At 57.7% G+C, this 115,343-nt stretch carries 85 protein-coding genes and 12 pseudogenes (1 of these 97 running past the window's edge); 48 read left to right on the top strand and 49 right to left on the bottom strand.

Annotated features, from left to right (window positions below; genetic code table 11):
- Positions 1 to 59: 59 nt before the first annotated feature.
- The 11 genes from ACMXYH_RS18060 to ACMXYH_RS18010 form a co-directional block, all read right to left on the bottom strand.
- Complete coding sequence (locus ACMXYH_RS18060) at positions 60 to 1,091, bottom strand: IS110 family transposase (protein WP_129443722.1); 1,032 nt, start codon at positions 1,089 to 1,091, stop codon at positions 60 to 62.
- 278 nt (positions 1,092 to 1,369) lie between these two features.
- On the bottom strand, positions 1,370 to 2,221 hold the full coding sequence (locus ACMXYH_RS18055; RefSeq protein WP_415764364.1) for a hypothetical protein: 852 nt from the start codon (positions 2,219 to 2,221) through the stop codon (positions 1,370 to 1,372).
- Between the two features lie 84 nt (positions 2,222 to 2,305).
- A complete protein-coding gene (locus ACMXYH_RS18050; RefSeq protein ID WP_415764363.1) occupies positions 2,306 to 3,472 on the bottom strand; it encodes an XdhC family protein in 1,167 nt (388 codons plus the stop codon).
- 135 nt (positions 3,473 to 3,607) lie between these two features.
- Positions 3,608 to 4,996, bottom strand: a complete 1,389-nt coding sequence (locus ACMXYH_RS18045) for an amidohydrolase family protein (protein ID WP_415764362.1) — start codon at positions 4,994 to 4,996, stop codon at positions 3,608 to 3,610.
- 12 nt (positions 4,997 to 5,008) lie between these two features.
- Positions 5,009 to 6,364 carry a nucleobase:cation symporter-2 family protein gene (locus ACMXYH_RS18040; protein ID WP_129443725.1) on the bottom strand — a complete coding sequence of 452 codons (1,356 nt, stop codon included), beginning with the start codon at positions 6,362 to 6,364 and terminating at the stop codon, positions 5,009 to 5,011.
- A 248-nt stretch (positions 6,365 to 6,612) separates the two neighbouring features.
- Positions 6,613 to 7,650 (bottom strand): CobW family GTP-binding protein, encoded by a 1,038-nt coding sequence (locus ACMXYH_RS18035; protein ID WP_129443726.1) that lies wholly within the window; start codon positions 7,648 to 7,650, stop codon positions 6,613 to 6,615.
- The gene (locus ACMXYH_RS18030) at positions 7,647 to 8,258 is read right to left on the bottom strand and encodes a UbiX family flavin prenyltransferase (RefSeq protein ID WP_134418493.1); all 612 of its coding nucleotides are present in this window, start codon (positions 8,256 to 8,258) and stop codon (positions 7,647 to 7,649) included. The genes ACMXYH_RS18035 and ACMXYH_RS18030 overlap by 4 nt, the downstream gene beginning before the upstream one ends.
- Positions 8,255 to 9,640 (bottom strand): UbiD family decarboxylase, encoded by a 1,386-nt coding sequence (locus ACMXYH_RS18025; RefSeq protein WP_415764361.1) that lies wholly within the window; start codon positions 9,638 to 9,640, stop codon positions 8,255 to 8,257. The genes ACMXYH_RS18030 and ACMXYH_RS18025 overlap by 4 nt, the downstream gene beginning before the upstream one ends.
- 117 nt (positions 9,641 to 9,757) lie before the next feature.
- Positions 9,758 to 10,663, bottom strand: a complete 906-nt coding sequence (locus ACMXYH_RS18020; RefSeq protein WP_149631419.1) for an amidohydrolase family protein — start codon at positions 10,661 to 10,663, stop codon at positions 9,758 to 9,760.
- A gap of 4 nt (positions 10,664 to 10,667) precedes the next feature.
- The gene (locus tag ACMXYH_RS18015; protein ID WP_090183042.1) at positions 10,668 to 11,597 is read right to left on the bottom strand and encodes an amidohydrolase family protein; all 930 of its coding nucleotides are present in this window, start codon (positions 11,595 to 11,597) and stop codon (positions 10,668 to 10,670) included.
- 311 nt (positions 11,598 to 11,908) lie between these two features.
- A complete protein-coding gene (locus ACMXYH_RS18010) occupies positions 11,909 to 12,799 on the bottom strand; it encodes a LysR substrate-binding domain-containing protein (RefSeq protein WP_415764360.1) in 891 nt (296 codons plus the stop codon).
- Between the two features lie 118 nt (positions 12,800 to 12,917).
- Here ACMXYH_RS18010 and ACMXYH_RS18005 point away from each other — a divergent pair, with 118 nt between their 5' ends.
- Genes ACMXYH_RS18005 through ACMXYH_RS17995 form a run of 3 tightly spaced genes read left to right on the top strand, consistent with a single transcriptional unit; the run spans position 12,918 to position 16,521 of the window.
- Complete coding sequence (locus ACMXYH_RS18005; RefSeq protein WP_129443731.1) at positions 12,918 to 13,382, top strand: (2Fe-2S)-binding protein; 465 nt, start codon at positions 12,918 to 12,920, stop codon at positions 13,380 to 13,382.
- Complete coding sequence (locus ACMXYH_RS18000) at positions 13,382 to 15,595, top strand: xanthine dehydrogenase family protein molybdopterin-binding subunit (RefSeq protein ID WP_129443732.1); 2,214 nt, start codon at positions 13,382 to 13,384, stop codon at positions 15,593 to 15,595. Before ACMXYH_RS18005 ends, ACMXYH_RS18000 begins: the two co-directional genes overlap by 1 nt.
- A 5-nt stretch (positions 15,596 to 15,600) precedes the next feature.
- Positions 15,601 to 16,521, top strand: coding sequence for a LysR substrate-binding domain-containing protein (locus ACMXYH_RS17995; RefSeq protein ID WP_129443733.1), 921 nt, complete (start codon positions 15,601 to 15,603; stop codon positions 16,519 to 16,521).
- A gap of 32 nt (positions 16,522 to 16,553) precedes the next feature.
- Here the strand turns inward: ACMXYH_RS17995 and ACMXYH_RS17990 are convergent.
- Positions 16,554 to 16,837: pseudogene (locus tag ACMXYH_RS17990) on the bottom strand (IS5/IS1182 family transposase); the annotation flags it as partial.
- Between the two features lie 159 nt (positions 16,838 to 16,996).
- On the opposite strand from ACMXYH_RS17990, the pseudogene ACMXYH_RS17985 reads away from it, so the two are divergent.
- From ACMXYH_RS17985 to ACMXYH_RS17960, 6 genes and pseudogenes are all read left to right on the top strand, one after another.
- Positions 16,997 to 17,071 (top strand): annotated as a pseudogene (locus ACMXYH_RS17985) (VOC family protein); the annotation flags it as partial.
- Positions 17,072 to 17,388: 317 nt separating this feature from the next.
- Complete coding sequence (locus ACMXYH_RS17980) at positions 17,389 to 17,523, top strand: hypothetical protein (RefSeq protein ID WP_415764359.1); 135 nt, start codon at positions 17,389 to 17,391, stop codon at positions 17,521 to 17,523.
- Entirely contained in the window at positions 17,514 to 18,638 is a 1,125-nt protein-coding gene (locus ACMXYH_RS17975) for an HDOD domain-containing protein (protein WP_134418498.1), read from the top strand. Before ACMXYH_RS17980 ends, ACMXYH_RS17975 begins: the two co-directional genes overlap by 10 nt.
- Positions 18,639 to 18,905: 267 nt before the next feature.
- Positions 18,906 to 23,456: a PAS domain-containing hybrid sensor histidine kinase/response regulator gene (locus ACMXYH_RS17970; protein ID WP_415767721.1), complete on the top strand. Its 4,551-nt coding sequence runs from the start codon at positions 18,906 to 18,908 to the stop codon at positions 23,454 to 23,456.
- Positions 23,456 to 24,403, top strand: a complete 948-nt coding sequence (locus ACMXYH_RS17965; protein ID WP_129443736.1) for a diguanylate cyclase — start codon at positions 23,456 to 23,458, stop codon at positions 24,401 to 24,403. Before ACMXYH_RS17970 ends, ACMXYH_RS17965 begins: the two co-directional genes overlap by 1 nt.
- A gap of 340 nt (positions 24,404 to 24,743) precedes the next feature.
- A complete protein-coding gene (locus tag ACMXYH_RS17960; protein WP_415764358.1) occupies positions 24,744 to 24,890 on the top strand; it encodes a transposase in 147 nt (48 codons plus the stop codon).
- Here ACMXYH_RS17960 and ACMXYH_RS17955 read toward each other — a convergent pair.
- The 4 genes and pseudogenes from ACMXYH_RS17955 to ACMXYH_RS17940 form a co-directional block, all read right to left on the bottom strand.
- Positions 24,827 to 25,911: pseudogene (locus tag ACMXYH_RS17955) on the bottom strand (citrate:proton symporter); the annotation flags it as partial. The gene ACMXYH_RS17960 and the pseudogene ACMXYH_RS17955 overlap by 64 nt on opposite strands.
- Before the next feature lie 230 nt (positions 25,912 to 26,141).
- A complete protein-coding gene (locus ACMXYH_RS17950) occupies positions 26,142 to 26,603 on the bottom strand; it encodes a PRC-barrel domain-containing protein (RefSeq protein WP_415764357.1) in 462 nt (153 codons plus the stop codon).
- Positions 26,604 to 27,425: 822 nt separating this feature from the next.
- Positions 27,426 to 28,367, bottom strand: a complete 942-nt coding sequence (locus ACMXYH_RS17945) for an alpha/beta hydrolase family protein (protein ID WP_415764356.1) — start codon at positions 28,365 to 28,367, stop codon at positions 27,426 to 27,428.
- A 31-nt stretch (positions 28,368 to 28,398) separates the two neighbouring features.
- Entirely contained in the window at positions 28,399 to 29,289 is an 891-nt protein-coding gene (locus tag ACMXYH_RS17940; protein WP_129436860.1) for an MBL fold metallo-hydrolase, read from the bottom strand.
- 106 nt (positions 29,290 to 29,395) lie between these two features.
- On the opposite strand from ACMXYH_RS17940, the pseudogene mnmH reads away from it, so the two are divergent.
- A pseudogene (gene mnmH / locus ACMXYH_RS17935) lies at positions 29,396 to 30,229 on the top strand (tRNA 2-selenouridine(34) synthase MnmH); the annotation flags it as partial.
- A 51-nt stretch (positions 30,230 to 30,280) separates the two neighbouring features.
- On the opposite strand, the gene ACMXYH_RS17930 reads toward mnmH, so the two are convergent.
- Positions 30,281 to 30,937, bottom strand: coding sequence for a class I SAM-dependent methyltransferase (locus ACMXYH_RS17930; RefSeq protein WP_134418502.1), 657 nt, complete (start codon positions 30,935 to 30,937; stop codon positions 30,281 to 30,283).
- A gap of 566 nt (positions 30,938 to 31,503) precedes the next feature.
- Here ACMXYH_RS17930 and ACMXYH_RS17925 point away from each other — a divergent pair.
- Complete coding sequence (locus ACMXYH_RS17925) at positions 31,504 to 31,791, top strand: metal-sensing transcriptional repressor (RefSeq protein ID WP_129443739.1); 288 nt, start codon at positions 31,504 to 31,506, stop codon at positions 31,789 to 31,791.
- A 132-nt stretch (positions 31,792 to 31,923) separates the two neighbouring features.
- On the opposite strand, the gene ACMXYH_RS17920 is transcribed toward ACMXYH_RS17925, so the two are convergent.
- The gene (locus ACMXYH_RS17920; RefSeq protein ID WP_129445159.1) at positions 31,924 to 33,231 is read right to left on the bottom strand and encodes an MFS transporter; all 1,308 of its coding nucleotides are present in this window, start codon (positions 33,229 to 33,231) and stop codon (positions 31,924 to 31,926) included.
- Positions 33,232 to 33,591: 360 nt separating this feature from the next.
- On the opposite strand from ACMXYH_RS17920, the gene ACMXYH_RS17915 reads away from it, so the two are divergent.
- Genes ACMXYH_RS17915 through ACMXYH_RS17905 form a run of 3 tightly spaced genes read left to right on the top strand, consistent with a single transcriptional unit; the run spans position 33,592 to position 35,070 of the window.
- The gene (locus ACMXYH_RS17915; protein ID WP_034139899.1) at positions 33,592 to 33,867 is read left to right on the top strand and encodes a metal/formaldehyde-sensitive transcriptional repressor; all 276 of its coding nucleotides are present in this window, start codon (positions 33,592 to 33,594) and stop codon (positions 33,865 to 33,867) included.
- 11 nt (positions 33,868 to 33,878) lie between these two features.
- Positions 33,879 to 34,844 (top strand): CDF family Co(II)/Ni(II) efflux transporter DmeF, encoded by a 966-nt coding sequence (gene dmeF / locus ACMXYH_RS17910; RefSeq protein WP_415764355.1) that lies wholly within the window; start codon positions 33,879 to 33,881, stop codon positions 34,842 to 34,844.
- A gap of 43 nt (positions 34,845 to 34,887) precedes the next feature.
- Entirely contained in the window at positions 34,888 to 35,070 is a 183-nt protein-coding gene (locus ACMXYH_RS17905) for a DUF1289 domain-containing protein (RefSeq protein ID WP_017341650.1), read from the top strand.
- 211 nt (positions 35,071 to 35,281) lie between these two features.
- On the opposite strand, the gene ACMXYH_RS17900 is transcribed toward ACMXYH_RS17905, so the two are convergent.
- The 8 genes from ACMXYH_RS17900 to ACMXYH_RS17865 form a co-directional block, all read right to left on the bottom strand.
- Positions 35,282 to 35,749 carry a DUF411 domain-containing protein gene (locus tag ACMXYH_RS17900; protein ID WP_415764354.1) on the bottom strand — a complete coding sequence of 156 codons (468 nt, stop codon included), beginning with the start codon at positions 35,747 to 35,749 and terminating at the stop codon, positions 35,282 to 35,284.
- 165 nt (positions 35,750 to 35,914) lie between these two features.
- Positions 35,915 to 36,979: a copper resistance protein B gene (locus tag ACMXYH_RS17895; protein WP_415764353.1), complete on the bottom strand. Its 1,065-nt coding sequence runs from the start codon at positions 36,977 to 36,979 to the stop codon at positions 35,915 to 35,917.
- Positions 36,951 to 37,199: a hypothetical protein gene (locus ACMXYH_RS17890; protein WP_178082676.1), complete on the bottom strand. Its 249-nt coding sequence runs from the start codon at positions 37,197 to 37,199 to the stop codon at positions 36,951 to 36,953. Before ACMXYH_RS17890 ends, ACMXYH_RS17895 begins: the two co-directional genes overlap by 29 nt.
- 12 nt (positions 37,200 to 37,211) lie before the next feature.
- A complete protein-coding gene (locus ACMXYH_RS17885; protein WP_415764352.1) occupies positions 37,212 to 39,164 on the bottom strand; it encodes a copper resistance system multicopper oxidase in 1,953 nt (650 codons plus the stop codon).
- 220 nt (positions 39,165 to 39,384) lie between these two features.
- Positions 39,385 to 39,591 carry a co-regulatory protein PtrA N-terminal domain-containing protein gene (locus ACMXYH_RS17880; RefSeq protein ID WP_129443744.1) on the bottom strand — a complete coding sequence of 69 codons (207 nt, stop codon included), beginning with the start codon at positions 39,589 to 39,591 and terminating at the stop codon, positions 39,385 to 39,387.
- Positions 39,592 to 39,927: 336 nt separating this feature from the next.
- Complete coding sequence (locus ACMXYH_RS17875) at positions 39,928 to 40,128, bottom strand: heavy-metal-associated domain-containing protein (RefSeq protein WP_129443745.1); 201 nt, start codon at positions 40,126 to 40,128, stop codon at positions 39,928 to 39,930.
- A gap of 112 nt (positions 40,129 to 40,240) precedes the next feature.
- Complete coding sequence (locus tag ACMXYH_RS17870; protein WP_415764351.1) at positions 40,241 to 42,595, bottom strand: heavy metal translocating P-type ATPase; 2,355 nt, start codon at positions 42,593 to 42,595, stop codon at positions 40,241 to 40,243.
- Positions 42,596 to 42,597: 2 nt separating this feature from the next.
- Complete coding sequence (locus ACMXYH_RS17865) at positions 42,598 to 42,852, bottom strand: DUF2933 domain-containing protein (RefSeq protein WP_134418504.1); 255 nt, start codon at positions 42,850 to 42,852, stop codon at positions 42,598 to 42,600.
- A 358-nt stretch (positions 42,853 to 43,210) separates the two neighbouring features.
- On the opposite strand from ACMXYH_RS17865, the gene ACMXYH_RS17860 reads away from it, so the two are divergent.
- The 6 genes from ACMXYH_RS17860 (at position 43,211) to copD (ending at position 49,391) form a co-directional block, all read left to right on the top strand.
- A complete protein-coding gene (locus ACMXYH_RS17860) occupies positions 43,211 to 43,900 on the top strand; it encodes a heavy metal response regulator transcription factor (protein ID WP_129445161.1) in 690 nt (229 codons plus the stop codon).
- Positions 43,897 to 45,285 carry a heavy metal sensor histidine kinase gene (locus tag ACMXYH_RS17855; protein ID WP_415764350.1) on the top strand — a complete coding sequence of 463 codons (1,389 nt, stop codon included), beginning with the start codon at positions 43,897 to 43,899 and terminating at the stop codon, positions 45,283 to 45,285. The genes ACMXYH_RS17860 and ACMXYH_RS17855 overlap by 4 nt, the downstream gene beginning before the upstream one ends.
- Positions 45,286 to 45,559: 274 nt before the next feature.
- Complete coding sequence (locus ACMXYH_RS17850; RefSeq protein WP_129445162.1) at positions 45,560 to 45,973, top strand: hypothetical protein; 414 nt, start codon at positions 45,560 to 45,562, stop codon at positions 45,971 to 45,973.
- 11 nt (positions 45,974 to 45,984) lie between these two features.
- Positions 45,985 to 47,463, top strand: coding sequence for a multicopper oxidase family protein (locus ACMXYH_RS17845; RefSeq protein ID WP_415764349.1), 1,479 nt, complete (start codon positions 45,985 to 45,987; stop codon positions 47,461 to 47,463).
- 602 nt (positions 47,464 to 48,065) lie between these two features.
- On the top strand, positions 48,066 to 48,449 hold the full coding sequence (gene copC / locus ACMXYH_RS17840) for a copper homeostasis periplasmic binding protein CopC (protein WP_129443753.1): 384 nt from the start codon (positions 48,066 to 48,068) through the stop codon (positions 48,447 to 48,449).
- A gap of 3 nt (positions 48,450 to 48,452) precedes the next feature.
- Positions 48,453 to 49,391 (top strand): copper homeostasis membrane protein CopD, encoded by a 939-nt coding sequence (copD, locus tag ACMXYH_RS17835; protein ID WP_415764348.1) that lies wholly within the window; start codon positions 48,453 to 48,455, stop codon positions 49,389 to 49,391.
- Positions 49,392 to 50,624: 1,233 nt separating this feature from the next.
- Here copD and ACMXYH_RS17830 read toward each other — a convergent pair.
- Positions 50,625 to 50,789, bottom strand: a pseudogene (locus tag ACMXYH_RS17830) (DUF5329 family protein); the annotation flags it as partial.
- Between the two features lie 49 nt (positions 50,790 to 50,838).
- Here ACMXYH_RS17830 and ACMXYH_RS17825 point away from each other — a divergent pair.
- The 15 genes and pseudogenes from ACMXYH_RS17825 to ACMXYH_RS17755 form a co-directional block, all read left to right on the top strand.
- Positions 50,839 to 51,027: pseudogene (locus ACMXYH_RS17825) on the top strand (DUF5329 family protein); the annotation flags it as partial.
- Positions 51,028 to 51,179: 152 nt separating this feature from the next.
- On the top strand, positions 51,180 to 53,324 hold the full coding sequence (locus ACMXYH_RS17820; RefSeq protein WP_415764347.1) for a bifunctional DedA family/phosphatase PAP2 family protein: 2,145 nt from the start codon (positions 51,180 to 51,182) through the stop codon (positions 53,322 to 53,324).
- A gap of 291 nt (positions 53,325 to 53,615) precedes the next feature.
- Positions 53,616 to 53,957, top strand: a complete 342-nt coding sequence (locus tag ACMXYH_RS17815) for a hypothetical protein (protein ID WP_415764346.1) — start codon at positions 53,616 to 53,618, stop codon at positions 53,955 to 53,957.
- A gap of 99 nt (positions 53,958 to 54,056) precedes the next feature.
- Positions 54,057 to 55,313: a TolC family protein gene (locus tag ACMXYH_RS17810; protein WP_415764345.1), complete on the top strand. Its 1,257-nt coding sequence runs from the start codon at positions 54,057 to 54,059 to the stop codon at positions 55,311 to 55,313.
- Positions 55,310 to 56,794, top strand: a complete 1,485-nt coding sequence (locus ACMXYH_RS17805; protein WP_415764344.1) for an efflux RND transporter periplasmic adaptor subunit — start codon at positions 55,310 to 55,312, stop codon at positions 56,792 to 56,794. Before ACMXYH_RS17810 ends, ACMXYH_RS17805 begins: the two co-directional genes overlap by 4 nt.
- Positions 56,791 to 59,949, top strand: coding sequence for an efflux RND transporter permease subunit (locus ACMXYH_RS17800; protein ID WP_415764343.1), 3,159 nt, complete (start codon positions 56,791 to 56,793; stop codon positions 59,947 to 59,949). The genes ACMXYH_RS17805 and ACMXYH_RS17800 overlap by 4 nt, the downstream gene beginning before the upstream one ends.
- Entirely contained in the window at positions 59,946 to 60,296 is a 351-nt protein-coding gene (locus ACMXYH_RS17795) for a copper-binding protein (protein ID WP_415764342.1), read from the top strand. The genes ACMXYH_RS17800 and ACMXYH_RS17795 overlap by 4 nt, the downstream gene beginning before the upstream one ends.
- A gap of 491 nt (positions 60,297 to 60,787) precedes the next feature.
- Positions 60,788 to 61,681 carry an amidohydrolase family protein gene (locus ACMXYH_RS17790; protein ID WP_415764341.1) on the top strand — a complete coding sequence of 298 codons (894 nt, stop codon included), beginning with the start codon at positions 60,788 to 60,790 and terminating at the stop codon, positions 61,679 to 61,681.
- A 35-nt stretch (positions 61,682 to 61,716) separates the two neighbouring features.
- Positions 61,717 to 62,691: an alpha/beta hydrolase family protein gene (locus tag ACMXYH_RS17785; RefSeq protein ID WP_415764340.1), complete on the top strand. Its 975-nt coding sequence runs from the start codon at positions 61,717 to 61,719 to the stop codon at positions 62,689 to 62,691.
- 257 nt (positions 62,692 to 62,948) lie between these two features.
- Complete coding sequence (locus tag ACMXYH_RS17780; protein WP_415764339.1) at positions 62,949 to 63,944, top strand: GlxA family transcriptional regulator; 996 nt, start codon at positions 62,949 to 62,951, stop codon at positions 63,942 to 63,944.
- Positions 63,945 to 64,289: 345 nt separating this feature from the next.
- Positions 64,290 to 64,979: an ABC transporter permease gene (locus ACMXYH_RS17775; protein ID WP_415764338.1), complete on the top strand. Its 690-nt coding sequence runs from the start codon at positions 64,290 to 64,292 to the stop codon at positions 64,977 to 64,979.
- Complete coding sequence (locus ACMXYH_RS17770) at positions 64,976 to 65,974, top strand: ABC transporter ATP-binding protein (protein WP_415764337.1); 999 nt, start codon at positions 64,976 to 64,978, stop codon at positions 65,972 to 65,974. The genes ACMXYH_RS17775 and ACMXYH_RS17770 overlap by 4 nt, the downstream gene beginning before the upstream one ends.
- Before the next feature lie 2 nt (positions 65,975 to 65,976).
- Complete coding sequence (locus ACMXYH_RS17765; RefSeq protein WP_415764336.1) at positions 65,977 to 66,645, top strand: ABC transporter permease; 669 nt, start codon at positions 65,977 to 65,979, stop codon at positions 66,643 to 66,645.
- A 54-nt stretch (positions 66,646 to 66,699) separates the two neighbouring features.
- Positions 66,700 to 67,581 (top strand): glycine betaine ABC transporter substrate-binding protein, encoded by an 882-nt coding sequence (locus ACMXYH_RS17760; RefSeq protein WP_415764335.1) that lies wholly within the window; start codon positions 66,700 to 66,702, stop codon positions 67,579 to 67,581.
- 158 nt (positions 67,582 to 67,739) lie between these two features.
- Positions 67,740 to 69,284, top strand: a complete 1,545-nt coding sequence (locus ACMXYH_RS17755) for an amidase family protein (RefSeq protein ID WP_415764334.1) — start codon at positions 67,740 to 67,742, stop codon at positions 69,282 to 69,284.
- Positions 69,285 to 69,288: 4 nt separating this feature from the next.
- On the opposite strand, the gene ACMXYH_RS17750 is transcribed toward ACMXYH_RS17755, so the two are convergent.
- Positions 69,289 to 70,173 (bottom strand): LysR substrate-binding domain-containing protein, encoded by an 885-nt coding sequence (locus ACMXYH_RS17750; RefSeq protein WP_415764333.1) that lies wholly within the window; start codon positions 70,171 to 70,173, stop codon positions 69,289 to 69,291.
- A gap of 159 nt (positions 70,174 to 70,332) precedes the next feature.
- Here ACMXYH_RS17750 and ydiJ point away from each other — a divergent pair, with 159 nt between their 5' ends.
- From ydiJ to cydB, 4 genes and pseudogenes are all read left to right on the top strand, one after another.
- Positions 70,333 to 73,356, top strand: a complete 3,024-nt coding sequence (gene ydiJ / locus ACMXYH_RS17745; RefSeq protein ID WP_415764332.1) for a D-2-hydroxyglutarate dehydrogenase YdiJ — start codon at positions 70,333 to 70,335, stop codon at positions 73,354 to 73,356.
- Between the two features lie 131 nt (positions 73,357 to 73,487).
- Positions 73,488 to 73,841, top strand: a pseudogene (locus ACMXYH_RS17740) (transposase); the annotation flags it as partial.
- Positions 73,842 to 74,219: 378 nt separating this feature from the next.
- On the top strand, positions 74,220 to 75,596 hold the full coding sequence (locus tag ACMXYH_RS17735) for a cytochrome ubiquinol oxidase subunit I (RefSeq protein ID WP_415767720.1): 1,377 nt from the start codon (positions 74,220 to 74,222) through the stop codon (positions 75,594 to 75,596).
- Between the two features lie 12 nt (positions 75,597 to 75,608).
- The gene (gene cydB / locus ACMXYH_RS17730; protein ID WP_415764331.1) at positions 75,609 to 76,610 is read left to right on the top strand and encodes a cytochrome d ubiquinol oxidase subunit II; all 1,002 of its coding nucleotides are present in this window, start codon (positions 75,609 to 75,611) and stop codon (positions 76,608 to 76,610) included.
- A 103-nt stretch (positions 76,611 to 76,713) separates the two neighbouring features.
- On the opposite strand, the gene ACMXYH_RS17725 is transcribed toward cydB, so the two are convergent.
- On the bottom strand, positions 76,714 to 85,383 hold the full coding sequence (locus ACMXYH_RS17725; RefSeq protein ID WP_415767719.1) for a GH36-type glycosyl hydrolase domain-containing protein: 8,670 nt from the start codon (positions 85,381 to 85,383) through the stop codon (positions 76,714 to 76,716).
- 979 nt (positions 85,384 to 86,362) lie between these two features.
- On the opposite strand from ACMXYH_RS17725, the gene ACMXYH_RS17720 reads away from it, so the two are divergent.
- Positions 86,363 to 86,593: a hypothetical protein gene (locus tag ACMXYH_RS17720; RefSeq protein ID WP_129443771.1), complete on the top strand. Its 231-nt coding sequence runs from the start codon at positions 86,363 to 86,365 to the stop codon at positions 86,591 to 86,593.
- 895 nt (positions 86,594 to 87,488) lie between these two features.
- On the opposite strand, the pseudogene ACMXYH_RS17715 reads toward ACMXYH_RS17720, so the two are convergent.
- The 16 genes and pseudogenes from ACMXYH_RS17715 to ACMXYH_RS17640 form a co-directional block, all read right to left on the bottom strand.
- Positions 87,489 to 87,662 (bottom strand): annotated as a pseudogene (locus ACMXYH_RS17715) (OprD family outer membrane porin); the annotation flags it as partial.
- Positions 87,663 to 87,930: 268 nt separating this feature from the next.
- Positions 87,931 to 88,329, bottom strand: a pseudogene (locus tag ACMXYH_RS17710) (bifunctional methylenetetrahydrofolate dehydrogenase/methenyltetrahydrofolate cyclohydrolase); the annotation flags it as partial.
- Positions 88,330 to 88,556: 227 nt separating this feature from the next.
- The gene (locus ACMXYH_RS17705; RefSeq protein WP_178082677.1) at positions 88,557 to 88,706 is read right to left on the bottom strand and encodes a hypothetical protein; all 150 of its coding nucleotides are present in this window, start codon (positions 88,704 to 88,706) and stop codon (positions 88,557 to 88,559) included.
- A 32-nt stretch (positions 88,707 to 88,738) separates the two neighbouring features.
- The gene (locus ACMXYH_RS17700; RefSeq protein ID WP_129443775.1) at positions 88,739 to 90,094 is read right to left on the bottom strand and encodes an ATP-binding protein; all 1,356 of its coding nucleotides are present in this window, start codon (positions 90,092 to 90,094) and stop codon (positions 88,739 to 88,741) included.
- Positions 90,070 to 90,735, bottom strand: a complete 666-nt coding sequence (locus ACMXYH_RS17695; protein ID WP_129443777.1) for a response regulator — start codon at positions 90,733 to 90,735, stop codon at positions 90,070 to 90,072. Before ACMXYH_RS17695 ends, ACMXYH_RS17700 begins: the two co-directional genes overlap by 25 nt.
- Before the next feature lie 70 nt (positions 90,736 to 90,805).
- Positions 90,806 to 91,240 carry a hypothetical protein gene (locus ACMXYH_RS17690; RefSeq protein WP_129443779.1) on the bottom strand — a complete coding sequence of 145 codons (435 nt, stop codon included), beginning with the start codon at positions 91,238 to 91,240 and terminating at the stop codon, positions 90,806 to 90,808.
- Positions 91,241 to 91,269: 29 nt separating this feature from the next.
- A complete protein-coding gene (locus tag ACMXYH_RS17685) occupies positions 91,270 to 92,034 on the bottom strand; it encodes a COG4705 family protein (protein WP_129443781.1) in 765 nt (254 codons plus the stop codon).
- A gap of 250 nt (positions 92,035 to 92,284) precedes the next feature.
- Positions 92,285 to 92,755, bottom strand: coding sequence for a hypothetical protein (locus ACMXYH_RS17680; RefSeq protein WP_415764329.1), 471 nt, complete (start codon positions 92,753 to 92,755; stop codon positions 92,285 to 92,287).
- Positions 92,756 to 93,628: 873 nt separating this feature from the next.
- Positions 93,629 to 94,933, bottom strand: coding sequence for an IS4 family transposase (locus ACMXYH_RS17675; protein WP_415764263.1), 1,305 nt, complete (start codon positions 94,931 to 94,933; stop codon positions 93,629 to 93,631).
- Positions 94,934 to 95,466: 533 nt separating this feature from the next.
- Positions 95,467 to 96,063: a sarcosine oxidase subunit gamma gene (locus ACMXYH_RS17670; RefSeq protein ID WP_415764328.1), complete on the bottom strand. Its 597-nt coding sequence runs from the start codon at positions 96,061 to 96,063 to the stop codon at positions 95,467 to 95,469.
- 3 nt (positions 96,064 to 96,066) lie between these two features.
- On the bottom strand, positions 96,067 to 98,964 hold the full coding sequence (locus ACMXYH_RS17665) for a 2Fe-2S iron-sulfur cluster-binding protein (protein ID WP_415764327.1): 2,898 nt from the start codon (positions 98,962 to 98,964) through the stop codon (positions 96,067 to 96,069).
- A complete protein-coding gene (locus ACMXYH_RS17660) occupies positions 98,961 to 99,263 on the bottom strand; it encodes a sarcosine oxidase subunit delta (RefSeq protein ID WP_415764326.1) in 303 nt (100 codons plus the stop codon). Before ACMXYH_RS17660 ends, ACMXYH_RS17665 begins: the two co-directional genes overlap by 4 nt.
- 13 nt (positions 99,264 to 99,276) lie before the next feature.
- Positions 99,277 to 100,518 carry an FAD-dependent oxidoreductase gene (locus ACMXYH_RS17655; protein ID WP_415764325.1) on the bottom strand — a complete coding sequence of 414 codons (1,242 nt, stop codon included), beginning with the start codon at positions 100,516 to 100,518 and terminating at the stop codon, positions 99,277 to 99,279.
- Entirely contained in the window at positions 100,500 to 101,405 is a 906-nt protein-coding gene (gene folD, locus ACMXYH_RS17650; RefSeq protein WP_415764324.1) for a bifunctional methylenetetrahydrofolate dehydrogenase/methenyltetrahydrofolate cyclohydrolase FolD, read from the bottom strand. Before folD ends, ACMXYH_RS17655 begins: the two co-directional genes overlap by 19 nt.
- Positions 101,402 to 102,268, bottom strand: coding sequence for a formyltetrahydrofolate deformylase (gene purU, locus ACMXYH_RS17645; protein ID WP_415764323.1), 867 nt, complete (start codon positions 102,266 to 102,268; stop codon positions 101,402 to 101,404). Before purU ends, folD begins: the two co-directional genes overlap by 4 nt.
- Positions 102,269 to 102,510: 242 nt before the next feature.
- Positions 102,511 to 103,110 carry a helix-turn-helix domain-containing protein gene (locus ACMXYH_RS17640; protein WP_415764322.1) on the bottom strand — a complete coding sequence of 200 codons (600 nt, stop codon included), beginning with the start codon at positions 103,108 to 103,110 and terminating at the stop codon, positions 102,511 to 102,513.
- 282 nt (positions 103,111 to 103,392) lie between these two features.
- Here ACMXYH_RS17640 and glnT point away from each other — a divergent pair, with 282 nt between their 5' ends.
- The 5 genes from glnT (at position 103,393) to ACMXYH_RS17615 (ending at position 109,223) form a co-directional block, all read left to right on the top strand.
- A complete protein-coding gene (gene glnT / locus ACMXYH_RS17635) occupies positions 103,393 to 104,727 on the top strand; it encodes a type III glutamate--ammonia ligase (RefSeq protein ID WP_415764321.1) in 1,335 nt (444 codons plus the stop codon).
- A 72-nt stretch (positions 104,728 to 104,799) separates the two neighbouring features.
- Positions 104,800 to 105,705, top strand: coding sequence for a class II glutamine amidotransferase (locus ACMXYH_RS17630; protein WP_415764319.1), 906 nt, complete (start codon positions 104,800 to 104,802; stop codon positions 105,703 to 105,705).
- A gap of 11 nt (positions 105,706 to 105,716) precedes the next feature.
- A complete protein-coding gene (locus ACMXYH_RS17625; RefSeq protein ID WP_415764317.1) occupies positions 105,717 to 106,400 on the top strand; it encodes a protein glxC in 684 nt (227 codons plus the stop codon).
- 20 nt (positions 106,401 to 106,420) lie between these two features.
- Positions 106,421 to 107,761 (top strand): FMN-binding glutamate synthase family protein, encoded by a 1,341-nt coding sequence (locus tag ACMXYH_RS17620; RefSeq protein WP_415764316.1) that lies wholly within the window; start codon positions 106,421 to 106,423, stop codon positions 107,759 to 107,761.
- 136 nt (positions 107,762 to 107,897) lie between these two features.
- Positions 107,898 to 109,223: an ammonium transporter gene (locus tag ACMXYH_RS17615; RefSeq protein ID WP_415764314.1), complete on the top strand. Its 1,326-nt coding sequence runs from the start codon at positions 107,898 to 107,900 to the stop codon at positions 109,221 to 109,223.
- Between the two features lie 53 nt (positions 109,224 to 109,276).
- On the opposite strand, the gene ACMXYH_RS17610 is transcribed toward ACMXYH_RS17615, so the two are convergent.
- Positions 109,277 to 110,200, bottom strand: coding sequence for a bifunctional 5,10-methylenetetrahydrofolate dehydrogenase/5,10-methenyltetrahydrofolate cyclohydrolase (locus ACMXYH_RS17610; protein ID WP_415764312.1), 924 nt, complete (start codon positions 110,198 to 110,200; stop codon positions 109,277 to 109,279).
- A 96-nt stretch (positions 110,201 to 110,296) separates the two neighbouring features.
- A pseudogene (locus tag ACMXYH_RS17605) lies at positions 110,297 to 111,043 on the bottom strand (amino acid permease); the annotation flags it as partial.
- Between ACMXYH_RS17605 and ACMXYH_RS17600 the strand changes: the two are divergent.
- The 3 genes and pseudogenes from ACMXYH_RS17600 to ACMXYH_RS17590 form a co-directional block, all read left to right on the top strand.
- Positions 111,043 to 111,290 (top strand): annotated as a pseudogene (locus tag ACMXYH_RS17600) (TolC family protein); the annotation flags it as partial. The pseudogenes ACMXYH_RS17605 and ACMXYH_RS17600 sit on opposite strands and share 1 nt — an antisense overlap.
- Positions 111,291 to 111,342: 52 nt before the next feature.
- Positions 111,343 to 111,633 (top strand): annotated as a pseudogene (locus tag ACMXYH_RS17595) (helix-turn-helix domain-containing protein); the annotation flags it as partial.
- A 238-nt stretch (positions 111,634 to 111,871) separates the two neighbouring features.
- On the top strand, positions 111,872 to 112,744 hold the full coding sequence (locus ACMXYH_RS17590) for a DNA/RNA non-specific endonuclease (protein ID WP_415764310.1): 873 nt from the start codon (positions 111,872 to 111,874) through the stop codon (positions 112,742 to 112,744).
- Between the two features lie 217 nt (positions 112,745 to 112,961).
- Here the strand turns inward: ACMXYH_RS17590 and ACMXYH_RS17585 are convergent, their stop codons facing one another.
- Positions 112,962 to 113,750 (bottom strand): SDR family oxidoreductase, encoded by a 789-nt coding sequence (locus ACMXYH_RS17585; RefSeq protein WP_415764308.1) that lies wholly within the window; start codon positions 113,748 to 113,750, stop codon positions 112,962 to 112,964.
- Between the two features lie 60 nt (positions 113,751 to 113,810).
- Positions 113,811 to 115,343 carry the 3' portion of an amino acid ABC transporter permease/ATP-binding protein gene (locus ACMXYH_RS17580; RefSeq protein WP_415764307.1) on the bottom strand. 15 nt of this gene lie beyond the right edge of the window, so the window shows 1,533 of its 1,548 coding nt (coding positions 16-1,548); its start codon lies beyond the right edge, outside the window; its stop codon occupies positions 113,811 to 113,813.

The raw sequence follows: 115,343 nt of genomic DNA, 5'->3' as shown, positions 1-115,343 counted from the left end.
TCGGGTAGCGAGTATTCAGTGGGCATCGTTTCGAGGGGGGGGGGCCTGGGATGAATGGGTCAGGCCGCTGTCCGATCCGGTTGGTAATCAGTGCCGTTGCGCAGCATCGCCCAAGCCATGCGTGCGGTTTTATTGGCCAGTGCGATAGCGGCCACGTTGGGATGTGAGCGCTCGGCTAAACGGACAACCCACCGGCTGAGTCGATCGTCTTTGGACTTGGCCGTGCGCAGTACCGACCGCGCACCGTGGATCATCAGCGTTCGCAGATAAGCATCCCCACGTTTACTGATGCCAAGCAGTCGATCCTTGCCGCCAGAGCTGTGTTGCTTTGGCGTCAGCCTTAGCGAGGCGGCCAGTTGTCGGCCGTTAGCAAACTGACTGGTATCACCGATGGCAGCAACAAGCGCAGTGGCAATCATCGGGCCGACGCCACGCAGCTGTTGCAAACGGACGGCCGATGGCTCACTTGCAGCGATCGCAGATATCTCGCCATCGAGTTCGCTCACGCGCTCATCAAGTGCGCGCAGGTCATCCCACAAGCCATTCAGCAGACGACGAAAGCGTGCCGTCAAACTGTTATCTGCATCTTCTAGCCAGCACGGTATTGCGCGACGTAGCATCAGTAATTCCTTCGGCGCAACAAGATCGTACTCGGCGATCAGCCCACGAATCTGATTGGCTTTGGCCGTCCGCTGTTCGATTAAGCCGGCCCGAATGCGATGCGTCGCCTGAATATCCTGTTGTTCGATGGTTTTGATGGTGACGAAGCGCATGCTGCGACGGCTCATCGCCTCACAGATTGCCTCGGCATCGTTGGTGTCATTCCTGTTGCTCTGGACGTATGGCTTGACGAACTGCGGCGCGATCAGCCTCACCCGAAATCCACGTGCCTGTAGCTGCGGCGCCCAATAGTGCGCACCGCCACATCTTTCCATTCCGATCTCACAGCCGGGCTCGATCTTCTCCAGCACTGTTTGAAGCCAGCGATCACGAGGTAAACGCTGCTGCCAGACCGGCTGCTCATGACGATCCACGCCGTGAATCTGAAACACGTTCTTGGCCAAGCCGACCCCAAAGCGCATAAGCTTCATGTGTAGACTCCTACTCACGGTTGACTGCGGTTCGCACCTTCAGTCTGGCACTCAAGATGCCGAGGTGAGGAGGAGTTCCCACCGCTTATGGCCAGTAGCTGCCTGTCGCAGACCTCATTGAGGTTTAGCCGTATGAGTCCGGTCAGCACACCGCCCGGCTTCCGGCCCGAGGCTAAGTTGTAGGATCAACTCCCACGCATTAGTGCGGACATTATCCATGGAGTCGGTAAGCTCAATGCAACTGTCCGTGTAAGACGGTGTGCCTTCTGATTGGAGCATTACAGATGCCATTCCAGATTCAGAAACGGCGTATTGGCCTCGGTGCCAGGTGTGTTGGCTGAGTTGTTACCGAACTTGTTCTTCCAGTATTCGTAACCCACCCCGGCAAAGAAGGTATCTTTCTTGCCGAAAGTGAGCTCGCCCACGTCCACAAGTAATGTGGCGTGCACGAGCGTTTCGCTCACGGTGTCGTTCCCGAAGCCGTCCTTGCCCTTGGGCGGGATGAAGTTGGCAAAGCCCTTGAACTTGAGCGGTACTGAGCCGAGCTGGAATGGAATCTCCCAGGCGGTTTCCAGGTAGTACGTGTCGTTGAAGCGAATATCGTGCTCCTGGGCGAACGGCAAGCCATTGTGGTTGCGCTCGGAGCGGTACATCAAACTGAAGTCCCGAAAACCTGTCACGTTGAAATTGATCGTCGGGCCGATGACGAGCATGCGTTTTGCCGGCGCGAAGGCAGTGTTTTTGGTGTTCCAGTCGACGCCACCCGAAAGTGACCAGTCCCGAATGGGTCCCCACTTGAAATCCTGGCCGGATATTTTATTCAGTGAAAGTTGATGGTGATATATCGCATACACCTCGGTAGCGCCGTCGCCGTCGGCTGGATCGTCTTTATCGGAAAACAACACCTGCACGTCGAGGAAGTTGCTGCTGTATTTGTATCCGTCAACGTGAGTGAACTCAACGATGTGCTTGGCGATCGGGCCATCGATGCCCGGCTCAGCGAAGTGGGTGCCATACCAGTAACTGATTGAGTTATCGCTCCAGTCGGCAGCTTGCAATGAAGTGGCCGTCGTCAATAACAGAGTACTGATGGCAAAGGTCTGCCGAACGAGAAACGTGCGGTTCTGCATCCTTCATTTTCTTGAGTAGTCGTCCACTTCAGCTTGAGGGACTTTTTTATAAGTGCCGAGAAACTGTCGCCGTTTGAAACCAGCTCAATCGACCGCTGCCGCTGCCTCCAACTTTTCACACACCAGCAAATCCACGTAATGAATCGGTTTGCTCCGATGCATGAGCATCCCGCCGTTACGCAGATTCAACGCCGCCGTCATTTCCGCCAGAATCGAGAGCGCGACGCTTTCGGGCGCATCGCCGCCAAGGTCCAGGCCCATTGGGTAGTGCAGCTGTAGCAATGCATTCGGGGCAGGATTATGTTGGCGAATGTCGGTCAACAAGCGCTCGGTCCGCTCGCGGGGGCCGAGTTGGCCGATGTAGGCCGGTGCGCCTTGCAGCAATTGGCCGAGCCAGTGTCGGTCCTGGCGGTAGCTGTGAGTCATGACGGCCACCGCGGCCCCCTCGATCAACGGTCCGAGGACGATGGAGGCGTCGAGGTTCGCGACGATGACCGCATCGGCCTGCGGAAAGCGTTCAGGGCGGGCAAAGTGGCTGCGGCTGTCGATCACGCTGACGTGCCAGCCCAGCAGTTTGCTCATGCGCACCAGTGGCTGGGCGTCGTGGCCGGCGCCGAAGATCACCAGGCGCGGGGGCGGAGCCACGTATTCGAAGAACACTTCGACTTCTCCACGGGCGTCGGTGTAGAGCCGCAGAGAGGATTTTTTCTCGGTGAGTGTTTTGCGCAGGTCTTTGCGGATACTGCTGTCGAGAGCGGGATCGCGCAGCGCGGGGCTTGCGTGCGACAACACCCGATCGCCAACCCGCACTGACGTGTGGCGTGACGTGGCAATGATGGTCGCCATGGCCGCCGGTTGCAGGCTGTCACGCACCTGCCGCAACAGATCGATGGCCAATGACGGGGTTTTCGCGCGCAGGCGTTCGAGCATGACGAAAACCGTGCCGTTGCAGCCGAGGCCGAAGGTCAGGGCGCTTTGCTCGTCGTCTTCATCCTCGGTGGCTCCGGTGCTGTAGCGGCGCACCACCGGCTCGCCGGAATCGGTCAGCCACCAGGCTTTTTTTGCCAGGTCCTGTTCCAGGCATCCGCCGCTGACGGTGCCGATGGTTCGGCCGTGGAGGGGGATGAGCATGCGTGCGCCCGGACGGCGGTAGGCGGAACCTTCGACCTTGACCACGGTGGCGAGGATGGTTTCTTCGCCTTGCCGGGCGCTGGTTTCAATGGCTTGGAGGAGGTCGTTGAGGCCGGACATGGTGTGTTTCCCGAAGGTTGGTGTGTAACGTGTTGGAGCCGGCTTGCTGATGAGGGGCATTTGCACCTGGCACTGACCTTCAGACCGTCATCGCCGGCAAGCCAGCTCCTACAGGGGTTTGTGTTGGCGGTTAGATCAGTCGTCGACCTGCATCAACTGCTGCACCCCCTCCCACGCTTCAGCGCGCATGCGCTCCAGGTCCAGTCCCGGAATCACTCCGTCGTCAACCACCAGCCGCCCCCCGACCATGCTGTACCGCACGGAAATCGGCTCACCCGCGACCACCGGCGCCACCGCGATATCGTGGAAGCCAAAGAACCGTGGATGATCGAGGCCATAGATCACCAGATCCGCCGCCTGGCCTATTTCCAGCGTGCCGACCGAGCCCAGCCCCAACACCTGCGCGCCTCCGGCGGTGCCCCAATGAATCACGTCTTCGGCGGTGGTCGCTGAAGCCCCTTGTTCGGCCCGATGAATCAACCACGCCGTGTGCGCCTCACCGACCATACTCCCGGACTCGTTCGACGCCACGCCATCCACCCCAAGCGATATCGGCACCCCGGCCTCATACATTTGTGGTACTGGTGCGACGCCGCTGCCCAGCCGTGCGTTGCTCACCGGGCAATGAGAAATGCCGGTGCCGGTTTGCGCGAGCATGCGGATTTCCCCCGGCTGCAAATGCACCGCGTGGGCGAACCAGACGTCGGGGCCGAGCCATTCGTGTTCGGCGACGAATTCCACCGGGAGGCAGTTGTATTTCTCGCGACAAAAGTTGACGTAGTTCTGCGTCTCCGAAAGGTGTGTGTGCAAGCGCAATCCGAGGCCGCGAGCGGTGTGCGCAAGCTCGCGCAGCAAGGTGGGCGGCAGCGAGAACGTTGGCGTCGTCGGCGCCACCACCACTCGACGCATCGCATCCGGAGTGTCCTGGTGGTACAGCGATTTGAGCCGTTCGATGTCACCGACCATCTGCTCCAGCGTCTCCGGTTGCAGCGCCGTTTTCGAGAATCCCGGATGAGCGCTGGCGGACTCCAGTGCGCCGCCCCGGCACAGCACAAAACGCATCCCGAACGCGTCAGCCGTGTCGAACAGCAGGTCGCCGGTCTCGGTTGTGCCGTTGGCGTGATAGAGGTAATGGTGATCGGCGCAGGTTGTCACCCCCGACAACAGCAGTTCGGCCATGCCTAATCGCGCGGCGATCTGCGCCAGTTGTGGAGTAAAGCGGTTGAGACGCGGGTAGGGCACGCTGGCCAGCCAGCCTTGCAGATCCTGATTCAACCCTTCGGGCACGGCTTTGAGCAGGTTCTGGAACAGGTGATGGTGGGTGTTGATCCAGCCGGGATAGACCACCGAGTTTCGGGCGTCGATCACTCGCTCACCGGGTTGCGCAACCAAGCCCTCGGCCATTTCGGCAATGCGACCGTTGACGATGCGGATATCGACGCTACCGGCCCGTGCACGCGTGCCGCGCAGGCCGGTCATCACCGCCAGCGGATTCTTGATCAGGGTGTTTTGAAGTTGAGTCATGGGCTTCTCCAGTCAGAGGCTGTGGGACGCGGGCTTGGTGGCTGCGCTGTCGGGAACGCTGACGCCGTTGAGCGCCGCGTTGAGCAGCACCGACACCAGGCAGGCAATCACCACGCTGCTGTGCAGGAACGGCTGGGACCACTCAGGCATTTGCTTGAACAGGGCCGGCGCCAGCACCGGCACCAGGGCGGCGGCGATGGTGAACCCGACGATCAACACGTTGAAGCGGTTGCGCTCGTAATCGACTTTGGCCAGGGTCTGAATGCCCGCTGCGGCGACCACACCGAACATGGCAATCCCGGCACCCCCGAGGGCAGCGCTCGGCATCGACGCGATGATCGCCCCGGCCTTTGGCACCAGCGCCACGGAACACATCAACAAACCGCTGATCGCCACTACCCAGCGGCTGCGCACGCCAGTCAGAATCACCAGCCCGACGTTTTCCATGAAGGCAATGAACGGAAACGCTGCGAACATCCCGGCGATGGTGCTTGCCAGTCCGTTAGCCCGCAGGCCGTTGATCACCTGTTTTTCTTCCACCGGTTTGTCGACGATGTCGCCGATGGCCACGAACAGCCCCATGGACTCGACCATCTGCACGATCATCACCACCACCATGGTCGCGATCGGGATCAGGCTGAAGGTCGGCAGCCCGAAGTAGAACGGGTAGGGCACGGTAAGCCAGGGCGATTCCTGCACGCTGTGAAAACTGCCCATGCCCAGACCGTAAGCCAGTCCCGCACCCACCAGCATCCCGACCAGCACCGCCATGTTGCGCATCAGCGGGCTGCCATAGCGGTTGACCAACAGAATGGTCGCGAGCACCACGGCGGCGACGGCCAAGTACGACGGCGCCCCGAAATCGCTGGCATTGCGGCCACCACCGACCCACTCATAGGCAATCGGGAACAGCTGTAAACCGATTACTGTGACAATGCAGCCGGTGACCACCGGCGGAAAAAACCGGCGCAATCGGCCCACGAACGGCGCGACGAGCATCGTAAAGATCCCCGCGCCGATCACCGCCCCGCAGACCCCGGCGAACCCCACCTCCGGGTTGGTGCCGATGGCGATGACCGGGCCGACGCTGCTGAACGCCACGCCTTGCAGAATTGGCAGGCGCACGCCGAATTTCCAGAAGCCGACAGTTTGCAACAGAGTGGCGATACCGGAGCAGAACAGCGTGGTGCTGATCAGCACCACGGTGTCGGCCTGGGACATTTTCAGGGCGCTGGCGACAATCAACGGCACGGCGATGGCGCCGATGTATGAGACGGCCATGTGTTGCAGGCCAAGGGTGAGCATTTGGCGGACCGGCAGAATCTGGTCGACCGGGTGGACCGTGGAAGGGGTAGTGGCTGACGACATGGAGAATCACCTCTTGCTGTTTTTATGCTGTAGAGAGGGGCATTCGTTCTGATGCCAGGCCGCGACGGATTGAACTCTGCGGTCCACTGTGGGAGCGGGCTTGCTCGCGAAAGCGGTGGATCAGGCAACGATGATGTCGACTGACCCACCGCATTCGCGAGCAAGCCCGCTCCCACAGGTTTTGCACCTGGCCTCAGGCATTTCGTACTGTGTGCCCGGAGCCGCCATCCACCGACTCCGGGCCTTGTTCAGCCTGCCAGGCAGGCGGCAAAGCCTTGGTTCAACGCCGCGCGGTCCAGGTCGCGGCCGATGAACACAATCTTGCTGGAGCGTGGTTCCGTGCCCCATGAGGTGGAGGCACGGAACTCGACGAGACTGTGCACCCCTTGCAGCACGTAGCGCTGATCCTGATCCACGACCGCCAGCACGCCTTTCATGCGGTAAAGGTTGTCGGCCTGCTCGGTGCGCAGCGTGCTTATCCAGCGGTGGAACGCGCCCAGGTTCACCGCGCCGTCCACGGCGATGCCGACTGAAGACACGCTGGGGTCGTGGTCATGATCCAAATCGTGATGATGTTCATCGGCGTGGTGATCGTGCTCCGAGCCGATTTCCATCAGTTTTTGCGTGGACTCGAAAGCACCGATACCAAGGATCTTCGACAGATCGATCTCGGCGTAGCTGGAGGTCACCAGATCTGCGGTGGCATTGAGACCCCGGATCTTGCCGCGCAGCACCTCCACCTCGTCCTCGCTGACCAGGTCGATCTTGTTGATGACGATCCGGTCGGCACAGACGATCTGGTCCACCGCCTGGTTATCGACGCCATCCAGTTGCAGGTCTTCCAGATGCTGGGCGATGTGCTTGGCGTCGACCATGGTCACGATGGCGTCCAGTTCCACTTCATCGGCAATCGGGTCGTTGATGAAAAAGCTCTGGGCCACCGGGTACGGATCGGCCAAACCACTGGTTTCGATCAAGATATGATCCAGCCGCACCGGGCGTGCCACCAGTTCGCGGACGATGCGCACCAGGTCCTCGCGCACCTCGGCGGTGCAGCACACGCAACCGTTGACCATCTCGTAGATTTCTTCGGTCTCGGAGCTGAGCACCAGGTCGCCGTCGATGCCGACTTCGCCGAATTCGTTTTCGATCACGGCAATCTTGCGGCCGTGGTTCTCCTTGAGGATGTAGTTGAGCAGGGTGGTTTTGCCGGCGCCGAGGAAACCGGTAAGGATGGTCACGGGAATTTTGCGGTTCGGGGCAGGGGCGTTGAATGGGCTGTTCATGCGAGCTCCTTTGTTGTTGCGAAATGGCCGGTGGCCGATGGGCCGGGTTCACCCCAGCGCAGCGCGGTCCCGGCGTCGAGGCCGAACAGGTCGAGGACACGGCCGAGGCTGTGATCGACCATGTGCGAAAGGGTTTGCGGGCGGGCGTAGAAGGCCGGCACCGGTGGGGCGATGATCCCGCCCATTTCGGTGACGGCGGTCATATTGCGCAGGTGGGCGAGTGTCAGCGGGGTTTCCCGGGCCATCAACACCAAGGTCCGGCGTTCTTTCAAGGTGACGTCGGCAGCGCGGCCGATCAGCCCCGAGGAGGTGCCGGTGGCAATCTCCGCCAATGTGCGCATGGAGCACGGCGCGACCACCATGCCCAGGCAGCGAAACGAACCGCTGGCGATCCCGGCGGCCACGTCGTCGGCGCGGTGGTAGTGGCTGGCCAGCGCGGTGACGTCCGCCAGTTTGTAGTCGGTTTCATGGGCCATGGTCAGCAGCGCGGCACGGCTGATGATCAGGTGGCTTTCGATGTTCAACTCGGCGAGCAATTCCAGCAGGCGCACGCCGTAGATGAACCCCGACGCGCCGCTGATGCCGACCACCAGGCGCTGGCGGTTCATGACGGATAACTCTTCAGCAGATTGAGTGCACGCGCGACCACGTCCTGATCCAGTTGCGCCTTGATCCCGTCGAATCCCGAACCGCGCGTGGCATCCAGCCCCATGCGCGAGGTGGTGCCGTTGACCGAGGACGAAGGGTCCAGCGGACTGCCGGGCAAACCGTCGATGACGAACATATCCTGATGCGGCTGAAAGTGCGTGGCCAACGCCCACAGCACTTGGCTGTCGTCGGTGATGTCGATGTCGCTGTCCACCGCGATCACGGTTTTCAAGTATGGGTCCCAGCCGAGCAGGGCGAGCATGATCTGCCGCGCCTCGCCGTCGCGGCTTTGATCCAGCGCCACGTAGCAATGAAAGTGCGTGCCGGAGTTGGGGTAGTGCACGGCGGTGACGGCGGGGAAGCGTGCCTTGAGTTTCTCGCTCATCTCCGTTTCCCGGGGCAGCCGCGCCAGGGTCAGGTGTTCGGCGTAACGCCCGCCGACCACGTCCACCAGCCAGGCGTCCTTGCGACGCATCAGGGTGTCGACGCGCAGCACATTATTGGTTGAACGGTCTGAGGAATAGCCGCTGAACTCGCCGAACGGACCTTCCTCGGCGTAGGCCGCCGGGTCGATGGCGCCTTCCAGGACGAACTCGGCATAGGCCGGTACGCCGATGCCATAGCGCGGTGTTTTGACCAGCTCCAACGGTGCGCCGAACAGGCCGCCGGCCACTTCGCGTTCATCGCTGCCGAACGGTAAACGTGCTGCTGCGGCAAGCATAAACAGCGGGTGTGCGCCGACCACCATCGCCACGTGCAATTCTTCGCCGCGTTCGCGGGCGGTTTGCAGCATGCGCCACAGGTGACCGCGCGAATGCAGGCTGGTGGCGAGAGTCTGCCGGGCATGGCGCATCGAGCGGTGATAGCTCATGTTGGCGATGCCGGTGACCGGGTCTTCGGCAATGATGATGGCGTTGGTGATGTACGGTCCGCGATCACTGTCGAAGTGCTTGAGCATCGGCAGCAGCGCCAGGTCCACGGCTTCGCCTTCGAAAATCTCATCCAGCACCGGACCGGTTTCCACGTAGCGGGGCGCAATCGGATGATTGGCGCGGGTCTGGAAAGTCTCGTGCAACTGCGCCGGGGGGACGCCGAAGATCCGCGCGATGCGGGTCCGGGAAGCGAACAGATTGGTGGCCACCGGCACGCCGAGCGTGCCGACTTTTTCACAGATCAGCAGCGGATCGCGACCTTGGGTGGCCAAGGCATCGACCAGGGCGGTGACGTCCTGGTCTGCCGAAAGCGATTGGTGAACGGTCAGCACATCGTCCGGGTATTGCCGGCGATAGGCGTCGATGAAATCGTGGAAGTCCTGGGTGTCGCCGAGCGTAGAGAGGGTCATGGTTTCACCTCGTAAAAAGCAGGCGCGCAGGGCTGAGGGCGACGCTCGATCGACAAGCCGTTGGCCTGCCGGTCGATCGAACGCCGGTTCTTCTGTACGCCTGAAAAGCTTCGGTTGTTACAGGTAAGTCGTGGTCAGACGAATGTCCGCCTCGATCAGGTCCTTGGGTGGCGGTGTCGGTTCGATGCCGCACAACCGGGCGATGTTGTTGCCCAGGTAGTCCTCAAGGTGATCCTCATCGATCCCCAAGCCCTGCGGTGCCGGCGAACACAGCACTTCCAGTTCCCGCAGCCACATGCCCGGTTCGTTCGGTGGCGAGTCGGTGCCGAAGACGATCTTGTTGCGCGGCAGCTCCTTGGCGAACTCGACGATCCGCGACTGGAAGCACCAGCCGGATTCGCAGTACACGTTCGGCGTGTCCATGGCCATCCAGAACGCTTCGAACGAGTAGTTGCCGCCGGTCTGGATGCCGAAGTGACCGATGATGAAGTTGACCATCGGGAACTCCCGGATGATCGGGTAGAACATCGTCGGGATGGTGTACGGGCCGTCGCCGGTATGGATCAGCACCACGATGTTGTACTTGGCGCAGACCTTCATTGCCGGACGCAGCCAATCGAGCGCGCGGTCCGGGCGATAGCCGTGCATGTTGGCGTGCAGCTTGAGCATCTTGAAGCCGTATTCCTTGATGTGGAACTCCAGCTCCGCCGCACCGTTTTCCGGTCCCCAGCGCGGGTTGAAGTTGAAGTTGCCGATAAAACGGTCTGGGTATTTCACGCAGAGTTCGGCGACGTAGGACATGTAGTCGCGCACGCCTTCGCGGCCCCGGCGGTTGCCGTCGCGGTAACCGGTGTTGCCCGGTGGCGGTTGGATGAAACCCATGTCGATGCGGCGCGGTTTGCCGTTGATCATGTACGGGCCGTCCATCAGCTTGAGCATGCGCTCGCCGGTAAACGGTTCACCGGTGTGGCGCCAGGCCTCATCGACCAGGTTGGTGGGGTGCAGATGGGTATCGATAATCATCGGTTCAGCTCCTGGCCAATTGGGTGGTGACTGGGCGCTTGAGTTGCGCCTCGGCTTCGGACACGGAACGCGGCGGCGGGGTTGGCTCGAGGCCGATCATCCGTGCGGTGTTGTTGCCCAGGTATTCTTCGAGGGTGTCCTCGTCGAGGTTCAGTCCTTGGGGCGGCTCATGGCAGAGCACTTCAAGCAACCGCAGCCACATGCCCGGCTCGTTCGGCGGGGTGTCGGTGCCGAAGAGGATCTTGTGGGTTGGCAGGACCTTGGCGAACTCGACGATCCGCGATTGCAGGCACCAGCCTGATTCGCAATAGACGTTGGGCAATTCCATCGCCCACTGCATCGGTTCGAACACATAGACGCCGCCGGTCTGCACGCCGAAGTGCGCCATGATGAAATCGACGTTGGGGAATTCCTTGATCATCGGCACCCATTCCGACGGGATGCTGTAAGGCCCGTCGCCGGTGTGCAGCTTGACCGGGATGCCCAGCTCGGCGCATTTCTCGAAGGCCGGACGGACCCAGTCCAGCGCGCGATCCGGGCGATAGGCGTGCATGTTGGCCTGCATCTGGACCATCTTGAAGCCGTGTTCCTTGACGTAGCGCTCGATTGCCTCGACGCCGTTTTCCACACCGCAGCGCGGGTTGTAGACGAAGCAGCCAATGAAGCGATCCGGGTAGGTCTGGACCATCTTCAGCGTATAAGCCATGTAGGCATCGATGGACTCGCGTCCGGTGAGGTCGCCGTCGGTCCAGGTGTAAATGGTGTTGCCTTGTGGTGGCTGGATGAAGGCTTTGTCGATGCGGCGAGGTTTGCCGTTGACCATGTAGGGGCCATCCATCATCTCCAGCAGACGCTCGCCGGTGAACGGGTCACCGTCATGCCTCCAGGCGAGGTCCACCAGGTCGGTGGGATAGCAACTGATATCGATGATCATTGAAGTCGATCTCCTGATAGCGGGGAAGGGAACCTTGCGGTTCGCAGCAGCCATGTCCCGGGCAATCGGCCATTTCTATGCGCATTGCTGCGCATTCCCTCGCCTGGTCGCACCCGGCTCGGGACGCTGGCTGCTTGGGAAGGAGTATTGGAAGGGGGGATCGGGTTCGTACAATATTAATTGGGCGAGGGGTTGATACGTGTTCGATATCGGGCAGGTTTTTGTGGTGGATGTGCGAACCTTTTTCGCGAGCAGGCTCGCCCACAGGGAAACGCATTCCAGATGTGGGAGCGGGCTTGCTCGCGAAGGCGTCAGATCAGTGTTTGCTGAGCCAGCGTCTTGATCACCTCAACCACCGGCGCCACCCGCTCGGCCTGTCCCGGCGGCCACACCGCGTAGAGGTTGTAATGCGCCGCAATCTTCGCGTCGTTCAGTTCCACCAACCGCCCCGAACGCAACGCATCCGCCGCCAGCAACCCGCGCACCAGTCCCGCGCCAACCCCAGCCTCGGCGGCAGCAATCAGGTTCGCCGCATTATCAAAAACCACTCGCGCCCCCGGCTCTGTCGGGGTCATTCCCGCGGCATCCAGCCAGGGAATCCACGACCGGCGCGTGTACCCCAACAAAGGTAATTCCAGCACCTGCGCGGGAGTAATCGGCACCTGCAAACCATGCCTTTCCAGCAACGCAGGCGATGCCACGGCCCGGACGCTATCGCCACAAATCTGCGACATCTCGCAGTCTTCCCAATCGCCATATCCATAGCGCAATGCCAGGTCCACCCGCTCGAACGAACTCCGATCCGAACGCGGCATCGACAGCAATACCACTTCATGGTCTGGCAATAAATCGAGCAATTCCGGTAGCCGTGGATTGAGCCAGCTCTGGGCCAGCTCGCTGTCCACATCGATCGTCAACCGTTGCGCGACGCTGCGGTTTTTCACCGAGGACAGGGCCCGATCAATCTGCGCCAACCCATCGGACAGCACGCTGGCAAACAATTGCCCGGCATCGGTGAGGTTGCTGCCGCCGCCTTCGCGGACGAACAGCGGCTGACCGATGAAGTCTTCCAGGCTGCGGATCTGCTGGCTGATCGCGCTGTGGGTCAGGTCGAGCTTGCGCGCGGCGCTGGAAAAGCTTCCGCTGCGAGCGGCCTGGATAAAGGCACTCATGGACTGCACCGACGGGTATCGCTTGTACATGCTGTTAGTCCTACTTACACAGGATGGCAGAAATCGTCGCTGGCCCGATTTCTCAAGGCTCCCAATAATCCGATCACCAGGCCCGCACAAAGACGGGCCGCTCTCTTGGAGCCTGACAATGATCGAATTCACGGTAAACGGCGAACGACACGAGTTGGTAGAGCCATCGCCCTCCATGCCCTTGTTATGGGTGTTGCGAGACCACTTGAAACTCACCGGCACCAAGTTTGGTTGCGGCATGGGCCTGTGCGGTGCCTGTACCGTGCACCTGGACGGTGTCGCGGTACGTTCCTGTCAACTGCCGGTCGCCGCCGTGGCGGGGCACAGCATCACCACCATCGAAGGCTTGTCACCCACCGAACAGCATCCGCTGCAATTGGCCTGGGTTGCCGAAGATGTGCCGCAATGCGGTTACTGTCAATCCGGTCAGATCATGTCCGCCGCCGCGCTGCTCAACACCGGGGCGGCGGTCACCGATGACTCAATCCGTAACGCCATGTCCGGCAACCTGTGCCGCTGCGGCACTTACGGGCGAATCAACAAAGCCATCAAGCGCGCGGCTGCTGCGCCGAAGGAGGCGTGATGTCTTTTATCGACGACACTCAGGTCGAACTGCCGCGCCGCATTTTTCTCAAGCAAGCCGCCACCGTCGCGTCCGGTCTGGCGATTGCGTTTTATCTGCCCACGGGCTTAGCGGCGACGGATCCAAAAGTGCCTGCACCTGCGGCTGAATTCGAGCCTAACGCCTGGGTTCGCGTGCTGCCCGACGGCACGGTGAAACTGGTGGTGCACAAGCACGATTCCGGCACCGGCACCCAGACTGCATTGGCTGCTTGTGTGGCTGAGGAGCTGGATGTCAACCCGATGACGGTGCAGGTGATCACCCCGGAAAATCCGTTCTTCGAGGCCTACATTCATCCGATCTGGAAAGTCTATTCCACCGGTGGCAGCACCAGCGTGTCGCTGGAATACGATCGCTTGCGGATGGCCGGCGCGACGGCCCGCGCACTGTTGATTGCGGCGGCGGCCAAACAGTGGAAAGTCAGCCCGGACAGTTGCAACACAAAAGAGGGTCGCGTGGTGCATACCGCCAGTCGGCGCAGCCTTGGTTACGGTGAATTGGTGGGTGTCGCCGCGCATTTGCCGGCACCCGCCAAGGTCACTCTGAAGGACCCGGCGCAGTTCAAGTACATCGGCAAACTGCGGCACAAGCGCGATGCGTCGGCCAAGGTCTGCGGGCGCTTCAAGTACAGCATCGACGTGGAATTGCCGGAGATGCTGGTGGCGGTGATTCAGCGCACGCCAGTGGTTGGTGCGAAAGTGCTGGCGTTGGACTCCAGCGCTACCCTGCAAGTGCCGGGCGTGCGGAAAGTGATTGCGATTCCTGGCAGACCTGACGTGCTGGGCGGTAATCAGGAGGGGGTTGCCGTGCTGGCCGACAACTACTGGGCCGCCCATCAGGGCCGCGAATTGCTCAAGGTGCAATGGAGCGACTCGCCCCTGGCCGGATTCGACAGCGATAAACTGGCGACGGCCCAAGCGGCGGCCATTGACGACAAGACCACACAACGGGTGTCAGCCATGGCGGCGGGAGATGTAAGCGCTCAATGGCCGAAAGCCGCGAAGCTGCTCGAAGCCGACTATCGCATGCCGTACAAGGTGCAGAACCCGCTGGAGCCGATCTGCATTACAGCCGAGGTGAAGAATGACGCCATTACCTACTGGGGCGGCGTTCAGGTGCCATCCTCGGCGCTGGAAGCTGCGCAAACGGTGTGCAAGATCGCCAAGGATAAGGTCACCATCAACGAGTTGGTGTCCGGTGGCAGCTTCGGGGCGCGGGAGGCCAAGTACTGGTTGTTCGAAGTGGCATACCTGGCGCAGCAGGCCAAGGTGCCAGTCAAGTTGATGAACAGCCGTGAAGACGAAATGCGTGCGCTGTTCATGCACCCGGCGACTCTGCATCGAGTCAAAGGTGCGCTGGATGCTCAGGGTCGGTTGACCGCGTTGCAGCTCAATGCGGTGTCGCCCGCCTCGCCGGAGCAGTGGGAGCCGGGCTATTTCGAACGCCCCGACCACATGGACTACAGCACTACCGAGGCTATCACCGCGTGGGACTTTGCTTATCGTCCTGCGAATCTGGACCTGGTCTGGGTCAGGCACGAAAGCAACGTGCCCAGCGGCTGGTATCGCTCCGTGAGTTTCATTCCCAATGTGTTTGCCGTGGAAAGTTTCATGGACGAACTGGCCCACAGCTCGGGACAGGATTCGTTGGCCTTTCGCCTGGCCAACATGCAAGGCCGGCCCCGGCACGTCGCGGTGCTGAAGAACGCCGCCGAACGTGCCGGTTGGGGCCAGCCATTGCCGGAAGGGACAGCCTTGGGGATCGCCACCAATCAGGGTTACACCAGCTTCATCGCGGTGGTCGCCAGACTTTCGAAAAAAGACGGTGTGATCAAGGTCGATAAGCTCACCTGCGTGGTCGATTGCGGCCTGGCGGTGTCGCCGGGCGGTGTCGAAGAGCAGATCTACGGCGGCTTGATGTGGGGCCTCGGCCACGCGCTGTTCGACCGCATGGACATTAAACAGGGCAGGGTGGTGCAGAGTAACTTCCATGATTACCGGGTGCCCCGGATGTCGGACATGCCGGCGATAGATATTCTGGTACTGGACGGCGAGCCGAGCAAACCTGGAGGTGTCGGTGAACTGGGCAGCCCGTCGGTGGTCCCGGCCATCGCCAATGCGCTGTTCAGCTTGACTGGTGTGCGCCAGCGCTCGACGCCACTGACCCTGGGATAGCCGTCATGGACTTGCGATTGCTGCGGTATTTCATGGCCCTTGCCGAGGAGTTGCACTTTGGCCGGGCCGCCACGCGCTTGCACATCTGTCAGCCGCCGCTGAGCCAGCAGATTCGTCTGCTGGAAGAGGAACTGGGTACGCCGCTGTTCGAGCGTAGTCATCACCGGGTCGAGCTGACGGCAGCCGGACAGATGCTCAAGGAACAGGCGCCGCTGGTGTTCGAACAACTGAACCGCGCGCTGGACCTGACGCGTCAGACCGGTCGTGGTCAGTTGGGCGAGCTGGAAATCGGCATGATCAGTTCGGTGATGGTTGGCGTGCTGCCGCGGGCCTTACACCTCTTCCGCGAGCGCTATCCTCAGGTGTCCTGGCGGCTGCATGAAATGACGCCGGCGGCACAGGTCATAGCGTTGAAGGAGAAACGCATCGATGCCTGTGTGTTCCGGGTCGGCTATGACGATCCGCAGTTGCGCAATGAACTGCTGATCTACGAGCCGATTCGCGTGGTCATGCCTGTCGATCATCCTTTGGCTCGATGCGAAAGCCTGGCGCCGGCGGACTTGGCACAGGAGCCTTTTGTGGCGCTGGAACTCAAGCAGTCGCGATTTGCTGATTTTCTCTATCAGTGCTGCATCAAGGCCGGTTTTACCCCACAAATCCGCCAACAGGTGATCGAGGTTCAAACCTTGCTCAGCCTCGTGCAAGCCGGTTTCGGTGTGGCGTTATTGCCAGCGTCCATCGAGCAGCTGGCGCCAGCCGGCCTGGTGTTCCGCCGCCTGACCCCAGCGTTGCCGGAAGTGCCGTTGTACGTCACTTACCGCGCAGACGATGACTCGCCGGTGCTCAAACTGTTTCTCGATACGTTGCGCGAACGAGTTCTCGAAGAACGCCAGCAACCCCTTCTCAATTCCATAACGCGGATTTGATTTATTGTGAATATCGACATTGCCGTCAAAAAGACGCTGGAGAAACGCCAAATCAATGCCTGGCCAGCCGGACAAATGTATTCATTTTTTTGAAGCGTCGTAGATGAAGGCATCATTGTTAAAACGCCCGTCGGCTTGGCTGCTGAGGTCATTGGCTTGGGCACATAGGCGGTGATATTAGCGTCGTGACAAGCCAGGATTTCCCCGCTTTTGAAGTAACCGCGGTCAGCCACTACCGACAGCATTTCTGACGCCATCGCCTCGCGGGCCTGCTTGGCCATTGGGTGAGCTGATCGCGGTCGGAACGCGCTGAAGTCCTCAGAAATCATAGCAATGGTTCGCGAAGGTGCTTATACACACCTGACGAAGGAATTATCACGTCCAACCACCTCACCCGGATTGAGTACTTCCGCTACCTGCAAGGCCCCAAAGAAGCAAACGTGCTGCGCGTCGTGCTGCCTGACGGGGGTTCCAAATTGAATACGAAAGGCCTGAAGACAAATTCACTTTCCTGTCCTTTCAAGGGAGTCAATTGATGCTGGAGCAGGATGATTTGTGTCCATTCGACACGGCCCCCTCAGTAGGGGGCAGAACAATCCCTCGGGCGTTGAAATATAACCATTCGGAAAAAAATGGGTCGAGTGTCGCTCGGGCCGGTAGGCAATACCATTTGAATCCAGCATATTTTAGGGGCCGGGAGCAGGGAGCAGCAGGACGGAACCACTCGAGCAATTCCGCTATCGCCGCATTCATGAATCCCCGCCTGCCTATTTACCTGCGAGCTGTTTGCTTGCTTGTTTAGTTCGCCGGTGAGGAATAGATTCGGTTTTGAGCGTTTTCACACCCAAAATTGAAATGGATATCGCCGTGACTCAATTCCGATTGCTCGTTCAGAACTGCACTCCTGACGCCAGCGACCTCTACTTCGTCGTCGAACAAACCCGGGCCGCTAAGCCTTGCGAAATGGTGCATCAATCCAGTGCGGTGACCGAATGCGCGTGATGATTCTGGATGATGACCCCTGGATAGCAAACCTTCTGGAACAGCTGGTTTTGAGCATCCGTCCGCTGGCACAAGTCGATTGCTTTGGCGATGTTGCCAGTGCCTTGTATGCCTGGCAGCAGAGTGCCTACCAGATGGTCATGGCCGACTGGAATCTACCGGATGCCAGCGGTGTAAGCCTGTTGCAAACGATTCGTGCACAGGATCTGAAAATACCGCTGATTATGATCACCGGACGTTCCGATCGAGAAAGTGTCTTGGCAGTCAAGTCTCTCGGGATCAGCGCGTTTTTTACCAAGCCGTTTCAAGTGTCGCGTGTCGTTGATTGCCTCAAAGCGCTCCTTCCTGCCGATACGGCTGTGCAAGTGCCCGCTGTTATTGATGAAAACCTGATCGACTATCTCAGTGGATTATCCACCCATGGGCTGGATCTGCCGTTACTCGCTCAGGTGAAGGAAAAACTCCAGCGTGGATATGGGGGAGAGCAGCTGGATATTCGCGATTTGGTCCAGGATTGGCAGCATGATCCGGCGCTGTGCGCTCATCTGATTGCGGCAGCCAACAGCGCGGCGTATCACGGGGTGGGCCAACCCTGCACCAGTTTGATCGATGCCATTAAACGATTGGGCGGGCTTACCAGTGTGAATCTGGCGTTAAGCCAGGCCCTGCGACAGACCAATACCCAAACCAATGGGGTGCTGATGACCTGCATGCAGTCTTATCTGGATGATGCCGAGGGTCTGGCTGAACAGGTTGTTTTCCTGGCTCGACGATGCAAGCTGGATCCGACGCCACTACAGAGTGCTGCGTTGCTGCACCGGATGGGCGAGCTTTGTGTGCTTTACCAAATCCAGAAGTGGGAGGGCCAGGGGCATAGGGTGGATGAAGAACTGCTCACCCATGCCCTGCGTGATTTCGCCGCCCCCTTTGCCATCAAGTTGAAAGCCGCCTGGGGACTCCCTCAAGCACTGCGTGAGTTGATAGGTGCGATCTATGCGTTGCCTCCCATGCAGATACGCCGCGAACAAGTGGTCATGCGCCTTGGGGCTGCTATGAATAATGGAGAGCCTGAAGCGGACCTCAAAAGACTGCAACGATTGGCGGGCCTGGCCTGAGCGCATTCGGGGACACCAACAGGACATCTCACCGCCGAAAAGCCGGGCGAGGATTTTTTGTTATTAAATACAAGGGATTTGCGAGGGCCAAAGGAATGTGCGACAAGACGTTTATCTATATTTCCGTCCTATTCCCTTGGCTCAAATATGCACATTTTTATCCACGGGGTTCAGGGTTAATGTGATGCATACGAACTAAGTTGCAGACGCTCTCAACAGGGTTCTAATTTTAATATTGAAGGCTTGATGGTCTTCTGTAATGGGACAATGCGGGTGAGAAAACATAAGTTTTTTGCATTGAGCTGGGGCGTAACCATCACTCTGGTGGTGGGGTTAGGGGTAAGCATTCTGGGTGGCTGGATCCTCGAACGCATCAACGAGCAGCAGGCTCAAGAAGCGATCGCCGCCGCCACCGAGGAAGCCGCGGAGTTGGTTTTAACTCGCCTCGGTCTTTACCAATACGGATTGCGTGGCGCTCGTGGCGCGGTGCTGACAGCGGGTGAGCATGGCATCAGCCGCGAAGTTTTTGACCAATATCACCAAACGCGCGACCTCGCTGCCGAGTTCCCCGGCGCAAGTGCTTTGGGCTTTATCAGGCGAGTACCGGAGCGCGATGAACGCGAGTTTCTCAAATACGCTCGGGCCGATGGCAAAGCCGATTTCTCCATTCGTCAACTCTCACCCCATTCAGGCGAGCGTTACGTTATCCAGTATGTCGCACCGGCTGAGGGAAACCAGGCTGCAATTGGTTTGGACATTGCGTCGGAAACCGCACGGCGAGAGGCTGCCCAATCCTCGATACAAAGCGGTAGGGTACGGATTACCGGGCCCATCACTCTAGTGCAGGACATAGGGAAACCGCAGCAGTCTTTCCTGGTGTTGATGCCCATCTTTCGCGGCGCAGAGACACCGGCGACCGCTGTTGAGCGAGAGGCCGCAGCGTTTGGCTGGAGCTATGTCGTGTTGCGGACAGAGCAGGTACTGAGGGGCCTGCGCATAGAAAATGAGGCGGTGCATCTGCGGCTGAGGGATATCACCGTCCCAGGGCGAGAGAAGCTGTTTTATGAAAGCACGGACGACTCGACTAGCCATGAAACGCTGATGACCCACCAGGTGGAGCGCGAGGTATACGGGAGGCGATGGCAAGTTGAACTCAGCGCGCACCCGTTGTTCATCCAGCGCCTGCATCAGGTTTCACCAAAGGTCGTCCTGTTGATGGGTGGTTTGCTTACTCTACTTCTGGCTACGCTGGCTAGTGTCGTGAGTGTCAGCCGTCAACGCCGGCGGCAGATATTCGCCGAGCAGGCAAGACTGGCTGCCATCGTCGAAAGTTCGGCCGACGGCATTATCGGAAAAACACTCGATGGCATCGTCACCAACTGGAACAAAGGGGCCGAGCACCTTTTTGGCTATACCGCCGAGGAGGCTGTGGGCCAGACACTGGTCAGTCTGGTTGTTCCTGAGGAGCGTGTCGCTGAGGAAGATCATATCCTTGCGCGCATAAGGGCCGGGGAGCGTATCGCCAGCTTTGATACTCAACGCCGTCGCAAAGATAGCCGGCTGATCGATGTCTCCGCCAGCATTTCACCGATTTATGGCGAGGGTGGTCGCGTCATTGGCGCCTCCAAGACGATAAGGGATATCTCGGCGAAAAAAGCAGCAGAGGCCCGAATTCTCGAACTCAATTCCAACCTGGAGGAACAGGTTGCGCAACGAACTTCCGAGTTGCGGCATCTCAATCTGTTGTTGGGCACTGTGCTGCGCTCGGCCACCGAGGTTTCGATCATTGCGACGGATCTCGATGGCGTTATCCGTGTGTTCAACAAAGGTGCCGAGCATTTGTTGGGTTATGACGCCGATGAGTTGCTGGGTCAGCACACACCTGAATCGATCCATGTACCAGAGGAAGTCGCTGCTCGCGGCGTTGAACTGAGCGAGGAGTACGCTCAGGCCATCGACGGTTTCCGTGTGTTGACCCATAAACCTGAGCTTGAAGGTGCAGAAACCCGGGAGTGGACTTACATACGTAAGGACGGCTCGCGGTTTCCTGTCACGCTGGTGGTCACCTCCATGCGTGATGGCGACGGGAAATTGAGCGGCTACCTGGGCATCGCGGTGGACATCACAGAACGTAAAGCGGCGGAAAGGGAGCTGGCGGCGAGCCTGGAGACGACACAGAAACAACGTAGTGAACTGATGGCGATTCATGATCAGTTGCTGATGGCTGCTGAAGTAGCCGAACTGGGCGTCTGGTCCTGGACGTTGGCGGACAATGCCTTGCAGTGGAATGACCGCATGTTCGAGTTCTACGGTCAGCCACTGACGTTGCGCAATAATGGACTGAGTTATCAGCACTGGTATTCGCGAGTTCACCCCGACGATGCGGTGTCAGCGGCTGAAAAGCTGAGTGCCGCCGTCGAGGGGAGTGGTGTGTACGACACCATTTTCCGTGTCGTCCGCCCGGACGGCCAGATCCGCTTCATACAGGCAGGTGCGCAGGTCGAACGCAGTCCGAGCGGTGCGGCGCTGCGTGTGACGGGTATCAATCGGGACATCACCTCCCAACGCGAGCTGGAGTCACACCTGCTCTACGCCAAGGAACAGGCCGATACCGCGAGTGCGGCCAAGTCTGCCTTCTTGGCCAACATGAGCCATGAAATACGCACGCCGATGAACGCCGTGCTGGGCATGTTGCAGTTAGTGCAGAACACTGACCTGAATGGTCGTCAACTCGACTATGTGACCAAAGCACAGTCTGCTGCGAAATCCCTGCTGGGCTTGCTCAATGACATCCTTGATTACTCCAAGATTGAGGCCGGCAAGCTGCAACTCGACGTGCACCCGTTCGAACTCGAACCGCTCATGCGTGACCTCTCCGTAGTGCTGGCCGGCAACCAAGGTGAGAAAGAAGTCGAGGTCATGTTCGACTTGGACTCCAATCTACCCAACGACCTGATCGGCGATAGCCTGCGGCTGCAACAGGTGCTGATCAACCTGGCGGGTAACGCCCTCAAGTTCACCCTGGAAGGCCAGATCGTGGTCAGCGTCGAGCAACTGATGCGCACGGAAAACTCTGTGAGCTTGCGCATCGCCGTTTCTGATACCGGTATCGGTATCAGCCCGGAGCAACTTCAGCGCATTTTTGAAGGATTCACTCAGGCCGAGGCTTCAACCACCCGCCGCTTTGGCGGCACCGGTCTGGGCTTGGTGATCTGTAAGCGGTTGGTCAGCTTGATGGGCGGTGAACTTCAGGTGGAGAGCCAGCGGGGTATGGGAAGCCGCTTCTGGTTCGATATCACCCTGGATGTAGCGCCCAGTTCGCTGCTGAGATCTGACAGCCCTGGAGTCGATGTGTCCATACGGATACTGGTCGTCGACGACAACGCCATGGCGGGTGAATTGCTGTTGCGAACCGTTCATGCATTAGGGTGGCAGGCCGACCACGTGAGTGGTGGCACGCAAGCTGTGGAATGGGTGAAAAACGCCCAGGCGAGAGGCGAAGCTTACGACGTGGTACTGATGGACTGGCGGATGTCCGATATGGATGGGCTGAGCGCTGCGCAATTGATCCATCAGCAGGGCAACGGCGTACCTCCTCCAATGATCATTATGATTACCGCTTACGGCCGTGAAGTGTTGGCCGACGCAAGCGAGATGGGAGACGCTCCCTTCGTGGGGTTTCTCACCAAGCCTGTCACGCCTAAGCAGTTAGCCGACGCTGTTCAGCGAGCACTGAACGGCAAAGGCCTTGCGCAGCCCCTCCCGTCCAAGTCAACTGTTGGCAGGCCGCAGCGTCTGGCTGGGCTGCGGCTATTGGTGGTGGAAGACAACATGCTTAATCGGCAGGTTGCCGATGAGTTACTGACAGGGGAAGGCGCTCAGGTGATGCTGGCTGAAGGTGGGCTGGAAGGTGTGAGCAGGGTGATGGCTGAGAAGGTGCCCTTCGACGCCGTGTTGATGGATATTCAGATGCCGGATATTGATGGCTTGGAGGCGACCCGTCGCATTCGATCGAATCCACGCTTTGCAGCGCTGCCGATTGTGGCGATGACCGCCAATGCCTCCAATACCGACCGTGAGGCCTGTCTTGCTGGGGGGATGAACGAGCATGTCGGCAAGCCTATAGATCTGGAACAACTTGTCGCAACGCTGCTGTTTCAGGTGGGCCGCGAGGATAGCCAGGCATCTCTAGCCTTGAGGGAAGCCAAGATAGGAGAAGGCGTCATCGAGTCTCGCGCATCGATCATTGATCGTTTTGGCGGTGACCTCGAGTTGATCCGCAACGTACTGCGTAACTTTGGCCCGGAGCTAGAAAAACAGCTTGTCCGGTTGCACGATCAGATCCAGCGGCAAGACGCATCGGGGGCCGCTTTCGTGCTCCATTCCATTAAAGGCAGCAGCGGGACCATGGGTGCCAAGGCGGTGTCGCTACTGGCCGGCGACCTGGAGCACACACTAAAACACGGCGATGCAGAGTCTGTAGCGAGCCTCATTGCTGACGCAACATGGTTTGACGAATTGAGCAGATTACTGCAACAAAGCCTTGAGCAGATGAATGTCGACTTTGGTCAGAGCCCGAGCGCAAAGGTCTGTATTGACTCCGAATTGATGTCGCTCACGCAATGGCGAGAATCCCTTGAAGAGATTTTGCTATTGCTGGACGCGGGTAACCTTCAAGCCATAGAGCTGGCAGACGCATTGGCGTCAAAAACGCCGCCATCCCTGCGCCCACAGTTCGACGAACTGGTTGTCATGGTGCAGTCACTAGACTTTTCCGCTGCGATGCCGATTGGTCGTGACCTTTTGAGATCTGCCTGATGGAACAATCGATGGAAACCTGGTTACCACATCCCCATAACCGCCCAAAACTCCTCATTGTTGACGACCAAACGATTAACATCCGGGTACTCCATGAGTTGTTTCGTGAGGACTGTGATGTGTTCATGGCCACCAGCGGTGAGCAGGCGATCACGGTATGCCAGACCCAATCACCCGATCTGATTCTGTTGGACGTGGTTATGGAGGGCGTGGACGGGCATGAAGTATGCCGTCGACTCAAGGCTGACCCTGCGACCCAGGACATCCCTATCATTTTCATTACCGCACAGCAGCAGGAGTCGGATGAGGTACTAGGTCTGGAACTTGGCGCGGTGGACTTCATCAGCAAACCCATCAACCCAATCATTGTCAGAGCCCGTGTGCGAACACACCTGACTCTGAAACTACAGAACGATCTGCTGCGTTCCATGGCATTAATGGATGGCCTTACTGGAGTGGCTAATCGACGCAAATTCAATGAGGACATATTGGCGGATTGGCGCCAGTGCTTTCGAGAGCAAAAGCCGCTGTCGCTCATCATGGTGGATGTTGACTTTTTCAAACGCTACAACGACCAATATGGGCACCAGGCTGGGGATGGCTGCTTGAAATCTGTTGCCCAAGCATTGTCTGAAACGGTTAGACGCCCCTACGACCTGGTCGCTCGGTATGGTGGCGAAGAGTTTGCCTGCATCCTACCCAATACAGATCTTTGCGGAGCGGTCCAACTTGCAGAAAAAATGCAAGAGCATATTCGGGCGCTGGGTATCGAGCATTCTGCATCTGATGTAGCTCGTGTGGTAACTCTTTCTCTAGGCGTCGCCACATTGACGCCCACTGACGACCATGAATTCCACACGTTGATAGAGGCTGCGGACAAGCAACTCTATGAAGCGAAGAAAGCTGGTAGGGCCCGGGTATGTTCATCTGCAATGTCGTCCAGTTAAGGATTTTTCCCTTTGCTGAGCGCATTTTCAGCTCGGTGTACTGATCGTTGAGAGTGTTGGTGCGGTAGTGCCTACATGGGGGCTGTCGACTAACCTTCACCAGTCTTGACAGCGCGAAAAAGGTTTGAGCTGACTTGTCTCTGACGGTGCCGCAGAGGTCACCTTGAGAATCCTGGTCAAGCGCACGCGCTACCTCACGGAAGCTTTTCCCAAAACCTCACCACTCTCGCGTAAAGCGTATCCGTCCGGCCAAGTCACCTTCCAAGCCCCGCAAAGCCAAGACATGGTGTGCACTTAAATTTAAGTGGGCATCAGTTCTAGCCTTTTAAGCGGGTATTTCATGCAGCCAACACGCCGCTCCTATTCCAAGTCCTTCAAGGCTCAGGTCATTCAAGAGTGTGCCCAGCCCGGCGCTTCGATTGCCAGCATTGCCCTTAGCCATAGCCTCAAGCTCAACGCGAACGCCCATTTCATAGTGTATTTCTGATGGCCGCTGAACTCCACGCCGGCCAGGCCACAAAGCAAGTAGGCAGAGGCCACAAGAGGGCTGAGCGAGTGGACAGGTTGGCCCACCAATGACGCTCGTCCGATTTCTGCAGCGGAGATGCCATAGGCCGCTGCAGCTTTGGCAAGAATTGGCAGGACATCATAGTAGAAGGCGTCATTGGACATGAAGAAGGTGCCCGGAATACTCGCCAACGCAGTGATCGGAGCCATGTATGGGCCCCAGGTCTCTGGCAGCATTGGCAGCATTGGCAGGAAGCTTGCTGGCATCGCATTGACCATGCCCGTTCCGGACAGGATGCCTGCCAGGATGCTGGCCGCGAGGAAGATCGCGATCTGATTCAAGGCCGTCGGCGCGTGGGCAGAAATTCGGCGACGTTGATCCTGCATGTGCAGTTAGTTGATCGGAGAATGCGACCATGAACAAAATGGAGAGTGGCAACACCTCTGTTACCAGACCAGCCATCAAGCCCACCGTCAGACAGGGGTTTAACCAGAACAGCTTTGGACGACGCAGTTCGGCACTTTCATCTGACATGGATGGCAGACCTTCGTCGTCAGCCTCATCGTCAAACACGGTGGCGGCAGCGCCCACCGATAAGCGCAGCGTGCCCAAGCGTTGACGCTCAAGAATACCGATGAAGTAAGCCAGCGCCATAACCCCCAGGAAGCCCACCACCATGACCGGAATCAGCGGGACAAACAGCTCGGAGGTATCAACCTGCAAGGACGCTGCGGTACGGGCCAATGGACCGCCTCACGGCAACAGATTGGTCACGCTCGCCGCAAGTATCACCACACAGGTGAGTGATAACGGCGAGTCGCAGGCGCTTGAACAGCGGCAGCATCGCGGTGACGGTAATCATGTAGGTCATTGAACCGTCACCATCCAGGAATACTAGGCCTGCCAGCAGCGCGGCAAAAACCACGGCCTTCATCGGGTCGCCGTTGATCAGCTTGATGAATTTGCGAATGATCGGATCGAACAGACCGGTATCGAACATCTACGGTGCAAGGCGCGAGCACGCCAGTGGTGCGTTTTATGAACTGGCGCTGGCTGGGACCGAGCCTTGGATTCGGCGGCGGTCAGCAGAATCCACCCTAACCCTTGTTGCTGCCGACAGAGCCATTTGTCACCGCAATGCGCGCTTTAGGGTTTGGCACCCCCAACGCCAGCCTTAGCATGTCGTTGTTTTGCTCGGCGCGCATCACTCTTCGTTTTGGATAAGGACGGTTAGCTCCTGTCGATACTTTGTCTCTGGACAGTATCGTAATCGAAGGGTTTAGTTCCATAGAAAGAATGGATTTCTGTTGCCCAAGACTTGTCGGCCATATTAGGCCAACTGTCCTTGTCAAAGCCTGGTGCATTTTCCAAGCGCTCTTTCTCTATATTGAGTACGAAGCGCTTATTGAGTGTATCGAGTGACAATGCGTTCCAAGGTACCGCAAACAGTTTTTCTCCCATGCCAAGAAAGCCACCAAAGGATAGAACGGCATAACTCACTCTACCGCTGCGAACATCCAGCATGATTTCCTTAATATCTCCCAAGTCCTCTTCATTATGGTTATAAACATCATTTCCAATGAGCGTGTCTGCACCCATCAGGTCGGGCCCGGGCCCCTGTTCCTCGGAGCCGGCATCTCGTAGGAGGTTGGTTTTGTACATGCCATAGGTATCGCGATCTTCATAGTTCATTGCTATCTCCTATCAACAATCAACAATCAATCAGAAAATGTATATGCAGCCTTTATGGCTGTATTATTGAGAGTCACCCGCTTTTGAAAAGTTTGAATTTTTTTTCGAGTGACGACGAATGGTAAGTTGGGAATAAAAATAATATTTAATCAGCTTTTAATTAGGATGCTTTGTGTTGTTTTATATATTGGCATTCACCTGCATTGCTTATCGTATAGACCTGAATAAAGCGATTTCCTGTTGTGGCAACTATGTCTCCAGCTTGCATATAACCTCATAAATATGACGATTAAGTTTTGCCCGCAACTGTAACCAAGCTCGGTCAGCGAAGCGAACTAATTGAGTGATAGTCCATATAGGGAACTCCAGTAAAGTCCGGAGCAGGACATCAAAGCGGCAGGCGAATGTCCGCTTCTGGCCGATTGTGTTGAAAAAGTCGGTCCATCCAGACTGCCTGCATACTGACCGCAGAAAACGCCTTTTTTGCGCGTTGCTACGCGAAATCTGAGCGCGGAATCCTCTGCTCAAATTAAAGATTTTCAATCTCAAACGCGTACTTTTCTGCCGTAGAAACCATGGCCGACTTTTTCAACAGAATCGGCCGATTGCTGCCTGTCGTGACGGGCAGTAACCCAAAGCAGTCAGTCATGAAGGGCGGAAAACGGCCGTTTTTGTTGATTCGACTGAGACATGGAACGGTTCTTTTCTGGTCAACGTCTGAGTCCAGGTGCCGTTGCGTGGTCTTCGTGTTGACGCTCACGCATTCGCCGAACACGGTCACGTCATGCGGCTTTAGCGACTAAGCCCCTTGCCAGTCATTAGTCAACGGCAACGGACTCGTTTCAAGCAACTTGAAATAGTCGGGGATACCGGGATCAGTGAATGTGTTTTCTTGACGAAGGTAGCTGTCGTCGAAATCAGCTCGTCGATCTGCTTCTCGTCTTTTGTTATGTTGAAGGCGTGATCCATGGGCCGGACAAGCAGCTCATGTTCTCCGGAGTGATAGCTGATAAAGCTTTTTCCGAGGGTTGGCTGCGGAGAAACGATGTCGTCGTTAGTGCCGACGGCGACGAGCAGTGGCCCCTTGTAATGGGTGATCTCGGCGGCGGCATCGAGGGTCATCAAGCTGACAAAGAACGCGGATTTAAGCTTGACCTCGCCACCACCAGGTACTGCCAGTGCGACGGGGGTGTCACCGCTGTGCAACGCTTCCTTGATCTTCTCGGCGCCCCACAGCAGCGGGAAAGCGGCTCCCATATTGGTCGCAGGGTTCCAAAGTGCGACCGCGTCGAGTTTATGCGGGGTCCGTCCTGCTACAGCAGCACCAATTGCTCCGCCCATGCTCCATCCAACAAGCGCCATGCGGTTGGCGTCGACGCGCCCGGACTTGGCCAGAAAGTCGAGCGCAGCCAGCCCATCCTCAACATCCGTATCGAGTGTGCCGTCGGTCTTGGCACCATCACTGTCGCCATCAAAACGGTAATCGATACGGAGGCTGGCAATGCCTTGTTCGGCCCAAAGACGTGCGGCCCGGGCATAGATACCTTCATTGACGGCCGGAATGATCCCCTCATCCCTACTGCCCCCGAAACTGTGAAGTAACAGAATTACCGGGGGCTTCTTAACGCCGTCGGGCAGGTTCAGGGTGCCGACGACGTTCATTCCCTCAACGGAGAAGGTGACTTTTTCTTCAGCCGCAAACGCGAAATACGGGGCTGTAACCAGGCTTGCGAGAAGTACTATACGGGTCAATAAACTAGGCATGGGAGCGATCCTCCGCTAGACGGGTAAAGGTTTAATTCTTGGGCTGGGGGGCGTCGCCCGAAGATGCAGTCGGCGTTCCGAGCAGTCCGATAGCGCTGTACCAGAGCGGTCCTTGATTGATGCGGTCGGGGTGGAGTTCGATCATCTTGTCGAAGAACTCACGTGGGGTCGGCTTCTCGGCGAGTAGTTCTATGGCATCCAACAGGTATTGGCGGGTCTGCTCCAGAATGACTGGATCATCGGCACGATTTTTCTGTTTGTGCCCAGCAATAACGATGCGCGGTTTCAAAGCTTCTACTTGGTCGATCGCCTTGACCCAAGCTTGGAGCCCCCCGTTGCCGCCTTCGAGGAGATATTGGTGTACACCGTTGTAGGCAACGTCGCCGGCCACCACCAGTCCCATGGACGGCACATACAGCACCGTGGTGTCGTCAGTATCTGTATGACCGACGTCTATGGCCTGGATGGTATTGCCCTCAAGCGTGAAGCCTTCAGCAGGTATCGGTTGAGCAATAACATCGGTCTTTCCAATGAGCCCGGGAAAGTCCTTGTCATATACCTTTTCGCGTCCGACAGTGGCCTGCTGATGCATGAGTCGGATCGTGCCTTCGGTGGCATATACAGTGGCCCCTGGGAACCGCTCGAGGATCTGTTCAGTGCCGAACCAGTGATCGCCATGTCCGTGGGTCACGTAGATGTATTTCAAGTGCTTACCGGATTGCGCAACCCAGTCGCTGACCTTTTGCGTTTGCTCACGGCTCATTGGCGGATCGATCAGCACAGCGTCGGTTTTCCCGAAGATCAGGGTTGAGGTGATCGGCGATGAAACGATGCGATCACCATTGGGTAGGCGTTTATCGCTCGCCCTAGTTACCCCGTCAGTAACGAGTACTTCATAGGACAATGCCGAAGGGTGGGACATATCGTTCTCTCCTGTACTTTTCGCTGCTGCGGACTCGGCAGCGCCTGATAAGCAGGAGGCCGTGACCAAGATAGTGGTGAGCAGTGCTCGAATGGAGTTGCTGGGCCTGCACTGTTTTCGGGGCGGGTTGCGCTCACAGATCGTCCAGCAGTGGCTCAAGGAAGCCGGTAACAAATACCCACGGGTGATCGGTGGCTAAAAGGCCATGCGTACCTTCCTGCTGGAGACCATTGAGTCGGCAGTTGAGCCGTGTGAGTTCGTCGTCGGTGGCATGACCGGCACTGGCAAGACTGATGTACTTGCGCAATTGCGCAATTGCGCAATTGCCCAATGCTCTGGATCTGGAAAGTCATGCCAACCACCGAGGCTCTAGCTTCGGCAAGCGCTTCACCGACCAGCCAGCGCAGATTGATTTTGAGAACCTCGTGGCCCTAGACATATTCAAGAAGCGTGCGGCGGGTATCAAACAATTCGTAGTGGAAGACGAAAGCCGCCTTGTCGGCACCTGCAATGTGCCGCTGGAGTTGCACCACGGTATGCAGCGCTACCCGTTGGTGTGGCTGGAGGACCGCTTCGACAACCGCGTCGAGCGTATCTTGCGCGATTATGTGGTGAATTTCTGCGCCGAGTTCGTCACGCTCCACGGGGAAGAGAGCGGTTTCAGCCTGTTCGCCGGGCGTTTGTTGCAAAGCCTGGACAAGATCAACAAGCGCTTGGGCGGTCAGCGCCATCAATGGTTACAGGCGATGATGCATTCCGCTCTTGATGTGCAGCAGCGCAGTGGGTGGAGATGCACCGTGGGTGGATCGAAGGTCTGCTGCGCGAGTACTACGACCCGATGTACGCCCACCAGCGCGAGAGCAAAGCCGGTCGTATCGGATTTGCTGGCGAGCAAGACGCGGTCATCGCTTACCTGGCTGAACGTAAAGCCAGCCGTTAGGCTGTGGTTGATACTGCTAGTCATTCGGTGATCTGGATGTCACTAGGGGTGTCAGTCGCGTTGGTACGCTTTGAGCTTTCCTAAGTCCTCTTGTGCTCGCTTGCGGAAGTAGCAATATAGAAATTTCTGAACAGCTCCGCTCGGAGTGTGGTGCTCTTCACTCGCATGGCCGAGCATCTCAAACTGGGCGCCAAATTCCGCGGCTAGGTGGTCAACATTGTAACGCTGGGCCGGAAGGCCGCTGCACCGATCCGGACCCTCTTCGGCAAATGTGCCAACGACTACGAAGCCTCCTGGTTTGAGCGCTCGGTCCAGCGCATGCAGGTAGCGCGCGCGATCTCCCGATTCGGTCAAGAAGTGAAAAACGGCGCGGTCATGCCACAAGTCATACTTATGCTTAGGAAAAATCGCTGTAGTAACATCAGCTTCCAGCCAGTGCACCGAGGCTGCATGTTCACCAAGTCGATTGCGTGTGACGTCCAGTCCGGAGACGGAAATATCTAGCACAGTCAAGTTCCGGTACCCGGCCTTGAGGAGGTCATCGATCAGGGTCGAAGCACCGCCACCGACATCGATAAGCACCGCATCAAGACTCAATCCCGTCTGGCGAATTAACGCCAGCGACATGTCGGCATGCTCCTGGTACCAGCTAACAACGTCAGATGCCTTCTCGGTGTAAACATTTTCCCAATGTCTTTTACTTTGCATGTAAGTCCTCACTGGTGCTTTACGTTTATGGGGCCGCCACATATACCTGCTTAGGCGATCAGCTCAACGTCAGGGATTGCTGCTGTGGTCTCCTTAAGTAACGATAAGAACTCCACAGCGTACGGTTTATCACTTTCCGTGGGTGATGTGGCGGTCCATGTGTCTGAGATTAGTCCATCGTGTGTGATGGGTTTAGCAGTGACATATTGGCGATGGAGGTAACTTTGCACCGCCCAGCGCGGCAGAGCAGCAGCACCTATGAAGGTAGTCACCTGCCGCGACCGCCACGCCGACTGAATAGAATATTTTGAGCTACTGCCGGACGGACAAACTCGCAACGGAGCGAACTGTGGCCAATGCACCGAAACATGGCCTGTGCTTTTAACTTGGCCATGCATCTCGTCTCAAGCAATCAACATAGTCATCAAGTTCAAAGCCTCTTTTTCTCTGGGTTTTCTGGCCTGAGTGTTCGCATTTCGATTCGTTTTCATGATTGAAATACGTTTGGATGTATCCCCTAGGGGGGATATGATGTTGGCGTATTTATCGGGTCTGAGGCTCAAGTCATGAGTGAACACGATCATCCCCATACGCACCGAACCCATGAGGCGATTATCAAGCGCCTCAAGCGGGCCGACGGTCATCTGCGCAGCATCATTACCATGATCGAAGACGGTCGTGAGTGCGTCGACATTGCTCAGCAACTGCATGCCGTGGAAAAAGCGGTGTGTCAGGCCAAGCGAACGTTTATCCAGGATCACATTGATCACTGCCTGGAGGACACCGTCTCGGCGTTGAACAATGGCGAGCGCGCCCCACTGGAAGCGTTCAAGCAAATCACTAAATACCTCTAGGTCTGTCATGACCTACAAGGTTTGGCCAGTGGGGCAGTGGGGCCACTGGTTCTATCCGGGCCATCTTGCCGCTCCGCAAGCTCTACGGTTTCTGATCTGAGGGTTGGCAAAATCTTAAGAACTAAAGCCCCCTCAACTTGGCCAGCGGCGATGCTGATCGTCAATCACATATGGGTGTTCGTGATCCGCCCCATCTTGGCCGTCGAGGTGAGTGTGATCGTCCGGCAGGTTCTCATGGGTGTGTTTGATCGATTCTTGGTCATGAGCAGGACGCCAGATCACTATGCTGACCGCCAATGCGCTACCAGCCACGACAACGAGCCCAACAAACGATGCCGTGAGGCTGATGTTGGCACCCAGCCATCCCGCCAATGGGTAGGTAACCAACCAGCAGGCATGGGATAGAGCAAATTGGGCGGCAAACAGCGCCGGGCGATCTTCAGCATGTGCCGAGCGACGCAATAGCCGACCGCTTGGGGTCTGGGCCAAGGAATAGCCCATGCCCAGCAGTATCCACAGAGGCAGCAGGAAGTTGTAGGTCGTCAGGTTGATACCAAGGCCTAGGCCGACGACCAATATTGCTCCGCCGAATAGCATGGCCGTCCGGTCTTTGATGTTTTTCAACAGCCGGGGTAAGACCAAGGCTGCGATCATAGAGCCGCCACCAAACGCGGCCAGCGCCAATGCCGTAGAACTCTGAGGCAGAGCGAAGCGCGACTGCACCAGCACCACCGTATTAACGATGACCATGGCACTGGCAGCAGCTACTGTCAGATTAAGAGCCAGCAGCCCCCGTAGGCGAGGGGTGGCCAGGAATATGCGCATGCCACGGGTAGTTCGTTCGTAGATGCTGCGTCGCGGCGTCTCCTTCGCCTTTGGCAGCAGCACTGTGGCGACCAAGGCCGCTGAGGCAAGGAACCCGATGACAGTTCCGGCGAACAGGTTATGGAAGCTAATCACGGTCAGCAACGCGGCGGCGAGCATCGGGCTGGCGACACTTTCAAGATCGTAGGCAAGACGCGATAGCGACAAGGCGCGGGTGTAGTCGTCTTCATCCGGCAGTATGTCTGGAATGGTCGCCTGGAACGTGGGGGTGAACGCTGCCGAAGCGGACTGAAGGACGAAAATCAGCACGTAGATTTGCCAGACTTCCGTCACGAACGGCAGTGCGAGCGCGACCAGCGCTCGCACTAGATCCAGAGAGACCAGCATTGCCCGACGAGGTAGATGCGTTGCAAAAGCCGCTGCAATCGGCGCAACGCCGATGTAGGCCGTCATTTTGATCGCTAACGCCGTACCGAGGACGGCTCCCGCTTGGGCGCCTGCAAGGTCGAACGCCAGTAGGCCCAGTGCGAGAGTGGCAAGACCAGTACCTACGAGCGCAATCACTTGGGCGAGAAAGAGATGACGGTAGGTTCGGTTGGCTAGGATTTTCAGGATGAAATATCTCAAGTGGCGAAGTGCGTGACCAGGCGGCTACCGAACTTTTCACGAAGAGACGCAATCAGCTGGTTTCGTCTCTGTTGAGTGCGAATATCCCCCCTGGGGGGATATAGTTCGATCCTAAACCATAGACCATGGCAGCTCAAGAAATAGGCGCTACGCCATCTATCGAATTATTGAAGTGCGGGCCCGCCCATACGGCTTGTATTGTTTTTGCTCGGCGAGGCGACGTGCTCAATGTTTCGATTGCAGCATTCAACTGCTGCGACGCTGCCGGTCGGATGTATTCCCTCCCTGGCTTGTATGGCTAGTTGGAACGTGTGATCATACTTTCATTATAGGTAGGGGGGGTATGGTATGGGTCATATGAGATCGAGCAAAGACAATCTTCTTAAACGCGTAAAGCGAATCGCTGGGCAAATCCAGGCGATTGAGCGAGCACTCGACTCTGATGATGACTGCTCGAAAACCTTGCTTTTGGTCGCTTCGACCCGTGGCGCTATCAATGGGCTGATGGATGAAATCATCGAAGACCACGCTCGTGAACACGTCGCGAATCCGACACTCAGCAACGAAGAAAGAGCGAAAGGTGTCGATGAACTTCTCGAAGCCATTCGCCGCTATTCCAAATAGGATTTGCTCAGATGAGTAATTCGTACACCGACTATTCCCACGACCATATGTTCCTTGGGAAATCACATGAAGAAAACGCCAAGCGAACCTTGTGGGTGGTGGCCCTGACCGTCGTAATGATGGTTGCTGAAATCACCGCGGGTTACCTCACCGGCTCAATGGCGTTGCTTGCCGATGGATTTCACATGGCAACGCACGCTGGAGCACTTGGCATAGCCGCAGCTGCTTACGGTTACGCAAAAAGACATGCCTCAAGTGCTCGCTACAGTTTTGGAACTGGCAAGGTGGGAGACTTGGGTGGCTTCGCCTCTGCTCTGATATTGGGACTGGTCTCCTTGGGAATTGCCGGAGAGTCGCTATTCCGTCTCTTTCAACCGACTCAAGTGCAATTCCAGACAGCGACTCTTATCGCAATTGTCGGATTAGCAGTGAATGTGGTGAGCGCGCTTTTGCTGTCTGGCGGTCATGATCATCACCATGGGCATGACCACGGCCACGATGAATCTCACCATGCGCATGGTCACGACAATAATTTGCGCTCTGCTTACGTTCACGTCATTGCAGATGCACTGACTTCGGTTCTGGCCATCGCAGCACTGCTTGCTGGTCGATACCTTGGTTGGGTATGGCTCGACCCTGCAATGGGGATTGTGGGTGCAGTTGTCATTGCACGCTGGGCTTGGTCGTTGATGCGGGTGACTGCGGGTGTATTGCTCGACCAGACAGATGATCATGTCGCTGAAGAGATTCGTGAACTGGTTGAGCGACCGGGAGATGCTTCGATCATTGATCTTCATGTCTGGCAGGTGGGGCCGCAAGCCCGCGCCGCGATTGTGAGTGTTCTAGGCAGCCCAGCAGTGGATGCAGAAAACATACGAGAACGGCTTGCGGCGGTTCATGAGATCACTCATCTGACAGTTGAGTACCGCACGAAGTTGGGCGCTGATTCACCCGATCAGGTCGCCGTTCTGGCTTAGCCATGAACCCGTAGCACGCGTAAGTTCGACGAGGAATTGAACAATGGCCAAGGACATCGAAAATCCCTGTATTTCTGTTTGCCAGCTGAACAGCGAACTGTGCGTCAGCTGCGGTCGCACCAAGGAAGACATCAGAAAATGGAAGCGAATGAAGCGTCCAGAAAAAATGGCCGCTGTACAACGCGCGACCCTGCGTCTGAAAAGCCTGCAAAAAAAGAACTCTTAAACCACCGTCATTTACGTTTTCTACTTTTTCAGCCGAAACACAAATTGTTATTGAGGACAGCGGTACGGGGTTATCCGATGCGGTGCAAGCGCGCCTGTACAACTGTTGCTGATCGTCCTTGGCGAATTGCTTGAGAATGAAATCGACAGAGCATGTCCCGCTGCATGGCCATGAACGGTGGCCATGCCGTGACGGGATGGATGGGGCGGGATTAGTTTTCGGGGTATTCAGCAATGACCTGATCTGTGCCGGCTTTGGTCAGGCCGATTATCTGATAAGCCTCATGTACTCCATCGACTTCCATTCCTGGAGAGCCTAGCGGCATGCCAGGAGCGGTGATCCCGAGAAGGTCGTCACGTTTACTCATCGCAATTATTTGCTCAGCGGGAACGTGGCCCTCAACAAACTTCCCGTTGATCATCGCGGTGTGACAAGACGAGAGTCGTGGAGCGACACCGAGGTCCTGTTTGACAGCACTCATGTTGGTTTCTACATGATCAATGACGTTGAAGCCATTGGCCTCAAGATGCTGAATCCATTTCTTGCAGCATCCGCAGTTTGCATCTCGATGAACATCGATGGTCAGGGCCTGTGCCGCTTGAGCGGTTGAAACGATGAACAGCGCGGCGAATGTTGCGATACGCATAAATCGATTTGAGAGTCGGAAGCTACCTTTCATGAATATTTCCTTTTACCTTGGCCGCGTTGGGATATCCCGCGAAAAAGCAGAACTCTCACCCGAGCTTTCAGTACGGCTGCTTAGGTTTGGTTGATGGTCTTACCCTTGAGTCGGGGAGGTGGTTCCCCGATCATTCAAAGCTCTTGATGGCGTTGCTAGATCGAATCAGAACCACATCCGAATACCTGCTACAAATCGAGCCTCGTTGGTCTTTTCTCCTTCATCGCTGGCCAGGTCGGCGGTCTTGCCGTAGGAGCGATTCCAGGTAACCCCGACATAAGGGGCAAATTGGCGAACAATCTCGTAACGCAATCGGAAACCTACTTCGGTGTTGGCCAGTCCAGACCCAATGCCGCGCTGAGGATCATTTTTCCCGTATAAATTTACTTCGGCTGTTGGCTGCAAGATCAAGCGATTGGTCAGCAGAATGTCGTAGTCACCCTCAAGTCGAGCAGCGGTTTGACCATTCTCACCGATGTAAGCAGTTGCTTCGGCTTCAAAGTTATAGAGGGCCATGCCCTGAATACCGAGCGCTCCCCATGTTTGGGGCGACCCAGGCTTGAAGTCTTGTCGAACTCCGGTGACGACATCCCACCATGGGCCGATGGCGTGCCCCCAAAGTGCTTGGAGTTCAGCGTTTTCCGTTACGCCATTGGTACGCTCACCTTCCGAGCGCAACCACAGACGATCAACGTCACCACCGATCCATCCTTTTGCATCCCAGGCCAACGCACTACCGTTGTCAGCATCCTGGTACTCAAATTTATCCAGTAACATGAAGGAATTGAGTTTTTTGTCGTGGACACCATGACCAGCCACATCTGGAAAGGCGGCGGCACGGTCAGCGTCGGTAAGTACGGGCACCGGGGTTCGGCTCGTGGTAGTCGCCCCTCCATCCATGCTTTCCATGCCGTCCATTTGCCCGTCGTCCATGCTCATCTTGCTGTGATCCATAGCCCCCATCTTGCTATGGTCCATGGTTCCCATTGAGCTGTGGTCCATCTTGGAGTGATCCATCGCGCCATCTTTCGCTGTGGTTGGCTTGGATTTTTGCGCAGTCGAAGGCTTTGAGTCCGCACTTGATGGCATCGCCATCGACGGATCCATCTCTTCAGCGGCTTGGGCCATGACAAAGAATGCAGGACTGGTAGAGACTGCCAGTGCCATCAGCATTGAGCGTAGAAAACTACTGGTCATGATCTCAATCTGCCTTTTTGGTTTTTTGGTCATGATCCATCGACTCATGGCTCATCTTGCTGTGGTCCATTGACCCGTGATCGGGCTTCGAATCGTTCGCCATAGTCGCAGGCTTGTCCGTTGCTGTAGCAGGAATAGTAGGTGAATGATCGCTACCATTTTCCCCTGCCAGCACCGTGGACGAAAGTCCACCCAGCAGGCCAACGGCAAAGAGGCAACCCACCAGCGATTTACGATTTAGGTATGTGCTCACAGATCGTCTCCTTTACTCATCAACCCGAACTTCACGGAACATGCCCATTTCCATATGGAAAAGCAGGTGGCAGTGATAGGCCCAGCGACCTAGGGCATCAGCGGTGACTCGATAGCTGCGCTTGGTACCTGGCGGCATGTCAATCGTGTGCTTGCGCACCATGAACTTGCCGTTCTCATCCTCAAGGTCACTCCACATGCCGTGAAGATGGATTGGGTGGGTCATCATGGTGTCGTTCACCAGGGTGATGCGCAGGCGCTCGCCATACTTCAGGCGAAGCGGCTCGGCGTCAGAGAATTTAATACCGTTGAATGACCACGAAAACTTCTCCATGTGACCGGTCAGATGAAGCTCGATGGTGCGATTGGGCTCACGACCGTCAGGGTCCTGAAATGTGCTTTTCAGGTCAGAGTAGGTGAGCACTCGACGACCATTGTTTCGTAACCCGATGCCAGGATCGTTTAGCTTTGGCGTGGGGTTCATGGCTTGCATGTCGACCAAGGGGTTGTTGGTTTCAGAGGCTGGGTGAGTCTGCATTTCTCCACCCATGCCGCCCATGCCAGCCATTCCCGACATATCGCCATGATCCATCCCTGCCATCTTGCTGTGGTCCATGCCTGCCATGTTGGACATGTCACCTTTGTCCATGCTCGCCATCTTGCTGTGATCCATACCTGCCATGTTAGTCATGTCACCGCTGTCCATGCCGGTCATCCCGGTCATGTCACTTTGGTCCATGCCAGTCATCTTGCTATGGTCCATGCCGGCCATGGTGGACATGTCACCTTGTTTCATATCACCGCCGCCCATACCAGCCATGCTGCCATGGTCCATGCCCGCCATACCGCCCATTCCCATGTCATCCATGGTCAAAAGAGGCCGAGGGTCGAGGGCAGGCACCTGTGCCTTTAATCCTTCGCGAACTGCCAGGGTTCCCCGTGCATAACCGGTTCTATCCATAGACTGGGCGAAGATGGTGTAGGCCTCTTCATTGGCAGGTTCTACGATTACATCGTAGGTTTCTGCTACGGCGATGCGGAATTCGTCGACGCTGACCGGGTTGACGTGCTGGCCATCGGCGGCGACAACCGTCATTTTCAAACCAGGGATACGAACGTCGAAGTAGCTCATGGCCGAGCCGTTGATAAAGCGTAGGCGCAGCTTCTCACCCGGTTTGAAAATCCCGGTCCAGTTACTGTTAGGGGCCTGGCCATTCATGAGATAGGTGTAAGTATCCCCACTGACGTCTGCGAGATCGGTGGGGTTCATTTTCATTTCAGCCCACATCTTTCGGTCGGCTACGGCAGCAGACCAACCTTGCTTGCTGACATCGTCGATGAAGTCTCCCACGGTACGTTTGTGGTGGTTGTAGTAGTCCGATTGTTTCTTGAGCTTGGCCATGACGCGACTAGGATCCTCATCGGTCCAGTCGGTCAGCATCACCACGTAATCGCGGTTGTATTGAAAAGGTTCAGGCTCTTGTGAGTCGATCACGATTGGACCGTAAACGCCTGCCTGTTCCTGTAATCCAGAGTGGCTGTGGTACCAGTACGTACCGTTTTGATGAACCTTGAACTTGTACTCATACATGCCATCGGGTGCGATGCCATGGAAACTCAAGCCCGGTACACCATCCATGTTGGCGGGCAGAATGATCCCGTGCCAATGAATGGAGGTGTCTTGGTCCAAGCGATTTTTCACACGCAGGGTGACCGTTTCCCCTTCACGCCAGCGCAGCAGTGGTCCCGGCAAAGAGCCATTGATGGTCATGGCTGTGCGCGGCGAGCCGGTGATGTTTACAGGGGTTTCACCAATAAACAGATCAAATTCGTTGCCGGTGAGTACGCTCGGCAGACCAGGACTGCTCACTGCCCACACAGGAGTGCGCCACAGACCAAGACCACCGAGAATGCCGCCTGCGGCCAGGCCTTTAACGAATGTCCGCCTAGAGGTTTTGGAGTGCATGCCGTTTATGTCCAATCAGTCAAAAGGGAAGCCGTGATAAACAACTAATGAGTTGCTCATACAGGTTGAAGGCAATATCTCGGGAAATCGTGCTTAGCCCGGATTAGCTTCGCACACCGTTGCCAAAGACGAATGGATACGGCAAGCGGACTCAGAAATTGCCACATCTGGACCATCACGGTGATTACATTTCTGTCAGCTTGGGAACACTCCAAGCTACTCAGCAACTGGCGTGGTCGTCACCTTTGTCTTTGCTCTCTGCTACCGGGGTTTGAGTGCCTTGCTTTTGGGCTACCTGGTACGCTTCCATGGAGTTCTGTCTGGCTGCTTCCATGCGTGCGAATACGCGATCACTGCCACCTTCGGCCAATGCCAGAGAAGAAACGGCCAAGGCTGCGATGACAAATAGGGTTTTCATGGATTTCATATGGGTATCCTCGGATAAGATTTGGCTACCCCCGTTGAACCTACATCAAGACGTAATTCGTGGGGGCTAAGCTCAAGACGCGACGCAATCTTAAAACCCGCAACCTGTCAGAAGCCTTAAGTGAGTATTACGGTTGTGTCAGGTTGTGATTTCCTTACGGAATAGCCTCCTGACTGCACTCGGAGTAGGCATCTCGTCTTGGTGGTCTGAAGGTTTCCATACAAAGCTAATTGATCAGAGTTGGATCAAGCCATCTCCGCTGCGCGCTGGTATATGAAATGAACGCTAGAAAAAAGTGTCCATGAGAAACGTGGGCGCGCAGGTCGACCGGGGCTCTCAGATGCCGATTTTGGAAGGGAAGCCAAGTGCTTCAACAATTGAACGCAAGCGCTCTGGGCTTTCGTTGCTTTCGACGTTGACCTTGCCGGCGGCACGATCCACCGAAACGGTTGCCTGGTTATCCAGCGACTGAATGGCTTTGGTAATTTTACTGACGCAGCCTCCACAACCAATGCCTGAAACTTCTAAGACGAACATAGGTATTCCTCTTGTGTTGAGCAGCCCCATTTAGCCGCAACCACAGCATCAACGCTGACATGATGGGAAGGTCAAGAATTGTCTACGTTGTGGCTTAAATAAGGCATTGATCTCAATCTACTTGAGTGTTCCTCAGCCTCAGTGCATTGAAAACGACGGATGCGGAGCTAACGCTCATGGCAATGGCCGCGATCATCGGCGATAAGAGATGTCCAGTCAGGGGATACAGCAGACCCGCGGCGAGTGGGATACCCATCGAGTTGTAGATAAAGGCGAAACCCAGATTCTGCCGCATGTTTTTTACCGTCGCGACAGAAAGGGCCCGCGCCCGGAGAATCCCCATCAAGTCACCCTTTACGAGAGTAAGCTGTGCACTGTTCATCGCGACGTCTGTCCCTGTCCCCATCGCGATGCCTACATCTGCTCGGGCCAGAGCAGGAGCATCATTGATACCGTCGCCCGCCATGGCAACGCGTCGCCCCGTTTTTTGGAGGTCTGCGACCAGACGTTCCTTGTCTTGGGGTTTCACCTCACCGTGTACCTCGTCAATACCCATTTCCTTGGCGACAGCCCGTGCCGTGGTGAGGCCATCTCCGGTGGCCATGATGATCTTTATATGGTCGGCTTTGAGTTTGGTGACAGCCTCCTTGGAGGTCGGCTTGATCGGGTCTGACACCGCCAGCAACCCCGCCAGTATTCCATCGACCGCCAGGTAGATGATGCTGATGCCCTCAAGGCGCAATTGCTCGGCGCGGTTCTTGAGGGGGCTGATGTTCACACCTGCCTCTTCCATCAAGGCGGTATTGCCCAGTTGGATTTTCTTGCCATCGACCATGCCGCTGACCCCGATCCCGGAACCGGACTCGAACGACTCAGGTTTGGTTAGGTCCAGGTTCTCAGCAAGGGCATGATCAACAATGGCGTGAGCCAGCGGATGCTCACTGTCTTGATCAAGGCTAGCGGCCAGTTGAAGTACATCATTGGCAACGAACTTCTGCGTGGCTTCCACACTGTGAAACACCGGACGACCCTCTGTCAGTGTTCCGGTCTTATCCACAATCAGCGTGTCGATCTTGCAAAGGTTCTCGATGGCGCCGGCATCTCTGAACAGGACCCCCATGCTGGCCGCTTTACCGGTGGAAACCATGATTGACATGGGTGTCGCAAGCCCAAGAGCGCAGGGGCAAGCAATGATAAGCACAGCGACAGCGTTGATTAGGCCGAAGACCCAGCCAGGCTCTGGGCCAAACAGCCCCCATCCCAACAGAGTCAGTAGGGCAATCGCGATTACGCCCATCACAAAGTAACCCGCGACGACGTCGGCCATGCGCTGCATGGGGGCTTTAGAGCGTTGGGCACGGGCAACCATCTGAACGATTTGCGACAGCACGGTTTCAGCACCAATTTTCTGCGCTTCCATCACCAGGCTGCCATGGGTATTGAGCGTGGCACCGATCAGGCTATCACCGCTTCTTTTCATCACAGGGACTGGCTCGCCGGTCAGCATCGACTCATCGACCGCGCTTTCGCCTTCCAGCACTGAGCCATCGACAGGAACCTTTTCACCCGGTCTGACCCTGAGGTGATCGCCCTTGTGTACATGCGTTAGAGGGATGTCTTCCTCTTTGCCATCGGCATTGATCCTGCGTGCGGTTTTCGGAGACAGGCCAAGTAGCGACTTAATAGCCAAAGACGTTTGTGATCGAGCTTTGAGTTCAAGCATCTGACCGAACAAGGTCAGCGAGATGATTACGGCTGCGGCTTCGAAGTAGACGCCGATGCGACCCTCTTGGATGAAGGTGGTGGGAAAACTCTGGGGAAACAGCGTGGCTACGACGCTGTAAAGATACGCAGCTGCTGTGCCCAGGCCAATCAAGGTCCACATATTGGGGCTGCGATGACGAATCGAATCGATGCCCCTCACAAAAAACGGCCAACCAGCCCATAAGGTTACAGGGGTTGCGAGGATAAGCTCGATCCAGTTCTGGATAACCCCATGGAAGAGTTGCAACGAGTGTCCCGCCATGGCGAGTACCGTCACGATCACAGTTAATGGCAACGACCACCAAAAGCGACGGGTGAAATCCTTGAACTCGGGGTTTTCTTCCTCTTCCAGCACTGGCGTGACCGGTTCCAATGTCATGCCGCATTTAGGGCAGGTACCGGGGCCAGGCCGACGTATCTCTGGATGCATAGGGCAGGTGTACTCAGTAGCTTCCTGCGTTTCAGCTGCTGTTGAGGTATTGCTGGAGTGATCGGTATTGAACGGTGGAGCGGTAAAACGCTGCGGTTCTGCTCGAAATTTCTCTTGGCACTTCAGGCTGCAAAACTTATACGTCTGCCCCTGGTAAATCTCGCTGAACTTGATTGGTGGGGTAACTGCCATGCCGCACACCGGATCGCGTAGACCTTCATCCAGGACCTTCGCAGGATGGGTGTGGTCTAGGTGACTTGTGGCGTTGGGCATGACTAGTTTCCTTTCTCATCTTTGTTGGTTTTTGCCGAGTCGGCATGTCCACCATGGTGCCCATGGCCGTGTCCAAAAAAATGCATCAAGGGGCAGATCAAAAGGATCAGATAGGGCAGATAAGGCGAAACATGGCCGAAGTGTTCCCGAACCAGGTAGAAGGCGCCAATCGCAATCAGCATGATGAGTACGACACCCATTTTGCTCCTCCAAAATGGAGGGCCCGCGTTTTCAACAGAATGCTGATGAGGGGTCATGATGTAGCTCCCACTGTTATGGCAAGAGTTGCCGTGAGTCTGATACTTGAGCGTAGTCAATGCTCGTTTTAAAACTGTGACCTCGATCAAGTCACGCGTACTACACATTACGCTGAGTGACCATTCAGACCGGTGGTGGCTCCGAAGGGCCGGTGCTTGTGTGGAAAGGGCTCGATGGGCTCTTGATCAGAACTTGGTCGCGGACGTTGCGGACGAGTGTATGCAAGTATTCATGCTCGTCACGAGGCAACGCTCGGCCGACATCCACCTGAAGCTAAGATTACTTTTCTGTCAGTTTCTGATGGAGCAGGCTTATTCGTTGCAAACTCAGCCAAGTTATCAATTTGAGATCCGTCCCATGAGACTTTTGGTTGCTGAAGACGAACCGACATTAGGTATCTATTTACAGCAGGGGCTGACGGAGGCTGGATTTAGTGTTGATCGATTCACCGACGGCGCGGAGGCCCTTCAGCACGCCTTGAACGAGGGATATGACCTGCTGATTCTTGACGTCATGATGCCGGGTTTGGACGGATGGGAAGTCCTACAGAGGGTGCGTGCATCAGGTAAGGATGTTCCTGTACTTTTTCTGACTGCGCGAGACCGTGTTGAAGATCGGGTCAAGGGGCTTGAGCTTGGAGCAGATGATTATCTGATTAAGCCCTTTGCGTTTTCTGAGTTGCTGGCTCGGGTGCGAACTCTGCTGCGTCGAGGGAGTGGCGCGCCATCGCAAACCCATATGAAACTGGCCGATCTTGAGGTTGACCTGCTCAAGCGCCGGGCTATCAGAGGAGGCAAGCGTATCGATCTCACGGCCAAGGAGTTTGCGCTGCTGGAGCTGCTCCTCCGTCGTCGGGGCGAAGTACTCTCGAAATCGCTCATTGCCTCGCAAGTCTGGGACATGAACTTCGACAGCGATACCAACGTGATTGAGGTTGCGGTGAGGCGGCTCAGGGCGAAGATTGATGACGATTTTGAGGTCAAACTCATTCAAACCGCTCGCGGCATGGGCTACATGCTCGATTCACCAGACACGGAACTTGAATGAACCGCCTATCCCTGACAACACGCCTGAGCTTGATGTTCATGCTTTCGGTGACGGTTGTCCTCACCGTTGCCGGAGTCAGTTTCAATCACCTCAGTCAACGTCATTTCGAAATGCTGGATCAGCAAACCCTGGACGAAAAACTAAGCTCGGCCCAAAGGATTTTGGGTGAGATGCGCAGCATCGATAAATTCAGTGAGCTAAAGCCGCAGTTGGAGGCTTTGCTAGGGGCTCACCGTGATTTGACCGCGATCATTCTGAACCGCGACGGAAAGCTGTTTTTCTCTGGCCCAGGGCCGGTTAATGTCCCAGAGCAGTTTCGCACACGGTTAGGTAACACAATGTGGGAGTGGCGGGACGAAGAGCATATTTACCGAGGTGTCACCGCCCAAGCAATCGTTTCCGGGCAGGACCAACCACTGACGGTGATCTTGATCTTTGATGTTACGCAGCACATGTTTTTCTTCGAGACACTTCAACGATGGTTCTGGATAGGGCTCGTGATCAGCGCACTCGTTAGTGCGGGGCTGGGTTGGATGGTTGCCCGCAGCGGTATGCGTCCTATTCGTCAGGTAACCATGGTCGCCGCATCCATGTCTGCTAAATCACTTAAAGAGCGCATCCCATTGGCGCCCGTTCCAAAGGAGCTTCAACAGATGGTGTCGTCATTCAATGCGATGCTGTCACGTCTGGACGATGCTTTTGTGCGACTGTCGAATTTTTCCGCAGACATTGCTCACGAACTGCGGACCCCGGTCAGCAATCTTATGACCCACACTGAGGTGGTGCTCTCAAGAAAAAGGAACATCGAGGACTACGAAGACAATCTGTACTCGAACCTGGATGATTTGAAGCGAATGTCTCGCATGATCGATGACATGCTTTTCTTGGCTAAGTCCGATAATAGATTGCTCAAGCCAGAGAACGATCAGATAGACCTACAGGAGGAGGTGGGGAAGCTGCTTGAATACTACCGTCTGGTGGCTGATGAGCGCAGCATTGAGCTTAGCGTTTCGGGGGCAGGAAGTGTCCGGGGTGACGTATTGATGTTACGCAGGGCGATCTCGAACTTGCTTTCAAATGCGCTACGGTACACGCCAGAGGGCCAAACCATCCGTGTGGATATCCGTCAGAAAAATACGTCGACATTGGTGACGGTGCAAAACCCCGGGAAGACCATTGCGCCTGAACACCTTGAGAAACTATTTGACCGTTTCTACCGCGTAGATCCTGCACGACGTGAAGGAAGCCCTAGCAACGCTGGGCTGGGTCTCTCGATCACTCGATCAATCATTGAAGCTCATGAGGGCAGGATCTGGTGCACCTCGTCCAATGGAACAACTGGCTTTCATATTGAACTCCCTAGTGCCGGACTGAAACGCGCCTGAATTTGGAGACGCCTCTTTAGTCGGCTCCACGCCCAAGAACTCCATCCAACATGGACGTTAGTTTTGCAGGATGTGCGCTTCTGTTTGACCTATATCAACGCTCCGAAAACAGGCGAGAGCTATTCTTAAATTGGCAGAGAGCCAATTTTTAGATTCGAAGCATTCATTCTGGCAGACGCCCTTGAGGCTGATCTTTGGTTTGTTTCTGGTGTCTGCCTTTTTTGCGTTCCACGGTAACCATGCGAGCTTTCCCCTCTTACCCTTGGAGATCGTCATGCAAGCACCACTGAAGTTTGTTCTAGCGCTCCTACTCACTAGCGCTGCTGTACTCGCTAACGCCACTGACACTCATCATCCAGACGACGCTCAAACGCCCTCAGCCCAGGCAAGCGGGCAGACCAAGCCTGCCACGGACAAAGCCGTGGCTGAGCAAATGCAGAAAATGCAGGCCGCCCACGACAAGGTCGCCGCAGCCAAGACTCCGACAGAGCGCCGGGCTGCCATGCAAGAGAGCATGCAAACGATGAAGGGGTCCATGGCCATGATGCGGGACATGCACTCAGGTGACCACTGCAAGGGTATGGGTATGTCTAAGTCAGAAAACGGCAGTGGCACGGGGATGATGGACATGATGATGCAAATGATGGATCAGCAGTCCAGCATGATGAACATGCAGATGTCCAAATGAAGGCGTACCCAATGCAGCGCCGAACCTTCCTCGGCGGGGTGGCAGTTGCAGGGTTGGCGGCGCCTTGGCTGCAAGCGTGGTCAGCCGTAGATATGGCCTCGGCGCCTGTTGGATTACCATTGCTTGCATCAGATCTACTACCGGCTGGTGCCACACTGCGCGAATTACCCAAACTGGCTAATTCGAGCAGCACTCCAGGCCATTTTCAAGCCACTCTGACCGCTGCGCCGCTCACGCTGCCCTTGATCCCCGGACATGCATCGACCGAGTTCTGGGCCTATAACGACAGTTTACCTGGTCCGCTGATTGAGCTTTTTGAGGGTGACATGGTGGAGATCACCTTCATCAACAACCTCAAGCAACCCTCTACTATTCATTGGCACGGTCTGCCAATTCCGCCTGAGCAAGACGGTAATCCCCATGATCCGGTGCCACCTGGCGGACGCCATACTTACCGTTTCAATCTGCCGCAGAGGAGTGCGGGCACCTATTGGTACCACCCCCACCCACATCAGTACACGGCTGAACAAGCCTACCGTGGATTAGCCGGGCCACTGTTGGTGCGGACGCGAAAGGATCCACTGGCCGAACTGCCGGAGCGATTGTTGGTGGTCTCCGACCTCAAACTCGACCGCTACGCCGCCATCGCCCCGAACGATTCCAATGATTGGATGAATGGCCGCGAAGGGCAGTTCGCCTTGGTCAACGCTCAGCGTCAACCAGTCTTGCCGTTTGACGCGGGAGGTCGTGAGCGTTGGCGCGTTTGGAATGCTTGTAGTGCCCGCTATCTGCAACTCACATTACCCGGTAGCACGCTGACCCTGGTCGGTACCGACGGCGGTTTGCTTGAAGCCCCTCAACCTGTACAGGCGGAATACCTATTGGCACCTGCCCAGCGGATCGAACTGATCGTCGATGCTGGCAGCCTTCGTGATCGCATAGAGCTGAACGCGAATATCTACTCACGCGGCAAAATGGGCGACGTCGAGCCTGACAAGGTCATGTCTCTGCTAACGGTCGATTTCACGGCGGTCAGAACAACAGCTCTGGCTGCCTTGCCTGGTAGGCTTGGTTCAGTAGCCGATCTCGGTCCGGTCGTAGCACACAAACAGGTGGTGTTCAGCGAAAAAATGAACATGGCCAATGGTACTCATCGCATGCAATTCCTGATCAACGATCAGGAGTACGACATGGGGCGGGTCGACCTCGTAAGCAAAATCAACGAGGTGGAACTATGGGAACTCGTCAATCGCTCTGATATGGATCATCCTTTCCATTTGCATGGCACCCAGTTCCAAGTAGTTGAGCGAGAGCTGGGTGGGGTGATCACGCCTGCTCCATTCCGTGCCTGGCAGGACACGGTCAACCTGCGTTCGAATGAGATCGTACGGATTAAAACTGTCCAGCGATGGTCCGGATTGCGTATGTTCCACTGTCACATTCTAGAACATGAAGCGACGGGAATGATGGGGCAGCTCAAAGTGGTTTGAACAATAGCTGCGCGTCGCTATGGACCACAGGACTGGCTGTAAGGGCAGGGAGTTGCTCGGGGTTGGCGAGGCCGAGGTAGCTGGTTCTGATCGATTGGTGCGCACATTACCTATCCCATGAAAAACGGATAGCTTTGAAGCTAGCATCATGTGGCTCGTTCACTCACCCTAATCGCGAGTCCTGTTCCAAACCTCAGCTCAGACTTCGGTGTAGAGACAAATCACGAGGCTTTCGATAGATACCCGTCCAGTTTCATTGGCTGTAGTATCCAATCGATGGAGTAACAGGTAACGCGACGCATCTCTTATTAGCCATTACCGTCCGTCCCGGTTGGGGTCGTCCGAGTCGATTGTCACCACAATGCTGAGGCAGAGATCTGGGCACCAAGCTTACTGAATTGTAATCGACCAGTCGGCTGCAATGTGGCATCGTGGCTCAGCTCTAAGACACAAGAGTCTTTGATCAATTACCTAAGTTCAGTTAATACCATGACGGTTTATGCATTTGGCTGTGTTATGTGGTTTTAGCCTGATCGAAAATATAAAACTAGATCTTCCCCGCCAAACCTCGAATCTACAGCTTATGCTGTGAGGAGTCTTGCATGTCACCTTTTAAAACTACCACCGTGATGGTTGCACTAACCGCAGGGTTGCTTTTGAGTGCTGTGGCACAAGCGCATCCAAAGTTGGTGTCTTCTAGCCCTTTGGAGGGCTCGACCGCCGGAGCACCTTCCAAGATCGAACTGCACTTCTCGGAGAACCTCACGACTCAGTTCTCAGGAGCGAAACTGATCATGACCGACATGCCGGGCATGCCGAACTCGCCGATGGGAGTTAAGGCTGGCGTCTCAGGCGGCGACGATCCAAAAACGATGGTCATCACGCCCGCTGCACCATTGACCACTGGTACTTACAAGGTCGAATGGCGTGCTGTTTCTTCAGACACTCATCCCATTACAGGCAACGTTACATTTAAAGTGAAATGATTTATGAGCGACTCAATCAACATCGCCCTTCGTTTCGCTCTTTATTTGGATCTAATGCTGCTGTTTGGATTAGCAATTTTTGGATTGTACAGCCTCAAGGGAAAAGAGCGAGTATCCGGCGCTGTCTTGAATTTTGAGTCGCTCCTTTTAGGTGCGGTAGTTATTGGTATCGTTTTATCCCTTGCTGCTATGTTGTTTCTTGCGAAAGCGATGAGCGGCGTTTCAGAGCTAATGGAGCTGCATCACCATATATTTGAAATGGTTCTTATGGGAACCGACGTCGGTTTGACATGGATGGTGCGAATAGTTTCCCTTGTGATGGCCGGTATAGCCGTTACACTTAACAAGCGTTTCCCAAGTCTCAGCCTATGGGCTGTCACCGTCTTTTCTGCGATTGCTTTGGCGACTTTGGCATGGACAGGACATGGCGCGATGGACGAGGGCGGCAGTCGTTATATGCATTTCACCAGCGACATATTTCACCTTTTGGCCGCAGGGGGCTGGATGGGGGCTCTCGCTGCATTCGCTTTACTGTTGCGTGAGAAGATACTTAACGGTGAACAAGAAATACGAGTTCTTTCCCGGGTTCTGACTGGATTTGAATCAGCGGGAGCGCTAATTGTCGTAACTCTAGGTGTTACCGGCATAGTAAATTACTTTTTTATTGTAGGTCCGGCCTTGGACGAGGTGATGCTTAGCACTTATGGTATATTGCTGCTCTTGAAGGTTTTGCTATTTGCAGGGATGGTTATATTGGCGTCTCTAAATCGCTTCCATTTGAGCCCCCTGTTAGAGCGCTCAATCAAGAGAGGAGACCATGCCGTCGCCGTTAATGCCTTACGACGTAGTATGATCTTTGAGTTCTCCGTTGCAGTGATTATCGTGTGTCTTGTCGCTTGGCTAGGAACCTTGAGTCCGGAGATGGATATGAGTTCGGTATAGACCTGAAAGTTTAGAGTTGCTTTCTTCTACGCGTCTATCTCGCGTTGTTTGTATGAAATAAACTCATCGCGTAATTGGCTGTTTTCTCTCGATTATCATGCCGGTAGAGGAGGGGCGCATCAAATGTTCTCTACGTCTGAAGAGGGCTATCTAAGCTGCTGCCAAGTACTCCCACCATCACTGCTCTTTATTAAATCGACAGGATTGAATAGGGCTCTACCACTGGCCGGATGACCAATGGTATAGATGGCTTAGCCGGACGCATAGTGCGCCAGTTAAAGCTAGCGGAGGTGCACATCGGGAAGTCCTTCGCACAGAAACTGGGAGATCTCAGCGGTGCCCGGTGCGCAAGCACCGGGCGGAGCAGGAAAGGCCAAAAGCCGTAACCCTGCTGTCCACGTTGCTGAGAAGTCGAATACGTCCGTAGTACCTGAGAAGCCATCGAACAAAGGGTCTAGCCCTGCGGAGAAAGTGGAGGAAAGGGACGTAGCCAAGGGAAACACTGACATGCCCCCCGCGCCCCGGACACTGAGCCGGATCAGTTGCGCGTCGATGGGACTTGAAGGTGTACGTGAAGTAGCCCGAAGGAACAAGGGCATGCAGTTCACGGCATTGCTGCACCACATCACACCGCAGTTATTAGCGCAGAGCTTTTATGCGCTCCGCCGCGATGCGGCGGTGGGGGGGACGGCATGTCGTGGCGAGAATATGAGGAAGGCGTTCTCCAGCGGGTTAGCCAGTTGCACGCAAGGCACCATAGCCGGGCCTAACCACTACTCCATCAGGATGCCGTCGCCTACCTGGAGCAGAGTCTGAGTAATGCTCAGGAGTGGGCGATGGCGACGATCAAGCGTGATGTCTATCTGCCGCAGAACGAAGGCAAGATCTGGAAAGCTATCGCGCAGGCGCGGGGTAGAAATTGGAATAACCGGCGAACCTTCAGGGTGTGAAAACCGGTTGTTCCGAGTTGAGCCCACCCCGCAGTAAAGTGATGCGATAGAGTTAGTCTCAGCCATACACCATCAGTTTTACCGGTGTCTTGCCTGCCAGCAGCCCGTCCACACGGATAGGTTTCTTGCAGCGATGCGGAATCCGAAGCAACGATGTCGGAATCGGAAAATGATTGTCAATCGGTGATTGGCGTTACGTAGTCGACCGACGAGCTAGAAGTCAAGAATGCTTTCTCTGGAAGCTCAGCGAGCTTTTACTAGCAAGTCGCCTGGATGCATCGGTTGCCCGAGCCCGGAGACCTGGGAATTCGCTCCCGTTACGCAAAAACTGACACTCACTGTGCTCGACAAAGTCCAGCAAGCCCTTTATCTCTTGAGTGGTTTGAGGTGTGGTTTGAGCCTGCGCGTTGGTTACGATTGCGATAAGGCTAATACCAGTTGCAATCAGCTATTGGCTGATGGGACGAGCCGCCACTATCCACATCTGCATGATTCAGCATCTGGAGAAGAAACTGAATTATCTCGTAGGCAAGAACATGGTGAGCAGCGCAGAAGACTTCATCGACCTTGCTGCGACTAAAAGCAGTATGAGTGGCCGCGCCTATGAAGTGCGATGTCCAGGAGGCGTTCAACCAGCAAGCACCTGGCTGAAGACAGAGTTACAGAGGCAACGGCAGCTTCATTGAGTTTGTCTCAAGTCGAAAAAACTCAGAATGGCGTTGGGCTTTTCGCCTACTACGGACGTTATAGGCAGGAGACCGCATCTTGCACGATAGTTCCTTGCCGTTTTGGTGAGTGACCTCCGATCAAACGCAGCCGGTGGACGGAGCATTAGCAAATGAGTAGCTATGCTTGGTCTGTTGCAGAAAATGTTTTTGCAGCTGGCAATTGCCGAAACGCGCATCAATGGCCTCATCACCGGCACTCTATGGGTAGCCCGCCAATTATGACGTCCTTGGTCTCATCGGTCATCGAGTTCCTGACGGCGCATCCGCATGTTGCCTATCTGGCGGTGTTTCTCTTGGCACTTTCCGAGTCAATCCCGATCATTGGTGTCGTCGTTCCCGGTACAGCCGTGATCCTTGCCCTCAGCACCTTGGTGCCGAGCGGCGTCTTATTGCTCTGGCCGTTGCTGGTCGCCGCCACGTTAGGTGCAATCGCGAGTGATGGTCTTTCGTTCTGGCTCGGGCATCGATACCACCGCGAAATTCTTGGCCTCTGGCCATTGAGCCGTCACCCTGAACTGATTCAGCGTAGCGAGGCCTTTTTCGAGCGTCACGGCGCCAAGAGTGTGTTTCTTGCGCGCTTCGTACCAGGCGTCCGTGCCTTCATTCCGCTCCTTGCCGGTATGCTGGGAATGGCGGTCAGTCGTTTCTATGTCGTCAATGTTGCCTCTGCGTTCGCTTGGGCTGTGTCGCATATCCTGTCAGGTGTTCTCTTAGGCGCGACGTTCAGTATTCTCGGTGCGGCCGCAAAGCCGCTCGCGATTTTGCTGGTCGTTCTGGCTGCGGCGGGTTGGGCAGTCCTGCAAATCGTGCGCTGGACGTTGCGTTACGGCATCCCGTACCTCATCGTCGGAGTGGCGCGGCTACGGAGTTGGGCCGGCACCCACGACACCTGGTTGAGCCGGCGGCTCAGCAGCTTGCTCGACCCTTCACGGCCCGAAGCACGGGCTCTCGTACTACCGACTGTCTTTCTCGTCGGTGCCGCCTGGCTTTTCTTCGGTGTCCTTGAAGATATCGTCAGCGGTGACCCGTTGCTGCTCGCAGACAGCGCGATACATCGTGCGCTTCAGGATCTTCGTACAGCGCCAAGTGATGCGGCGATGATCGCCATTACAGAACTCGGCGACACCAAGGTCGTGGTGGCGGTCACGATTGTTGTCTTGCTGTGGCTCATGTGGACACGCGCCTGGCGTACAGCAGCCTATTGGCTGGTTGCAATCAGTGGCGCTTCGGTGCTCAACACTGTCATCAAAGTAGCATTGCATCGAGCCCGACCCGGTGAGCTTCTCTACTCCGGGTGGAGTGCATTTTCCTTCCCCAGCGGCCATAGCACGATCAATGTCGTGTTATACGGTTTCCTCGCTTTCCTCATCGCGCGTGATATCCGCCCGGCATGGCGCCTCGCGGTCGTTATTGGCGCCGCAACCCTGATATTTCTGATTGCATTCTCGCGGCTCTACCTCGGTGTGCATTGGCTTTCCGACGTGCTCGGGGGGATGGCATTTGGGTCCGCTTGGCTGGCGTTGCTCGGACTCTCCTACTTGCGGCGGCAGGCCGAGCGCATCAACCCAGGGGGCCTGCTCGCCCTCGGATGTGCGGCACTTATCCTCGTCGGCGGCTTCAATATCTATCGTAGCCATGCGACCGACAGCGGTCGTTATGCCGTCAAGGTTGGGACGCCAAGCATGAGGGCCACTGATTGGTGGGCGTCGGATTGGCAGCAACTGCCGGCGCGGCGTATCGATCTCACGGGCGAGACGAATGAGCCACTGACGTTCCAGTGGGCCGGTGGCCTGCCGGACTTGCAAAATGTCCTTCAACTTGACGGGTGGCGCGACTCAGCGGCCTGGACACCGTTGAATGCCCTGAATTGGCTTACCACCCAGACCGACCCTACCGTTTTTCCAGTTATTCCTCTTTTCGCAAGTGGTCGTCTTCCCAGTCTGACCCTCGTCCGACCGTATAGCGATGGTGCACCTGCCGGTTCGCGCCTCGTGCTTCGATTGTGGGTCGTAGATTTTCAGCTCACAAACGGACGAACTACACCGCTCTGGATGGGCTCGATTGTCGAGGAGCGTTTTTATCATCTCCTATCTCTCGTCACATTGACGTCGACACAGCCCGATGTGAATGCACCGAGGAGCACGCTAGCTGCCGATCTTGACAGTGGACGGCTCCTCTCTCGGACCGAAGGAGCAGCAGATGCGGATTGGGATGGGCAGGTCTTGTTAGCTCGCCACAGTGAGAAACAGAAATGAATGACCGTTTCGAGGCGGTTTCTGGCCTTCAGTGCCTGCTTGCCACTCGGGATGATTGAAACGCCGACGTCTTGAGCCTATTCGAGTCGTGGGCCAGTGGCTTAGAGTGCGCAAAAATGCGCATGGACCATCAACAGACCTAGAGTCTGCTCGGAATGAGCTTCTATTTTGTGCCAGATAATGCTGGCTTAATTCAGGTTCGGTGTTATCGCCTGTCTTAGGCATTTCGGCAGGCTGTTTATGCCATGCGCCCAATTGTAAGAGCCATTTTCAGCGACTACACTCCAGCCCATGAAACGCTATCTGCGGTTTTGCATCATCTTCATGATTAGCTTGGCGCTTCCCCTCAGCGGGATGGCGGGCGTTCAGGCACCGACAGAACCGTGCCCAATGAAGACGATGGGCATGGCGATGATGGACGACATGGGGATGGACTGCTGCAACGATATGAAAAGTCCTTCCGATCACGGTAAACCCTGCAAGCAGGGCCAGGAATGCAAGACAGGCGGCATGCTGCAAGTCTCGATCTTCAAGCCTCCTGTAACCGTATTCAGCCCCGTCGTGATTTCCTTCTTCAGCGATTCCCTACCTGTACAGACCCCGTCCGGGGTATGGCGACCGCCTCGCGTTTGATTACTGTCCCACATTGAGCCTCATTCCGCATTAGCGGGATGGACTAGCTGCGTGCGTGTCTTTTGCCGCGCGCAGTGGATGATCACAGGAATCGTAAACATGAACTCCAAGTGCTATTGCACAGGCTGGTCCCTCGTGGCCGGTCTGGCGGCAAGCGTACTGGCATTGCCGAGCTTCGCTGCCGCATTGACACTCGATGAAGCGTTGCGGCTGGCCGAAAACAATGCACCGTCGCTGACTGCACAAGACGCCAAAATTCAGGCTGCCAGCAGCGCGGCTATTCCAGCCGGTGAGCTACCTGACCCCAAACTGCTGCTGGGTGTGCAGAACTACCCCATTGGCGGTCCGGATCGCTGGAGCATCGACCAGGACTTCATGACCATGCAAATGGTCGGGGTCAGGCAAGAGATGCCCAACAGCGACAAGCGCAAAGCGCGCATTGAGGTCGCCGATGCGGCCGTTGATCGCGCCGCTGCGGAGCGTCGAGTCGAACGCCTGAAGGTTCGTCAGTCCACGGCGTTGGCCTGGATCAGCAGCTACTCGGTTGAGCGTAAAGATGCGCTGTTCCAGGACTTCTACAAAGAAAACCGCCTGTTGACCGATACTGTCCGGGCCCAGATTGCCGGTGGCCGCGCTCAACCCGCCGATGCGGTGACGCCCAAGCAAGAAGCGGCTCAACTGGCGGAGCAACAGGATGATCTGATTCTCCAGAGAGCGCAGGCCCGAGCAGCCCTCAAACGCTGGATTGGCTCAGCCGCCAACGACAAGCCTGTGGGCAGCTTGCCGGAGTGGCCCGTCGATACCTCAAGCTACTCTCATAAACTGCAACACCATCCCGAGTTGGCAGCGTTTGCGCCGATGACCCGTGAAGCGCAAGCCAAGGTTCGTGAAGCCGTGTCGGAGAAGCAGTCGGACTGGAGCTGGGAACTGGATTACCAGCGCCGTGGCCGTGAGTTTGGCGATATGGTCAGCGTGCAATTTTCCTGGGATCTACCGCTGTTTCCTGGCTCGCGCCAAAACCCCAAAATTGCAGCCAAACAGGCTGAACTCAGTCAGCTTGAGGCCGAGCGCGAAGCTCTGTCTCGCGAGCACACCCAGCAACTGGAAAACGAACTGGCTGACTATGAGCGCCTGAATCGTGCCGTGCGCCGCAACCAGGAAAGCCTGTTGCCGCTGGCCAAGGAAAAGGTCGAACTCAGCATGGCCAGTTATCGCTCGGGCAAAGGCGATTTGAACGCCGTTGTTGCCGCCCGACGTGAACTCATCGAAGCCCGCCTCAAACAGATCGACGTGGAAGAGCAGCGAGCGCTGACCAGTGCGCGTCTGTATTTTGCTTATGGGGAGTCCAGCCAATGATCCTTAAAAAATGGAACGGGGCATTGCTGGTAGGTATCTCGATGGCATTGGGTGTTGCCGGTGGTTACTGGTTCGCTCACCAGCGCATGAGCGGAATACCCAGTACCACCCAGGAGAAGGGCCTCAATTCATCGGACGAACGCAAGGCTCTGTATTGGTACGACCCCATGTACCCCCAGCAAAAGTTCGATAAGCCGGGTAAGTCCCCCTTCATGGACATGCAACTGGTCCCGCAGTACGCCAGTGGCGCAGCGGACCGTGCGACCGTCACCATCGATCCAAGCCTCACCCAGAATCTCGGTCTGCGTTTTGCAGCAGTCACCCGTGGAATCTTTGACTCCAGCCTCGATGTGACAGGTGTGTTGGGATTCAACGAACGTGATATTGCTGTGATTCAGGCTCGCACAGTCGGCTTTGTGGAGCGGGTTTATGCCCATGCTCCTGGTGATGTGCTCAAAGCCAACGCGGCGTTGGCGGATATCCTGGTGCCTGAGTGGGCCGCTGCCCAGACAGAGTTCCTTGCCCTGAAGCGCAGCGGTGATGCTGACCTGTTGGCTGCGGCCCGCCAGCGTCTACGGCTCACGGGGATGCCGGCAGCACTGATTACTCAGGTAGAGCGTGGCGGTAAGGTTCAGCCGTACCTGACGCTCACCAGCCCTATTGGTGGTGTGCTGCAAGAGTTGAACGTACGCGCGGGTATGACCGTGGCGACCGGCGACACCCTGGCACGCGTCAATGGCTTGAGTAGTGTCTGGCTAGCGGTGGCCGTACCAGAATCGGATGCCGGATCGATCACCGTGGGACAGGCAGTCGAAGCGCGTCTGCCAGCTTTCCCAGGGACAATACTCAACGGCAAGGTCAGCGCGATTTTGCCCGAGACCAACCCGGACAGCCGCACTCTTCGAGTACGTGTCGAGTTACCCAATCCGGACGGACGCCTCAGACCGGGTTTGACGGCGCAGGTACGCCTGAATCGTTCGACCGGACAAAGTGTGTTGTGGGTGCCGAGCGAGGCCGTCATTCGCACGGGCCGACGTGCCTTGGTGATGCTCGCCGAAGACGCCGGCCGCTACCGCCCTGTTGAAGTGCAACTCGGGCAGGAAAGTGATGGCAAGACGGCGATATTGAAAGGCCTGGAAGAAGGCCAGAAGGTGGTTACGTCTGGCCAGTTCCTGCTCGACTCAGAAGCCAGTCTTAAGGGCATCGTTGCAAGTTCAGAGGAAGAGTCACCACCCAGCGCAGCAGCCTCAAGCTTTCATGAAGCAGATGGACAGATCGTTGAGATCAACGACAAAGAAGTCACGCTCGCCCATGGCCCTTTCAAGACGCTGGGAATGCCTGGCATGACGATGACTTTTCCACTCGCCAACCCGGCGCTGATACAGGGCCTCAAAGCGGGCGACAAGGTCCGGGTCGCGGTGAGCCAGACCGATGATGGTTTGCGTGTTGAACGTCTGGATAAATCGGGGAACCAGCCATGATTGCCGCCCTGATTCGTTGGTCAGTGGCCAACCGATTCCTGGTGTTACTGGCGACGCTGTTTGTCACGGCTTGGGGCATTTGGTCGGTGCAGAGCACGCCCATCGATGCACTGCCAGATCTCTCGGATGTTCAGGTGATCATCCGCACCCCTTTTCCTGGACAAGCGCCGCAGATTGTCGAGAACCAGGTGACCTATCCGTTGGCCACTACCATGCTCTCAGTACCGGGCGCCAAGACGGTGCGTGGTTATTCCTTCTTCGGCGACAGCTTCGTTTACGTGCTGTTCGAAGACGGCACTGATTTGTACTGGGCTCGCTCGCGGGTGTTGGAGTATCTGAGCCAAATACAAAATCGGTTGCCTGCCAGCGCCAAGCCGGCGTTGGGACCAGATGCGACGGGGGTGGGTTGGATCTATCAGTACGCGCTAGTGGATCGCAGTGGCGGGCATGATCTGGCACAGCTTCGCGCACTTCAGGACTGGTTCCTCAAGTTCGAACTCAAGACCCTGCCCAACGTTGCGGAGGTGGCCACCGTGGGGGGCATGATCAAGCAGTACCAAGTGCAACTTGATCCGCTCAAACTGGCCAGCCTCGGTATCACTCAGGCTGAGGTGATCGACGCTATCGGCAAGGCCAACCAGGAAACTGGTGGCGCGGTGCTGGAGATGGCAGAGACCGAGTTTATTGTGCGTGCTTCCGGCTACTTGAAGACGCTCAATGACTTTCGGGCGATCCCGCTCAAGTTGGGTTCGGGTGGTGTGCCGGTGACCCTTGGCGATGTCGCCACGATTCAGTTGGGACCGGAAATGCGGCGTGGCATTACTGAGCTCGACGGAGAAGGGGAGACCGTCGGCGGCGTGGTGATTTTGCGCAGCGGCAAGAATGCTCGCGAGACCATTGCGGCGGTCAAGACCAAACTCGACGAACTGAAAAGCAGTCTGCCGGCCGGGGTGGAAATTGTCACCACCTACGACCGTAGCAAGCTGATCGACCGCGCTGTGGAAAATCTCAGCCACAAGCTGATCGAAGAGTTCATCGTCGTCGCGCTGGTCTGTGGGATCTTCCTCTGGCACCTGCGCTCATCCCTGGTGGCGATCATTTCGCTGCCGGTGGGGGTGCTGATTGCCTTCATCGTCATGCGCTACCAGGGCATCAACGCCAACATCATGTCCTTGGGCGGGATAGCTATCGCCATCGGCGCCATGGTCGATGCCGCCGTGGTGATGATCGAGAACGCCCACAAGAAGATTGAGGCATGGCACGCGGCCAATCCGGGGGAAGAACTGAAGGGTGAACGTCATTGGCATGTAATGACCGAAGCGGCGGCAGAGGTAGGCCCGGCGCTGTTCTTCTGTTTGTTGATCATCACTCTGTCGTTTATTCCGGTGTTCACCCTGGAAGCTCAGGAAGGACGGCTGTTCGGCCCTTTGGCTTTCACCAAGACCTACGCCATGGCCGCAGCGGCGGGATTGTCAGTGACCTTGGTGCCGGTGCTGATGGGCTACTGGATTCGAGGACGAATTCCCAGTGAACAACAGAACCCGTTGAACCGGTGGTTGATTCGGATCTACCAGCCAGCCCTGGATGCGGTGCTGCGTCGTCCCAAAATCACCCTGTTGGTGGCGCTGTTGGTTTTTGTCAGTGCGCTATGGCCAATGTCTCGCTTGGGTGGCGAGTTTCTCCCCCCGTTGGACGAGGGCGACCTGCTCTATATGCCTTCGGCTCTACCAGGGCTGTCGGCGCAGAAAGCCGCGCAACTGCTGCAACAGACTGACCGTCTGATCAAGACCGTGCCAGAGGTCGAACATGTCTTCGGTAAAGCCGGTCGCGCTGAAACCGCCACCGACCCCGCACCGCTGGAGATGTTCGAAACCACCATTCAATTCAAGCCGCACAAGCAATGGCGGCCAGGTATGACCCAGGAAAAGTTGGTGGAAGAACTGGATCGAGTGGTACGAGTCCCTGGGCTGACCAATATCTGGATACCACCGATTCGCAACCGTATTGACATGCTTGCCACGGGGATCAAGAGTCCCATCGGAGTGAAAGTTGCCGGCACCAACCTATCGGAGATCGATGCCGCGACTCAGGCCGTCGAGCGAGTGGCCAAGGGTGTACCCGGTGTCAGTTCGGCTCTGGCCGAGCGACTGACTGGTGGTCGCTATATCGATGTGGATATCGACCGCAAAGCCGCCGCTCGCTACGGACTGAATATCGCCGATGTGCAGTCCATCGTGGCCGGCGCTATCGGCGGTGAAAACGTCGGCGAGACCATTGAAGGGCTCGCACGCTTCCCGATCAACGTGCGTTACCCACGGGAGTGGCGTGACTCGCTCGGTGCCTTGGAGCAACTGCCCATCTATACCCCGCTAGGGAACCAGATCACCCTCGGCACAGTGGCGAAGGTCAAAGTCACGGACGGTCCGCCGATGCTCAAGAGCGAGAACGCACGACCTTCAGGTTGGGTGTACATCGATGTGCGTGGTAGGGACATTGCGTCTGTGGTCGCTGATCTACGACGGGTCGTCAATGAGCAGGTCAAGTTGCAGCCCGGCATGAGCCTGAGTTATTCAGGGCAGTTCGAGTTTCTCGAAAGGGCCAACGCACGACTCAAACTGGTGGTGCCTGCCACGCTGTTGATCATCTTCGTGCTGCTCTACCTGACTTTTGCCCGCTTCGATGAGGCCTTGCTGATCATGGCCACTCTGCCATTCGCCCTTACTGGCGGGGCATGGTTCCTCTATCTGTTGGGGTTCAACCTGTCAGTCGCCACCGGGGTCGGTTTTATCGCCTTGGCCGGTGTTTCCGCCGAGTTTGGCGTGATCATGCTGCTCTACCTGAAGAACGCCTGGGCCGAACGTGAAGACCTCGGCGACAGCACAGAGCGCGGTCTGGTTGCGGCGATTCGTGAAGGCGCCGTGCAGCGTGTTCGACCCAAGGCCATGACCGTGGCCGTCATCATTGCTGGCTTGTTACCCATCTTGCTGGGCAGCGGGACCGGCAGCGAGGTGATGAGTCGAATTGCTGCACCCATGGTCGGCGGCATGGTCACGGCGCCCTTGCTTTCCCTGTTTGTCATTCCGGCGGCCTATCGCCTGATGCGTCGCCGGCACCTCTCAGTTGAACCCATCACCCCTCAAGGAAAAGTCGTATGAAACTGACCCTGATTGCAGTTGCAAGCACCGTATTCACGCTGTCTCTATCGGCCCACGCGGAGGATATGCCAGGCATGAAAATGGACGGAATGGAGGGCATGCAGATGAAGCAGGAAACAACGCAGGCTCCAGTCGCCACCGCCGACGGAACGATCAAGGCTATCGATACGACGAAGCATACGGTGACCATCTCTCACGGCGCTGTTCCAGCTGTGCAATGGCCGCCGATGACCATGGCCTTTTCCGTGACGGAAGATCAGCTGACAGGGCTGACGGCTGGAGACCGAGTGTCGTTTTCCTTCCGGCTTGAGGGCGGCAAAGCCACGATTGTGTCCATCAAAAAATAAAATTGCGGTGGTCAAAATTGCCGGACGCCAGATGCGAGTCTCGTTTCCCGTTCCAAGCATTAAAAAATGGACCTCTGAAAAGAGGTCCATTTTTTTCGTCCAGAGAAAAGTCTTTCTTTAGGAGCGAGCTTGCTCGCGATGGTCGTCAACGAAAACGCGTTTTTACCAGGGGAAACGCGGCGATCTCAGGTGAATCGCGAGCAAGCTCGCTCCTACAGTTTTCTCCTTTGGCACGACAACAAAATTTCGCCATTGCCCAAACAAGCTGCAGACAAATCAGCTTCACTTCTGCGACGGTAAAACCCTGCAGAGCCCGCAGCAGAGCGGCCCAATGGCTATTCCGACCATTCAAGTCCGAACCGGAATTCCAAAATCCTCCTTGCCCATAAAATCGCATATGGCGAAATTTTGATACTACACGTCGAGTTGGCGGGAGCGACGAAGCACTGACGACGATTATTGTTTTCGCACAAAAGCAGGAAACAATAATCATGCTGCCGCTGACCAAAAGAATAGACAGTCACGTTCATTTTTATACTTCGGAAGATCTCCGCCGGGTGGCCGGTTCGCTGCCCTATACGTTACCTGAGCCGCATCCGCTGACGGCTTATCTTGATAAATTGATCGATGCCGGAATTACTCCGACGCTCATCAATAATGTCCATCTCAGTATCCTGCCGGATTCGGAAAACGTGTTCGCTTCCTTTGAGGAACTCAAGAACCTCCAGGCAATAGACCCGCTGCGCTATGGGGACGTCAAACTGGTGGGCACGATCAAGGCAGAGCCTGCTTACGCGACCCAGCAACGTCTCGCACATCCCCAGGTTATTGGCACCCGGATCGTCCTGCACGATGCAAGGCCTGAATTGGTTTCTGATACTCAGTTCAGCGATGGGCAATGGTCGGCGTTTTATGCCCGCCTGCTCCCGCACCAGCACCTGCACATTTACGCGAAAGAAGCCGAGACGAATCTGCGCGTGTTGCGCCAGATTCCACGTGATGTGCGGGTCATCATCGATCACTTGGGCACCTGTCACCGCGAGCGGGACATCACCGAGCCGGCTTACATCGCGCTGCTCACCGAAGCGAGAGAGCGGGGCAACGTGTGGTTCAAAGGCCCGGGCTATCGCACCTCTGTTCATCCCGAGGAAACCGCTCGTTTCGTGACGCAGATTGTTTGCGCAGTCGGCGCTGACAAGATCCTTCTGGAAGCCACCGATGCTCCTCATGTCGGCACCGACAACCAGGGTGCGCCGTATTCCGAACGGTTTGATTTGAGCAAAGCTTTTAACTTTGTTGATGCTGTTGCAAATCATGTTTCCAAAGAAACCCGAATTCCTGTTGGCCAACTTCTCCGAGGAGCATCTGGCCAATTGGTACGTTGATCTACGCCCACGCTCCCACTTCGAGATCTCTAGCGATGACGACCATTACAACAAAAGAAATCAACTTTACCGTTAAGTACGGCGACGAAACCCTGAGTCTAAAAGGCACGGTATTTCAGCCAGAACAACCAGACGCTACGTCGCAAAAACTGCCACCCGTCATTTTCAACTCCGGCTTCACCGGCGGGGTGACGATGTACGGCCAGCTGTTCGGTCGTGCATTGGCAGCCCGTGGTTATCGCGTCATGACCTACGACGTGGCAGGCTTTTTCTCCAACAAGCACATCCGCAACACCCTTGAGTCGGGTGACAAGGTCATCACCAACGTCATCCTCGAAGACCAGAAAGATGAAGTGCTCGGTGCCGTTGAGTGGGCGCGCGAGAGTTTCGGTGAGATGCCGGTGGTCGCGTCGTGGGCGATGGGCTCGGTGGCGAGCCTCGGTGCAGTGGCTGAGCTGGCCGCTGCAGGCGGTGAACAGATCCGCTTCTGGGTGCCGATGAGCTACACCAACATTCGCAAGCTACAAGCCTTGCGCGCAGACAAGGATGCGGCTGACGCAGCCATTCAGAAACTCGCGGATGACGCGCCGATCCCTCCGTTCGACACCGGGACTGATGCGACCTGCCTCGGCTACTATCCGCTGGATCCTGAAACACAGGCTTATGTTGATCAGCAACTGGGCGGCTACACCGAAGCGGGCGGCGCGGACCGTTGGCCGGGTTGCACCCACGTGACGGCGAAGTCCTACAAGTCCTATGTGGCGTATGATCCGGAGCAGTCCATCGAAGGTGCAAAAGGCTTCCCGCCTGCGCTGATCATCCACGGCGGCGACAACACCCTGCACATGCCGTCAGAGTCAGTTCGTTTGCACCAGAACTATCCGGGCGATGCAGGCCCGAGCGCGCTGATCATCTCGCACATGCAACATGGCCAGCAGAATCAGGTCGACAGCCCTGTTTTCAAGTCGATGATCCAGAGCATCGATGAGGCCATCCGCGCGCGCGGCTGATCCGCTCGTCATTATCCTGTGAGGCCTCGGGCAACGAGGTCTCGCAGCGATTTCCAGCGTCGTGGTGCATTCCCCGTGCGACGTTTCCGATAATTCCGATCCGTCGCAATGCGTCGGGTTTGCCCTTCGCTGTCCCAAAGATCAATCTGGCTGAATGCGTGCCCAGGCCCTAACATAGCGTGTCCAAAGCCACTCCCTCGGGCTGGCCTAAGCTGTTCACTTGAACGACTGGAACCACCCATGACAAGGATCTGGCGATGACAGCCCCCGGTGAATCAGCGACGTCTGTGAATAACTACACAACCAAGCGAATCGGGCTGCTCATTCTCTCTCAGTTCTCCATGATGGCCCTGGCGGGTGCCAGCGAGCCTTTGCGTGCGGCAAACCGGCTTTCCGGCAAAACGCTCTATGAGTGGACCCTGCTCACGGAATCGGGTGGACCGGTCAGCTCCAGCAGCGGTATCGAAATCCAGACCGTGCCGGTTGATCAGGCGCCGGAGCTGGATCGCGTTTTTGTCCTGGCGAGCCTGGACATCGAACATCAAAAACCACCGAAAATGCTGCGCTTCTTGCAGCGCGCAGCGTCTCGCGGGATAACCGTTGGCGCACTGAGCACCGGTACGTTCATCCTCGCACGCGCCGGATTACTGGAAGGAAAGCGCTGCACCTTGCACTGGGAGTCCATCGGTCAGTTTTCGGAGGAATTCCCCACGATCGAGGTCACCAAGGAGCTGTACGTCAACCATGGCAACCGCTGGACGTGTGCCGGGGGCACGGCGGCCATCGACCTCATGCTGGCGCAGATCGCGCTTGATTTCGGCAATCAGCTGGCCGCGAGCATCGCCGAGCAATTCCTGCACGCCAGGATAAGGGCCCCGGAAGAACATCAGCGGATGTCGATTCAGTGGCGGTTCGGGATTCACGATCGGCGGCTGACCGCCGCCATTGCTTACATGGAGGACAATCTGGAGAACATCGTCGGCATCGAAGAGATCGCTGACCGCTGCAATCTGTCGCACCGTCAACTGGAGCGGTTGTGGCATCAGCACTTCGGGATGACGCCGAAGAAATTCTATCTGGAACTCAGGCTCAACGAAGCTCGCCGGTTGCTGCGTGAAAGCACCCAGCCCATTGCATCCATTGCCTACAGCTGTGGATTCGTCTCGGCGTCACATCTGGGCGCGGCTTACCGTCGGGTGTGGGGATGTACGCCCGGAGAAGAGCGGCGGAAATTTGATGATGCTCATTCCTGATTGCAGTCACTGAGCGCGTTGGTCAATGAACGCTAATCCCCCGAAAAACCTTTGAGCCGATCCTCTCTGAAAAACCGCATAGCAAGCTAATGACTTGGTCCGACAGGCGGTGCGCTCTGTCTAGCCTTGGGGATTTGGCGATCCTGCATACTTCTTTCTTCAATCAACCCTTCGTCTTGCATTGCACGCTGGCGTGCCACGTGACGTCGGTTTTTTGATAGAAATCGTCGGACTCAAAGCTCAGTCTGCCTACGGTAGCGCGGTAATGTTTCCTACAGATCCGGCGTTCAATTCCAGATGCAATGCCGACAAAAATAACAATGACGTACAGAAGGCATAACAATCATGGAAACCTTGAGTTTCATTCTGGAAAACGGCGGGCTGATCAGTCTGCTACTCGGGCAGCACCTTCTCATCGTGGCGATAGCGGTGGGGCTGGCGATTCTGACCGGCGTGCCTGTCGGGATCGCAATATCCCAGCACCCCAGAACGCGCCGTTGGGTCCTGGCGTTTGCCGCTGTCCTGATGACCATTCCCTCTGCTGCGCTGTTCGGTCTGATGATTCCGGCCCTGTCGCTGATTGGCTATGGGATCGGCGTTGTGCCTGCGGTCATTGCGCTGTTTCTCTACTCCCAGTTGCCCATCATTCGAAACACCACCACCGCGATCTCCAACATCGATCCTGCCTTGCGCGAAGCGGCGATCGGAATGGGCATGTCGACTTGGCAACGGCTGCGCAAGGTTGAGCTGCCGATTGCTGTCCCGCTGATCATGGCGGGCGTGAGGATGGCGACCGTCATCAACATCGGCATCGCAGCCATTGCGGCCTACATCGGCGCCGGCGGCCTGGGCAGTCTCATCATTCGCGGCATCGCGCAATCGGATACCCGACAGCTGTTGGCCGGCGCGATCGTCATCAGTGTCATTGCCATTGCGGCCGATTATGCGCTGTACGGCTTGCAGCGCCTCCTGACGCCAAAAGGCTTGAACAAGAACAAAGTGGCCAGTGGCCGAATGAAGGAAGCTACGACGTGATCCAGATCGAAAACCTGAACAAGCAATTCGGCTCAATCACTGCAGTAGAAGATGTCTCATTCAATGTTGAAGAGGGGCAGATCTGCGTACTGCTTGGGCCGTCGGGCTGCGGTAAAACCACGACGCTGAAAATGATCAACCGATTGATCACACCCACCTCCGGCACGATCAGAATCGGTGGTCGCGACACGTCCGAACTGGACAGCGTCACCCTCAAGCGCTCAATCGGCTATGTGATCCAGCAAGTCGGGTTGTTCCCGAACATGACCGTCGAGGAAAACATCTGCGTCGTCCCTAATCTGTTGAGATGGGACAAAACCAAAAGCCGTAAGCGCGCCGCGGAGTTGCTGGAAGTGGTCGCGCTGGATCCGTCCAAATTCCTCAAGCGCTACCCGTGTGAACTCTCCGGCGGCCAACAGCAGCGAGTAGGGGTGGCCCGAGCCTTGGCAGCGGATCCGCCGGTCATGTTGATGGATGAGCCGTTTGGCGCGATCGACCCCATCAACCGGGAAGTGATCCAGGACGAGTTCATGCGCATCCAGCGCCTCGTTGGCAAGACCGTGCTGTTTGTCAGTCACGACATCGATGAAGCGGTGAAGATGGCGGACTGCGTCGCGCTGTTCCACAACGGAAAAATCCAGCAATTCGGCAGCTCGGATGATCTGCTGGCGAGGCCCAACAGCGAGTTCGTGGCGAATTTCATGGGCGGCGACCGGATTATGAAGCGCTTGCGTCTGCTGCGCGCGGCTGACGTGGCCAGCAAGATCCCGCCACGGGAACACATGCAGATCGTTGGCGGCAACAGCGGTGTTACTTCGCACACACACCTGATCGTCAAGCCCGGGGATGACCTGCGCCAGGTGCTCTCGCAACTGCTGGGACGTGGCCAGGACTGGGCACTCTGCAACGACAGCGACGGACGCTTCATCGGCTATGTCCACCAGGCCGACATCCTGGCGCGGCTTGTTGAAAACATTACTCCGGCGGTGCACTGACGATGTCTGACTTACTGATCAGATTGGGGGAAGGGCTGCAGTTTTACTGGGGCGACATCAGCTACCTGACGGTCCAGCATCTGCAGATCGTGGCGGTCAGCGGGGCGCTGGCCCTGGTCATCGCGCTGCCGTTGGGCGTGTGGATGAGCCGTCCGGCGAACCAGCGTTACGCCATGGCCAGCATGCAGGTTCTTAACGTCGGGCAGGCGATTCCCAAGCTCGCGTTGCTGGCATTGGCCATGAGCTTTATTGGCGTTGGTAGCGGCGCGGCCATCATCGGCTTGTTTGTCGCGACGTTGTTGCCCGTGGCGGTCAACACCTATGAAGGCTTGCGCGCAGTGCCGCAACACTTGGTCGAAGCGGCCGAGGCCATGGGTATGACGCCACGGGAAACGCTGTGGAAAGTCGAAATTCCTAATGCAATGAATGTGATTTTCGCGGGCATACGCACGGCGCTGGCGATCAACGTCGGTACCGCGCCGCTGGCCTTCCTGGTCGGTGGCGGCGGGCTGGGCGAGTTGATCTTTACCGGGATCGACCTGAACGACTTCGGCATGATGCTGGCCGGCGCCGCAGCGACTGCGCTGTTGGCGATTGCAGTCGATCTGGGCTGCGGCTTGATTCAAAACATTGCGGTGTCACGGGGCTTGAGGTTGGCCGGGCGCGAATGAATCTGAAGACCATAGACAAAAACCAATAATATGAGGTGCACGATGATTTATCGAATGCTAGCCAGTCTGATCTTTACCCTGAGTCTTGTTTCAGGTGTTGTGGGCAGTGCTTCTGCCAACAGCACGATTGTGGTCGGCGGCAAGAAATTTACCGAGCAGCAACTGGTTGCCGAGATGACCGCTCAACTCCTGCGCGCCAATGGCTACAGTGTCGATAAACGCCCGGACCTGGGCTCGTCCGTATTGCGCGCGGCACAAGAGAACGGTCAGGTCGATGTGTATTGGGAGTACACCGGCACTTCTCTGATTACTTACAATAAAGTCATGGAAAAGCTGGACGCTGACGAAACGTACAAGAAGATCAGCGAGCTTGACGCGCAGAAGGGCATCACCTGGTTGAACCCTTCCAAGGCCAATAACACCTACGCATTCGCTATGCGCAAGGGAGAGGCGGAAAAGGATGGCGTCGCCTCCATCAGCGATCTTGCGAAGAATATCGAAGCCGGCAAGTCCTATAAATTCGCCTCCAACGCTGAGTTCTTCTCGCGACCCGATGGCTTGCGTCCTCTTCAAGAGACGTACAAGTTTGAATTTGAGCGCAAGAACATCGTTCGTATGGACGGCGGGCTGACCTACCAGGCGCTCAGAGACGGTCAGGTCGATCTGGCATTGGTCCTGTCGACGGATGGGCGGATTCCGGCCTTCGGCTTCGTGGTACTGAAAGACGATAAAGGCTTCTTCCCCAGCTATGCGCTGACGCCAGTGATTCGGACTGAAGTGTTTAAAGAGAACCCGAAGATAGGTGAGTTGCTCAACGCCCTGTCGTCCAAGCTGGACGACGACACCATTGCAGGCCTCAATTCTCGAGTCGACGTCGGCCGTGAATCTATCGAGAGCGTGTCCAAGGAATTTCTGCAGAAGAACAAGTTGCTCTAGTTATTCCGCTGTGGTGTTGAAGTCACTCGGCTTCATCATGACTGTCCGGGCCAGCTGAATATCGCTGGCCTCTTTTTATCCTGCTTAGTTGTAACGCTCATCCCAATAGCTTGGGACGAGCTCATTCCGTTCGCCTGTACTCACTAGGAGAATTACCCATGCAGTTGAATAAAAAGTTCGTGGCGTGCTCGTTTTTGCTACTGGCGGCAAGCGCTCAGGCGGATGACGGTATCGACCGCATGACCCTCGCCGATATGCGTCATGCGTTGAATAACGGGACCCTCAGTTCCGAGCAACTGGTGCAGCACTATCTGGATAACATTCAGGCGAACAATCACCAGGGCCAAAACATCAATGCGCTGGTGACCATCAATGAACAGGCGATCGATCAGGCCCGCAAGTGGGATGCCGAACGGGCGAAAAATCCCAATGCCAAGTACGCACCGCTGGCCGGCATTCCGTTCGTGGTGAAGGACAACTTTGACACCGCCGGTATGGTCACCTCCGGCGGGTCCTATGTGCTGCGTTCGTCTGTGCCGAGCCAGGATGCCTTCACCGTCAAGAAGCTGATCGACGGACAAGCGATTCTTCTCGGTAAAGCCAACCTCTCGGAACTGGCGGCGTCCTTTGGCTGGTTTGGCTACAGCTCGTTCGGCGGCCAAACACTGAATCCGAAAAATACCAAGCGTGACGCTTCTGGCTCCAGCAGCGGTTCTGCCGCCTCCGTGGCAGCCGCGTTCGCACCCTTTGCGCTGGGGTCGGATACCAGCGGGTCGATTCGCGCACCGGCCAGCGTCACCGGTACGGTGGGTTTTCGACCGTCGCTGGGGCTGATCAGTCGCAGCGGCATTATTCCGCTCTCGCTCGCATTCGATACCGGTGGCGTCATTACCAACAGCGTGCTGGACCAGGCCATCGTGCTGGATGCGATCAAGGGACAGGACAAAAGTGACCCGGCGACTCTGGATCTTGCCGCGGACAAAATACAGTTTGAGCCAGCGCTGAGCCGCTCCTTGCTGCAAGGCAAGACCATTGGGGTTATCACCAACTTCAAAGGCGCCAACCCAGAGGTGGATGCGGTGTTCAAGTCGGCGCAGGAAACCCTCGGCAAGCGCGGTGCGCATGTCGTCTCCATCGACCTGCCAAAAGCCTTTGAAACGCTATGGAGCGACGTGCTCGGCCCAGTGGGGGAGAGCGAATTCAAACCGCAATTCGAACGCTACCTTGCCACCCTCAACCCGAGCCAACCGCGAACGCTTGCGCAGTTTCTCGACCTGGCCAAGAAAAATCAGGCGGAAAACGGATCGCATGGCATGAACCCGGCACGCTTGGCCGGACTGGAAACGGTCGCGAATGCCGGCAGCACCGATTCGCCGCTGTATATCTCCATCCTCTCCCGGAAGATTCCGCAATTGCGCGAGCAGCTGATGGGCATTATGAAGAAGAACAACGTGGACAGCCTGTTCTTCGCGACCATCAACTGCCCGGCTTCGGTGGTGCACGGCGTGACTGATGACAGTTACGTGTGCACATCCGGCGACACCTACGCGTCGTCGTACATTGCCTCCGCGACAGGATTTCCCGAGATCACGGTTCCGGCAGGCACCATCAAGGGCGACCTGCCGGTCGGCGTTTCGTTCCTCGGCGGCTACGGCGAAGACGCCAAGGTAGTGGGTTTTGGCTACGCCTTCCTCGGGCGGTAATCGTTCAGATCTGTTCCAGCAACCAGGTACGGAACGCGACGAGCGACGGCAGCATTTCGTTGCGCGGCGGGTAGGTCAGGTAGTAACTGCGCTGGCTGGCGAAGGGCTGGTCGAGGCTGATGAGCTCTGCGTTGGCCAACTCGTCGGTCACCAGAATGCGCGGCACCAGACCGATGCCGATGCCGGCCCTGACGGCCTGGATCAAATGTGAGGTGAGTTCGAAACTCGGCCCCAGCCGCATCATTCGATGGGGCAGGCCGTAGTGGCTGAACCACTCGCCCCAGACGTTGGCGTTGCTCGCGACGTTGAGCAGCGTCTGGCCACCAATGCGCTGCGGGGTCCAGGCGTCATGGGTTTCGGCCGCTTCTGGCGAAATGATCACCATCAGTTCTTCGGTGTGCAGGCGATGGCTGATCAGGCCCGGCAAGTCGGCGGTACCAACCATGATCGCGGCATCAATCCCGCTGGTTTCAAAGTCAATGGCATCGATCCGGGAATTGATGTGCACCAGCATGCCGGGATGGGTTTTGTAGAAGTCATGCAGGCGCGGCAACAACCACTTCGAGCCGAAGGTCGGCAAAGTGGCCAGGCGCAACGTGCCGCTGCCGGATTGATAAGCCATGGCCTGCAATGTGGCGCTGCGGATGCGTCCGAGCGCTTCGCTCATTTCCCGCTGATAAAGACGACCGACATCGGTCAGTTGCACTTGCCGGCCTTCACGGCGGAATAGCGTCAGGCCCAGTTGCTGTTCCAGCGCCTGGACTTGCCGGCTCACGGCGCTTTGGGTCAGTGACAGTTCCATCGCGGCGCGGGTGTAGCTTTCATGGCGGGCGGCGGCTTCAAAAGCCAGCAGCAACGACATCGAAGGGGTGAGGTGACGGTAATTCATTCGTAAAAGTCATCGATAGCGGCAAGATTATCCGTTTGTCCGGCGCCAGAGCCTGCAGGATCATTGGTGCAGCCGACGACCTGAGGCTGACCCATTAATGCTCAGGCGACAAGTATTTTGATTTTCCCCGTGATTAGACCGACAAGAGAACAGCCTGCGATGATCGCCCAGTTGCCCACCGTTGCACTCGCGGCACAGTACCCGGAATTTCTTCAAGCCCTGCGTACCAGCGGCTTCCGCGGCCAGCTCAGCGCCGACTACGCCACCCGCACGGTGCTGGCGACCGACAACTCGATTTACCAGCGTCTGCCGCAAGCAGCGGTGTTTCCCCTGGACGCGGACGACATCGCACGCATCGCGACCTTGATGGCCGAACCACGCTTTCGCCAGATCAAACTGACCCCGCGGGGCGGCGGTACCGGCACCAACGGCCAGTCATTGACCGATGGCATCGTGGTCGACTTGTCGCGGCACATGAACACCATCCTCGAAATCAACGTCGCCGAGCGTTGGGTGCGGGTGCAGGCGGGCGTGGTCAAGGACCAGCTGAATGCCGCGCTCAAACCCCATGGGCTGTTCTTCGCCCCGGAGCTGTCGACGTCCAACCGCGCCACCGTCGGCGGCATGATCAACACCGACGCCAGCGGCCAGGGCAGTTGCACCTATGGCAAGACCCGCGATCACGTCCTGGAACTGCACAGTGTGCTGATCGGTGGCGAGCGCCTGCACAGCCAGCCTCTGTCCGACGCGGAGCTGGAAGTGGCATGCACGCAACCCGGCCGCATCGGCGAGGTGTACCGGACTGCGCGGCACATTCAGGAAACCCAGGCTGACCTGATCGAAGCGGTGTTCCCCAAACTCAATCGCTGCCTGACCGGCTATGACTTGGCGCACCTGCGTGATGAGCACGGGCGTTTCAATCTCAACAGCGTGCTGTGCGGCGCGGAAGGTTCGTTGGGCTACATCGTCGAAGCCAAACTCAACGTGCTGCCGATTCCCAAGTATTCGGTACTGGTGAACGTGCGTTACGGCAGCTTCATGGATGCGCTGCGCGACGCCAATGCGTTATTGGCACACAAGCCGTTGTCCATTGAAACCGTGGACTCCAAGGTGTTGCTGCTGGCGATGAAAGACATCGTCTGGCACAGCGTTGCCGAGTATTTCCCGGTTGACGCCGGGCGCCCGACGCTGGGCATCAATCTGGTGGAGTTCAGCGGCGATGACGTGGCGCAAGTGAACGCTCGCGTGGCGTCGTTCGTGGAGCACCTGCAAGCGGACACAACGATCGAGCGCCTGGGTCACACGCTGGCCGAAGGGGCCGAAGCGGTGAGCCGTGTCTACACCATGCGCAAACGCTCGGTCGGGCTGCTGGGCAACGTTGACGGCGAGATTCGTCCGCAGCCTTTCGTTGAAGACACCGCCGTGCCTCCAGAGAAACTGGCCGACTACATCACGGAGTTCCGTGCATTGCTCGACAGCCATGGCCTGGCCTACGGCATGTTCGGTCACGTCGATGCCGGTGTGTTGCATGTGCGTCCGGCGCTGGACATGAAAGACCCGGCCCAGGCGGCTCTGGTCAAGCCGATTTCCGATGCGGTGGCCGAGTTGACCCGGCGTTACGGAGGGCTGCTGTGGGGCGAGCACGGCAAAGGTCTACGTTCGGAATATGTCCCCGAGTTTTTTGGCGAGCTGTACCCGGCGCTGCAAACGCTCAAGGGTGCGTTCGACCCGCACAATCAACTCAACCCCGGCAAGATCTGCACGCCGCCGGATACCGCCCAAGGCTTGCTCAAGGTCAACGAGGTAACGCTGCGCGGTGATCTGGATCGACAAATCGACGAGCGCGTCTGGCAAAGCTTCGGCACCGCCATGCACTGCAACGGTAACGGCGCTTGCTACAACTACGACCCCAACGATGCGATGTGCCCGTCGTGGAAAGCCACCCGTGAACGCCAGCATTCGCCGAAGGGCAGGGCGTCGTTGATTCGCGAATGGTTGCGTCTGCAAGGCGCGGCCAATATCGATGTGTTGCAAGCGGCCCGGGGCAAGTTGTCGTGGTTGAGCGGATTGCCGACGCGGTTGCGCAATAACCTGGCGCGCTCGCGCGGTGAGGCGGATTTCTCCCATGAAGTCTACGATGCGATGGCGGGCTGCCTGGCCTGTAAATCCTGTGCGGGACAATGCCCGGTCAAGGTCAACGTCCCGGAATTCCGATCTCGTTTTCTCGAGCTGTACCACGGTCGCTATCAACGCCCGCTCCGTGACTATTTGATCGGCTCGCTGGAGTTCACCATTCCTTACATGGCCTACGCGCCGGGCCTGTACAACGCGGTGATGGGCTCGAAATGGGTGAGCCGCCTGCTGGAGCAACAGGTCGGCATGCTCGACAGTCCGCTGATCCACCGCCATGACTTGCAGGCCACGTTGACCCGCTGCAAGGTCGCTGTCGCCAGCGTGCCAGCCCTGCGCGAACTGACCGCTGCACAACGTGAGCGGAGCGTGGTGTTGGTGCAGGACGCCTTCACCCGTTACTTCGAAACGCCGTTGCTGGCGAGCTTTATCCAGTTGGCGCATCAGTTGGGCTACCGGGTGTTTCTGGCGCCCTATAGTGCCAACGGCAAGCCTTTGCACGTGCAGGGCTTCCTCGGCGCTTTCGCCAAGGCGGCGATCCGCAACGGCAATCAGCTCAAGGCGCTCGCCGCCTGTGGCGTGCCGCTGGTGGGCCTGGACCCGGCGATGACGCTGGTCTACCGCCAGGAATATCAGAAAGTACCAGGGCTCAACGATTGCCCGAAGGTCCTGTTACCTCAGGAATGGCTCTTCGATGCGTTGCCTGAAAACCCGCACACCGCGACCGAGACATTCCGTTTGTTGGCGCACTGCACCGAGAAGACCAATGTCCCAGCCAGTACTGCGCAATGGGAAACCATGTTTGCCCGGCTTGGGCTCAATCTGGTGACGGAGGCGACCGGCTGCTGCGGCATGTCTGGCACCTACGGCCACGAAGCCCGAAACCAGGACACCTCGCGGACCATTTTCGAGCAGTCATGGGCCGGCAAGCTGGATAAACAGGGTGAGGCGCTGGCCACGGGCTACTCCTGTCGGAGTCAAGTGAAGCGCTTGGCCGACAGGCAGCTGCGTCATCCGTTGGAAGTGGTGTTGGAGCATGTGCGCGCGAAGTAGCTTCACTCGCACTTATGAAGCACCACGCTGAATTTTAAGTTATCCGCCTGCAATTGCTCTGCATTAACCAGGTCTTCGATTCTTAACCCGGATTCAACTTTTTCGACCAGCTGCATGATGCGATTTTCATGGTGGCGACAGGCCTGAAGTTGCACCGTTACTGGAGTTCTAATTGCCAGGGATGAGCGCTGAAATCGAAGTGCACACCGAGCAAGCAACGGCGAGTTCGGCGCTGGGCGCATGAAACCGTATTGGAGGAAATGCAGAACAGGCTGAGCAACGCGCCGTGGATGATGCGGATCCGAATACGGACTGTTGAGCATCCCTTCGGGACGCTCGAGCAATGGATCGGTGCGACGCACTTCCTGACCCGAAAGCTTAACGGGGTAAGCGCCGAGATGAGCTTGAATGTGCTCGCCTACAACTTGAAACGGGTCATGAAAATCATCGGCGCTAACGGTTTGATGAAGGCGCTGTCGGCGTAAAGAAGGCTGTTTTTGGCCCATCCAAGAGGCTGTAAAACAGCGTTGACGTGCTCCAGGTTGCTACCGATGCAACCCGTGGTATTGACCGTGCGATCGCTCAGCCAACGAACGTCGACGCCCCAAGAAAATGAGGCCCATGATCGTTTTTACACACTCTGGGCCGATAGCTGCCGCTCAATTCCGATTGTCCAGGGAGGAATATTCTGTTCGAGCTTTGACTTTCGGAATCATTGGCACTGAGGAGAGTCAACCGACAAATACTGCATCGGACACGTGCCATGCCTATTCTCGCCAACACATTTAGCTATCCGCGTAACCTTCGCTTGGTGCTGCCAACAGCTTATTCCCGCATGCGTTGGCCAACGGTGAGTGGACGGCATGGACGCAATTGATTCGACGCTGATGGCCGCGCGGGCCCAATTCGCGATCACCATCAGCTTTCATATCGTGTTGGCGGCTTTCACCATTGGTTTGGCCAACTTTCTGATGGTGCTTGAAGCGCTTTGGCTGTGGCGTGGGCGAAAGGTCTATCTGGACGTCTACCTTTACTGGCTGAAGGTGTTTGCCCTCAACGTGGCGGTGGGCACTGCCTCGGGTCTTATATTGGAGTACCAATTCGGGCTCAACTGGTCGCGGCTTTCGACTCAGGCAGGAGATATCCTCGGCCCATTGATGTTCTACGAAGTGCTTGCCGCTTTTTTTCTGGAGGCTGGCTTCCTTGGCATCATGTTATTTGGATTGAAGAAGGTAGGCCGTCGTCTGCATTTCTTCGCCACCTGTGCCGTAGCGCTCGGATCGTTAATCAGCGCATTCTGGATCCTGTCGGCCAATTCCTGGATGCAAACACCCGCCGGTTACTCCATTGGCACAGATGGACGGTTCATTGCCGAGGATTGGTGGGCGATCATCTTCAATCCGTCGTTCCCTTATCGTCTTGTGCATATGACGTTGGCCGCGTTGCTCGGCACCGCCACGCTGGTGGCCGGTATCAGCGCTTGGCAGCTGTTGCGTGTGCCTGAGAATCTGCGAGCACGGCTTGCATACTCCATGGCGCTGTGGGCGATTGTCTTGATCACACCTGTGCAAATGGTGGTGGGAGACCTTCATGGTCAACACAGCCTCAAAGTTCAGCCGCAGAAGGTCGCCGCCATCGAAGGCTCCTGGACTCGCCCGGCTGATGGTGCGGGCGAACCATTACGCTTGTTCGCTCTTCCCGACATGAATGAGCGACGCAACCATTGGGAAGTGGCGATTCCGCGCATAGCTTCGCTGTACCTGCGGCATGACCTGAGTGGCACCATCGCTGCACTGGACGAGTTCCCGCCTCAGGACATACCACCTGTTCCAGTGGTGTTCTTCGCTTTTCGTTTCATGGTCGGTCTGGGTCTGTTGATGCTGGGGCAAGGCCTGACCGGTTTGGTATTGCGATGGCGACAACGGTTGTACACGGCGCCTTGGATGCTCCGAGGGTGTGTGCTGATGGCCCCGGCTGGATTTTTGGCGATGCTGAGTGGCTGGGTAGTGACCGAGGTGGGCCGCCAGCCCTTCACCGTCTATGGTCTGCTGCGCACGGCTGACAGTCTGTCATCGGTTTCTCGGCAGCAGGTGATTAGCTCAACATGGTTCATCTTGTCGTTTTACCTGCTGATATTCGGCGTTGGGCTCTGGGTGCTGCTGCGAATTCTGCGCGAGCCACCTCACAAGGACGAGGCCGGGCCGCAGCCAACCTTGGCTGACGAGACGGGTGAGTCATGAGGGCATGAATCCATGTTAGACAACGACTGGATAACACTACTATCCGCTGCAGCCTTGGCGTTTTCGGTGTTGAACTATGTGCTGTTGGACGGCACTGATCTTGGCGTCGGTGTACTGCTGGGCCTTACCCGATGTAGTAAACATCGCCGTGTCATGGCAGTGACAATCCTGCCGATTTGGGATGCTAATGAAACTTGGCTCGTGCTAGGAGGCGGCGGCCTGCTGGCGTTATTTCCGCTGGCCTATGCCATCCTGCTGCCGGCGCTTTATCTGCCGTTTATTATGATGTTTTTGGCATTGATTCTTCGAGCGGTAGCGCTGGAATTTCGTGACTACGCGCCCAGTGACGGGATCAAGCGCGCCGTCGACGGCTTGCTGTTGGGCGGTTCACTGCTCGCCGGTGGATGCCAGGGGCTGGTCTTGGGTTCGCTTGTTCAAGGCATATCTAATGATGGTAGGCAGTACAGTGGTAACGGCTGGGAGTGGCTGGGTATGTTTCCGCTGTACTGTGGCGCAGTGCTCGTGGTGGGCTACACGTGGCTGGGCGCCTGCTGGCTTTATTGGCGTACTGAAGAAGAACTTCAGCAACGATCAGGTCGTCAGGCGAGGGCGCTGGCAATCGTAACCTTAGGGCTATTGGCCGTGTTGGTTACCTGGACAACGACACTGGACACTCGATATGCACATCGGCTTTTAGATCCTCTTCTCTGGCTGCCGGCCTCAACAATGCTCATTGCACTGTTAATCGGCTTCGTCTTGGGATTTCGAAGCCGCCGGGAATATCTGCCGCTGTTCGCTGCATTGGGAATCTTCGTTTTGGCCTTCGCATTGGTCATCGCAGCGCTTTATCCGCTGATTATCCCGCCGAATCTGACGCTGCAAGCCGTCGCCTCCAGTCCGACCAGCCAGATTTTCATTTTGGTTGGTTTCGCCGTATTGATACCGGTGACGCTGATATACAACACCTATGGCTTTAAAGTCTTTAGCGGGAAGGTTCGTGCCGCTCGTGATTGACTGCATCCACGCTACCGTTCAGAGAATGAGTACTTTCTCCCTCCGGCCTAATCCAAACAGGCACTCTGTGCGCTATCGCTCAGAGCCCCTGTTACAACAGTCGTTAAGAAGTTGATGTGACGTGCCCCTCATTAACCACCGTAGATTTCGGGAAAGTCGCCACGATACGATGTTCGATCCCATCGTCCAGCAGTCCTAGCGTCGCATCGGTGAGTAGCGTGCCATCCAGGCTGAGTGTGCGTGTTGCGTCTTCGTTTTGGCGCACCTCTATGTGGTAGAGGGTTGCACCGAACCAGTAATGGAGAGTGAAACCCGGCCAATCGGCTGGCAGCACCGGTTCAATGCGCAGCGAGTTGGCGCAGCGTGTCAATCCCAGCAGTGATTCGACGATCAGGCGATACATCCAGCCAGCGGAGCCGGTGTACCAGGTCCAGCCGCCGCGTCCTGTGTGGGGTGCAACCCCGTAGACGTCGGCGGCCATCACGTAAGGCTCAACCTTGTACGTTTCTATTTGTGCAGCGCTGCGACGGCTGACGGGATTGATCATACGCAGCAGCTCCCATGCCTTGTCGCTGTCGCCAAGACGGGCGAAGGCCATACTTGCCCAAACGGCAGCGTGAGTGTATTGGCCTCCATTCTCGCGTACGCCGGGTACGTAGCCTTTGATGTAACCGGGATCCAGTGCACCCTTGTCGAACGGCGGATCCAGTAACAACACCACACCGGTATCGCGCCGGACCAAGTGCAGATCCAGTGAGTCCATGGCCGTTCTGCGCCGTACCTGCGACGCGGCCCCGGAGAGCACCGACCAGCTTTGCGCTATGGAGTCGATACGACATTCCTCGTTACTCGCAGAGCCCAATACCTGGCCGTCGTCGAAGTAAGCGCGGCGGTACCAGGCGCCATCCCAACCCTGATCTTCCAGGCTCACACGTAAAGTCGCCGCCAGCTCAGTACAACGCTGGGCGAAGACCCTGTCACCTTCCAGCTGCGCAGTACGGGAGAATTGCAGCAGCACCTCGTAGCCGAAGAAGCCAAGCCATACGCTCTCACCAAGGCCTTGCTCTCCGACCCGATTCATACCGTCATTCCAGTCTCCGCACCCCATCAACGGCAGCCCATGGGAACCGCGCTTGAGGCCATGCTCAATGGCGCGAACGCAATGTTGGTAGAGGCTTTCCTGGAGTTGCGAAGTGCCGGGCAGATCGTAGTAGGACTCTTCGCCAGCATTGAGTGCGCGTCCCTCGATATAACCCACCACTTCGCTCAGTACGCTTCGATCACCAGTGATGTACACGTAGCGGCTGGTTGCCAGGGGCAACCAAAGAAAGTCGTCGGAACAGCCTGTTCGGACACCCCGACTTTGCGGTGGATGCCACCAGTGTTGTACGTCGCCTTCGGGGTACTGATGCGCGGCGCAGAGCAGCAGGTGGCGGCGCGCGGCAGCCGGGTCGGCATGGATCATTGCCATGCTGTCCTGCAATTGATCACGAAAGCCAATGGCTCCGCCGGATTGGTAATAACCGCTACGCGCGCAGAAGCGGCACGCGATGACCTGATACATCAGCCAGCCGTTGACCAGCACATCGATGGCTGGATCGGGAGTCTGAATTTGTATGGCCCCCAAGGTCGTGCGCCAATGTATACGCACAGCGTCCAGTTCACCCGCCGCGGCCTTGGCGCCGCGGTATTTCTGCACCAGGCGAGTGGCTGATTTGGCGTCTTGTTCGGCGCCGAGGCGGAACACCACTTCCTGGCTTTCGCCGTCCGCCAGCTCCAGTGCGACCTGCATTGCCGCGCAGGGATCGAAGCCACCACCGCAACGTCCAGACAGCCGGGCACGAGTCAGTGCTGCCGGAGTTTGCAGGTTTGCGTTGCGACCAATAAATTCGGCACGATCACCGCTAAAACTGCGCCCCGTCGAATCCGTGTCGAGAAAGGCGACGCGCCCGGAGAACTCGATCGAAAAGGCGTTGCGCGCGAACAGTGCGCCACTGAATGGGTCCACCTCCGTGACCACATGCATGGCCGACTTGCTGCGCAAATCCCCCAGTACCCACTCCACATAGCACGTTGCCGACAAACGCCGCGGCCGGCCGCTGGTATTGCGAATTTTCAGGCGCGAGAATTTGATCGGTGCATCCAGCGCCACATAGACCCACAACTCGGTTTGGATGCCGTCCTCTTCATACTCGAATACGCTGTAGCCGAAACCATGGCGAGTACGGTAAAGGCCACTACCTGGGCAGGGTTGTGGGGTCGGCGACCAGAAGTGGCCGGTATCTTCGTCGCGCAGGTACAACGCCTCTCCGCTGGGGTCAGAGATCGGGTCGTTATGCCAAGGGGTGAGACGATATTCGTGAGCATTCTCGCTCCAGGTGTAAGCACCGCCACTTTCGGAAATCACCGTGCCGAATTGCGCATTGGCCAGCACATTGACCCAAGGCGCTGGTGTGGGTTGGCCTGGGCGCAGGATCACTACGTATTCGTTACCGTCCGGGCTGAAGCCACCGTAGGGATTGTTCAATATCAAGGCAGCGTCGGTTTGTGTGGCACCGACCACAGGTGGTTGCTCCACTCGCACAAGACTCGGTTCGAGCCTGGGGAGCAGAGGGTCCGCGCGGCGCCGATGGACCTGATCGGCCAGGCTGCCGTGGCTGTCATTGAGTACCAGGCGGGCCACTGATAGCATCAGTGTCCGGTCCTCGCCCGACAACTGTTGTGCCTGCCGCACAAAAATCCCGCCAGGACGGTCGACCAGGCTCGCTTCACTGCCCGAGGTCACCAGTCCCATAATCAGGTCATGCAGTTGCTGGCGATAGCCGGCCTGATCCTCGTTCCAGATCACCAGATCTACCGACAGGCCCTTCTGACGCCAATAGGCATGAGCTTTGACCATCTGCTGCACAAACTCGATGTTAGCCAGATCGTTGATCTGCAGCAGCACGATGGGCAAGTCGCCCGATATCGCCTGGCCCCAGAGGCTGGACTGGTTACGCCGGTTGGCCACCAGCACGCTGCTCTCGGCCCGTAATGCAGCGCTGGCGTAGATGATCGACGCGGCCATCTGCTCGAACAGACGTGCGTCGCTCAGTGAAGCGTTGAGCTGGCGCAGCAGCACCTGGCTATGGGTCCAGGCCAAGTCAAAGACGCGATCGGCCAGATGACGGTCGCGGTACTTGTCGATCAGGTGCAGGCAGTTGTCACGGCTGTCGGCAAGGCCGGTCACCAAGTCGATGGTCGCCGTCTGACCGGGGTCCAGGGTGATGCGACAACGTATCGATACAATCGGATCAAGTACCGGGCCGGCGGTTCCTGATAATTGTTCGACCTCATCGTCCATTGCCGCCGGGGCCACGACACTGCGCCCACGACCGATAAAGCGCGCACGGTCGGTCTCGTAGGAGATCGCATCGACATCTACACCGTGCGCTGCCAGCAAATGACACATCCAGGGCACTGTTTCCTGGCTGGAGCGCGGCCGACGGGTGCAGATGATTGCCTGCAGCGGGCGCAACAGCTCGGTCTGCACGAACAGATTGCTGAAGGCCGGGTGCATCGCATCGCTGATGGCCGAAGCCAGCACTACCTCGGCGTAGCTGGTGAGTTCAATACTGCGGCGCGTTCGCGCGCGGTTGGTGATGTGCAAGCGGCGCAACTCGATGTCGTCTTCCGGTGATACGACGATTTCGGTATGGGTGTCGAAGTCTTGCTCACGTACACGGAATTCGGCACGGGCATCAGTGAAGATGGCTTCGTAGCTTTCCGGATGGCGCAATGTCGGTTGGTGCGCGGCGGACCAGAATGTGCCGCTTGCAACATCGCGCAGGTAGCAGAACATACCCCAGTTGTCGCAGGTGAAGTCTTCATGCCAGCGGGTAACAGCAATTTCGTTGCTGCGGCTGTAACCTGCGCCTGCACTGCTGACCATCACATGGTAGCGGCCGTTGGAGAGCAACTGCACCGCAGGGCGTTTGCGGTCAGGGTCGGCAAAGACCCGCAGCTTGGTTTCACGTACTCGTGATGCATGGTCCACAACCGGCGCGTTCGAGGCATGCAGGTACTGTGCGGCGGTCTTCGGCACACGCTCCTGCAACAGCAGGGCGGTCGCCTGGAATTGCGGGTCGGATTCGAAACGTCGCTGCATTGGCCGGTCGAGTAGCAGGCAAGTCAGCGCCAGCAGGCTCATGCCCTGATGGTGTGCCATGAAGGAATAGACGACTGCGCAACGCTGTCCGCGTTGCAAGCGCGCCTCTGTAAAGTCCACGGCTTCATACAGACCGTAGCGCCCGGCCAGGCCCAGCGCGGCAAGTCGCTGCAGGTTCCGGCACGAGGCCTCGGGGGCCACCATCAGCGCCAGGGCGCTGGCATAGGGGGCGACAACGGTGTCTTCGCCAAGGCCTCGCTTGAGACCCAGGCCTGGTACACCGAATGCGCGATATTGGTAGTTGAAATGAGCATCCTGAATGTTGTAACCCGACTCGGAAACCCCCCAGGGAATGCCCAAGTGATTGCCGTACTCGATCTGCAAGGCGACCGCTGCGCGGCAGGTCTGGTCGAGCAGGGTACCTTCATAGTTGGGCATTACCAGCATGGGCATCAGGTACTCGAACATCGAGCCTGTCCATGACAGCAGCACGGGTATGCCGCCGCTGCTGGTGAGCAGCCTTCCAAGGCTAAACCAGCCTTCTTGAGGTAACTGGCCTTGAGCGATAACCACATAGTTGGTCAGTCGCGCCTCCGAGGCCAGCAAGTCGTAATAACCCGTATCCAGCTTGTGCTCGCTGGCGTTATAGCCAATGGCGAAAAGATCGCGCTGGGAATCATAGAGAAAGGTGAAGTCCATGTTCGCCATGGTGTCGACCAGATTGGCCAGGCGGGTGACCGAGGCAATGCGCTGTACAGCCAGGCGCTGCACGGACGTCACTTGAGCCTGCTGAGCCGGCAACCAGCGAGCGACATCGAGTTGCGCCAACTGGCGCCAGCTGAGTGCCAACGGCTCGGCCTTGTCAATGGCGGGCGGCAGCCTGAAGCTCAGCAGTTCGGCCTGCAGATCCTGACATTGTGCACGCAGCGCCTCGAGCCAGAAGGCGGCCTCGCCGACCGTCGCCAAGTCGCTGAGGGCAGTGGGTGCACTCATGCGCTCCAGCAAGGTCAGGAGGGTCTCGGAGGCGTCGTCAGGGCTCGAAACAACCCGGGCCTGCGCCACGAGCGCTTCGTCTTGCAGGGTTCGTACGTCGTGGTCGTCCAGCCCCGCGGCGAGGAGGGTGTCTTGCAGCACATCCAGGGTGTCGATAAGTCCGTTGACCACCCGTAGATCAAACAGGGGCGCATCAATCAGGTCCAACAGCCCAGGGCGCAAGGTCAGTAGCAGTCCTGCCAGATTCCCGCTATCTACCGTCGATACGTAGAGCGGTGGCAAGGGCTTGAGCGTCAAGGTGTCATACCAGTTGTAGAAGTGCCGACGGTAGCTCTCCAGGCCGGCCATGCTGGACAAGGACTGATCGAGGCGCTCGAGCAACCGTCCACTACTCAGGTAGCCAAAGTCGTGCGCGGCCAGGTGGGACAGCAGCGCCATACCCATATTGGTCGGCGATGTACGGTGTGCAATGGCTGGGTGGGGCTGCTCCTGGATGTTGTCAGGGGGTAACCAATTGTCGGCCGGACCGACGTATTGATCGAAGAATGCCCAGGTTTTTCGCGCCAGACATCGCAGGAAGCGCAGCTCCTGCGCTGAAGGATTGAATTTCGCCCGGGGGGAAGGCCGGCTGAGCCACCAAGCGACGGCCGGGCTCGTCAGCCACAGCACCAAAAATGGTCCGGCCAAGGCGAGCACATTCGGAGTGGGTAGTAACAGTACAAAAAGGACCGTCGTCAGCAATGGGGCTATCCACATTGTGCGGTACAGCTCAGATAGCTTGTTGCTGTCGCTGCGTTCCACTTCCCGTGAAGGGTTCCACTGCAACAGACGACGCTTGCTGATCAGCATGCGCCACAGCGTACGGCCGATTGCATCCAGGCTGTATAAGGCTTCGAACGGCAGCCAAACCAAAGGAAGGATCGCCCGCGTAAAGTGTTGGCTGGAGGTGCCCAGGGCCGCTGTCAAATGCTGCTCGATCGGAACGTCGACGGTTTTGTGCATGAGCTCCTGCAAGGCGCTCGACAGCGGTTGGATCAGTACCAGGATAAGCACCGCGAAGGTCCACGAACGCGGCTCCATTGCTCCAAGCCAGCCCCACAGCAACATTGTCAGGAAAGCGGTCGGCTCCAGACTACGCCGGAGATTGTCAAAAATTTTCCACCGAGCCACGGCGCAAAGGCGATTGCGTTCCAACCCTCCACCTGCCTTGGGCGTCCAGGGCATGACCCATGGCAGCAATTGCCAGTCCCCGCGAATCCAGCGATGCCGGCGCTTGACGTCGGTGCTGTAACGGGAGGGGTATTCTTCGAACAGTTGCACGTCGCTGAGTAATCCCGAGCGGGCATAACAACCCTCGATCAGGTCATGGCTAAGGATGCGGTTTTCCGGGAAACATCCTTCCAGGGCGTGCTCGAAAGCATCCACGGCGTAGATCCCTTTGCCAATGAATGAACCGAGCTGGAAAAGATCCTGATAGACGTCCGAAACAGCGCGGGTGTAGGGATCGACGCCTGCATCGCTCCCGAACAGCCGGGCATAGGAAGAGCGTGCAGTACTCGGCAGACTGATACCCACTCGCGGTTGCAAAATCGCATAACCGCTGCTGATATGGCCCTGATGCGGATCGAACACGGGGTGGTTTAGCGGGTGCTCCATCGCGCCGATGCATTGCTGTGCAACATCACGCGGTAGTTGGGTATCAGTGTCGAGGGTGATCACGTAACGAACGGGAGTCAGTGTCTGGATATCGCCAACGATCAGTGAAAAGTACTCCTGACCACGGCCTCGCAGCAGGGCATTGAGCTCGGCGAGCTTGCCGCGTTTGCGCTCATAGCCCATCCAGGTCTGCTCTGCCTCGTTCCAGCGTCGTGGTCGGTGCAACAGGAAAAATCGGTCGTTGTCTGGGGCGGGGTATTTCTGATTTAACGCTTCTATCAGCCGCCGTGCCAGCAACAGCAGACTCGCATCCTGCTCCAGCTCCTGGGTGGGGGCATCCATGAAATCGGTGAGCAGGGCGAAGTGCAAATTGGCATCCCGATTGGCCAGGAAGCGTACTTCCAGGCCTTCGACCAACTCTTCGACATCTACGCAATGGGCTATCAGCGCGGGAATGACCACCAACGTGCGCGCTTGCACCGGGATACCCTGGCTGTAGTCCAGTCGGGGAAGAATGCAGGGGGGCATGGTGAGAGTGATCAGCCAATTGACCAGCCCGATGGCCAGGCGGCTGGACATCAGCAGCGTGGGTATCGCGAGCAATACCAGCAGGTATCCAGACCTTGCGTCGCGATAAACGGCCTCAAGGAAAGGCCAAGCGAACAATGTTGACAGGATCAGCACCAGACCCAGGTAGAAGGTCAGCGGTGCGTGAAGCAGCAGGCGTGCCCATTGCTCGCCCAAGGGCACCCGAGCGGCGATTCGATGCTCGAGCTCATTGAGTCCAGGGCCCACCAGGTAGTAACCCACATGTCCGGCCACGTCGCCCTCGGGCGGTGGTCTTACCCGCGCATCGGCCAGAGCGATGGCCGCTCGCGCGACGTTTTCTTCAGTCTGGTCACAGTTCTTCGCCATGCGTTCGACCACATGCCGATAGTGATCGCGGGTGGCGAAATCCATCCGCGCATAGATCCCTGCCGGGTCTGTGCGCAACACGTGCTCGACGTGGCTCAGATGCTCGACGAACTCCCGCCAGTCGGTGGCCGACAGCAGACGCAAGCTGGCGATGCTGTTGCCGATGGACACCTGATCGGCGGCTTGCTGCTGGGCATCCACCTGCACCAGTCGCTCGATATTGAGTCCTGACTCGCTGAGCATCTGCTCGATCCAGGCCAATGGCAGTATCAGCGCGGCACTTTGCCCTTGTAGCCGTCGCGCCAATTCAGCGACGAATGATGAGGTCATCGGTGGCCCCGAGCGCGCCATGTCAGCCACTGTCAGGACCACGCTTTTGGCATCGCGTTCGGCGGTTTCGATCAAGTGATCGGCCCAGTCATTGGCCAGGTTGCGGTCATCCCAGTTAGCCATGACGCGCGAGGCTACTCGCCTCAGATTCTCGATCAGAGCCAGGCGCAGCATGATCGGAATCGCCCACAACTCGCCGAGAGTCAGTGGTGTGATCGTCTGATAGAACACTACAAAACGGCTCAAACTCTCCTCATCGACCCTGCCGTCGCCATGTGAAATGGTCTCCAGAGCGATGTCGTAGACCCGTGGCAATCCGGCCGACGGGCCATCGGCCAATTGCGGCAACTCACGGCTGTAGCCTCGGGGTAGGTGAGACTTGGTGGTGCGGATTTGCTCTTCGACCAGGTAATAGTTGTCCAGCAACCATTCCGCTGCCGGTGTTGCACGCCGGGCGGACAACGGTGCAGCAGTGAGCGCCTTGCAGCTACTGGCTAGCGTCGCCTCGTTGTCGGCTAGGCGCGCCAGCAGAGAGTCTTTCGCCGTGCGGCCACTAATATGGTGCTGTTGAGCCAGTAGAGTTCCATGGCTGGCCATCTGTTCGGCGCTGAACAACTCCGAGCGAAGCAGTGGTTCGTACTCGAATTTCCTACGTGATTCGCTCCACTGGCGATAGTAAATGGCAGGCAGACGCCAGAACTGGAAGAGTACATTGGTCCAATGACTGTCCATGTTTCCTTGCATGACACTCTCTCGACGAATGGCGTGATGAGGGTGGCAGTGCTCCCGACGCTGCTCTTGACCTGATAGCTGTGTCACGAGCACCTTGCATCACACAACGATGGCAGGCTTCGAGTCTGCCAAAGGAGGCTGGCCAAAGTCTGTATGCTAACGAGCATAGCTGCGTCCACGGTTGGCCGGAAGGTGATGTCACCTGGTTTGCGACATAACTGAAGTTAGCGTCACACCGTCGCAGTGCAAGGCTTGACCTTTTCTTCTGAGCTCAATCGAGAGGGCGCCAGAGTCGTTCCATCCGAACGGGAACAGGCCGAGGGCACAAGCGACGCGGTTTTAGATCACCTCAAATAATCAAGGTAGTCCCAGTGCCAGATTCTCTTGCAGAGGATCCAGGAGGTCGGGCATTCAGTGAACCTCCCGGTCTTCGGGGTCCAATTGCGCGTTTGATCCACACGCAAGCCTCGGCCATTCCCTCGCGCAGATCCTCAGCATCGTCTTCGGACGTTTCGGCAGCACTTTCGAGTTGACGAACTTTTTCGCGTGGCTCGTTCAGCTCCGCGCTCGGGTCGATGCATTGCGCCGTCAGGCGTCGGGTGGCTTGTTTGCCGACTTGGTTATCGTAGCGTCGAAAGCAGAGCTGCCCGATCTGAACGCAGCGAAGCGAGTGAAGGCGCATTACCTGGTCACTCTGGCGCTTCAGTCGTACAAGGCCCAGGTGAGTGGTGCAACCTGTTTGGCAGGTGAGTCGCGCGGAAAAATAATACAACGCGGCATAAATATATTGATATGACAGGGATTTATGCGTGCTTTTTCCATGGTGTGCAATTCACGCATCACGCACACGAATATCTGAACCCGGCCAGTGCGTCGGGTTTTTCATTTGCGCCGCTCGTCTACTCGAATGCACGCTGCCTAGGCGCCAACTTCAAATCTGTACGGCCCGGAAAATCTGGACCTCTGTTGTGAGGTGCGTATGTCTACCGATTTGAGTTTCCAAGACAAGACGGTGCAAGGTACTGTCCCTTCCAATCCTGAGCCAGGTACAGATGAGCCGACGCTGGATCCTAAAGATCGCGGCAAATTCGATCCTCTGGAACGCCCGGACAATGTAAAGGAGGAGCGTCCAGAGGATTGGAAGGCTCCAGCTGACAGGGATCTGCCAGAGGCGGATGAAGAAACGCCACTATCTGACGACAGGCGATAAGAATCAGAGCCCGACCATTGAGTCGGGCTTTTTGTGTGCGCCCAGCATGGGCGCAATCTTGTGGGTGAAAGTTCCGCCGTAAGCTGACCACAGCGAACGAAGTGAAGCGCAACTGCATGAGGGTGACCGAATGTGGGGAGGAAGCGTGAATCGAAGCCATGAGCCGATGTACAAGAACCGGATAAAAGGCGCGGCCGATCAGGGCGAGCGGGCACAAAACCGCGAAGCTCTTGTGGTCAAGGGTCAGGCTGTGTAAATCCGGCGGTTGTGTGGCGAAGGATTGCGTTCTTACCTGGGGAGATCTCGCCTTGTGCCTGAAAGGGCGACGGTGCCAGCCGGAGCGAGAAGTCAGCAGAGGCCGTAGTAGTCTTTTTTTTGACGAAGGGCCGAACGAGAGAGAGCGTTATAGGCCATGTTGATGCGAAAGACCGGAAGTCAGATGCCTGCCAAACGCGGGGCGGATGGAGACTGCGAGCGGTGAAGCCGTGAGAAGTCCCGTCAGCGACGAGGTCAATCGCCCGCAAGATGAATCCGACAACGCAGGGCAAGGGCTGCTGGATCGGGCCTTTGCGAGAGAAACCTGAAACGGGCGTGGAAGCGAGTCAAGGCCAACAAGGGGGCAGCGGGAGTCGATGGTCTGGACATTGAACAGACCGCCGAGCATCTACTGAGCCAGTTAGTGAATGATCAACGCTGATGTGGGAGATCCAGTTCAATTCGCGGATTGGGATGGGTGGTAAGCCGCAGCTTCACATATTTGATCAGGATGAGCCGCCTTGCCGAGAATTTTGACTTCCCAGATAAGTGACACCGCACTCAGCGAGCATAATGCCAGGATGTTCGGGTCGCCAAAGGAGCGCTTGGATTTTTACCGAAGGGAGATTCAGTACGAGACGATCCCGAGACCGGCATACATGTCCAGACCGAATCCCACCGGGCCTTCGGTGTAACCCGATTCGGCCTTGAGAATGAAGCCTTGCGCCCACTCCTCGATCTTCGATTGAGCCGGAGCGTTTGAATCCCGAAGGTCATGGTTGTAGTAAAAATTGCGCATCAGCACTGTGGCTTTATCCATTTCGGCCATTCGAGCTATGACTGTCACGTAGTCTGGTTAGCCCGAAACCGGATGGCAGGCAAAAAAACTGCAGAGCTTATTTGAGTCCGGGAGGCAGCTCGAGACATATCTTGGAGCCAACACTTCCAGGCATCGTCGATGCAATCAGCGCCGATCCAGCCACACCGTTTGTGCGTTACAGAATTCGCGCACCCCGAAATGCGACAGCTCTCGGCCAAAACTGCTTTTCTTCACGCCGCCGAAGGTGACGCGAGGGTCGGTTTCAGTACCGAGCAGCAGTATTACTCTCAATCGCCTCTGCCGCTGTCAGCGTATTTCTCATCAAACAAGCAACGGTCATTGGACCCACGCCGCCCGGGACTGGAGTCATGGCCGCTGCGACGTCCTTCGCAGAGTTGAAATCTACGTCACCCACCAGCACCGATACTCCGTTCTTTTCGATTCTGTTGATACCTACGTCGATGACCACTGCGCCTGGCTTTATCGCGCTTGCACCGATAAATTCAGCCCGGCCAATCGCCACCACCAGGATGTCAGCCTGACGACATTCGGCGATTAGATCTCGCGTGCGCGAGTGAACAATTGTGACGGTGCAGTTTTCCTGCAGAAGCAAATTCGCCATTGGCTTGCCGACGATGTTCGACCTACCGACAATCACCGCTGGTACGCAGCGAGGCTTTCACGGTGGCCGATGCTGACTACCGTTATGTTGGTGGCTGATAATGCTTGATACAGGTGACGTTCTGCGTTCTCGTCCAGTCCAGAGGTGGCTTCGTCGAGGAACAGCAACGTTGGATATATCAACCAATAGCTGCGAGTCCCCGACGATGATGGCGGGATTTGGCTTTCATCGCGCGTCAGGCGGATACGGGGTCCCTCGACCAACGGCTAATAGCGTTCGGCGGCATCGGCGCTGATCAGGTTCAGGTCCAGCGGTGCGAAGTGACTGCGACGGGCGCAGTTTTCATTTTCCGAGATGCCCACTAAGGCCTTGAATGTCAGCAGCAGGGCTTTGGCTTCGGTCAACGTGCGCTTCATGCATCTGCCGAGGTACGCTTTAGAATAGGGTTTCAGTGCTTATTTGTTTTCAGTGATACCGAGACACATAACCCGCTTTTTTGATTCTCGTCCGAGAAGCTCAATCGTATCTGTGCCCCCGTGCGATCGGCTATCGCCTGAACAATGGACAACCCCAATCCGGACCCAGCCTCATCGGTCCCCAGGCTGCGATAAAACGGATCAAACACCCGCGCTCGCTCCTCAATCGTGATCCCTGGCCCCGAGTCCTTGATCTGCAGCAGCGCCGCGCCGTTATCCATGACCACTGAAAGATCAATCCGGCCACCCTGCGGTGTATAGCGAATCGCGTTGTCCACCAGGTTTTTGACCAGCGTCATCAAATCCATCTCATTGATCAGCACCCGCACGTCCTGTTCACCCTCAACACCGATGTCCAGGCGTTTGAGGTCGGCCAGCGGCAGCAGATCTTCCAGCACCCGTCGATAGACGTCATGCACCGAAACCGGCGACGTCGGCTCCCGGGTGTCGGATTGCACCTTGGCCAGGGTCAGCAGTTGATCAATCAGGTTTCTACCGCGCTCGATGCCTCGGCGCAGTGGCACCAGGCGCTCGTGGGCCACGGCCGACATCTCCGCGGCGGCCAGGCGTTCGGCTTGCAAGGAGAGGGCCGTCAGCGGCGAGCGAAGTTCGTGGGCCGCATCGGCGACGAAGCGGCGCTGGGTTTCCATGGCGTTCGCCACGCGTGCGAGCAAGCGATTGATCGCCACCACGAAAGGCCGGATTTCGGTGGGTAGATGGCTTTCGTCAATCGGGTGCAGTTCCTGTTCGGCGCGCTGATCGATTTCCGACGACAGTGTGGCGATGGGCCGAAACAGCTTGCGCACCAGGTCGCTGACCACCAGCAACAGCACCGGAAATAAAATCAGAAACGGCAGCAGGCTGCGCCAGGCACTTTCGCGGGCGTCCTTGTTACGGGCACCGGTTTCCTGGGCAACGGCAATGCGTTCGCCACGGGCGGTGGTCCGGACCAGCACCCGAAACGCTTCGCCGCCGACATTCACTGTGGACAAGCCATCGGCCAGCGTCGTCGGGAAGGGCAGTGGTGTGACGTCATCATCGGTTCCGGAGGCGCTGCTGCCATCGGCCAGGTACTGAATCATCAGCCTGGATTCCTCATCGTCGCCGGCAATGCCTTTGCCCTCGGGATACTTGAGCGTCATGTGTTGCCGGTCAAACAGCACGGCGACCTGGCGCAACGTGGCGTCCTGCATCTCGTGGGCTTCATCGAATGCGGAAATGAACGCAAAGATCCCGGCCACCAGCGCGACAATCAGGATCGCCAGCGACAGGGTGACGGACAGCCTGAGTTGTACTGATTCACTCAAGCGTTTTTTGAAACCATCCATCCCACACCCCTGACGTTCTTGATGACTTGGCTGCCCAACTTGCGCCGCAGTGCATGGATCAAAAACTCCACGGCGTTGCTTTCCACTTCATTGCCCCAGCCATAGAGCCGGTCTTCGAGTTCGCTGCGCGAGAGGATCGCCCCCGGCCGAATCAACAGCGCTTGTAGCAGGGCGAACTCGCGGGCCGAGAGCTGGACGCCGGGATGCTCCGCGGTCGAGGCTTCTTTGGAGACGAGATCCAGCGACACCACGCCGTTGTCGAGCACGGACAGCGCGCTGCCGCCCTTGCGCCTTAAAACCGCGCGCATCCGCGCCAGCAACTCGGCCATCTCGAACGGTTTGAGCAGGTAATCGTCGGCGCCACCATCGAGGCCGCGCAGTCGATCATCGAGGCTGTCCCGAGCGGTGATGATCAGCAACGGCACGGGGTTGTTGTTGGCGCGAATCCGGGTCAGCACGTCGAGGCCGTCCTTACCGGGCAGGCCGAGGTCGAGCAGCACCAGGTCGTAGTGTTGAGTTTCCAGGGCCGCCAGGGCGGTGAGCCCGTTCTTCACCCAATCGGCGGCGTAACTGGCGTCGTTCAGCGCACCGTGGATTGCATCGCCAATCATCGGGTCGTCTTCGACCAACAGTATCCGCATGTCCCGCTCCGGTAAAAAAAAGGCGCGAGGGTCATGACCCTAGCGCCTGTATTGAAGCATCTGTGTGCGTTTACTGCTTTGCTTTCATCGAATCGAAAGCCTTCAACAATTCAACCATCATCGCCTTGCAGTCGCTCTGCTGCGGCTTGTTGGCGCGCAAGGCGTCGAGCGCGCGGTCGATGGCTTTGTCCACCACGTGCCAATCGCTCGCGGCGCGGGGCTTGATGCCGGCTTCTGCCGAGTCCCAGGAGGTTTCCAGGTCCTTGATTCGGGCTTTGGCGGCGGGCAGGTCGTTTTTGTCGACCAGGCCGACGACGTCGGCGGCGATGTTGCGAAACTCGGACAAGTCGCCCAGTTTCGAGGCCGAGTTCTGAGTCATCTCGACTGCCGAGGTCGTACCCGCCTTGGGTTTGTCGGCGGGTTTCGAGCAACCGGTGGCGATGCTCAGCATGAAAATAGCCGAGACGATGCAAACGTGACGAATGAGGTTTTGAACGCGGTACATAGTGATTCCTTAATGCCTTTTTGAATGAGTTATTGAGTGATGGCTTTACGATTGCCGACGCTTATTTGCGCCACGGTAACCAGAATGACGATGACGCAGAGGAACAGTGCGCTGGTCCAGGTGGCGCCCATGCCGAGGCCGCCATAGGTTTTGGCCTGGGTCAGCAAGTCGCCGAGGGACGCGCCGAACGGGCGGGTCAGGATGTAGGCGATCCAGAAGGTCAGCACCACGTTGCCGCCCAAGTGCCAGGCCACCAGGGTGGCGGCGATCAACACGCCGAAAATCATGGCGCCCACGGTGAAGCCCAGGCCCAGCGCTTCGGTGGCCAGATCGCCCGCTGCCGTGCCAAGGGCAAACGTGCAGAGCACGGTCGCCCAATAGAACAGCTCGCGCCGGAGCGTGACGATCTCGCGGATCGACAAGTTGTGTTCCATCCGATACCAGACCAGAAAGTTGATCGCCAGCAACACGGAAAACACCGCCGTGCTGGTGTACAGGCTGACGTCGAGCATGTCGGTCAGAATGTCGGTGATCTGCGTCCCGACGATGCTCACCAGCACCACGGTCAGCCAGTAGATCCAGGGTGTGTAGGCCTTGGTGCGCAGTTGGTAGAACAATGCGATCGCCAGCAGCGCGGCCATGCCGATACTGGTCCAGCCGGCACCGAAGCCGGCATCGACGGCGAGAAAGTCCGCGCCGGTTTCGCCCACGGTCGTGGACATGATCTTGATCACCCAGAACGACAGCGTGACCTCGGGGACTTTGTTGAGCCAGCCGGCTACGGTCGGATTCATGTGGATTGTCTCTCCTGAGCAAGTGCTTTAAGTGCGTACAGGAGAGGCTACGGGCCGAAACTTAGCTGAGACTGAGGGCGGGAAAATCGCCGAACTGGATTCTCTGATCGCCCGCGGCCCGGCATCCTGCTCAGGGCCGTCGACCATCCTCGGGAAAAACTAGCCGGGTTGATGTACAGAGATCGACTGCCCCAAAATTTCTTCATAAGTGGCTTCGGCAAACACGCTGCGCTTGGTCAGCACAGCACCGTCAAGCAGCGCTACCGCAATGCTGTAGCGCAGGCTCATTTGCGCGGTAATCGGTTCGACAGGTTTCTGGATCGGAAAACCGCGCTGCGTTAACATCTGCCGCTATTTTGAGGATGTCAGGAACGGTTGCAGTAAAGGCAATAGCTGTGGCGTGCAGGACAAAAATCACTTCGTTGCTGTAAGCGGGGAGTGCTCGACGCAGCATGCTCGGTATCAGCACGTGAATGAACAGTTGGCTGCGGGTCATGCCCAAGGCCAGTGCCGCTTCTATCTCGGCCAGTAACCGATGCTCAGCCAGTCGAAACCCGCCCACCAACGCGAAAGCCACTAGCATGTAGAGCAGTGCGGCAATGCCGTAGGCTTGAAACGTTTTGAAAGGTTTGCGCACGCGCGTATCGGGGCCGGTGATGTGTGGGACCTGGTCGGCAAGACGGATGTCAGGATGAACGACTCCTATGATCAGAAGCCGCACACGCCTTATACCACTCACCTCGCAATCACCTTCAACGATGGCAGCCAGGTAGAGCAAATGGTCGAAACGCCGACCGGCGGCGAAGGCCGTCCGCTCAGCGACAGGCGATTGCCGCCAAGTTCAACACGCTCACAGAGGGAATTGCCGCAAAGGACCGGATGGACAAGCTACAGGCATTCCTGCTGAACATCGACAAGCAGGAGAAGGCAAACGACCTCTTTGACCTGTTGGAAGCGGAGGTATCGAATGCGCTTGCCTGATCTTTACAACATGCCCAGAGCCTGGGCGGCTGCATTAGTGGCCGACGCAGTTTCCTGACTGGGTGCGGCGGGTACGGCACTGTCTCTAAGGTCGCTGCTCACACTCCGCTCAAACTGTAAACGCAGACAGAAAGGCTGCCATGGGAACTCAACCCTCCGCTGCCACCAAAGGCCCAACCCACATGGTGGACGTGCGCTGCCGCTTTCGGTCCAATGATGGCGCCGCGCTGGTATCGGCCGCCATCGAAGGGCAGGGGTTGTGCTTGCTTCTGTTGACTTGCTCCACGATACGCTGACTTGCGGCCTCTTCGTCTGATTGGCTATGAGCAGAACCCAATAGCTTGCCTTGAAATTTCTTCTTTTTTTGCTCTTTAAACACCCCAATAGCGAGTCCAGAATTGAGTCCATTCCTGCTTCAGGAATAAAATAAACCCCTTAGATTTCAACGGGTCGGACACCAGATTTGAGTCTCGTTTCCCGCTCCAAGATTCACAAAAAACGCCACTCAATGAGTGCAATGCTGTTCACTTAAGAAAAGTTTGGGATGGGATGGGGTACATATCCATTTCTGCGGTAGCGGCTGCTGGCGGTTTCGCTTTTACAGCCAGCCCTTTCAAGGTCTTTTGACTTTCGCGGCTTTGAGCACCCGATCCGTCGACACGTGGGCATTCACTGCCTTACCCTCCAGCCACTCTTTGGACTTGAGCACCTTCGGACCTCGTTTGCTTTTGGCGACCGCTTTGGGCTGGACGTTTCGGGCTAGCGTCAGCAGGTACTGAGCCAGCCCTCCTGCGGGGATGGGGAGGGATAAGTGCTCTGGCGGCAAGGCTATTTGCATACCCTCATAACCGCTGCGAACCTGTACCGTCAGGTGAAAGATCGACGCTTCCCAGCCCTCGGGTTGGGTCTGGCAATGAGCCTGTTCGACACTGCGTTTAAGCACGGACAAAACGTTGTAAGCCAACACGGCGGACGCGAACCCCAGCAGGGCGGCTTTGGGGTTGCCCAAGGTTTCGATTTCACTGTCCAGCACCGATTCCAGACGCTGGAACATCCCTTCAATACTCCAGCGACGTCGGTACAAATCGGCGATCTGCTCTGCGCTGATGGTGTCGGGCAAGTTGCTCCAGAAGGACAGCGTGGTGTCGCCGGATTCGGTGGGGTTTTGCAGGTTCAGTTCGACACGCCGCCACTGGCGTCCGCCTTTTACTTCGATGGTTTGCTCGCGCACGCTGCCGGTTGCGACCGGGACAGGCTCCTGCCAGTCGCTTTCTTTAAGCAGGCGTGGATGCTTGCTTTGTTCGCGAATGATGAATGAAGCGCCGGCATCTTCGCAGGCCTCCATGACCGGGAGCGTGCAGTAGAGCCGATCAGCCATCCATAGCTGGCCCGCCGTGGCCTTTTCCAGCAACGGCAGCACGCTGACGCGCTCGCTGGCATAGGCATCTTCACAGGGCTGAAGGTCGACGACTTGGTCGAGATCAGGGTCGTAAACCACGACCGAAAAACCAGGGCGGGCGGCACCTCGTTCGCGGCGCAAAGCGCCCAGACGTTTTTCGCTGGAAGGCAGATGGTTGCCGTCGACGACGCGTAATTGCCAGCCAGGCAAAATGGCCGAGCAACCCAATTCTTGAATCGTCGGAGCCAGGCGCTGCGCGCTACCAGTTACCAACGCGCGCAACAGCGCAGGTTCGGTTCGGCTGACCTTGTCATAAAGCGCCGCCAGGCTGACGGGAAGATCCTCCATCTGCCGCGCGGCGGCGTGTAGGGAGGGCCGCAAACCCAGAGAAACAAGGGACATCAGCTCAATAATGGTCGAAAACAAAAGCTCGCGCGGGTACTGGCGCTGACGATGTTCTTCGAACACCTGATCAACCCACTCTGCCGCAACGGCCTGCTCCAAAACCAATTTGGCCATGACACTGGCCGGTGCTTTTTTCTCGAACCGCGCTAAAACTTCTGCCCACATCGTCTCGCCGTCCTGACTGGAGTTTTGAGGATTTTATCAAAGACCTTGAAAGGGCTGGCCGTAAGGGCGGAACCCTAGGCCGCCGTGACCGCAGAAACGGATATGTACCCCAACCTTAAGTGAACAGCATTGCACTCAATGAGTGGCGTTTTTTTGTGCGTGACATTTACGTTCAGCGTTGAAAAGAGAGGCTTCCGCCTCTTTTTTCGTTCCAGCGAGTTCTGCTGAAAACCATCATCAGCCACGCTTTTTTGTACATTAAAACGTACATCGAAATCCTGGCTTGAAGCGTCAGTAATGCGTTGCTCATTGATCGGGCGTTCACAGAAGCGAATTCGCTACACTGAGAAGCTAAATTATTGGGGCGTTGTTAGTCGCCGGCGCCGCGTGTACAAGCGGCATTGTCATCACTATCGGCATCTGCCCATGCATGCTTGGAACGGAATTTCGTCTCAGCATGCATGACCAGTAGGGCGGCAGAGTCAGCGCGTTGTCACAGCTGTAGCCAGACCTGAATACTCCTGCATTGCGTCCTCCAACGTCCCCCGAAAATACTCCTGCGACGCCCGGTCACAGAGGGTGTGTAAACTCGCCTGCTGCACGGTGCCGGAATTGATGACGATCACGTTGATGCGTGCCGCCGACGTCTGGGCCACCGCCCCCGGGCCGAACACCTGCGGGTTCAGATCAACCCCGCAGAGCTTGGCCAATACTTCGCTCAGATGATCCCCCGTCAGCTGAAAACAGGCATGGCTGTCCTGACGAGGCAGCAGATAGTTGGCTTGATGATCGAGTTCCCAGCGGGCCTCTTCATCTGCCATTCGTTGGCCCTGATCCTCGGGACTGCCCAGCAGCAGGTATTCGGTCTGCGACAGCCGCGCCACCTGACTGCCATCGGCTTGAATCACCGCACGGTTGGGCGCATCTGGCAGCACGAAGCCGCGGCTGCGCAGGTACTCGGCAGTGTGGGCGCCGCGGAAACCGACCCGTGGCAGGTCGGTCAGGTCCACCAGGCAGCACCCCGGAAACGGCGCCTGGGCTTGCCGGGCGATGCTGTGTTGTTCTCTCAGACTGGTCATGACTCAAAGCTCCTGGCGTTGGTTGTCGGGATCGAAGAAGGGCAACTGCACCACCTCGGCCTGGACCACGATGCCGCCTTCGACGCGGATCGGAATCCGCTGCCCTGGCGTGCTCTGGTCGATGCCGGCGTAGGCCAGGCCGATGATCTTGCCCAGGGAGGCGGAATACTCGCAGGAGGTGACGTTGCCGCTGATGTCCGGGCCGTTAAGCACCAGATGACCTTCCAACGGTTGCAGGCTGCCTTTGGGCAGGCTGAAACCCACCAGTTTACGTTTCAGTGGCTGGGCTTCGAGGATGTCCACCGAGCGTCGGCCGACGAAGAACGGCTTGGTGCGGCTGACCGCCCAGCCCATGTCGATTTCCGCCGGGTGGGTCATGCCGTCGGTGTCCTGACTGATGATTACGTGACCTTTTTCAAGACGCAGCAGGCGCTGAGTTTCGACGCCGAACGGGCGAATGTCATGGGTCTTGCCGGCGTCCAGCAGCGCATCCCAAAGCTTGAGACCGTGGCGTGCAGGAACGTGGATTTCGTACCCCAGTTCGCCGACAAAACCGACCCGCAACAAGCGCGCTTTGATCCCCGCGACTGTGCCCTGACGCACGCCCAGATAAGGGAAGCCTTCGGCGCTCAGGTCGAGGTCGGTGCAGACCTGTTCCAGCACCTTGCGCGAGTCCGGCCCGGCAAGGTTCACCGCGCAAATGGCCGCGGTGACGTTGGCGACGTCCACGTCCAGGCGCCATTGCGCGTTCCACTTAAGCATTTGCTGATAGATCCGGTCGACACCGCTGGTGGTGGCAGTGACGTAGAAATGGTTCTCGGCAAACCGCGCACAGACACCGTCGTCGATTGCCACGCCGTGCTCATTGGTCATCAGCGCATAACGGGAGCGGCCGATCGGCTGCTTGAGAAAGGCGAACGTGTACATCCGATTGAGCAGTTCGGCCGCGTCCGGGCCGCGCACATCAAGGCCACCGAGGGTCGAGACATCGATGATGCCGACCTTGTTGCGCACGTGCAGGGCTTCGGCCTGCATGCAGGCTTCGCGATCCTTCGCTTCGCCGTAGTAGGCCGGGCGTTGCCAGATGCCCGAAGGCATCATCTTCGCGCCAGCTTGCAGGTGACGAGCGTGCATCGGCGTTTGCCGGTACGGGTCGAACGCGCGACCGGCGACATGCGCCAGCTTTTCCGCAACAAACGGCGGTCGCGCCGTGGTCACACCGGTTTCACTGATATTGCGTTGGGTGGCCCAGGCCACCAACCGCGCGGTCGGCAACGCCGAGTGACGACCCTGAGACGGTCCCATGCCGACGGTGGAGTAGCGCTTGACCAGTTGTACGTCGCGATAGCCGATCCGAGTGGCGTTGACGATGTCGGCCACTTGCAGATCCTCGTCGAAGTCGACGAAGTCCTTGCCTTTGGGGTGCGGGAAGATTGGCCAATTAAAGTTGACCCGCGCCTCGCCGCTCAATGGCTCGCGTTGCGTACCCACTGTCAGGCCCAGCGCGAGGGCGGCTTCGGCACCGGCATTCACGCCATCGGCAATCACGTTGTCGAGCTGGTGACGACCGTTGACCGAGCCGGCGACATTTAGATTTTTTGGCAGGCCGCTGAGCGTGAACTCGGCACGCTGATCGTCGTAGGCCAGTTTGCCGCCGGCCTGGCACAGCAGTTGATAGACCGGCATGTAACCAGCGGACATGCACAGTAAATCGCACTCCAGGCATTGCCCGCTCTCGGCGACCTGGCCTTGTGCGGTGATTTTGCGCACGTCGACGCCATTGATATGGCGCATGCCTTTCTCGTGCAGGGCTTCATAGACGGTGCTGTTGCCCTGGCGGTAGATCTTGCGTTGCGCCAGTGCGCGCAGCAGGGATTCGTCCGAAGGACCATGGCGCAGGTCCACCACAGCGACGACCTCCACGCCTTGGTCATGCAGATCCAGCGCGGCGAGGTAACCGTCATCGTTGCCCGTCAGCACCACGGCGCGTTTACCCGGTTTGACCGCGTACAGCTTCATCAGCCGTTGCGCAGCGCTGGTCAGCATCACACCCGGCAGGTCGTTGTTGCGAAAGATCACCGGCTGATCGAAGGAGCCGCTGCACACCAGGCACTGGCGGGCACGTACCTTGTACATGCGTTTACCCTGAATCACCGGCAGGTAGTTGTCGGTGAACCAGGCGTTGCAAGTGGCTTCGGTCAGGATCTGGATATTGGCGTGTTGCTCTACCGCCGCGAGCAGTTTTTGGCGCAGGGTTTCAGCCCTGTCGCCTTCGATATCGAAGCGGGCATAGGTTAGCGAACCGCCGAGAACAGGTTGTTGCTCGATGAGCAACACCTTAGCCCCCGCGTTGGCTGCCATCAGCGCCGCATGGAGTCCGGCGGGACCCGCGCCGATTACCGCGACGTCGGTAAACAAGTACGCCTTGTCGTAGTACTCGGGCTGGAATTTCAGGTCGAGCACGCCGAGGCCGGCCTTCTTGCGAATGATCGGCTCCCAGACTTTCCACATGCCCTTGGGCTTGTAGAACGAACGGTAGTAGAAGCCCACCGGCATGAATTTGGAGAACTTGCCGAGGTAAGCGTCCTTGTCGTTGTCCAGCGAGCCGTTGACGTTCTGCGCCGTCACCTGCAACCCGGCGGACAACGCGTGCGCGTCGGCCAGCACGTTCGGTTCTTCGGGCAGTTGCACCAGGCTGTTGGCGTCCTGGCCTGCCATGGTCAGCGGGCCGCGGGGGCGATGGTATTTGAACGAACGGGAGATCAGGAAACGCCCGTTGGCCAACAGGGCGCTGGCGACGCTGTCGCCTTGCAGGCCTTGATAGCGGTGGCCGTCGAAACTGAAATCCAGCGGCTGATCACGGTCGATCAGCAAGCCCATGGGGGCGGGTAGGCGATTCATCCTGCGATCTCCTTGGCGGCGGCGTTGAATTCGACACGGGTGCTGAAGAGCTCTTTGGGATCGAAGGTCCGCAGGATTTCATCGGTGACGGTGTGCCGCTCCGCCAGAAACCAGTAACTGGACGGTGTGTGCATCCACCATTCGCGCACCACACCGGCGAGGTTGTCAGTGTTGAACACGTAGTCGGCCCATTCGGCATCGCTGCAACTGACCGGGTCAGGCATCGGCTTGAATTCGCCGCCATAAGTGAACTCGCTGATATTGCGCGGCCCGTTGAGCGGGCAATTCATGATTTTCATAGTCCGCTCTCCGTCAGTGACTGGCCGCCGTGGCGCCCATTTCGTTGACTTGCTGGAAGGTTGAGAAGCGCTCAAGGCTGAAGGGCTTGATCAGCTCCGGCACCTTGCCGCCGCTGGCCACCAACTCGGCCATGGTCTTGCCGCAGATCGGCGTGGCCTTGAAACCCCAGGTGCCCCAGCCGGCGTCGAGGTAGTAATTCTTCACCGGCGACAGGCCCATGATCGGACTGTAATCCGGGGTCATATCGGTGATCCCGGCCCATTGGCGCATCAGCTTGGCATTGGCCAAAAACGGGAACATCTCGATGGCGTGGGCCAGCAAGCTTTCCTTCAAATCGAGCGTGGAACGAGTATTGAACAATGGATAAGGATCGGAGCCGCCGCCGAACACCACCTCGCCACGACTGGTTTGCTGCACGTAGCAGTGCAGGGCGGAGGAACTCACCAGCGGATCCAGAAACGGTTTGAATGGCTGGGTGACCATCGCTTGCAGCGGGAAGGTCTGGATCGGCGAACGGATCCCTGCCTTGGCCATCAGCAACGAACTGTGCCCGGCAATCGCCTGCACCGCGCAACCGCATTTGATGGTGCCGCGATTGGTTTTTACGGCAGTGATGGCGCCGTTCTCGATGATCAGGTCCTGGACTTCGGTGAGCTGATGGATTTCCACGCCGCGCTTGGCGGCTTGTTTGGCGTAACCCCAGGCCACCGCGTCATGGCGCGCGGTGGCGCCGTCGATGTGCCACAGACCGGCGATCACCGGCAAGTGGCCGGGATCGAGGTTGAGGCTGGGCACCAGTTCGCGGATCTGCTGCCGGTCGATCATCTCGGTACGGCCGCCAAAATGTTTGTTGACCTCGGCTCGCTGACGGAACGAACGCACCGTGGCATCGGTGTGGGCCAGGGTCAGTTGGCCGCGCTCGGAGTACATGATGTTGAAATCGAATTCGTTGGACAGCGACTGGAACATCCGCACCGACTCGGCATAAAAACGCACGCCTTCGCTGGTCAGGTAGTTGGAACGGATCACCGCGGTGTTGCGCGCGGTATTGCCGCCGCCCAGATAGGACTTTTCCAGCACCGCGATGTTGGTGATGCCGTGGTACTTGGCCAGGTAGTAAGCGGTAGCCAGTCCGTGGCCGCCGGCGCCGATGATCACTACGTCATAGCTCGACTTGAGTTCCTTCGGTGGCGGCAAATCCACTTCCACCGGGTACTCCGAACTCAGCCCGTATTTCAATAGATTGAATGGCATAGGGCCTCCGATTGGCTGCGTTGAGCCTGGTGCTGCGCAAGGGCTGCGGTCACGGTGTTCTTCATCAGAAAGGCGATGGTCATCGGCCCGACACCACCCGGTACCGGGGTGATCGCTGCGACGTGGGGCAGGGCGCTGTCGAAGTCGACATCGCCCACCAGACGGCTGCGGCCATCGTCTTCGATGCGGTTGATGCCGACGTCGATCACCACTGCGCCAGGCTTGAGCCAACTGGCGTCGATCAGCTTTGGGCGACCCACGGCGGCGATGACGATGTCTGCCTGCCGGCACAGAGTCTTCGGATCCGGGCTGCGCGAATGCAGGACGGTCACCGAGCAGTCGGCCTGCAGCAACAACGCTGCCATGGGTTTGCCGACGATGTTCGAGCGGCCGATCACCACTGCGTGCTTGCCGCGCAGATCGCCGCAGGTTTGTTCCAGCAAATACAGGCAGCCGCTGGGAGTGCAGGGCGCGAGTACCGTGCGACCCTGGCTGAGACCGCCGACGTTCTGACTGTGGAACCCGTCTACATCCTTGTCCGGAGCGATAGCCTCCAGTGCGCGTAATTCATCGATATGCGAAGGCAGCGGCAGCTGCAGAAGAATGCCGTGGATCGAGCGATCTGCATTCAATCGGGCGATCAGAATGAGTAACTGTTCAGTGCTGGTGTCTGTGGACAGCCGATGTTCCTGCGAGCGGATGCCCACCTCTTCGGCGCGCAGGATCTTGTTTCGCACGTAGACCTGGCTGGCCGGGTCGCTGCCCACCAGAATCACCGCCAGTGCCGGTTGAATGTCTTGCTCGCGCAGGCGCTCCACGTCCTTGCGGACCAGTACCAGCACGCGGGCAGCGGTGGCTTTTCCGTCGATCAGCTTGTGCATGTTCACCGGAAGATCACCGTTCTGTCCTGGTTGAGGAAAACCCGGTGCTCCAGGTGGTACTTGACCGCCTTGGACAGGGCCACGGTTTCGGTGTCACGGCCGGTGGCGACCAGGTCATCGGGCAGGTAGACGTGATCGACGCGCTGCACTTCCTGCTCGATGATCGGTCCCTCGTCGAGGTCGCTGGTGACGTAATGGGCCGTGGCGCCAATCAGTTTCACCCCGCGTTGGTAGGCCTGGTGATACGGTTTGGCGCCCTTGAAGCCGGGCAGGAACGAATGGTGAATGTTGATCGCCCGGCCCGAGAGTTGCTTGCACAGATCATCGGAGAGAATTTGCATATAGCGCGCCAGCACCACCAGTTCAGTGCTGGTGTCGTCGACTATTTTCATCAGCTCGGCTTCCTGCCGGGCTTTGGTGTCCTTGGTCACGGGCAGATAGATGAAGCGAATGCCCTCGCGTTCGGCCATGGGCCGCAAGTCGAGGTGGTTGGAGACGATGGCGGTGATGGTCATGTCCATCTCTCCCTTGTGATAGCGGTAGAGCAGGTCAGTCAGGCAGTGGTCGAACTTGCTGACCATCAGCAGCACGCGCATCGGCTCGCGGGTGTCGTGCAATTCCCAGGACATGTCGAAGGCTTGAGCTACGTCGGTGAAGCCGTCCTTGATTTGCTGGATGTCGCCCAGGTGGCCGTCGTTGAAGCGGAACACCGCGCGCATGAAAAACCGGCCGCTGAAGTCGTCGTCGAATTGCGCCATCTCCCCGATGTAGCAACTGTTGTCCGCCAGATAAGTGGTGACGGCAGCGACGATGCCGGACACCGCGGGACAGGTGATCTTGATGATGAAATGGTTTTTTTCGTGTTGCATGACACGTCCTCGGGATGATGGCGGCAGCTCATCGCATAGCGAAAAAAATCATCAGCGGACAGCAGGCTCATCCATGAGCGCGTTTTCTTGTGGGGAATAAATTATTCCTGTTGGTGGCTTTATAGGGGAATGGTCGCGCCGCGTCCAGAGCTTTCAAGAAAGTTTTTTAACTGACAGGAAAATACGTGAGGCCGACCGTGGGTCGACCTCAAGGCAGGGCAGAGCGGGGGAAGAGGGGGGCGTTACTCTTTGTCGCTGCCGTAATTCATGATCGACAACAGGCGGATCGGCACGTGCACCAGCTGCTCCGGACCGTGAGGGATTTCACCTTCAAACGTCAGGCTGTCACCCGCTTCCATGCGGTACAGCTGATTGCCGTGGCGATAGATCAGTTCACCCTCAAGAAGGTGGAGGAATTCAGTGCCGGGGTGGGAGAAGGTCGGAAACTCTTCACTGGCGTCATCCATGCTGACCATGTAGGCCTCGAAGCTCTTCTTCGGCCCGCGAGTGTGGTTGAGCAGATGGTAGGTATGGCCTTTCTCGGTGCCGCGGCGCACCACTTCCATGCCCTGATCGGCCTTGACCAATAGCGCACTGCCGTCTTGCTGGTCGTATTCGCTGAACAACTTGGACAGTGGCAGGCCGAGTACGTCGCACAGACGGCTCAGGGTATCGAGGCTGGTGGACACCTGGGCGTTTTCGATCTTGCTCAACATGCCCTGACTGATATCGGCAATCTTGGCCACGTCAGACAATTTCAGATCCTGAGCCTGGCGCTGGCGCTTGATCTGCATTCCCAGATATTGCTCAAGCTTGAGGCGCGGGGCGGTTTCGGTCGACATAGTCATCAGATCCTGCACACTTTCCGTTCAGTAATATTAGTTTCGCACTGAGAAAGTGCAAATCGCGGCGTTCGGCTCGCATTCATCGAGCAGTATTCCCACAGGGAAAAGAATATTCCCATATATACAGCACAAAAGCGCCTGTCACGGCGTTTCGACGTTTCACTCGCGAAGCTGGCAAGGGCCTTGCATTCCTATTGGGAAACTAACTTTCTTTTTAGGAATAAAAAGACGGTCAAGGCCCATCCAAGATGTTTTGCCTTTCGCGAGGAGTGACGAGCAATGTTGCCAGCAGAAACCCAGCGCATCATCGACAAGCACGGGATCAAGTACGTGCTTGCGCAATTTGTGGATATTCACGGTGCGGCCAAGACCAAGTCGGTGCCGATCTGTGGGCTCAAGACCGTCGCCGAAGAGGGCGCGGGTTTTGCCGGGTTTGCGATCAGTGGCATGGGCATGGAGCCCCACGGTCCGGACTTCATGGCTCGCGGTGACTTGTCCACCCTGACCCCGGTGCCCTGGCAACCGGGTTACGGGCGGGTGGTATGCGTCGGTCATGTCAACGGCAAACCGCATCCGTATGACAGTCGTTATGTGTTGCAGCAACAATTGCAACGCCTGGAAGAAAAGGGCTGGATCCTCAACACCGGTCTGGAACCCGAGTTCAACCTGATGCGTCGCGACGAGCAGGGCAAGCTGCAATTGGTCGACCCCAGCGACAACCTCGACAAGCCTTGCTACGACTATAAAGGCTTGTCGCGCTCCCGCGTTTTCCTTGAGCGGCTGACCGAAGCCCTGCAGGCAGTGGATTTCGAGGTCTATCAAATTGACCACGAAGACGCCAACGGCCAGTTCGAGATCAACTACACCTACAGCGACGCCATGACCTCGGCGGATCGCTTCACGTTTTTCCGCATGGCCGCCGGCGAGATCGCCAACGACCTAGGCATGATCTGCTCGTTCATGCCCAAGCCCGACCCGAAACGCGCCGGCAACGGCATGCACTTTCACCTGTCGATCAGCAGCGCCGACAACAAAAACCTGTTCCATGACGCCAGTGATCCGAGCGGCATGGGGTTGTCGAAAATGGCCTATCACTTCGCTGCCGGTCTGCTCGCCCACGGCCCGGCGCTGTGTGCCTTCGCCGCGCCGACGGTCAACTCCTACAAGCGTCTGGTGGTGGGCAACTCATTGTCCGGCGCGACCTGGGCGCCGGCCTTTATTGCCTTCGGCGCCAACAACCGTTCGGCTATGGTTCGGGTGCCTTACGGCCGCCTCGAATTCCGTCTGCCGGACGCCGGTTGCAACCCCTATCTGGTCAGCGCCGCGATCATCGCTGCGGGCCTGGACGGCATCGACCGTCAGTTGGAAATCGACCACGTCTGCAATGAAAACCTCTACAGCCTGAGCCTCGAGCAGATCGCCGCGCGGGGCATCAAGACCCTGCCGCAATCGCTCAAGGAAGCCTGCGACGCGCTCGAAGCCGACCCGTTGTTCGCCGAGGTGCTCGGCCCGCAAATCGTTGGCGAGTTCATCAAGCTCAAGCGTATGGAATGGGTGGAATACAGCCGCCACGTCTCCGACTGGGAAATCCAGCGCTACACCGAATTTTTCTGACTGTGTGCTTTGACAACCATTCGGGCACCCGGCACGGCGTCGGGCGTTCACTGCCTCCGAAGGAGACTTGATATGTGTGGAATCGTAGGTCTTTACCTGAAAAATCCGCAGCTGGAATCCCAGCTCGGCAAGCTCTTCGAACCGATGCTGCAGGCCATGACCGATCGTGGCCCGGACAGTGCCGGCTTCGCCATTTATGGCGATGAAGTGGCTGATGGCTGGGTCAAGCTGACCCTGCAGGCGACCACCGAAGGTTTCGACTGGAAAACCTTGATGGGCGAGTTGGAAGGGCGTCTCGGCTGTTCGCTGGACTGGTTCCAGAACGCCAGTGCCGCGGTGTTGAAGATCCATGCCGAAGAGGCGCCGGTACGCCTGGCCCTCGCTGAACTGGCACCGAGCCTGCGCATCATGAGCGCCGGGCAAAGCATCGAAATCCTCAAGGGCATGGGCTTGCCCCAGGAAATTTCCCAGCGTTTCGGCCTGGCCGGAATGAAGGGCAGCCACATCATTGGCCACACCCGAATGGCCACCGAAAGTGCGGTGACCATGGAAGGTAGCCACCCGTTTTCTACCGGCGCCGACTTGTGCCTGGTGCACAACGGCTCGCTGTCCAACCACTTCCGCCTGCGTCAGGAACTCAAGCGTGAAGGCATCCACTTCGAAACCGACAACGACACCGAAGTAGCCGCCGGCTATCTGACATGGCGCCTGCAGCAAGGCGACTCGCTGAAAGAAGCGCTGGATCATTCGTTGGAGGATCTCGACGGTTTCTTCACCTTCGCCATCGGCACCCGCAACGGGTTTGCGGTGATCCGCGACCCGGTCGCCTGCAAGCCGGCGATCCTCGCCGAGACCGACGACTACGTGGCCATGGCCTCCGAGTATCAGGCGCTGTCGAGCCTGCCGGGAATCGAACACGCCAGGATCTGGGAGCCGGCACCGGCCACCTTGTACATCTGGGAACGCGAGTCAGCTTAAGGAGCGCACACATGAAAACCATCGATCTTTCCACTGCCACTGTGCGTGACCTTAATCAGGCGCTACACGATCAGGTCAATAACGTCACCGATCACGAGTGGGTGGTGACTCACTCCGATGGCAAGCACAACCTCGCAGTCGGGGTGAATGAAGCGGTGTCCATCGATATCCAGGGTCACGCCGGTTACTACTGCGCGGGGATGAATCAAAAGGCCTCGATCACCGTTCACGGCAACGTCGGTGTGGGTTGCGCCGAAAACATGATGTCCGGCTACGTCCGGGTCAAAGGCAGCGCTTCGCAGGCGGCAGGTGCCACGGCACATGGCGGCTTGCTGGTGATTGAAGGCGATGCCGGGGCACGCTGCGGGATTTCCATGAAAGGCATCGACATCGTGGTCGGCGGCAGCATAGGCCACATGAGCTGTTTCATGGGCCAAGCCGGTCGCCTGGTGGTCTGCGGCGACGCCGGCGATGCGTTGGGCGATTCGTTGTACGAAACCCACATCTACGTCAAAGGCACCGTCGAATCCCTGGGTTCGGACTGCATCGAAAAAGAGATGCGTGCCGAGCACCTGGAGGAGCTGCAAGGGCTGCTCAATCGCGCCGGTTTCGAGCACGAGGCGGCTGACTTCAAGCGTTACGGTTCAGCCCGTCAGTTGTACAACTTCAAAGTCGATAACGCGTCCGCGTACTGATCCGCGCGAGGAGAAAAGATATGAGCGACCCAATCAGCCAAAAAGCGCCTCCCGTACTGCGCGAGTCAGCCACCTTCGACCGCCTGACCATCCAGGAAATCCAGCGTGCCGCGGAAACCGGCATCTACGATATTCGTGGCGGCGGTACCAAGCGCAAACTGCCGCATTTTGATGACCTGCTGCTGCTCGGCGCCAGCGTTTCGCGCTACCCGCTGGAAGGCTATCGGGAGAAGTGTGGCACCGATGTAATCCTCGGCAACCGCTTCGCCAAGAAGCCGATTCACCTGAAGATTCCAGTGACCATCGCCGGCATGAGCTTCGGTGCTTTGTCGGCCAATGCCAAGGAAGCCCTGGGCCGTGGCGCGACCATCGCTGGTACCAGCACCACCACCGGTGACGGCGGCATGACCCCGGAAGAACGCGGCCAGTCGCAGCATTTGGTTTATCAGTATTTGCCGTCCCGCTATGGCATGAACCCGGACGATCTGCGCAAGGCCGACGCCATTGAAATCGTCCTGGGGCAGGGTGCCAAACCCGGTGGCGGCGGTATGTTGCTGGGCATGAAGGTCACCGAACGTGTGGCCGGTATGCGCACCTTGCCGATCGGTGTCGACCAGCGCAGCGCCTGCCGCCACCCGGACTGGACTGGCCCGGATGACCTGGCGATCAAGATTGCCGAGCTGCGGGAAATCACCGATTGGGAAAAACCGATCTACGTGAAGATCGGCGCGAGCCGACCGTACTACGACGTCAAGTTGGCGGTAAAAGCCGGGGCTGACGTGATTGTGCTCGACGGGATGCAAGGCGGCACCGCGGCGACTCAGGAAGTGTTCATCGAACACGTCGGGATTCCAATTTTGTCGGCCATTCCGCAAGCGGTACAAGCTTTGCAAGAGATGGGCATGCACCGCAAGGTTCAGCTGATCGTTTCCGGAGGGATTCGCAACGGTGCCGACGTCGCCAAGGCGATGGCGCTGGGTGCGGATGCGGTGGCTATCGGGACGGCGGCGCTGATTGCCTTGGGCGATAACCATCCACGCCTGGACGAGGAACTGAAGAAAATCGGCTCGGCCGCCGGTTTCTACGATGACTGGCAGAACGGCCGGGACCCGGCCGGTATCACCACGCAGGACCCGGAGCTGTCCAAGCGTCTGGACCCGGTGGAAGGTGGTCGGCGTCTGGCCAACTACCTGCGCGTGCTGGTGCTGGAAGCCCAGACCATGGCCCGGGCTTGCGGCAAGTCGCACTTGCACAACCTCGATCCTGAGGACTTGGTAGCCCTGACGGTGGAGTCGGCTGCCATGGCGCGGGTGCCGCTGGCGGGGACCAACTGGATTCCAGGTTCTGGTTCCGGTTACTGAGAGAGTGCTCGTTCCCACGCGGACGGTTCGACGCCTCGACGTGGGAACGATCAAATCAAGGGGCCCGACAAGAGGCCCATGAGATAACAACTGCTCGCTGCCAGACACCTACCATTCCTTTGCAGGAGCTTTGAACATGGTCAATCGTCTTCTCGGCAAATCCCTTCTTGTCTTATTGGCGGCCGGCGCACTCGCGCCGCTCGCCCAGGCGGCCGACGCACCCACATTGAACACCGGCAGCACCGCCTGGATGGTGACCGCCGCGGTGCTGGTGCTGTTCATGTGTCTGCCGGGCCTCGCATTGTTTTACGGCGGTCTGGTGCGGGCGAAAAACATGCTCTCACTGTTTACCCAGTGCTTCGGCATCGCCGGCCTGGTCGGCGTGCTGTGGGTGATCTATGGCTACAGCATGGTGGTTGACAGCACCGGCATGGTTGAGGGGCAGGTGACGTTCAACAGTTTCGTCGGTGGTTTGAGCCGGGCCTTTCTGGCCGGCATGACCCCGGAAAGCCTGGTCGGTGACATCCCGGAAGGCGTGTTTGTAACCTTCCAGATGACCTTCGCGATCATTACCCCGGCGCTGATTGCCGGTGCATTCGCCGAGCGCATGAAGTTCTCGGCAGCGCTGTGGTTCATGGCGCTGTGGTTCACCCTGGTTTATGCGCCTGTCGCCCATATGGTCTGGGGAGGTTCGGGCGCTTTGATGCATAACTGGGGCGTTCTCGATTTTGCCGGCGGCACTGCGGTGCATATCAATGCCGGCGTCGCTGCTTTGGCTGCGTGCCTGATTCTCGGCAAGCGCAAGGGCTACCAGAATACGCCGATGCCGGCCCACAACCTGAGCCTGACCATGGCCGGTGCGGCGATGCTCTGGGTCGGCTGGTTCGGCTTCAATATCGGTTCCGGTGGCGGTCTCAATGGCACTTCGGGCATTGTCATGCTCAATACCCAACTGGGCGCTTGCGCGGGGATTCTCGGCTGGATGTTCACCGAGTGGTTCAAGGTCGGCAAGCCGAGCGCTTTGGGCCTGGCCAGCGGTGCTTTGGCCGGTTTGGTCGGCATTACTCCGGCGTGTGCGTATGTGGGCGTAGGCGGCGCGTTGGCCATCGGTCTGCTGTGCGGGGTGTTCTGCTACCTGAGCGTCACTGTGCTGAAACGCCGCTTCGGTTATGACGACAGCCTCGACGTGTTTGGCTTGCACGGCATCGGCGGAATGATTGGCGCGGTATTGACCGGCGTGTTCTGCGTGCCGTCCCTGGGCGGGTTGGTGGAAGGCGTGAGCATGGGCGCTCAAGTCGTGGCGCAGATCAAGGGCGTGTTGCTGACGACGGTGTACTGCTTCGCCATCAGCTGGATCATTCTCAAAGTGATCAACGCCGTCATCGGCTTGCGTGCCGATGAATCGGTGGAGGACATGGGGCTGGATCTGGCTGAACACAACGAGAGTGCCTACAACCACTGACCGTTACTATTGAACGACATGGCCCACTTTCGAGTGGGCCGTTTTCGTGGTGCTCAGCTCAACGCTGCTTCACTGATCGACTTTCGCTCGCGCGCTGCGACGGCACGCTGCAATTGACTGGCGATCAGGGTGTTCTTCAGCAGATACGCAATGGTCATCGGCCCCACGCCTCCCGGAACCGGCGTGATCGCACGGGCGACGGTACGCGCACTGGCGTAATCGACATCGCCTACCAGCCGGTTGCCGGACTCACTGGCAATGCGATTGATGCCGACATCGATCACCACCGCCCCAGCTTTGAGCCAGCTGGCGTCGATCATCTCAGGACGACCCACCGCCGCAACCACGATGTCCGCCAACCTGCACAACGCCGGTGCATCGACGCTGCGCGAGTGCACCACGCTAACCGAGCAGTTGGCCTGCAACAACAAGGTCGCCATGGGTTTGCCGACAATGTTCGAGCGGCCGATGACCACCGCGTGCAAGCCGCTCAAGTCACCGCAGGTTTCGTGCAGCAGGCGCATGCAGCCGCTAGGTGTGCAGGGTGTCAGGACTTCGATGCCTTGCACCAGGCCGCCGACGTTTTCCCGATGAAAGCCGTCCACGTCCTTGATCGGATCAATGGCATGAATCACCGCTCCTTCGTCGATATGGACCGGCAATGGCAGCTGCACCAGGATGCCGTTCACCGTGGCATCGGCATTCAGCTGCGCAATCAGTTCCAGTACTTGCGCCTGGCTGGCGGTTTCCGGCAGACGGTATTCAAGGGAGCGGATCCCGACGTCCTTGGCCCGCAGCAGTTTGTTGCGCACGTAGACCTCGCTGGCCGGGTCTTCACCGACGAGCAGCACGGCCAGGGCGGGGTAAATCTGCTGTCCGGCCAGGACCAGAACCTCTTCTCGAACTTCGTCGAGAACCTGGGCAGAGATGGCTTTGCCGTCGATAACGCGGGCAAGAGCAGGGGTGGTGCTGATCAAAAGAGTCACCGTCGTCTTGATTGATAGGGGGGCGAAGTGATCATCGAGGCGTCGTTGCGCCCCGATGATCCATCAGAGACCAGCAGGCAAGGGCGCTCAGGCTACCAGTTGATGGCAACCGTACACCACCAGTACACCCGCGATCAGCGTGGCATAAGGCAGCCAGCCGGCGTGTTTTTGACCGGCATCGGCCTGAATGTACAGGTCGCTGAGCATCGCTTCCGGGAAGCGCCCCTTGTCCTGCACATAGTGGCGGTAGCAGAACACTGGAAGAATCAACAGCGCCAGCAACAGGCCGGTCACCAGGGTGCCGGCGCCCCAGATATCGGCACCCAGCCCCATGCACGCCAGGTTGACGAAGCTCAGTACGCCACCCGCGGACAACAGCACGGTCGGGGCCTTGTACGGGCGTATCCAGTCGGGACGGTCCAGGCGATGGATCCATCCGGCATTGAGGTTGAGGAAGTTGAAGATGATGTAGCTGACGTTGGACGCGACCAGCACGAACACATAATCGGACATCAGCAACAGAAGCAGGTTGAACGACAAGTCGGTCCACATCGCTGCGGTAGGCGCGCCGTGTTCGTTGGTGCGGCCCAGGTATTTCGGCAGCCAGCCATCGACCGACGCCTGATACAGGGTGCGCGAGGAGCCGGACATCGAGGTCATGATTGCCAGCAGCGTGGCCAGGACCAACATGTTCAGCACGATGTTGGCCACCAGATTGCCGCCGCCGATGCTGTCCGCCATGACCTGCCCGACGCCCATGCCGCTGTAGATCGTGGGTGACAACAGACCGCTGTAGACCGCCGGCGAAACCACTGCGCCGCTGGCATCGAGCACGCCAGCAGCGGCTGCTGTCGTTGATCAAGCAAAGTGAGTCGAGCCGCGCCGCGGCAGCCCTGGCGGCTATCCTGTACAAGGAAGGCACGGTGGATTATCTGGTGCTGCTACATGCACAGCGTGAACGGCTGAACGCCGAGGACGCTCAGGCACTGGGTGAAATTGATCAGTACCGGGGAATTGGCGCGATCTATAAAGCGTTGGGGGAGGCTGGGATAGCAGCGACGGCAAAGTCGCGGGACTGTGACCCCGATTACAAGGCCGGCCCAAACAATCTTCAGGCGGGCGAGAAACCTGTGGCTTCGGAGCTTACGGTCGAGATACTTGCAGACAGGCTCGCCACAAGTGTGAGGACCTTGATTCGCATGTTTCAGAGGGAATTCAAGACAACGCCTGCGAAGTACGTCGAGGACGTCCGGGTCGAAGCGGCCTGTCGGCAAATAGAGCTGGGAAGGCGATCGATGGAGGAGGTTGCGCGCCGATGCGGCTACCACAGTGTCGACGTGCTGAGAAAAGCCTTCGTGCGACGCATGGGGGTGAGTCCAAAGGAGTACGCACAACGTTTCGCGCCAGTTAACGAGCCTGCTTAGGCATTGGCAAGCAGAATGTAAACGCTGCCCAGCACTAATGTGACTTGTCATGGTCAATAAATCCCGCACGACCGTCAGCGGTCGTACTGCTCGGAGCCGACCGGCTCCACATCGGCATTTTGATCAAGGACAGTGAAAGCATGCTCGCCGCAAGATAATCAACAACCGCCTCCACCGGGTTCCGTGAATCGGGACTCGCCGTACGTTCACCCCTCAATCCAATTCGAAGATTAAAAGCATGCACCTACGCAAAATTGCAGTTGGGCTGTCGGCCCTTGTTTTGCTCTCGACCGGGGCAGAAGCCCGCAGTCTGCTGGATTTCCTCAAACCGCCCACCCAGCATCAGGAACAAACGTCCCACTCGGGCTCGATCAGCCAGAACGCGGCCCTGGAACTCTATTCAAACAAACAGAAACAGGCATCGTTTGACGGCTGCGCAGATCTGTTCCCAGCAGCGAAACCGATCAACATGGCCACTGTGCCTGCAACCATGAAACCCTTGGCCCTGTGCTCTGACAACTTCGCGGTGCTGTACTCGCAAACCAGTAGGACGCCGCTGGTAGTGGTCGAACGCCTTAATGCAGCCCAGCTGCAGGATGCCAAGGGGGAGGAGCGCACCAACCAGTTCTACCCGGACCCACGCATCCCCAAGAATGGACGGGCAGAGTTGAGCGACTACCGTAGCCAGCATCCGGCCGTGGACCGCGGCCATCAATCCCCGGCAGCCGATGCACCGAACCCCAATGCAATGGCCCAATCCTTTGCGCTGTCGAACATGGTGCCGCAAGACCCCACCAACAACCGGAAGATCTGGAGCAAGGTCGAGGCGGATGTCAGAAAATTTGCCAAGCGAGCCGATGGCAATGTGTTTGTCTTCACCGGCCCGCTCTTTGACTCTGGCCACACCACCATTGGCGACAACAAGGTCTGGGTGCCGACCCGCCTGTTCAAACTGGTTTACGACGCATCGTCCAAGCGTGCCTGGGCCTACGTACTACCCAACGCTGAAACCCGTATCGAGAGACCGATGGACTATGACGCTTTCGTGAAAAGTACCGGGCTTAACTTGCTGGGGAATCTACCGGTCACAGGTTCCGTAGGGCGCTCTTGATGGCTTGATGAATTGCACCTCAAAGGCTGGATGCAACCGATGGGGTGCTTCATTCACGGATAGATAGCGGTGGTTTAAAAGTTGCTGCGGGGCATCGGATTTGCAAACGCGACTCACGACTTAAACAGATATAGCACCCGCACAATCCACCACGTCGTACACAGGAGGCGAATGGCGAAAGCCCCTATGCCATCCGCTCCACTTGCGCCTGCCGTCTTTATTGGCTGGAGCGAATGGCCCCTCCATCAATCAACAAGTTCTGCCCGGTCAGGTAGCCCGCATGACTGCTGCAAACGAAAGCGCACAGAGCGCCGAACTCCTCGGGTGAGCCGAAGCGTTTAGCAGGAATTTCGCTACGGCATTCGCCGAGGAATGCCTCACTGTCTTGCCCCGACTCTTGGGCAGCAGCGACCAGGTTGTCACGCAGTCGATCGGTGTCGAATGAGCCCGGTTGCAGGTTGTTGATCGTCACATTCCGACTGGCGATGCTTTCTTGCCGGGAAAGCCCTGCGATAAATCCCGTCAGACCACTGCGCGCGCCATTGGAAAGACCCAGGCTTTCGATAGGGGACTTCACGGCACTCGACGTGATGTTGATGATTCGGCCAAATCCGCGTGTCGCCATACCGTCTACCGTTGCCTTGATCAACTCGATAGGGGTGAGCATGTTGGTATCCAGCGCCTTGAGCCAGGCGTCGCGGTTCCATTCGCGGAAATCCCCGGGAGGAGGGCCTCCAGCGTTGTTGATCAAAATATCGAAATGCTCATGGGCCGCCAGGGCTGCCGTGCGACCCTCAGGCGTCGAAATGTCTCCGGCTACGGCGATGACAGTCACTTGAGGATTTATCGCTCTGAGCTGACGGGCAGTTTCATTCAGCGTCTGTTCGCCTCGGGCGGTGATCACCACGTTCACGCCTTCGCTGACGAGTGCCTGTGCGCAGGCTTTACCCAGGCCTTTGCTGGCCGCGCACACCAGCGCCCAGCGTCCTGCTATTCCAAGATTCATGCGTGTTTTCCTGAAAGAAGGAAGCTCAAAGAAAGTGGTTGCCTACTGCAGCACCCATGCTCACGCATGATTCGCAGTGACAGGCAGGTTTGGCGATCGAGTACTGATTCCCATAAAGCGCCGCACTCTCTCTCCTTCGGCATCGCAGCGTATGGTTTCAGGTGCAGCATCCAGTTGGATATTACCGTTCTCCATGAAGACGACCCGGTCGGATATCGACATGGCAAAGTCCATTTCGTGGGTGACGATAATCATGGTCATGCCTTCACTGGCAAGGTCGCGTATGACGTTCAGCACATCGCCCACCAGCTCTGGATCGAGCGCTGACGTAGGCTCGTCGAACAGCATGATGTCCGGCTCCATGGCCAAAGCACGCGCGATCGCCACGCGCTGTTGCTGTCCGCCGGAGAGCTGGTGCGGGTACTTGTGGGCGTGGGCGAGCAGGCCGACCTTGTCCAGCAGCGCATAAGCACGGTGCTCGCTCAGCTCACCCGGGATGCCGTGGTAACGCGGCGCCAGCGTGACGTTGTCGAGAATGGTGCGGTGCGGGAACAGATTGAAGTTCTGGAACACCATGCCAATGTGCCGCACGCCTTTGCGCAGACGGGCGCTGTTGGGCTTGTCCGAAGCTTCGATGAATTTTTCACCGAACAACAGAATGTCGCCTGTATCGATGCTTTCCAGACCGTTGACCGTGCGGATCAGCGAAGTTTTGCCGGAACCGGATGGGCCAATGATCGAGATCACCTGGCCGTATTCGACATTCAGATCGATACCCATCAGCACTTGGTGCGTGCCATAGCTCTTCTGGATGTTCTTCAGTTGCAGGATTGGCGTCGCGTTGCTGCCCGCGGCTTTGCGCGCATTGTCGGGCAAGGCTTCGGCGATGGCCTTGAGCTTGACCACGGCGGCGGCATCGAGTGTATGCGGCTTGCGGAAGTTCAGGTCCAGGTAGCGCTCCAGACGCTGCAGGAAAAAGCCGAACACGGTGACGATCAGCACGTAGTACACGCCCACCGCAGCCAGGGTTTCCATGACCAGGAAGTTGGTGGCATAGAGGCGTTGGCCGACCGTGAGGATTTCGGTCAAGGAGATGACCGAGACCAGCGACGTCAGCTTGACCACCGTGATGTATTCATTGATCAACGTAGGCAGCGAGATACGGAAAGCCTGGGGGATCACGATCAAGCGCTGCATGCCGAACAGGCCGACACCCAGCGCGCGGCCTGCTTCCTTCTGGCCCTTGGCCACGGAGATCAGGCCACCACGGTGGATCTCCGCCATGTAAGCCGCTTCCGTGACCACCAGGGCAAGCAAGCCAGAGTAGAAGGGGTTTGACAGGATCGGTCCGCTACCGGGAAACAATTGCGGCAAGTTGTAGACGAAGACCACCAGCACCAGCAACGGGATGCTGCGGAAGAACCAGATGTAGACCGCCGCGGGAATGCGCAGTAAGGGCGACTGGGACAACTTCGCCGTGGCCAGGCCAAAGCCCAGCAGCATGCCGAGGAACCAGGCCAGGGCACTGAGCTGGACCACCGTGACGCAGGCCTTCCAGAAGTCCGGCAGGGAGAACAGGGAGAGGAAATACGA

Origin of the sequence: Pseudomonas frigoris, from assembly GCF_047758635.1 — a bacterium.
In the GTDB taxonomy this organism is placed as follows: Bacteria; Pseudomonadota; Gammaproteobacteria; order Pseudomonadales; family Pseudomonadaceae; genus Aquipseudomonas; species Aquipseudomonas frigoris.
Note: the sequence above shows the minus strand (reverse complement) of the source record. Positions and strands in the feature narration are given on the sequence as shown.

Excerpts from the sequence above, each read along its gene's own strand:
- ACMXYH_RS18060 (WP_129443722.1), bottom strand. The coding sequence starts at position 1,091 with ATGAAGCTTATGCGCTTTGGGGTCGGCTTGGCCAAGAACGTGTTTCAG.
- ACMXYH_RS18055 (WP_415764364.1), bottom strand. The coding sequence starts at position 2,221 with ATGCAGAACCGCACGTTTCTCGTTCGGCAGACCTTTGCCATCAGTACT.
- ACMXYH_RS18050 (WP_415764363.1), bottom strand. The coding sequence starts at position 3,472 with ATGTCCGGCCTCAACGACCTCCTCCAAGCCATTGAAACCAGCGCCCGG.
- ACMXYH_RS18045 (WP_415764362.1), bottom strand. The coding sequence starts at position 4,996 with ATGACTCAACTTCAAAACACCCTGATCAAGAATCCGCTGGCGGTGATG.
- ACMXYH_RS18040 (WP_129443725.1), bottom strand. The coding sequence starts at position 6,364 with ATGTCGTCAGCCACTACCCCTTCCACGGTCCACCCGGTCGACCAGATT.
- ACMXYH_RS18035 (WP_129443726.1), bottom strand. The coding sequence starts at position 7,650 with ATGAACAGCCCATTCAACGCCCCTGCCCCGAACCGCAAAATTCCCGTG.
- ACMXYH_RS18030 (WP_134418493.1), bottom strand. The coding sequence starts at position 8,258 with ATGAACCGCCAGCGCCTGGTGGTCGGCATCAGCGGCGCGTCGGGGTTC.
- ACMXYH_RS18025 (WP_415764361.1), bottom strand. The coding sequence starts at position 9,640 with ATGACCCTCTCTACGCTCGGCGACACCCAGGACTTCCACGATTTCATC.
- ACMXYH_RS18020 (WP_149631419.1), bottom strand. The coding sequence starts at position 10,663 with ATGATTATCGATACCCATCTGCACCCCACCAACCTGGTCGATGAGGCC.
- ACMXYH_RS18015 (WP_090183042.1), bottom strand. The coding sequence starts at position 11,597 with ATGATCATCGATATCAGTTGCTATCCCACCGACCTGGTGGACCTCGCC.
- ACMXYH_RS18010 (WP_415764360.1), bottom strand. The coding sequence starts at position 12,799 with ATGTACAAGCGATACCCGTCGGTGCAGTCCATGAGTGCCTTTATCCAG.
- ACMXYH_RS18005 (WP_129443731.1), top strand. The coding sequence starts at position 12,918 with ATGATCGAATTCACGGTAAACGGCGAACGACACGAGTTGGTAGAGCCA.
- ACMXYH_RS18000 (WP_129443732.1), top strand. The coding sequence starts at position 13,382 with ATGTCTTTTATCGACGACACTCAGGTCGAACTGCCGCGCCGCATTTTT.
- ACMXYH_RS17995 (WP_129443733.1), top strand. The coding sequence starts at position 15,601 with ATGGACTTGCGATTGCTGCGGTATTTCATGGCCCTTGCCGAGGAGTTG.
- ACMXYH_RS17975 (WP_134418498.1), top strand. The coding sequence starts at position 17,514 with ATGCGCGTGATGATTCTGGATGATGACCCCTGGATAGCAAACCTTCTG.
- ACMXYH_RS17970 (WP_415767721.1), top strand. The coding sequence starts at position 18,906 with ATGCGGGTGAGAAAACATAAGTTTTTTGCATTGAGCTGGGGCGTAACC.
- ACMXYH_RS17965 (WP_129443736.1), top strand. The coding sequence starts at position 23,456 with ATGGAACAATCGATGGAAACCTGGTTACCACATCCCCATAACCGCCCA.
- ACMXYH_RS17960 (WP_415764358.1), top strand. The coding sequence starts at position 24,744 with ATGCAGCCAACACGCCGCTCCTATTCCAAGTCCTTCAAGGCTCAGGTC.
- ACMXYH_RS17950 (WP_415764357.1), bottom strand. The coding sequence starts at position 26,603 with ATGAACTATGAAGATCGCGATACCTATGGCATGTACAAAACCAACCTC.
- ACMXYH_RS17945 (WP_415764356.1), bottom strand. The coding sequence starts at position 28,367 with ATGCCTAGTTTATTGACCCGTATAGTACTTCTCGCAAGCCTGGTTACA.
- ACMXYH_RS17940 (WP_129436860.1), bottom strand. The coding sequence starts at position 29,289 with ATGTCCCACCCTTCGGCATTGTCCTATGAAGTACTCGTTACTGACGGG.
- ACMXYH_RS17930 (WP_134418502.1), bottom strand. The coding sequence starts at position 30,937 with ATGCAAAGTAAAAGACATTGGGAAAATGTTTACACCGAGAAGGCATCT.
- ACMXYH_RS17925 (WP_129443739.1), top strand. The coding sequence starts at position 31,504 with ATGAGTGAACACGATCATCCCCATACGCACCGAACCCATGAGGCGATT.
- ACMXYH_RS17915 (WP_034139899.1), top strand. The coding sequence starts at position 33,592 with ATGGGTCATATGAGATCGAGCAAAGACAATCTTCTTAAACGCGTAAAG.
- dmeF (WP_415764355.1), top strand. The coding sequence starts at position 33,879 with ATGAGTAATTCGTACACCGACTATTCCCACGACCATATGTTCCTTGGG.
- ACMXYH_RS17905 (WP_017341650.1), top strand. The coding sequence starts at position 34,888 with ATGGCCAAGGACATCGAAAATCCCTGTATTTCTGTTTGCCAGCTGAAC.
- ACMXYH_RS17900 (WP_415764354.1), bottom strand. The coding sequence starts at position 35,749 with ATGAAAGGTAGCTTCCGACTCTCAAATCGATTTATGCGTATCGCAACA.
- ACMXYH_RS17895 (WP_415764353.1), bottom strand. The coding sequence starts at position 36,979 with ATGACCAAAAAACCAAAAAGGCAGATTGAGATCATGACCAGTAGTTTT.
- ACMXYH_RS17885 (WP_415764352.1), bottom strand. The coding sequence starts at position 39,164 with ATGCACTCCAAAACCTCTAGGCGGACATTCGTTAAAGGCCTGGCCGCA.
- ACMXYH_RS17880 (WP_129443744.1), bottom strand. The coding sequence starts at position 39,591 with ATGAAATCCATGAAAACCCTATTTGTCATCGCAGCCTTGGCCGTTTCT.
- ACMXYH_RS17875 (WP_129443745.1), bottom strand. The coding sequence starts at position 40,128 with ATGTTCGTCTTAGAAGTTTCAGGCATTGGTTGTGGAGGCTGCGTCAGT.
- ACMXYH_RS17870 (WP_415764351.1), bottom strand. The coding sequence starts at position 42,595 with ATGCCCAACGCCACAAGTCACCTAGACCACACCCATCCTGCGAAGGTC.
- ACMXYH_RS17865 (WP_134418504.1), bottom strand. The coding sequence starts at position 42,852 with ATGACCCCTCATCAGCATTCTGTTGAAAACGCGGGCCCTCCATTTTGG.
- ACMXYH_RS17860 (WP_129445161.1), top strand. The coding sequence starts at position 43,211 with ATGAGACTTTTGGTTGCTGAAGACGAACCGACATTAGGTATCTATTTA.
- ACMXYH_RS17855 (WP_415764350.1), top strand. The coding sequence starts at position 43,897 with ATGAACCGCCTATCCCTGACAACACGCCTGAGCTTGATGTTCATGCTT.
- ACMXYH_RS17850 (WP_129445162.1), top strand. The coding sequence starts at position 45,560 with ATGCAAGCACCACTGAAGTTTGTTCTAGCGCTCCTACTCACTAGCGCT.
- ACMXYH_RS17845 (WP_415764349.1), top strand. The coding sequence starts at position 45,985 with ATGCAGCGCCGAACCTTCCTCGGCGGGGTGGCAGTTGCAGGGTTGGCG.
- copC (WP_129443753.1), top strand. The coding sequence starts at position 48,066 with ATGTCACCTTTTAAAACTACCACCGTGATGGTTGCACTAACCGCAGGG.
- copD (WP_415764348.1), top strand. The coding sequence starts at position 48,453 with ATGAGCGACTCAATCAACATCGCCCTTCGTTTCGCTCTTTATTTGGAT.
- ACMXYH_RS17820 (WP_415764347.1), top strand. The coding sequence starts at position 51,180 with ATGAGTAGCTATGCTTGGTCTGTTGCAGAAAATGTTTTTGCAGCTGGC.
- ACMXYH_RS17815 (WP_415764346.1), top strand. The coding sequence starts at position 53,616 with ATGAAACGCTATCTGCGGTTTTGCATCATCTTCATGATTAGCTTGGCG.
- ACMXYH_RS17810 (WP_415764345.1), top strand. The coding sequence starts at position 54,057 with ATGAACTCCAAGTGCTATTGCACAGGCTGGTCCCTCGTGGCCGGTCTG.
- ACMXYH_RS17805 (WP_415764344.1), top strand. The coding sequence starts at position 55,310 with ATGATCCTTAAAAAATGGAACGGGGCATTGCTGGTAGGTATCTCGATG.
- ACMXYH_RS17800 (WP_415764343.1), top strand. The coding sequence starts at position 56,791 with ATGATTGCCGCCCTGATTCGTTGGTCAGTGGCCAACCGATTCCTGGTG.
- ACMXYH_RS17795 (WP_415764342.1), top strand. The coding sequence starts at position 59,946 with ATGAAACTGACCCTGATTGCAGTTGCAAGCACCGTATTCACGCTGTCT.
- ACMXYH_RS17790 (WP_415764341.1), top strand. The coding sequence starts at position 60,788 with ATGCTGCCGCTGACCAAAAGAATAGACAGTCACGTTCATTTTTATACT.
- ACMXYH_RS17785 (WP_415764340.1), top strand. The coding sequence starts at position 61,717 with ATGACGACCATTACAACAAAAGAAATCAACTTTACCGTTAAGTACGGC.
- ACMXYH_RS17780 (WP_415764339.1), top strand. The coding sequence starts at position 62,949 with ATGACAGCCCCCGGTGAATCAGCGACGTCTGTGAATAACTACACAACC.
- ACMXYH_RS17775 (WP_415764338.1), top strand. The coding sequence starts at position 64,290 with ATGGAAACCTTGAGTTTCATTCTGGAAAACGGCGGGCTGATCAGTCTG.
- ACMXYH_RS17765 (WP_415764336.1), top strand. The coding sequence starts at position 65,977 with ATGTCTGACTTACTGATCAGATTGGGGGAAGGGCTGCAGTTTTACTGG.
- ACMXYH_RS17760 (WP_415764335.1), top strand. The coding sequence starts at position 66,700 with ATGCTAGCCAGTCTGATCTTTACCCTGAGTCTTGTTTCAGGTGTTGTG.
- ACMXYH_RS17755 (WP_415764334.1), top strand. The coding sequence starts at position 67,740 with ATGCAGTTGAATAAAAAGTTCGTGGCGTGCTCGTTTTTGCTACTGGCG.
- ACMXYH_RS17750 (WP_415764333.1), bottom strand. The coding sequence starts at position 70,173 with ATGAATTACCGTCACCTCACCCCTTCGATGTCGTTGCTGCTGGCTTTT.
- ydiJ (WP_415764332.1), top strand. The coding sequence starts at position 70,333 with ATGATCGCCCAGTTGCCCACCGTTGCACTCGCGGCACAGTACCCGGAA.
- ACMXYH_RS17735 (WP_415767720.1), top strand. The coding sequence starts at position 74,220 with ATGGACGCAATTGATTCGACGCTGATGGCCGCGCGGGCCCAATTCGCG.
- cydB (WP_415764331.1), top strand. The coding sequence starts at position 75,609 with ATGTTAGACAACGACTGGATAACACTACTATCCGCTGCAGCCTTGGCG.
- ACMXYH_RS17725 (WP_415767719.1), bottom strand. The coding sequence starts at position 85,383 with ATGGACAGTCATTGGACCAATGTACTCTTCCAGTTCTGGCGTCTGCCT.
- ACMXYH_RS17720 (WP_129443771.1), top strand. The coding sequence starts at position 86,363 with ATGTCTACCGATTTGAGTTTCCAAGACAAGACGGTGCAAGGTACTGTC.
- ACMXYH_RS17705 (WP_178082677.1), bottom strand. The coding sequence starts at position 88,706 with ATGAAGCGCACGTTGACCGAAGCCAAAGCCCTGCTGCTGACATTCAAG.
- ACMXYH_RS17700 (WP_129443775.1), bottom strand. The coding sequence starts at position 90,094 with ATGGATGGTTTCAAAAAACGCTTGAGTGAATCAGTACAACTCAGGCTG.
- ACMXYH_RS17695 (WP_129443777.1), bottom strand. The coding sequence starts at position 90,735 with ATGCGGATACTGTTGGTCGAAGACGACCCGATGATTGGCGATGCAATC.
- ACMXYH_RS17690 (WP_129443779.1), bottom strand. The coding sequence starts at position 91,240 with ATGTACCGCGTTCAAAACCTCATTCGTCACGTTTGCATCGTCTCGGCT.
- ACMXYH_RS17685 (WP_129443781.1), bottom strand. The coding sequence starts at position 92,034 with ATGAATCCGACCGTAGCCGGCTGGCTCAACAAAGTCCCCGAGGTCACG.
- ACMXYH_RS17675 (WP_415764263.1), bottom strand. The coding sequence starts at position 94,933 with ATGGCCAAATTGGTTTTGGAGCAGGCCGTTGCGGCAGAGTGGGTTGAT.
- ACMXYH_RS17670 (WP_415764328.1), bottom strand. The coding sequence starts at position 96,063 with ATGACCAGTCTGAGAGAACAACACAGCATCGCCCGGCAAGCCCAGGCG.
- ACMXYH_RS17665 (WP_415764327.1), bottom strand. The coding sequence starts at position 98,964 with ATGAATCGCCTACCCGCCCCCATGGGCTTGCTGATCGACCGTGATCAG.
- ACMXYH_RS17660 (WP_415764326.1), bottom strand. The coding sequence starts at position 99,263 with ATGAAAATCATGAATTGCCCGCTCAACGGGCCGCGCAATATCAGCGAG.
- ACMXYH_RS17655 (WP_415764325.1), bottom strand. The coding sequence starts at position 100,518 with ATGCCATTCAATCTATTGAAATACGGGCTGAGTTCGGAGTACCCGGTG.
- purU (WP_415764323.1), bottom strand. The coding sequence starts at position 102,268 with ATGCAACACGAAAAAAACCATTTCATCATCAAGATCACCTGTCCCGCG.
- ACMXYH_RS17640 (WP_415764322.1), bottom strand. The coding sequence starts at position 103,110 with ATGTCGACCGAAACCGCCCCGCGCCTCAAGCTTGAGCAATATCTGGGA.
- glnT (WP_415764321.1), top strand. The coding sequence starts at position 103,393 with ATGTTGCCAGCAGAAACCCAGCGCATCATCGACAAGCACGGGATCAAG.
- ACMXYH_RS17630 (WP_415764319.1), top strand. The coding sequence starts at position 104,800 with ATGTGTGGAATCGTAGGTCTTTACCTGAAAAATCCGCAGCTGGAATCC.
- ACMXYH_RS17625 (WP_415764317.1), top strand. The coding sequence starts at position 105,717 with ATGAAAACCATCGATCTTTCCACTGCCACTGTGCGTGACCTTAATCAG.
- ACMXYH_RS17620 (WP_415764316.1), top strand. The coding sequence starts at position 106,421 with ATGAGCGACCCAATCAGCCAAAAAGCGCCTCCCGTACTGCGCGAGTCA.
- ACMXYH_RS17615 (WP_415764314.1), top strand. The coding sequence starts at position 107,898 with ATGGTCAATCGTCTTCTCGGCAAATCCCTTCTTGTCTTATTGGCGGCC.
- ACMXYH_RS17590 (WP_415764310.1), top strand. The coding sequence starts at position 111,872 with ATGCACCTACGCAAAATTGCAGTTGGGCTGTCGGCCCTTGTTTTGCTC.
- ACMXYH_RS17585 (WP_415764308.1), bottom strand. The coding sequence starts at position 113,750 with ATGAATCTTGGAATAGCAGGACGCTGGGCGCTGGTGTGCGCGGCCAGC.